Below are 80,761 nucleotides of genomic sequence, written 5' to 3'. Positions count from 1 at the left end.
ACACCCGTGTCGTGATGCCGGGGTTGTTTGATATGTTCATAGAGTTACGGCGGTCATGGCGGAGGGGAAACGCCCGGTTACATTCCGAACCCGGAAGCTAAGCCCTCCAGCGCCGATGGTACTGCACTCGTGAGGGTGTGGGAGAGTAGGACGCCGCCGGACAATCTTCCAGTCGAGGGCCGCCCCATCCGGGTCGGCCCTCGACTGCGTAGCGCCATTGGTGGCGCAATCAGGAAGGATGTACCTGTGAGTTCAGGACCGCAGGGCGGAGACCGTCCCCGTCGTTACGAAGACCGTACTGACGGCGCGGGCGGAAGCGACCGCGGCCCACGCCGCGATGATCAAGGCCGGCCCCCGTACCGGGGAGACCGCGACAGCGGCGGCGGCAGCCGAGGCGGATACGCCGGCGGCCGTGACTCTGGCTCCCGTGGTGGTGACCGGGACAGCTCGCGCTCCAGCGCCCCCCGTGAGGGCGGCTACCGTGGCGGCGACCGCCGTGAGGGTGGTTTCCGGGGCGGCGACCGCGACGGTTCGCGTTCCAGCGCTCCGCGTGAAGGTGGCTACCGTGGCGGCGACCGTGATGGGTCACGCTCGGGTGCTCCGCGTGAGGGTGGTTTCCGGTCCGGCGCTCCCCGTGAGGGTGGTTTCCGCGGTGGCGACCGCGACGGTTCGCGTTCCAGCGCTCCGCGCGAGGGTGGCTACCGGGGCGGCGACCGTGACGGTGGTTTCCGTGGCGGCGACCGCCGTGAGGGTGGTTTCCGGGGCGGCGACCGCGATGGTTCGCGCTCGGGCGCTCCCCGTGAGGGTGGCTTCCGGGGCGGCGACCGCGACGGTTCGCGTTCCAGCGCTCCGCGTGAAGGTGGTTTCCGGGGCGGTGACCGTGAGGGTGGTTTCCGTGGTGGTGACCGTCGTGAGGGCGGTTACCAGGGCGGCGACCGCACTCGTTCCGGCCCGCCGCGTGAGGGTGGCTTCCGCGGTGGTGACCGTGACGGTGGCTTCCGTGGCGGGGACCGTCGCGAAGGTGGTTTCCGTGGCGGTGACCGGGACGGTTCGCGTTCCAGTGCCCCCCGTGAGGGTGGTTTCCGCGGCGGCGACCGGGACAGCTCGCGTTCCAGCGCCCCCCGTGAGGGCGGTTTCCGCGGTGGTGACCGTGACGGTGGCTTCCGTGGCGGGGACCGTCGCGAAGGCGGCTTCCGCGGCGGTGACCGGGACGGTTCGCGTTCCAGCGCCCCGCGTGAGGGCGGTTTCCGTGGCGGCGACCGTGACGGTGGCTTCCGTGGCGGCGACCGCCGTGAAGGTGGTTTCCGGGGTGGCGACCGTGACGGTTCGCGTTCCGGCGCTCCCCGTGAGGGTGGTTTCCGTGGCGGTGACCGCGAGGGTGGTTTCCGTGGGGGTGACCGTCGTGAGGGCGGTTACCAGGGCGGCGACCGCACTCGTTCCGGCCCGCCGCGCGAAGGTGGCTTCCGGGGCGGGGACCGGGACGGTTCGCGTTCGGGCGCTCCTCGTGAGGGTGGTTTCCGTGGCGGCGACCGGGACGGCTCGCGTTCCAGTGCCCCCCGTGAGGGTGGCTTCCGCGGTGGTGACCGGGACGGCTCGCGTTCCAGTGCCCCGCGTGAGGGCGGTTTCCGTGGCGGCGACCGCGAGGGTGGTTTCCGTGGGGGCGACCGTCGTGAGGGCGGCTACCAGGGCGGCGACCGCACTCGCTCCGGCCCGCCGCGCGAAGGTGGCTTCCGCGGTGGTGACCGCGACGGTGGCTTCCGCGGCGGCGACCGTCGCGAAGGCGGTTTCCGCGGCGGCGACCGGGACAGCTCGCGTTCCAGTGCCCCCCGTGAGGGCGGGTTCCGCGGTGGTGACCGGGACAGCTCGCGTTCCAGTGCCCCCCGTGAGGGCGGCTTCCGCGGCGGCGACCGGGACAGCTCGCGTTCCAGCGCCCCCCGTGAGGGCGGCTTCCGGGGCGGCGACCGTCGTGAAGGTGGCTACCGTGACGGTTCGCGCTCGGGTGCCCCGCGTGAGGGTGGCTTCCGTGGCGGTGACCGCGAGGGCGGCTACCGGGGCGGAGAGCGTACCGGGGGTTTCCGGTCCGACGATCGGCCGCGTCGCGAGGGGGAGTTCCGTCGCGATGACCGCGCGGGTGGCTCCGAGTCGGCCGAGGGTGGGCGTAGCTCGGCGCCGGCGCTGCCGGACGACATTGTCGCGACCGACCTCGACAAGGACGTCCGCGCTGAACTGCTCTCGCTGAACAAGCCGGTCGCCGAGACGGTGGCCCGGCACCTGGTCGCCACCGGGCAGCTGATCGACGAGGACCCCGCCGAGGCGTTGGCGCACGCGCTGGCCGCCCGGCGGCTCGCGTCGCGCATCTCCGCTGTCCGTGAGGCGGTCGGCCTGGCCGCGTACCGCGCGGGAGAGTGGCAGTCGGCGATTGCCGAGCTGCGCACGTACCACCGGATGAGCGGACTGCAGAGCCACCTGGCCGTGCTCGCGGACTGCGAGCGGGCTCTCGGCCGGCCGGAGCGGGCCATTGACCTGTTCCGTGGCGCGGACCGGGAGAAGCTGGACCAGGCCGTGGCGATCGAACTGCTGATCGTCGCCGCCGGGGCGCGGGGTGACCTCGGGCAGAAGGACGCCGCTGTCGCGATGCTCCAGGTTCCGGACCTCACCAACGAGGCCACAGTGCCGTGGACGGCCCGGTTGCGGTACGCGTACGCCGACGCGCTGCTCGCGGTGGGTCGGCGCGAAGAGGCCCGCGAATGGTTCTCCCGCGCTGCCGACGTGGACACCGAGGGCGAGACCGACGCCGCCGAGCGGCTGCTCGAACTCGACGGCGTGCTCATCGAGGGTGACGACGAGGACGAGGCCGCCGAGGAGATCGCCGCGGGCCCGGGTGCTCCCGGCGCGGTGCCGGCCCGACCCGACGCCGACCTGGCCGGCGACGACGACGATCGCGACGACGACGATCGCGACGACGACGATCGCGACGACGACGATCGCGACGACGACGATCGCGACGACGACGACGACGACGACGATGACGACGACGACGACGATGACGACGACGACGATGACGATGACGATCGCGACGACGACGAGGACTTCGACGACGACGAGGAGGAGGACGCTGTCGGCCGTCCCGCTGACGACGAAGGCTTCGACGACGAAGACGAGGACCGCCACCCCACCGAGAGCGGCAACGCCGGCGCGGCCACCACTGGCGGCAGCGGCGTGACGGACGGGGACGCGGCGAGCAGCGACGCGGCGACCGCCGACGAGACCGTCCCGGCCCGGGACGACGAGTCGGGGTCGACGCAGCGGTGAGCGCGGGCGTGGGGGAGCGGCTGGTCGACGGGTACACCCTGGTCGTCTTCGACCTGGACGGCGTGATCTACCTGATCGACCGGCCGATCCCCGGCGCCGTCGATGCGGTGGCCCGGCTGCACGCCGAGGGACGGGCGGTGGCGTACGCCACCAACAATGCGTCACGCCGGTCCAGCGAGGTCGCGGACCTGCTGACCGGGATGGGCGTGCCGGCCCGGCCGGAGGAGGTCCTCACCTCCGCGGCCGCCTCGGCCGAGTTGCTGCGCGACCGGCTGCCCGTCGGCGCGTCGGTGCTGGTGGTCGGTGCGGAGGCGCTGCGCGCGGAACTGCGCGCGGTCGGCCTGAACCCGGTCACCCAGGCCGACGAGAAGCCGGCCGCGGTGGTGCAGGGGTACGGCCCGCAGGTCGGCTGGGCCGAGCTGGCCGAAGCGTCGGTCGCGGTGCGGGCGGGTGCGATCTGGATCGCCACCAACACCGATCGGACCCTGCCCAGTGGGCGGGGACCGCTGCCCGGCAACGGTTCGCTGGTCGCCGTGCTGCGTACGGCACTGGAGCGGGACCCCGACGTGGTGGTCGGCAAGCCGGAGCCGGCGCTGTTCGAGACCGCAGCCAAGCGCAGTGGCGGTGGGCGGAGCCTGGTGGTGGGTGACCGGCTGGACACCGACATCGAGGGTGCCCGCCGGGCCGGGCTGGACAGCCTGCTCGTGCTCACCGGCGTCAGCGGCGTACCGGAACTGCTGGCCGCCGAGCCGCGGCGACGTCCCACGTACGTCGCGAAAGACCTGGCGGGGCTCTTCGACCCGGCTGCCGCCGTGCGGGTCCCGGGCCCGGCGGACGCCGGCGGCTGGTCCGTGACCGACCGGGACGGCACGCTTGAGCTGGCCGGGGCCGGCCGGCCGCTGGACGCCCTGGCGGCGCTCTGCGCGGTGGCCTGGTCGGCGCCGGTGCCGGCGCTGCCGAAGATCCGTCCGGTGGGCGCGGACGCGGCCCACGCGGTGGAGAGTTTCGGGCTGACCGCGACGGCGTGAGCCGGGCGGTCGTCAGAGCAGCTTGCGCAACTTGAGCAGGTCGAACGGGTTGGCCTTGATCGACACCCGGCGGGAGGTCACCGCGCTGGTGACGTCCAGGTCGCCCCGGACCAGGGCGAGCAGGTCGTCGCTGGACGTGCTCATCGCGATCTTGGCCTTGGGGTCGTCGCCGTCGGTCAGCTCGACCAGTCGGCCGCCGGTGATCCGGCCGTGGAACGCGGTGTCCAGGTCGGTGATCCGGCAGGCGAGCGTCCGGTCCAGGTCGATCCGTTCGCGCACCGTCTCGGCGTTGCGATCCAACCGAGCGGCCAGCTCCTGCAACGCCTGCCGGCACTCGTCCACGCTGGCCACATCTCCCCCTCGCTGATCGCCACGCCGTCCTCGGCACCGTACCGCACGGGTCGGTCGGAGGTGCCCGGTAGCGTGACACCTGCACACCCCGCCCCGTGGAAGGACTCAGGCATGCAGGACGCGTGGCGCGCCTACCTCGAGCTGGCCATGGGCCTTGCGGAGGCGCCCCGGAAGAAGGCCCAGGACGTGGCACGTCGCCTCGTCGGCTCCGGCGGTGCGACCGCCGCCCAACTCCAGGCCCTCGGCGAGGAGCTGGTCACCACCGGCGCCGCCAACCGGGAGGCGCTGACCAAGCTGGTCCGCTTCGAGGTCGACCGGGCCCTCGGCGCTGTCGGTCTGGCGACCGCCGACGAGGTGGCCGAGCTGACCCGGCGGGTGCACGACCTGGAACGGCAGTTGCGGGAGGCGCGGTCCACCGAGCCGGCCGATGCGCCGACCGCCGGCCCCACGCCACAACCCGACCCGACCGTCGCCGCGCAGCCTGGCACCGGTCTCGTGCCGTCCGATACCGCGGCCGGTGCTCCGGTCTCCGCGCCGGTGGCGAAGAAGGCCGTCGCGAAGAAGGCGGTCGCGAAGAAGGCCATCGCCAAGAAGGCGCCGGCGACGATCAGCCGGACCTCCGACGAGGACGTCCCGACGCCGGCCGTGATGCCCGCCAAGAAAGCGGCGGTCCGCAAGCAGCGGCCGGACGACGCCGAATGACCCGCCCCGGTCCGCCGGCTGGCGGCTCGTTCCCGGCCCGACCCGGTCCGCCGGGTGGCGGCTCGTTCCCGGCCCGGCCGGGCCCGCCGGTGGGTGCCCGCCCCGGACCGCCGCCGGATCTCGGGGACGACGAGCCACGGCATCCGGCGGTGGACGCCGCCGTGCGGGCCATCGCCAACGCGGCGACGCTCGCTCCCGCCGACCAGATCGCCCAGTACGAGGCGGCCTACGAGACGCTGCGGGAAACCCTCGCCACAATCGACCAGACCTGAGCGGGACGACCAGGCCTGAGTAGACCGGAGAACCACCCATGGCACGTCGTAACCGGCTGGACGCCGAACTCGTCCGCCGCGGTCTGGCCCGCTCCCGTGAGCAGGCCGCCGCGTTGGTGGAGGCCGGCCGGGTCCAACTGCGGGGCGTGGTCGCCCGCAAGGCGGCCGCGATGGTCGACCCCGCCGACCCGCTCCTGGTGACCGGTGCGGACCCGGCCGAGGAGTACGTCTCCCGGGGCGGGCACAAGCTCGCCGGCGCGCTGGCCGCGTTCGCCCCCGGTGGGCTGCACGTGGCCGGGCGGCGTTGCCTGGACGCGGGAGCGTCGACCGGTGGGTTCACCGACGTGTTGTTGCGCGCCGACGCGGCCGAGGTGGTGGCCGTGGACGTCGGCTACGGGCAGCTCGCCTGGCCGCTGCGGACGAACGAGCGGGTCCGCGTCCTGGAGCGCACGAATGTCCGTACCCTCGATGCGGACACGATCGGTGGCCCGGTCGACCTGACGGTGGCCGACCTGTCGTTCATCTCGTTGCGACTGGTGCTGCCGGCGCTTGCCGGCTGCACCCGCGACGACGGTGACCTGGCGTTGATGGTCAAGCCGCAGTTCGAGGTCGGCAAGGACCGGGTCGGTGCCGGCGGTGTGGTCCGCGATCCGGAGCTGCGCGCCGAAGCGGTGCTGGACGTGGCCGCGACGGCCGCGCGGCTCGGCCTCGGACTGGCCGACGTTGCGGCCAGCCCGTTGCCCGGGCCGAGCGGCAACGTGGAGTTCTTCGTATGGTTGCGCCGGGGCGCACCAGAGGCCGACCCGGAGCGGGTGCGGGCCGTGGTGGCGGCCGGGCCGGACGGCTCGACGACGGCCGGCGACGTGCCGGACGTGGCGGCGGAGGAGGTCGCAGGGTGAACGCGCGCAGTGAGGGCGTCGCAACGGGCCGCGCGGTGACACGCGGCAGTGCCGAGGTGTCGTCGCCGGTGGCGCGACGCCGCCCGCTCCGGCGTGAGTGGGCGGTCCGATGAGCCGGACCGCGCTGCTGGTGACCCACACCGGCCGTCGGCGCAGCACGGAGCACGCCCGGTCGGTCGCCGCCGACCTGATCGACGCCGGTTTCGAGGTACGGGTGGTCGCCGACGAGGCCGACGACCTCGACCTGCCCGGCGTGGTGCCGGTCGCCGGCCCAGAGGCCGCCGAGGGCGCCGAGATCGTCTTCGCGCTCGGTGGGGACGGCACCTTCCTGCGCGCCGCCGAGCTGGCCCGGCCCGCCAAGGCGCCGCTGCTCGGCATCAACCTCGGCAAGGTGGGCTTCCTGGCGGAGGCGGAGATCGACGATCTGGACACCGCCGTCCGGGACGTCGTCGGCCGCAACTACACGGTCGACGAGCGGTTGACCCTGGACGTCACCGCCGAGTTCGACGGTGGGCCGACGATCGAGTCCTGGGCGCTCAACGAGATCAGCATCGAGAAGGGCGAGCGGGCCCAGATGCTTGAGCTGCTCGTGGACGTGGACGGCCGGCCGCTGTCGCGTTACGGCTGCGACGGTGTCGTCTGCGCCACTCCCACCGGCTCCACCGCGTACGCGTTCTCCGGTGGCGGCCCGGTGGTCTGGCCGGAGGTGGAGGCGCTGCTGCTGGTGCCGATCAGCGCGCACGCGTTGTTCAGCCGCCCGTTGGTCACGGCCCCGACGTCCACCTTCGTGATCACCGTGGACCCGTTCACCACCCTCGCCGTGCTCTCCTGCGACGGCCGGCGCGTCTACGACCTGCCACCCGGCGCGCGGGTGACGGTGCGCCGGGGCGCCCTGCCGGTACGCATCGTGCGGCTGCGCCCCCGCCCGTTCACCGACCGGCTGGTGGCCAAGTTCGGCCTCCCCGTGCACGGTTGGCGTGGCAGCCGCCGGTGACCGCGGCGCACACTGTCGGTGGATGTCGGTTGTCCACCTGACGACATGTCGCCGCTGCGGCGGCGGGCGACTAGTGACCTGATGACACGCTCCGACGCAGACTCCGATCGGCCCTCGTCTACGGATGACGGGCCTGGAGGAGTAGAGGAGCCCATCGCATGCACTGGTCCCCACGCTGGCTCGCCGTCGGCGCGGTCGGCGCGTTGGTGGTCGGCGTCGCCGCACCGGCGTCCGCCGACCCGCCCGCCCGGCCCACCGGCCCGACGTCGGGCACGCCCGCCCAGCACGCACCCGTCCGCATCACCCTGATCACCGGCGACCAGGTCGACCTGGTGCAGGCGGCACCCGGTCGGGTCGCCGCCACCGTCCACCCCGGCCCGGGGCGCAACCGGATCGCCTTCCAGACGGTCGAGGCCGACGGCGGGTTGCGGGTGCTGCCCAGCGACGTCATGCCGTACCTCTCCGCGGGGGTGCTCGACCCCGATCTGTTCGACGTGCAGGAGTTGGCGGCCGACGGGTACGGCGACGCCGCGCAGGGCGCGTTGCCGCTGATCGTCCGCTATCAGGAGCCGGCCGCCGGACGGGTCAGGCCGCTGGCCGGCGCGACCGACGCGCGTCCCCTGGAGAGCATCAACGGCGCCGCGCTGCGGGTTGGCAAGGGTGACCTGGGTGGTCTGTGGACGTCGCTGCGCGGCGCGCCCGGGCAGCGGGTGACAGCCGGTTCGCCGGCCCGGCTCGGCGCCGGCGTCGCACGGATCTGGCTGGACGGGAAGGTCCGCCCGACGCTGGAGCACAGCGTGCCGCAGATCGGTGCCCCGATCGCCTGGGCCGCCGGCCGGGACGGTGCCGGCGTCAAGGTGGCGGTGCTCGACACCGGCGTCGACGCCACCCACCCCGACCTGGCCGGCCGGGTCGCCGAGGCGCAGGACTTCTCCGGCAGCGGCAGCGCCCGCGACGGGCACGGCCACGGCACCCACGTGGCCGCCACCATCGCCGGCAGCGGGGCGGCGTCCGACGGGAAACGCAAGGGCGTCGCCCCGGGCGCGCGGTTGCTGGTCGGCAAGGTGCTCGACGACGGTGGCTCCGGCTACAGCTCGTCCATCATCGCGGGCATGGAGTGGGCCGCCCACTCCGGCGCGAAGGTGGTCAGCATGAGCCTCGGTGGCGACCCGACCGACGGCACCGATCCGATGAGCCAGGCGGTGAACGACCTGACCGCTGAGACCGGCGCGCTGTTCGTGGTCGCCGCCGGCAACTCGGGCGCCGCGCGTACCGTCGGCGCGCCCGGCGCGGCCGCGTCGGCGCTCACCGTCGGCGCTGTGGACGGTGCCGACAACCTTGCGGAGTTCTCCAGCAGGGGCCCTCGCCTCGGCGACAACGGCCTCAAGCCGGAGATCACCGCGCCGGGCGTCGGCATCGTCGCCGCCCGGGCCGCGGGCACCGCCATGGGTACGCCGGTGGACGACGCGTACACGACCGCGTCCGGCACCTCGATGGCCACCCCGCACGTGGCCGGGGCGGCGGCGATCCTCGCCCAGGAACACCCCGACTGGTCCGCCGCGAAGCTCAAGGACGCGTTGGTCAGCACCACGAAGGCGAACCCGGCGTTGACCGTCTTCGAGCAGGGCGCCGGCCGGGTCGACGTGGCCCGCGCGCTCGGCCAGCGGGTGTACGGGTCCGGCACCGCGGACTTCGGCCGGCTCAGCACCGGTGGTGCACCCGCCGAGCGGACAGTGACGTATACCAACGGCGGCACGGCCCCGCAGACCCTGCGGTTGGCACTGGAGCTGCGCAACCTGGACACCCGGGCGGCCGAGACCGACGGGGTCGCTGTCGGCGGCGCCGAGGTGACAGTGCCGGCCGGCGGCAGCGTCGCCGTGCCGCTGCGGGCGGACCCGGCGAAGCTGGACCGTGGTGTGCACAGTGGATGGCTGGTGGCCACCGGCGCGGACGGCGTCGCCGTGCGTACCGCTGTCGCGCTCACCCTCAGCGGTCCGCTGCACACGGTGACAGTGAAGGCGCTGGACATGCAGGGTCAGCCCGGTCTCGCGTCGGTGCTCACCCTCTTCGGTGAGCAGCCCGAATCCGACTGGCTCGGCTGGGTGGGCGGCGAGGTGCAACTCCAGGTCGAGGAGGGCCCCTACCTGGTCGAGGCGTTGATCGAACACGGCGCACCGCTGGACGAGCAGATCACCCTGGTCACCGACCCGGAGCTGCTGGTCGACCGGGACCTCACGGTGGTGCTCGACCCGCGCAAGGGCACCCCGGTGCGGATCGAGACGCCGAAGCCCACCGAGCAGCGCTCGACGATCAGCTTCTACGAGCACCGGGTCTTCGGCAACGGCCGGCAGGTCGACCACGGCGTGATGACCTACAGCACCATTCAGCAGGTCAACGTCACCCCGACCCGCCCGGTGCGGCAGGGCGAGTTCGAGTTCGCGTCGCGCTGGCAACTGGTCGCGCCGATGGTGGACGCGAAGATCAGCGGGGTGTCCGGTCCGCTGGACATCAACCTGATGGGCTACTCGCCAGCGACGGCCGACCGGCGCAGGCTGCCGCTGATCTGGGCCGGCACCGGCACCCCCGCCGAGCTGACCCGGGTACGCGGCGCCGCGGCACTGCTCACCACCAGCCCGGACGCCTCGGAGGAGGAGCAGATCGCGGCGGCGGCCGCCGCTGGCGCGACTGTGGCGCTTGTCGTCCGACCGGCCGACCAGAGCGCGTGGACGTCGTGGACGCCGTTGGGTGACCGGCTGCCGATCCCTTCGATGGCGGTGGCGTACGACGACGGGCAGAAGATCATCGCGGCGGTCCGGAAGCGCCACACGACGCTGGACCTGACGTTGACAGTGGAAAGTCCGTACCTGTACGACGTGTGGCAGGTCTCGAAGGACCGGGTCCCGGAGCGGATCCTGCACAAGGTCACCGAGCGCAACACCGCCGAGGTGACCAGCCACTACGGGAACGTCGGCGGGGAGTGGGCCAGCGAGCAGCGGTTCGGGTGGCGTCAGTGGCAGGACACCGCGTGGAACGACAACCAGCGGCTGGTCCGCGCCGGCACCACCCGGCGAGAGTTCGTCAGCTCCGGCGACAACTGGTGGCAGCAACGGGTGCTGCACAAGCTCATGTTCATGCAGTGGGGGCAGCTGACCGGTGGCCTGACCCAGCAGCCCCGGCGCTACGCCGCCGACGACCGGGTGACCAAGACCTGGCACGCGCCGGTGCTCCGGCCGGCCGTCCCGGCCAGCGGGGCGCCGGTGCCCACCCGCACCGGTGACAACCTGGAGTTGTGGGTGCCCGAGTTCGTCGACGCCGAGGGGCACTACAGCGTGGCCGGCGAGAGCGAGGAGTCGGACACCGTCACCGCACGGGTCAGCCGCGACGGGCAGCTGATCGCGGACCTCTCCGACGGTTGGGCGTCGGTGCCCACGACCGCCGGGGCCGCCCGCTACCGCCTGGACGTGACCACCCAGCGGTCCTCGGCCGACTGGCGTTACGGCACGCGGACCGACACGGCCTGGGAGTTCACCTCGGCCCGACCGGCGGGCGACACCGCCACGCCGTTGTCGCTGCTCCAGGTGGACTACCGGGTGCCGGCCGACCTGCGCGCCACGGTACGCGGCAACCGGCCGCACCAGCTCGGGCTGACAGTGCGGCAGCCGGCCGGGGTGCTGGCGCCGACCGGTACCAGCGTCCGGGTGCAGGTCTCCTTCGACGGGGGCGTCACCTGGCGCAACGCGCCGACCACGGGGTCGGGCACCCGGTACACCGCTACCGTGCCGGCGGGGCGCGGAACGGTGTCGCTGCGGGTGCGCGCCGCCGACCGGGCCGGGAACACCGTCGACCAGACGGTGCTCCAGGCGTACGGGCTGCGCTGATCGGGTGGGGCGGGGCGGCCTGGCCGTCCCGCCCCGCCTCGTCGGTTGAGGGTCCGCCGTCGGTCGACGGCGGGCCCTTTGGCGTCAGAGCCAGCCGCGTCGGGCCACCTGGAACGCCAACCCGGGCCGGGTGTCCACGCCGGCGGCGGCCATCAGGTCGGCGATCCGCCGTTGCACTGTCCGCCGGCTCACCCCGAGCTGGGAGGCGATGGACTTGTCCGGTACGCCCGCCACGAACAGCGACAGCAGCCGGGCCTCGTCGGCGTCGGGCTGGTAACCGTCGCCCGGCTGCTCCGCGGGCTCCGGCCGTCGAGCCTCGGGGGCCGCGACGGCGAGGGGGTCGTCGAGGCGCAGCCGGGTGGCCACCCGCCAGTGACTCTCGAAGAGGGCGAGCAGCGCGTCGAGCAGTTGGCTGCGGCCGATCACGGCGGCGCTCGGTTCGCCGCCGTCGCGGTCGGGCACCAACGGGCAGATGGCCGTGCTGGCGTCCACTATGGCCAGTCGGACCGGCAGCCGGTCCAGGACGCGGGCCTGCTCCCCGGCGGCGACCCCCTTGGCCAGGTCGGCCAACGCGCCCGGCTCCAGCAGCAGGTCACGCTCGTAGATGGCCCGGTAGCTCACCCCACGGGCCAGCGCGTCGAACTCCTCGACGTTCTCCGGGCCGGCCATGGCCAGGGGATTCGCCCGGCAGAACCAGAGCACCTCGGTACGCGCCGAGTTCTGCAGGTCGCGCAGGCGGTCGCGAAGGACCCGGGCGCCGGTGATCACCTCGACCAGATGGTCGACGTGGTGTCGGCGCAGCCCGGAGCGGTACTCCTCGGCCAGTTGGGTGACCAGTCGGCGGGCCGACTCCAGGTCCTCCTGACGCCGCAGCAGCGTCCCGCCGAGGGCGACGTCCGGGGCGGTCGGGCGCAGCGGGGCGTCCGGGTCGTTGTCGCTGCGCTGCACGAGGCCCTTGCCGCGCAGTGCCTCGACCTGGGCGACGACCTGCTCATGGGGTCGGTGCAGGCGACGGGCCAACTCGTCGATGCGGGCCGTGGTGAGCTGGAGCAGGCAGCGGTAGAGCTCCTCCTCAGCCGAGGTCAGGCCGATCACGTCCAACACGGGGCAGAACTGTACGTCGGCCGGGTACGGGCCGTACCCGGGCCCGTCGGCTGGTCAATTGTCGGGCCTCGCGTCTACTGTCGGTGGCTGTGCTGGAAGAGCTGCGCATCACCGGACTGGGCGTCATCGAAGACACCACGCTGCCGTTGACCGGCGGCATGAACGTCATCACCGGCGAGACCGGTGCGGGCAAGACGATGGTGGTCACCGGCCTCGGCCTGCTCTTCGGCGGCCGGGCCGACGCCGGGCGGGTCCGCGCCCAACCCGGCCGCGCCGTGGTGGAGGGGCGGCTGCGGCTGCACGGGCGGGTCGCCGACGCCGTGCACGCGCGGATCGTCGAGGCCGGCGGCGAACCCGACGAGGACGGCTCGGTGCTGCTGAGCCGCACGGTGACGGTGGAGGGGCGCTCACGCGCCCACGTCGGCGGCCGGAGCATGCCGGTGTCGATGCTCGGTGAGGTCGGCGAGCAGGCGGTCGCCGTGCACGGCCAGTCCGACCAGCTGCGGCTGCTGCGCCCGGCCGAGCAGCGGGCCGCACTGGACCGGTTCGCCGGCCCCGCGCACGAGAAGCTGCTCGACGCGCTGCGCGAGGCGTACACGGGGTGGCGTCGGGTCGTCGACGACCTGGCCGACCGCCGACGCAACGCCCGCGAGCGCAACCAGGAGGCCGACCTGCTGCGGTTGGGCCTCGACGAGATCACCCGGGTCGATCCGCAGCCCGGTGAGGACGACGAGCTGAAGACCGAGGCGCAGCGGCTGGAGCACGCCGAGGGCCTGCGGACGGCCGCGCAGATCGCCCAGCAGTGCGTGGCCGGTGGCGCGGAGGCCGCCGAGGAGACCCCGGACGCGGCGGGGCTGCTCGGCACCGCCCGGCGGACGCTGGAGGCGCAGTCCGGCACCGATCCGGCCCTCGGTGAGCTGGCGGCCCGCCTGGAGGAGGCGGCCACGCTGGTCACCGACGTGTCCGCGGAGCTGTCGGCGTACCTGGCGACGTTGGACGCGGACCCGGCCCGGTTGCAGCACGTCTATGAGCGGCGGGCGGCGCTGCGCGGGTTGACCCGCAAGTACGCCGACGACGTCGACGGGGTGATCGCCTGGGCCGATCGGGCGCGCACCCGACTGTCCGACCTGGACATGTCCGACGACGTGCTCGACGAGTTGGAGCGGGAGGGCCAGCGGCTCGCCGTCGAGGTGGCCGACCTGGCCGGGCGGGTGTCCACCTCCCGGCAGGAGGCGGCGGTCCGCTTCGCCGACCAGGTCACCGTCGAGCTGGCCGGGCTGGCCATGCCGCACGCGCGGATCGAGGTGGCGGTGCTGCCCCGTCCGGCCGGGCGTGCCGAGCCGACGCTTGCGGTGAACGGCGTCGAGGTGGGTGTCACTCCGGACGGCGGTGACGAGGTGGAGCTGCGGTTGCTGGCCCACCCGGGCGCGCCGTCGCTGCCGTTGCAGCGCGGCGCCTCCGGCGGTGAGCTGTCCCGGGTGATGCTCGCCATCGAGGTCGTGTTCGCCGGCTCCGGCGGCCCGCCCACGTTGGTCTTCGACGAGGTCGACGCGGGGGTCGGCGGGCAGGCGGCGGTGGAGATCGGCCGCCGGTTGGCCCGGCTGGCCCGCAGCCACCAGGTGCTGGTGGTCACGCACCTGCCGCAGGTGGCCGCGTTCGCCGACCGGCACCTGGTGGTGGCGAAGGACACCGGCGGCGCGGTGACGACCAGCGGGGTGCGGGTGGTGGAGGACACCGAGCGTGCCCGGGAGTTGGCGCGCATGCTGGCGGGTTTGCCCGATTCAGATCTGGGTATCGCCCACGCCGAGGAGCTTCTGGCAGTGGCCGCCAAGGAAAGGCGGTTGTGACGCCGCGTATTGTGAGCGCAAGCACACCGGCTTGTGCCGGTGTGTGCTTCCCTGGGTAGGCGGCCCTGCTCAGGCATGTCGCGACAGAAAAGCCTGCCTCACATGCCAGGATGGTCACGATGCGTCTACCCACGTTGCGCCGGAACCGGAACTCCGAACCGGGCAGAGTCCTCGGCACCGCGCGCCTTGATCGCCGGACGAAACGCCTGGTCGGTCGGCTGCGCCCCGGTGACATCGCGGTCATCGACCACGTCGACCTGGACCGGGTGGCGGCCGACTCGCTCGTCGCCGTCGGGGTCGCGGCGGTGCTCAACGCCAAGCCCTCGGTCTCCGGCCGTTACCCGAACCTCGGCCCGGAGGTGTTGATCGCCGCCGGCATTCCGCTCCTCGACGACCTGGGGGAGGGCGTCTTCGAGCGCATCCGCGAGGGCGACCAGGTGCGCATCGAGGGCAACACGGTCTTCGCCGGTGACGAGCCGGTGGCCCACGGCAGCCTTCAGGACGCCGAGTCGGTCGGCAAGGCGATGGCGGACGCCCGGGAGGGTCTGTCGGTGCAGTTGGAGGCGTTCGCCGCCAACACGATGGACTACCTGCGTCAGGAACGTGACCTGCTGCTCGACGGTGTCGGGGTGCCGGACATCGAGACCCAGATGCAGGGTCGGCACTGCCTGATCGTGGTGCGCGGCTACGACTACAAGGCCGACCTTGACGTGCTGCGCCCGTACATCCGGGAGTTCAAGCCGGTGCTCATCGGCGTCGACGGCGGCGCGGACGCCCTGGTCGAGGCCGGCTACACCCCCGACATGATCATCGGGGACATGGATTCGGTCACCGACGACGTGCTGCGCTGCGGCGCCGAGGTGATCGTGCACGCGTACCCGGACGGGCGCGCGCCCGGCCTGCCCCGGGTCAACGGCCTCGGTGTGCCGGCGATCACCTTCCCGGCCGCGGCGACCAGCGAGGACCTGGCCATGCTGCTCGCCGACGAGAAGGGCGCCTCGCTGCTGGTGGCGGTCGGCACCCACGCCACCCTCGTCGAGTTTCTCGACAAGGGTCGCGGCGGGATGGCCTCGACGTTCCTGACCCGGCTGAAGGTCGGTGGCAAGCTTGTCGACGCCAAGGGGGTGAGCCGGCTCTACCGGCAGAGCATCTCCGGCTCGTCGCTGCTGCTGCTGGTGCTGTCGGCGATCGCGGCGATGGCGTCCGCGGTGGCCGTGTCGACAGTCGGAAAGGCGTACCTGGGCGTGGTCGCCGAGTGGTGGGACAATTTCGTGTTCCAGCTGTACCGGCTTTTCTAGTTCCCGACCGATCAAGAGGCTGCAAGCGTGATCAACTTCCGCTACCACGTGGTGTCCCTCACCGCGGTCTTCCTGGCTCTGGCGATCGGCCTGGTGGTCGGCACAGCCGCCCTCAACGGCCCGGTCGCCGACTCGCTCAAGGAGCAGGTCACCGGGCTACGCAAGGACAACCAGCAGTGGCGTCAGACGGTCAGCAACATGGAGAAGCAACTCGCGCTGGAAGAGGAGTTCGCCGAGGAGACCTCCCAGATCCTCCTTCCCGGCACCCTCACCGCGCGTCGGGTCGTGGTTGTCAGCCTGCCCAACGGGCGCGACCACACCGAGAGCGTGCTCAAGAAGCTCCAGCAGGCCGGGGCGACCATCACCGGCCAGGTCGACCTCCAGGACAAGTTCATCAACCCGGACAACAACTCCAACCTGCTGGAGTTGGCCGTCACCGCCGCCCGCCCGACCGCGCAGACCACCGGCCTGCCGGGCAACGGGCACGGCGTGGAGACCTCCAGCGCGCTGCTGGCCAGCGTCCTGCTGGACCGGGCCCAGGGCGTCGCGCCGGTCAGTGACGCCGACCGCCGGGCGGTGCTCGCCGCCTACAACAACGCCGGCTACCTGACCACCGACAGCAACAAGGTCACCGCCTCGGCCGAGGCGGTCGTCGTGGTCAGCGGTCAGCCGTACGTCGACAAGGACTCCGACAAGCGGGACGAGTCGGTGGTCAAGATCGCCGAGCAGTTCGACCGCACCGGGGCGATCGTGGTGGCCGGCAATGGTTCCGTCGGCGGCAACCTGGTCGGCGTGGTGCGCGGCGACCCGGTGCTCGCCCAGACCATCTCCACGGTCGACAACGCCAACACCGTGCAGGGCCAGGTGGTCACCACCCTCGCCCTGGTGCAGCAACTCACCGAGAAGAAGGCCGGGCAGTACGGCGTCGGCGACAACGCCGCGTCGCTGCTGCCTAGACTGCCCCAGTGAGCGAACGACGTACCCCCGTGTCCGGATCCGACCAGGTGGCGCGTGACCGAGCCAGCGAGGTGACGGCGTGAGCACCCTGGGCCGCCTGCTGATCGCCGGCGCGGGCGCCGCGGCGGCACGCTACGCGCTGCGTGAGGCGCGCACCTCGCCGGCCGGCCCCGCGCTGGAGCGCACCAACTTCCGTGGCCGCACGGTGAGCCTGGCCGCCGGGCCGGCGCTCGCCGCCGGCGCTGCCGCCGCCGGTGCGTTCGGTGCCACCGGCGGTGCCGCCGGTGGGGCCGCAGTGGTCGCCGGTCTCGGCGCGGGCGGCGTCGGCCTGTACGACGACGTGGTCGGCGCGCGGCCGGAGCAGAAGACTGCCAAGGGCTTCGCCGGGCACCTCGCCGCGCTGCGCGAGGGGCGGGTCACCGCCGGTCTGGTCAAGGTCGTCGGGGTGGGCGCCGCCGGGCTGGGCGCCGCCGCGCTGCTCGCCGCCGACTCCCGGGTCGCCGCGCACCCGCGCCGGCAGCGGCACGGTGCGTTCGGCCGGGGTGTCGACGTGCTGCTCGGCGCCGGCGTGATCGCCGGCACGGCCAACCTGCTCAACCTGCTCGACCTGCGGCCGGGCCGCGCCCTCAAATCCGGGCTGCTGCTCGCCGCGCCGCTGACCGGCGGCCCGCAGGGCGGGATCGCCGCGGGCGCGGCCGGCGCCGCCGCCGGCCTGCTCCGCGACGACCTGGCCGAGGACGTGATGCTCGGCGACAGTGGCGCGAACGCGCTCGGTGCGGTCCTCGGCGTCGCGCTCGCCGCCCGTACCGGCCCACTCGGCCGGGCCGGTCTGCTCGCCGTCCTGGCCGGGCTCACCGCCGCCAGCGAGAAGGTCAGCTTCACCGCGGTGATCCAGCGGACCCCGGGGCTACGCGAACTCGACGCACTGGGCCGACGCGCCGACTGACGTGAACAGACCGGCACCCCTCGCCGGCGCCGGCCGGCTGGCCGGGGCAGCCGCGCTCATCGCCGTCCTCACCGTGGCCAGCCGACTCGCCGGCTTCGGTCGCACCGCAGTGTTCACCTGGAGCTTGGCGCCCACCGACCTCGGTGGCACCTACGTGGTGGCCAACGCGGTGCCGAACTTCATCTTCGAGATCGTCGCCGGGGGAGCGCTGGCCAGCCTCGTCGTGCCGCTGCTCGCTGGCGCCGTCGCGGCGGGCGACCGGACGGCCGTGGCCCGGACCACCGGTGCGCTGCTGACCTGGACGCTGGCCCTGCTGGTCCCGCTGGCGCTGCTCGTGGTGCTGCTCGCCGGCCCGGTGGTCGAGTCGCTGGGCCACCACCTGACCACCGCCCAACAGCAGAGCGGCGTGCGGATGCTGCGGGTCTTCGCGCCGCAACTGCCGCTGTACGGGGTCGGCATCGTGCTCACCGGCGTGCTCCAGGCACACCGCCGTTTCGCCTGGCCGGTGCTCGCCCCGTTGCTGTCCAGCCTCACCGTCATCGTCGTGTACCTGGGCTTCACCGTCACGCAGGGCCGCTACGCCACTGTCGGCGGGGTCAGCCCCGGCGGTGAGCTGCTGCTCTCCGGCGGCACCACCCTCGGCGTGGTGGTGCTGTCGCTGTCGTTGCTGATTCCGGTCCGCCGGTTGCGCCTCGGGCTGCGGCCCGGGTTCGGGTTCCCCACCGACGCGCGGGCCCGGGTCGGCGGGTTGGCGGTGGCCGGCGCGGTCACCGTCACCACCCAGCAGATCGCTCTGATCGTCAGCCTGAACCAGGTCACCGCCGGTGCGCGGAGCAACCCGGGTGTCTACAACCTGGCGCAGACCGTCTACCTGTTGCCGTGGGCGGTGCTGGCGGTGCCGCTGGCCATCGCCGCCTACCCGACCCTGGCGGCGGCGCGGGCCGCCGGGGACGAGCAGACCTACCGCACGACCCTGGCACCGGCAGTCCGCGGTGTGCTCCTGTTCAGTTGCCTCGGCACGGCCGCGTTGATCGGGACCGCAGGCCCGGTCGGGCACTTCTTCTTCCCGTCGGACACCGCGTCGACCGCCGCCGCCGCGATCATCGGGTACGCCCCCGGCCTGGTCGGCTACGGCCTCTTCGCGGTGCTCACCCGGGCGCTCTACGCCAGGGGCGAGACCCGGGCGGCGACGCTGGCCACGGCGGTCGGCTTCCTGGTGGTGCCGGCCGTCGTCCTGCTGCTCGGCGCGGTGCTGCCACTGCGGGACCGGGTGCTCGCTGTGACGTCCGCGAACTCGGTGGGGATGCTGGTGCTCGGCGCCCTGCTGCTCCTGGCGGTGCTGCGCAGCGCCGGCCGTCCCGCCCTCGCCGGAGCGGCACGGGCCGCAGCGGCCGGTGGCCTCGCCGGTGTGCTCGCCGGGCTCGCCGGGTGGGGCCTGAGCCGTTGGCTCGACCAGTCGGACGGCGGCACCCCGACGACGGCGGCGGCGTTCGGTCAGGGCATGCTGTCCGGGGTTCTGGTTGGGGTTGTGTTCCTCGCCGTGGTCTGGTTCGTCGACCGGCGGGACGTACAGCCACTGCTCGCCGGGGTGCTGCGGCGTCTGGGCCGGCGGAGGCCGTCCGACGGTGCGCCGACACCGGGCGCGGGCTCCGCGGAGCGGGGCGACGGGAAGGAGACGGCGACGCGATGACTGAGCCAGCTCTGCCTGCCGGCTGGTCGGGCACCGTCGCGTTGGTGCTCGCGTCCAGCACCGGCGGGGTCGGCCAGCACGTCCGTTCGGTGGCCCGTGGCCTCGTCGCGGGCGGCACCACCGTCCTGGTCTGCGGGCCCGCCGCCACTCAGGAGCAGTTCGACTTCACCGGTGTCGGTGCGCGGTTCGCGCCGGTGGAGATCCCGGCCAGCCCGACTCCGGCCGACGCGCGGGCGGTGCTCGCGCTACGCCGGGTGCTCGCGGCCGCTCACGTCGACGTGGTGCACGCGCACGGCCTGCGGGCCGGGTTGGTCGCGGTGCTGGCCCGTCCGGCCGCCCCGTTGATCGTCACCTGGCACAACGCGGTGCTCGCGGGGGGACTGCGCGGCGGTGTGTCCCGGCTCGTCGAACGGGTGGTCGCCCGGGGCGTCCGGGTGGCGCTCGGCGCCTCCGCGGACCTGGTGCGACGGGCCGCCGAGGTGGGTGCCGCCGACGCCCGGCTCGCCCCGGTCGCCGCGCCGACGCTGCCCGCGCCGCGTCGACGCCCGGCGGCGGTACGCGCCGAGTTCGGCGTCCGCCCGGACCAGCCGTTGATCGTCTCGGTTGGTCGGTTGCACCCACAGAAGCGCTACGACGTGCTGATCGACGCGGCGGCCCGCTGGCGTACGCGTACCCCGCCGCCGGTCGTGGTGATCGCGGGCAGCGGGCCGGCGTATCTGCCGCTGGCCGCCCGGACCTCCGCCGCTCGCGCCCCGGTGACCCTGCTGGGGCACCGCACCGACGTGGCCGACCTGCTCGCCGGCGCCGACCTGGCCGTGGTGACCAGCGACTGGGAGGCGCGACAACTCTTCGCCCAGGAGGCGCTGCGCGCCGGTGTGCCGCTGGTGGCCACCGCTGTCGGCGGGCTCCCGGACCTGGTCGGCGACGCCGCGACGCTTGTCCCCGCCGGTGACGTGGACGCTGTCGACGCGGCCGTCCGCGCGCTGCTGGACGATCCGGCGGCTCGGGCGGAGTTGGGCCGGCGTGGCGCCGAACGGGCGGCGACGTGGCCGACCGAGGCGGACACCGTCGCCACGCTTGCCGCCCTCTACGCCGAGCTGGCCGGGAACCCCGGTGGTCCGGCGGCCGCCCCGGGCTCCGACGCCCCGAGAACGGGACACCGGTGATGCTGCGCCGAATCGCCCCCGCCCTGTTGACAGTGCTCGTGGTGGCGCTGGGCGTCACAGCTCTCGCCGCCCGCCCACCCCGTGGCACCCCGCAACGCACCGCCGACTTCGTGGTGCTCGCCGGGATCGCCGGGCTGCGCTGGGAGGACGTGGATCCGCAGAGCACCCCGACGCTGTGGCGGATGGCCCAGGACGGCTCGATCGGCTCGCTGTCGGTGCGGTCCGCGCACCGGCCCACCTGCCCGGTGGACGGCTGGCTGACCCTGGGGGCGGGCAGCTTCGCCGCGTGGAACGGCAGCCGGTCGGTCGACGGTTGCCCGTCGGCGGCGGTGACTGTGGAACAACCGGACGGCATCGGCGCGAACCTGCCCGACCAGGAGAGCGTGGTCCAGTACAACCAGCAGCGGCTGCCCTGGGGAGCCCTGCCCGGCTCGCTGTCCGAGTCGGTGCGGTGCTCCGTGGCCGTGGGCCCGGGCGCGGCGGTGGCCGCCGCCCGACCGTTCGGCCGCGTCGACCGGTACGCCTCGGGGTTGCCGGCCGACCCGCGGTCGCTGCTCGGCTCGTGTGTGCTGAGCATCGTCGACCTCGGCACTGTCAAGGGGGCCGACCCGGCCACCCGCGCCGAGGAGGCCCGCGCGGCGGACGCCGAACTGGCCCGGGTGCTGGCAGCGCGACCCCCACGGTCGTTGGTGCTGGTAGCGGGGATCTCCGACACCACCCAGCCGGCCCGGCTGCACGTGGCGGTCGCCGACGGGCCGGGCTGGGAGCGGGGGTGGCTCACCTCGGCCAGCACCGGCCGGGACGGGTATCTGCAACTTGTCGACCTCGCGCCGACCGCCCTCGCCGCGTTGGGCCGGCCCATGCCGGAGCGGCTCTTCCTCGGCCGTCCGGCGATCAGCACCGGCGGCCGTCCCGCCGACCTGGCCGAGGCCGTCAACGCGCCGGCGAACGCCGACCGGGAGGCGGCCGCCCAGCGTTCCGTCTCCGGGGCGTTCTTCGCGTTGCTCGCCGGGGTGCAGGTGCTGCTGGCGATCGCGATCCTGCCGCTGCTGCGCCGGGCCCGTCCGCACGCCGGCCCGGCCGGCCCGACGCCCGTCTCCGGGCGGATCGTCGCGGTGATGGAGCTGCTGCTGGTCGCCGTGGCGTTGACAGTGCCGGCGGCGCTGCTGGCCGACGCGGTGCCCTGGTGGCGCGGCGAGCACCCCGGGTGGATTTTCGCCGGGGTGACAGCGCTGCTGGTGGCCGCCGGCACCGCGGCGGTGCGGTTCGCCCCCGGGTACGCGAACACCCTCGGGCCGCTCGGAGCGGTGGCCGGCCTCAGCACGCTCGTGGTCGGGCTGGACGTGCTCACCGGGGCCCGCCTCCAGCTCAACAGCGTGGTCGGCTACTCCGCGTTGCAGGGCGGCCGGTACGCCGGGCTGAGCACTGTGGGGTTGGGGGTGTTCCTCGCCGGTGCGCTGGTCACCGGTGGCTGGTTCGCCCAACGGGTGCACCGGGGCTGGCGGCCGGCGGTGATGGTGGCGGTGGGTGGCCTCGCCGTGGTGGTGGTCGGCAGCCCGTACCTGGGCGCCGACCCGGTCGGCGCGATCGCGCTCACCGCCGGGGTGAGCGTCGCCGCCGTGATCAGCGCCGGTGGCTGGTTGACGATCAGCCGGCTGGCCTGGGCCACCATGGCCGCGCTGGCGGTCGGTATCGGGTTCGCTGTGGTGGACCTGCGGCGTCCTCCGGCGGAGCGAGGCAGCCTGGGCCGGTTCCTCTCCGCGCTCGGTGACGGCACCGGCGGGTTCGCTGTGCACCGGTCCAGCACTGAGAATTTCGAGACGTTGGTCAACAGCCCGCTGACGGTGCTGGCGCTGGTCGGCGGGTTGCTGGTGTGGTTCGCCCTGTTGCAGCCGTGGGGTGGGCTGATGCGGCTGTTCGGCATCTACCCCGCGGTCCGGGCCGCGCTGGCCGGCACCGTTGTCGCCGCGATACTCGGTGGTGTGCTCGACGGCGCGGCCCTGGACGTGATGGGCGCTGCCGCCGCCCTGGTGGTGCCGATGGCCGCCCTGGCGTCGCTGCGGGTGCTCGGGCACGCCGCGGACCGGACCCGCCCGGTAGCGGGCCGCCCCCGCGCCAGCGGCGCCGACGACGACTCGGGGTCCGGCGGGGTCGGCCCGGTCGGTGGGGGCGACGGTCCGACCGGCGGCGGTGGGCCACTGGGTGCCGTGCACCCCCGTCCGATCGCCGGCCCGTCTCCGAGCGCCCCGGCGACCCTCGCCCAACCGGCGTCGGACAGTCCGGGCGAGCGTCACGGGGACGCCGACGAACCGGACGAGCCGACCGCGAGCCTGTCGACGCCGGACGCCGCGCCGACGGTGCCCGTGCCGCCCCGGCAGGTCTCCCGGTCATCGACGGAGGTTGCCGCGTCCTGAGCGTCGGGCCTCGCCAAGATGGCCCGGAGGTGTCGCAGCCGGGGTGCGGCCTGCGGGTACCCGGCCGGGAGGTGTTACCGTCGAATCCCGTGGATCGCGTGATCACTTTGCTGATCAAGCACGGCGGTCTGCATGACCGCGACAGACGACACGGGAGCAGGCCTTGGCCCCATCAGCACGGACGACCAGGCACATTTTCGTCACCGGGGGCGTCGCCTCCTCGCTGGGTAAGGGCCTCACCGCCTCCAGCCTCGGCAACCTGCTGACCGCGCGCGGGCTGCGCGTGGTGATGCAGAAGCTCGACCCCTACCTGAACGTCGACCCGGGGACGATGAACCCGTTCCAGCACGGTGAGGTCTTCGTCACCGAGGACGGCGCCGAGACCGACCTCGACGTCGGGCACTACGAGCGGTTCCTCGACCGGGCGCTGTCCGGCAAGGCGAACGTCACCACCGGCCAGATCTACTCCGACGTGATCGCCAAGGAGCGGCGCGGCGAGTACCTGGGCGACACCGTCCAGGTCATCCCGCACATCACCAACGAGATCAAGTCGCGGATCCTGGCGATGGCCGACCCGGACGAGGACGGCCAACTTCCCGACGTGGTGATCACCGAGGTCGGTGGCACCGTCGGCGACATCGAGTCGCTGCCATTTTTGGAGGCGATCCGTCAGGTCCGCCACGACCTGGGCCGCGACAACTGCTTCTACCTGCACGTCTCGCTGGTGCCGTACCTGGCGCCCTCGGGTGAGCTGAAGACCAAGCCGACGCAGCACTCGGTGGCGCAGCTGCGCAACATCGGTATCCAGCCGGACGCGATAGTGCTCCGCTGCGACCGGGAGATCCCGGTGAAGCTCAAGGAGAAGCTGTCGCTCTACTGCGACGTGGACGCCGAGGCGGTCGTCGCCGCCCCGGACGCCCCGAGCATCTACGACATCCCGAAGGTGCTGCACCGGGAGGGGCTCGACGCGTACGTGGTGCGCCGGCTCGGCCTGTCCTTCCGGGACGTGGACTGGGCCAGCTGGGACGACCTGCTGGAGCGGGTGCACCGCCCCCGGCACACCGTCACCGTCGCCGTGGTCGGCAAGTACGTCGACCTGCCCGACGCGTACCTGTCGGTGAGTGAGGCCATCCGGGCGGCGGGCTTCGGCCACCGGGCCCGGGTGCAGCTGCGGTGGGTGCCCAGCGACGAGTGCGTCACCCCGGCCGGCGCCGCCGCGGCGTTGGCCGGCGTGGACGGCATCCTCATCCCCGGCGGCTTCGGCGTCCGCGGCATCGAGGGCAAGATCGGCACCGCCCGGTACGCCCGCGAGGCCGGCATCCCGCTGCTCGGTCTCTGCCTCGGCCTGCAGTGCATGACCATCGAGGTGGCCCGGCACCTTGCCGACCTGGACGGCGCCAACTCGTTGGAGTTCGACGAGCAGGCGGCCCACCCGGTCATCGCCACGATGGCCGACCAGGAGGACATCGTCGCCGGCCGGGGCGACCTGGGCGGCACCATGCGGCTGGGCGCGTACCCGGCGACGTTGACCGAGGGGTCGATCGTCGCCGAGGCGTACGGCAGCACCGAGATCAGCGAGCGGCACCGGCACCGCTACGAGGTCAACAACGCCTACCGGGACGCGCTGACCAAGGCGGGCCTGCACATCTCCGGCACCTCGCCGGACGGCCGGCTGGTCGAGTTCATCGAACTGGACCGGAGTCTGCACCCGTTCTTCGTGGCCACCCAGGCGCACCCCGAGTTGAAGAGCCGCCCGACCCGCCCGCACCCGTTGTTCGCCTCGTTCGTCAAGGCCGCTGTGGCGTACTCGCAGGCCGACCAGCTGCCTGTCGACCTGGACGCGGCGGCGGAGGCCCCGACGACGCGCAAGGCCGCCCGCAACGGGGCCGCGACGAAGGCGTCGTCGGCCTCGTGAGCGAGCGCAGCGAGCGAACCAGCAGGCTCAGCAGCGTGGCGCCTCGCGCCGTCGTCGAGCGCAGCGAGGCGACGGCGTGAGCAACCTGGAGCACCGCTACGAGGTGCGTTCCCGGCAGGAGCGGTACCGGGGGCGGATCTTCGACGTGGTCACCGAGGAGGTGACCATGCCGGGCGGTGGGACCGGGCTGCGGGACCTCGTCCGGCACGTCGGGGCGGTGGCAGTGGTGGCGCTCGACGACGCCGGCCAGGTGGTGCTGATCCGGCAGTACCGGCACCCGGTGGGGCGGCACCTGTGGGAGCTGCCGGCCGGTCTGATGGACGTCTCCGGCGAGGAGTTGCCGGTGGCCGCGCTGCGGGAGCTGGCCGAGGAGGCCGACCTCACCGCCGGGCGGGTCGACGTGCTGGTGGATCTGCACAGCTCGCCGGGGTTCACCAACGAGATCGTCCGGGTGTTCCTGGCCCGCGACCTCGCCGACGTGCCGGCCGACGAGCGGCACGAGCGCCACGACGAGGAGGCCGACCTCCAGGTCGTCCGGATCGACCTGGACGAGGCGGTCGCCATGGTCCTGGCCGGTGAGATCACCAACGCGTCAGCGGTGGCCGGGCTGCTGGCCGCGGCCCGGGCCCGGGACACCGGCTTCGCGCAGCTGCGTCGGGCGGACGCGCCGCTGCCGCGCTGAGCGTCGCCGCCGGTCCAGCCGGTGGGGGAGTACGCACGAGAGGGGCCCCGCGGTCAGCCGCGGGGCCCCTCTCGCTGGTTGGTCTAGGAGTCGCGCAGCGGACGGCCCTGCGCGTCCGTGCCGCCGTTGACCAGGATGAGGATGCCGTCGACGACGCCCCAGAGAGCGCCGACGCCGCAGGTCACCAGGCTCACGACGAGCTGGAGAACGGCGATCTTGGTGTGTCCGGTGTAGAAGCGACCGGCACCGAAGGTGCCGAGCAGGATGCCGAGGATGCCCGCGACGATCTTGCTCTTGTCGGAGACGCCCTGGGGGTACCCCGGCTGGGGGTACCCGGGCTGGTAAGGAGGAGTGGTCATGGGCGGACACATTAGTGATCCACTCGCCGGCTGTCCGCACCGCCGCCCGGCAGATGGGACGATAATGGTGAAACACTGTCCTGTTGGCTGAGGTGACGCCCGGCCGCCGAATCTCGGCGCCGCCCTGACACTTCGTCAGGACACCCGGGCACCGGGTGCCACTGTGCTGGCTCGCGGCGGCACCGGGCGCGCCTAGACTGCCGCCGCAGGACCGGTGTACCGCGATGGCAAAGGGGCCGTCGTGGCACCGAGCAGTCGGGGGAGAGCAGCCCCGAAGAGAGGTGTCTGCATCGTGAAGGTCGGAATCCCACGCGAGGTCAAGAACCACGAGTACCGCGTGGCGATCACGCCAGCGGGTGTCAACGAGTTCACCCGCAGCGGCCACCAGGTCTTCGTCGAGTCCGGCGCCGGGGTTGGCTCCAGCATCACCGACGAGGAGTTCGCCGCCGCCGGCGCGAAGATCCTCGCCACCGCCGACGAGGTGTGGGAGACCGCCGAGCTGGTGCTCAAGGTCAAGGAGCCGATCGCCGAGGAGTACCACCGGATGCGCGAGGGGCAGGTGCTCTTCACCTACCTGCACCTGGCCGCCTCCAAGGAGTGCACCGACGCGCTGATCGACCGCCGGGTCACCGGCATCGCGTACGAGACCGTCGAGCTGCCCGACCGGTCGCTTCCGCTGCTCGCCCCGATGTCCGAGGTGGCCGGCCGGCTCGCCCCGCAGGTGGGCGCCTTCTACATGATGCGTACCGGTGGTGGGCGCGGTGTGCTGCCCGGCGGTGTCTCCGGCGTGTACGCGGCCAAGACCGTGGTCATCGGCGCCGGCGTCTCCGGCATGAACGCCGCCGCTATCGCGCTGGGCCTGCAGTCCGAGGTGCTGCTGCTGGACAAGAACGTCGCCCGGCTGCGGCAGGCCGACGCGATCTACCGGGGCCACCTGCAGACCGTCGCCTCCAACGCGTACGAGGTCGAGCGTGCCGTGCTCGACGCCGACCTGGTCATCGGCGCGGTGCTGGTGCCCGGCGCGAAGGCCCCGACGCTGATCTCCAACGAGCTGGTCTCCCGGATGAAGCCGGGCAGCGTGCTCGTCGACATCGCCATCGACCAGGGCGGCTGCTTCGAGGACTCGCGCCCCACCACGCACGCCGACCCGGTCTACAAGGTGCACGAGTCGATCTTCTACTGCGTGGCGAACATGCCCGGCGCGGTGCCGAACACCAGCACCTACGCCCTGACCAACGTCACCCTGCCGTACGCCCTGGAGCTGGCCAACCAGGGCTGGCGTGAGGCGCTGCGCAACGACCCGGCGCTGGCGTTGGGCCTCAACACCCACGCCGGGCAGGTCACCTACGGCCCGGTCGCCGAGTCGCACGGCATGGACGTGCTCCCGCTGGCTGACGCGCTGGCCTGAGCGGTGGCGGGCTGACCAGCGGCACGGACTCCGCCGGCGTGGGCACAGCACCCACGCCGGCGCTGCGCCGTGCCGTTCGCGGTTACCTCGACCACCTGACCGTCGAGCGTGGCCTCTCCGCCAACACGCTCTCCTCGTACCGCCGGGATCTGGACCGCTATCTCGCCACCCTGGCCGATGCCGGCGTCACCGACCTCGCGTCGGTCGGCGCCGGCCTCGTCGAGTCGCACCTGGCGCGGCTACGCGCGGGCGACGACGCGCACCCACCGCTGGCGGTCTCCTCCGCCGCCCGCGCGGCCAGCGCGGTACGGGGCCTGCACCGCTTCGCGTTGCGCGAGGGCCTGGCCGGCGCCGATCCGAGCCGCGACGTCCGCCCGCCCACGCCGCCCCGCCGGCTGCCCAGGGCGCTACCTGTCGACGACGTGGTCCGGCTGTTGGAGACCACCGGCCCGATCACCGCGACCGGCGACGACGCGCCCCTCGCGCTGCGCGACCGGGCACTGCTGGAGTTCCTGTACGGCACCGGCGCGCGCATCTCCGAGGCTGTCGGCGCCGCGGTGGACGACCTCGACACCGACGACGGCGCTGTGCTGCTGCGCGGCAAGGGCGGCCGGGTGCGGCTGGTGCCCATCGGCGGGTACGCCGTCGACGCCGTCCGCGCCTACCTGGTCCGGGCCCGCCCCGGGCTGGCCGCCGCCGGCCGGGGCACCCCGGCGGTGTTCCTCAACGCCCGCGGCGGCGCGCTGTCCCGCCAGGGCGCCTGGGGCATCCTGCGCCGCGCCGCCGACCGGGCCGGGCTGCCCGTCGACGGACCGGCCGCGGTCTCGCCGCACACACTGCGCCATTCCTACGCCACCCATCTGCTCGACGGCGGCGCCGACGTTCGGGTGGTCCAGGAGCTGCTCGGTCACGCGTCGGTGACCACCACCCAGGTCTACACGTTGGTCACCGTGGAGCGGTTGCGCGAGGTGTACGCGACCGCCCACCCCCGCGCCCAGGGCTGAACCGGTCGCTGTCGACGCCGACACGCCGGGCCGGTGCCGAACCCCCTGCTGGTCGGTGGCGTACAGTCGGCATCGGCGCGGACCTCCTGGAGCGACACGACCGGGGTGCGCAGCGGCGCCGCGAAGGACGTCGGACGGCTCCGACGCCGGGTGGGTCGTCGGGAGGGGGCAACGAGCACATGGCTGGCAACGGTGACCGTGCCGAGACCTGGACGTCGGAGCTCCGCGAGCAGCAGGCCACGCTCGGCGCGGACCTGGGTCCTGCGGACCCGGCTGCCTACACGATGCGCAAGCCCATTCCCGAGCCGATGCCCACCGACCGGCACGGCCCCGCGCGCATCATCGCGATGGCCAACCAGAAGGGTGGCGTCGGCAAGACCACCACCACCATCAACCTGGGCGCCGCGCTCGCGGAATACGGTCGCAAGGTGCTGCTCGTCGACTTCGACCCGCAGGGCGCCCTCTCGGTGGGCCTGGGCGTCAACCCGCACAACCTCGACCTGTCCATCTACAACCTGCTCATGCAGGACGACATCCTCGCCGAGGACGTCGTCATCAAGACCGACGTCGCGGGACTGCACCTGCTGCCGGCCAACATCGACCTCTCCGCCGCCGAGATCCAGCTCGTCAACGAGGTCGCCCGGGAGATGGCCCTGGCCCGGGTCCTGCGCACGGTCCGCAAGGAGTACGACTACATCCTGATCGACTGCCAGCCGTCACTCGGCCTGCTGGCGATCAACGCGCTGACCGTCGCGCACGGCGTGCTCATCCCGCTGGAGTGCGAGTTCTTCAGCCTGCGCGGTGTGGCACTGCTGCTGGACACCATCGACAAGGTGCGCGAGCGACTCAACTTCGACCTGGAGCTCGAAGGCATCCTCGCCACCATGTACGACAGCCGCACCACGCACTGCCGCCAGGTCCTCCAGCGGGTCGTGGAGGCGTTCGGCGACAAGGTCTACCAGACGGTCATCACCAAGACGGTGAAGTTCCCCGAGTCCACCGTGGCCGGTGCCCCCATCACGACGATGGATCCGGCCTCCTCCGGGGCACGTAACTACCGTCAGCTGGCCCGCGAGGTGATCGCCGCCCAGTCGGAGCGGTAGCCGGAACGCCCGGTGCCCGACTCGTGGACTACGGTCGTCCGGTGACCGCGCCACCCCTCGACCCACCAGAGACCGCCGACGCGGCAGTGGTCGACGGCGTGCCGCCCACCGACCCGGTCGCCAGCGGTTTCACGGTCCGGCTGGCCAACTTCACCGGCCCGTTCGATCTGCTGCTGCAACTGATCGGCAAGCACAAACTCGACGTCACCGAGGTGGCCCTGCACACGGTCACCGACGAGTTCATCGCCTACATCAGGGCGATGGGCGACAACTGGGACCTGGACGAGGCCAGCGAGTTCCTGCTGATCGCCGCGACCCTGCTCGATCTGAAGGCGGCCCGGCTGCTGCCCGCCGCCGAAGTCGAGGACGAGGCCGACCTCGCCCTGCTGGAGGCGCGGGACCTGCTCTTCGCCCGGCTGTTGCAGTACAAGGCGTACAAGGAGGCGGCGGCGCACATCGCCGAGCTGGAGGCCGTCGGCGGCCGACGCTATCCGCGTGCGGTCAGCCTGGAGGCCCGCTACGCCGAGGCGCTGCCCGATCTGGTGCTCGGCATCGGCCCCCAGCGGCTGCTGAAGCTGGCCGTGAGGGCGATGACCCCGAAGCCGGTGCCGGAGGTCTCCATCGCCCACGTGCACATGGTCCGGGTCAGTGTCCGGGAACACGCGGCGATTCTCGCCGCCCGGCTACGCCGGGCCGGCACCGCCACGTTCTCGCTGCTCTGCGCCGACTGCGAGGCCACCCTGGAGGTGGTGGCCCGGTTCCTCGCGTTGCTGGAGCTGTACCGGGAGGGTCTGGTGTCGTTCGTGCAGGAGCAGGCCCTGGAAGAGCTGACAGTGCGCTGGACCGGCCCGGTCGACGGCGACACCGAGCTGCACGTCGACGAGTACGCCGGCACCCCGGCCGACCCGGAGTCGCCTGGGCCTGGGCCTGCGGTGGTTGGCCCTGAGCCGGCGGTGGCAGAGCCTGCGGGGCCTGGGCCTGAGCCGGCGGGGGCTGGGCCTGGGCCTGCGGGGGCTGGGCCTGAGCCGGCGGTGGAGGCCGGCGGGCCGGACGGGACGGGAACGACGGAGGGTGCGCGGGATGAGTGACGAGCAACGTCGGGACTCGCTGGCCGATCAGGCCGCCGCCTGGGTCCCCCCGTGGGACCGCCCCCGCCCGCCCGCCGCCGACACCCCCACGGAGCCGGACGACTCAGCCGCAGCACCCGACACCGAGGAGTTGGCCGAGCCGACCACCGATCGGGCCGCGTCGGCCGAGGCACTGCCTGAAGCGGCGGCGCGCCGACCGGAAATCGACGCCGCCGCCGATTCCGCCGAGCCGGACATGGTCGCGTCGGGTTTTGCGCAGGTTGACCCGGATGGGCCGGGCCCAGACGACGCGGGCCCGGGTGGACCAGGCCCTGTCGAGGTGACCGCGGGTGGGCCCGATCCCCTTGAGGTGGCCTCGGACGAGGCGGGCCCGGGTGAGCCAGATCGCGTTGAGGCGGCTGCGGACGAGGTGGGCCCTGCGGGACCGGGCCTCGGTGCGGTGACCGACGGCACGGTGGGGGAGCCGGGTGGCGCTGGGGGCGTACCCCGGCGGCAGCTGGCGGGGCGGCGGCGGGCGACCGTCGCGGCGGAGCCCGCGCCCGAGCTGTCCGACCCGGAGCTGCGCGGCGCGTTGGAGGCGATCCTGCTGGTCGTCGACGAGCCGGTCAGCGAGCTGGTGCTGGCCCAGGTGCTGGAGCAGCCCGCCGAGCGGGTCGGGCCGATGCTCGACGAGATCGCCGCCGGTTACACGGCGGCCGGGCACGGGTTCGAGCTGCGCCGGGCGGCCGGCGGGTGGCGGCTGTACACCCGGCCGGAATACGCTACGTACGTTGAGCGGTTCGTGTTGGACGGGCAGTCCGTGCGGCTGACCCAGGCGGCGCTGGAGACGCTCGCCGTGGTTGCGTACAAGCAGCCGGTGACCCGTTCGCGAATCTCAGCCATCCGGGGTGTGAACTGCGACGGGGTCATCCGTACGCTGGTCACCCGTGGCCTCATCGAGGAGTGCGGCACCGAAACGGACAGCGGGGCGTTCCTCTACCGGACCACCACGTTGTTCCTGGAGAAGCTCGGGCTGAACACCGTCGACGAGCTGCCGCCCCTCGCACCCTTCCTGCCCGACGACGTAGAAGAGCTTGCTGATGCGACCCGATAACCGTTCCCCCAAACCCGACGCGCCCGTCTACGAGGGGGCTGAGCGCCTGCAGAAGGTGCTCGCCGCCGCCGGCGTGGGCTCCCGGCGTGCCTGCGAGGATCTGATCTTCCGTCGCCGGGTCACCGTGGACGGGCGGGTCGCCAAGCTCGGCGACAAGGTCGACCCGGCCACCTCCGTGATCCATGTGGACGGGGAGCGCCTCCAGGTCGACATTCGCCTGGTCTACGTGGCGATGAACAAGCCGCGCGGGGTGGTTACCTCCATGGCGGACGACAAGGGGCGCAACGAGCTGGCCGAGTTCATCGGCAACCGGGTGGAGCAGCGGGTCTACCACGTGGGGCGGCTCGACGCGGACAGTGAGGGCCTGCTGCTGCTCACCAACGACGGCACCCTCGCGCACAAGCTCATGCACCCCTCGTACGAGGTGCTGAAGACCTATCTCGCCGAGGTGGTCGGGCCGATCCCGCGCAACCTGAGCAAGCGGCTGTTGGCCGGCGTCGAGCTGGAGGACGGGCCGGTGAAGGTCGACTCGTTCAAGGTGGTGGACACTCTGGGTAAAAGCGCCCAGGTGGAGCTGAGCCTGCACGAGGGCCGCAAGCACATCGTCCGACGGCTGATGGAGGAGGTCGGACACCCGGTTACCCGGCTGGTGCGTACCTCGATCGGTCCTATCCGGCTGGGTGAACTGCGGACCGGACGGATCCGGCGGTTGACGAACGCCGAGGTCGCCGCCCTGTTCAACGCGGTGGGTGACTGACCCCCGAGTTCGGGGTACGGCAGCCGGTAGGCTCCACCGATGGCCGGGACGCGGCCGCCGGGTGGCGTGGGTCGCCTCCGGCGGCGTCGCGCGCGGGTCCGCCAATGGACCCGGGCATGATTGATGACGATTGACAACCGCTTGCGGCGCCAGCTCACCGGGCGATCCGTGAGGTACGGGCTGAGGAGGACACGGTGGAGGAAAACGTACGGGCCGGGCGATGTGTGGTCGCTGTGGACGGGCCGTCCGGTTCGGGTAAGTCCACCGTGTCGCGGCGGCTCGCCGCGAGCATCGGTGCGCGCTACCTGGACACCGGGGCGATGTACCGGGCGATCACGTGGGCCGTGCTGCGCTCCGGCGTGGATCTCACCGACGCCGCGTCGGTGGCAAAGGTCGCCGGCGAGGTCAACCTGCGCATCGGCACCCACCCGCAGGGGTACGCCGTGACAGTCGACGGTGTGGGCGTGGACGCGGACATCCGTGGCACCGAGGTGACCGGCGCGGTTTCCGCCGTCGCCGCCGTGCCGGCTGTCCGTGAGCTGCTCGTCACCAGGCAGCGCGAGATGATCGCCAACGCTGGTCGGATGGTGGTCGAGGGTCGTGACATCGGCTCGGTGGTGGCGCCGGACGCCGACCTGAAGGTCTTCCTGACCGCCTCCGAGGCGGCCCGTGCCGCCCGGCGCAGCGCCGAGGACGCCGCCGACGTGGCGGCCACTGCCGCCGATCTGGCCCGGCGGGACCGTCTCGACTCGACCCGCAAGGTCAACCCGCTGGCCCAGGCGCCCGACGCGGTGGTGCTGGACACCACCGAGCTGGGCATCGACGAGGTCGTGGCGCGGATGCGTGAGCTGCTCACCGAGCGGGGCGTGGCGATGAGCCGTGCTGTTGCGTCTCATGACGGTCCGGAGCGAAGCGGAGGAGCGGCATGAGTAGCGATGGCGGCGGGTGGGTCGAGCTGCGTGAGCCCGAGGTCGTCCTCGAGGAACCGAGCGGCCCGCAGCCGGTGGTGGCCGTGGTCGGCCGCCCCAACGTGGGCAAGTCGACGCTTGTCAACCGGATCATCGGCCGCCGGCAGGCGGTCGTCGAGGACGTCCCCGGCGTGACCCGTGACCGGGTGCCGTACGACGCGCAGTGGAACGGCCGGGCGTTCACAGTGGTGGACACCGGCGGTTGGGAACCGGACGCCAAGGACCGGGCCGCGGCCATCGCGGCGCAGGCCGAGACGGCGGTCGTCACCGCCGACGTGGTGCTCTTCGTTGTCGACGCGATGGTGGGCTCCACCGACGTCGACGAGGCAGCGGTGAAGATGCTGCGGCGCAGCGCCAAGCCGGTGATCCTGGTGGCCAACAAGGCCGACAACAACTCCATCGAGATGGAGGCCACCTCGCTGTGGTCGCTCGGTCTCGGTGAGCCGTTCCCGGTGTCCGCGCTGCACGGACGCGGCTCCGGCGACCTGCTGGACGCCATCCTCGCCGCGCTGCCGGAAGCACCGGCGATCGTGGAGAACCGCCCGCGTGGACCGCGCCGGGTGGCGCTGGTCGGGCGGCCGAACGTCGGCAAGTCCAGCCTGCTCAACCGGTTCTCCGGTGAGGAGCGGGCGGTCGTCGACTCGGTGGCGGGCACCACTGTGGACCCGGTGGACAGCCTGGTCGAGATCGGTGGTCAGACCTGGCAGCTGGTCGACACGGCTGGGCTGCGCAAGCGGGTCGGCAAGGCCAGCGGCACCGAGTACTACGCCAGCCTGCGCACCGCCGGCGCGATCGAGGCCGCCGAGGTGGCAGTGGTGCTGCTGGACTCCAGCGAGCCGATCAGCGAGCAGGACCAGCGGATCCTGTCGATGGTGACCGAGTCGGGCCGGGCGCTGGTCATCGCGTTCAACAAGTGGGACCTCGTCGACGCCGACCGCCGGTACTACCTGGACAAGGAAATCGACCGGGAGCTGCGCCGCATCCCCTGGGCGATCCGGCTGAACCTGTCGGCGATGACCGGCCGTGCCGTGGACAAGCTGGCCCCGGCCCTGAACAAGGCGCTGGCCAGCTGGGAAACCCGGGTGCCGACCGCACACCTCAACCAGTGGCTGACCGCGCTGGTGCAGGCCACCCCGCACCCGGTGCGTGGTGGGCGGGCGCCGCGGATCCTGTTCGCGACGCAGGCCGGTGTGGCACCGCCACGGTTCGTGCTCTTCACCACCGGCCCGCTCGACGCCGGCTACCAGCGCTTCGTCGAGCGCAAGCTCCGCGAGGAATTCGGGTACGAGGGCAGCCCGATCGAGATCTCGGTCCGCCCGCGCAAGAAGCTCGGCCCCGGCGGCCGAGGCAAGGCGCACGGCTGACCCGGTCCAGTTCGCTCGATTTGCCGGATGGGTGGTCCCCGCCCATCCGGCATTTCTTTCAACCCCACCCTCCTAGGACGCTCTAGAGGGTGTGTGGTGGCTCCTTGTGGGTTGGTTCGGCTGCCTCGCGACGCCGGTGGGGCCTGTGCGGACGACTCGGAGCTGCTGCGCTAAGCTGTACCGGCTGCCGCGGGGGAAACCACGCGGGGGCGGGACGTGGCGCAGCTTGGTAGCGCACTTGACTGGGGGTCAAGGGGTCGTCGGTTCGAATCCGGCCGTCCCGACAGGAAGATCCCCGCTCTGAACAGGGAAGTCCTCCTGTTCAGAGCGGGGATCGCTCGCTGCCGGAGGAAGTACCCGTCTCCCTTCGCGGGGACCACTTGGGGACCATTCTCGGCAATCCGCCTGAGGCAACGCTGGCGAGCTGCCTCGACGAGCGTGGAGTGAATCTCACATGGAACCTCTCGCAAGGCTCTGGGCGTCCGTACGGGACTGGTGGTTGTGGGACACACTTCACGACTGGAACGCCGGTAACTGGTCAGCTGCCGCCGCTGTGGCCACTCTCCTCGTGGCTACCATCGCCGCCTTTATCGCCTTGGGGCAGGCCCGTGAGGCGCGGAGGTTGCGCAAGGAGCAGGCCCAGCCTTACGTGGTGGCGTTCATGGAACCAGCTGAGGTGAGTCCCGCCATCGTCGACCTCGTAATTCGCAACTTCGGGACGACCGCTGCCTACGACATTGAATTCCGGTCAACTCCGCCACTTCAGAGGAGCGGCGGCGACGCAGGAGGCGTGGAAGACGTCTGGGTCTTCGATAAGCTTCCGATCTTGGCGCCCGGGCAAGAGTGGCGGACGGTCTGGGACTTCTCTCAATCGCGTGGACAGACCGACCTGCCGGATTGCCATGATGTGCTCGTGTGCTATAAGGATTCACAAGGCAAGGAGACGTATAAGTCTCAGTCGACGCTCGATTGGTCGATGTTCAAGGGTCGAAGGTGGACGGTCACGTACGGAGCGCATGATTCGGCAAAAGCGCTGCGCGAGATTCAGAAGACACTTAAAAAGTGGCAGGAAGACATCCACGGAGGCCTGCGAATCTATGTGCGAGATGGTGCAGCGAAAGACGAGAAGCGACGGCAGGAGTACGAAAAATGGGAGTCCAAGCATGAAGTGTTGGCACAGCGCCTTGGTGTAAGTGACCCGGCTCAGAACACTTTGCACGATCCGGTCGAAGCCGTTGAGCCCTCCGCCGCCGGAGATCCTGCACAACCGCCTCAGGTTGAAGAACAGTTTTTGCCTATGGAGGTAGTGGACCCTCCCATGCGCGCTGATGCCGAGGAGCCGGCTCCGCAGGTTGCCTCCAAGGAGATGCCTCCGGATGAGGTTCAGCTAAAACAGAGGGCAGGCGACGGCAGCTAATCGGGGAATCAGAGCATCCGCCGTTCCTGCGAACGGCAGCGTCAGGTAATGGGCGAAAGTGACGCCCGCCTGTCCCAAGGACTATGGCGGGCGTCGCATTCGCTACACCGCTCGGAGCTGCACTACAGATTTCTGGTTATGGGCGATATGAGCGCTTAGAGCCGCGCCCGCGTCCGTGATTGATTGCCGGTCCGGGTGAAGGTATCGCTGGGTCGTCGTGAGAGATCCGTGCCCAGCAATCTTTCGTAGGACGTGCACCGGCACGCCTGCATCCGCCATCCATGTCAACCCCGTGTGCCGCAGATCGTGCCGGCGTAAGTGTTCGTAGCCGAGCGTTGCCACCACCTCATCCCAATGGGTCGCGTCCCGCAGCACGGCAGTGCTGATCCGTCCGCCACGCGGCCCGGTAAACAGTCGAGAGTGCGGCTCGGCGGCCGAGTCCAGGCGGCGAGCGACGATCGGCCGCACCTCTTCGATCAGCGGCACCATGCGGGCGCGCTTTCCCTTGGTGCCTTTGTCGATTAGGCCACCGGGGCCGGGTGTGGTCTGCCGGCGGACGGTCCACATCCACGTTTCCCGGTCGATGTCCTCGGCGCGGACGCCGGAAACCTCGCCGATCCGCGCGGCCGTGCATGCGGCGAAAATCGTCACGTCGCCCCAACCGGGAAACCCGTTGGTGGACCGTTCGACCAGTGCGGCGGCGAGCCGTGTCAGGGCTTCCCAGTGGGGCAGAGCCAGAGTGCGCGGGTTGTCCAACTCGTCTTCTGCCCGCTGGTATTCGCGCTGCCACCCGGTGACCTGAGCAGGGTTTCGCGCAATGATGCCGTCCCGTACGGCCTGTTGCATTACTCGGACCAGCACGGCAAGGCTGTTCTTGACCGTCGATCGGCTGCACTCGTCGGCGATCCACCCATGGACGGCCCGATCTACCGCACCGTTGGTAATCATGCGAATCGGAATGTGTCCGAGGGCCGGCACCACCCGCTTACGCCAGCCGGCAAGATATGGGTCTAGCGTCTTCCGCTCCAGGCCGCGCAGCGCCAGCGTCATCACGCTCTCGCCGTATTCGGCCAGTCGCTTCGTTGCCGCGAGCGGGTCGACGCCTCCTTGCGCCGCGCTGACCATTGCGTCGATCCACGCTTGCGCCTCTTCCGGTGTCGCCACCGACGTTGACTTGGACAGGCGGCGCTTGGTCGTTGGGTCGACCCACCGGACCCGCGCCCGGTAGGGGCGCTCCCGACCTGCTCGCATCTCCACGTCGGAAGCGGGCTGTACGCCGATCGGCGGTTGCTGCGGAGGGGTCATCAGGCTGCCCTCGGGTGGACCCGGCGGGCAGAAAGCCACCGTTCCACATCGGCCGTCGCGTACTTCACCACGCGGTCGGAAATCTGAATGAACGGCGGACCCTGCAAGGGTGGAACGGTACGCCAACGCCGGATGGTCGACGGGTCGACGTCTAGCAGCTCGGCAAGTTCCTCGGTGGACATGAACAGCTTGGGTGAAAGCCGGATGGTGCCGTCCGCTTCCGGAGTGGCGCGCCTATCCGGAGCGGGACTCTGCGTCACGAGTCGCACGGTGAGGGCCTTTCGGTCGACGTTGGTCGCTTGTGGAGGGATCAGAGTGGCGGTTCGGCAGAAGGGCGCAGGGCGGCTCGCTGAGAGCGTCGTGGGGGCAAGACCTGGGTAGGGTCGGGGTAAGGCATAGGGCCAAACCGTCTGTGTGGCTCTCAGCGGGCCGTTTTCCGGTGCCGGTCGCTGGGCGGCGGCGCGGGTGCGGGCCGGGAGGCGTTGACACGTTGACAATCGGCCGACCCGGGCACGTTTCCGCAGGTGAGGTGGGTGTCGGGGGTGTCAACGCCCCCCGTTGACAGGCGTTGACACCCGTTGACACCGGGTCGACCGGCGACGGATTGTCAACGCCTGTCAACGGCTGTCAACGCACCCCGTTGACACCTTCGTGGGTGGTCTGAGCTGCGGAAACGTCGGCATCGGGGGCGGTTGTCAACGTGTCAACGCTTTCGGGCACCTCGGCCACGGCGCGCGGGTGCAGCTCGTAGCGACCATCCGCGCCGGAGCGGACCCACCCGAGGGCGGCCAGCTCGGCGAGCACCGCCGACACCTCATCGGACTTCGGCAGCCGGCGGGACACGCGGCGGTGCAGTTCCCGGCGGGTGAAGGTGGCCATGCCCTTGGTGGTGAGCACCCCGAGCACGTACCGGGTGTTCTCCATCGCGGCGTCGCTGCCGATGGTGGTGAGGGCGGCCCGGTAGTGCGCGGCGAAGAACTCGGCCAGCCGCACGGCGTCGGTCATCCGGTCGGCGTCGATGGGGCGTCGCCACGCGTCGGCGGGGTGGTGGGCAACGTGCAGCAACCCGGCCAGCCGCAGCGTCGCGCCGGAGAGCTTGTTGCCCCACTCCCGCATGTCGTGCAGCGTCCCGCCGGGGCGTAGCTGAGCCTCCACCTCCTGAGCGGCGGCCAGCCGCACCCGCCCCGCCTCGGGGGTGAGGGTGACGACGGCGGGGTCTTCCCACTCGGCGAGGGTGGCGGCCAGGTCGTGCACCCGGTGCCGGTAGCCGGCCGTCACCTGCTCCGGCACCGGTTCGGTATCCACCAGTCGATAACCGGCCAGGGACCGGGGCAGGGCGAACAGGAACCGGGCCGGCAGGCCACGCCCGGCGAGGTCGGCGTTCCCGCCGAACTTGCGCAGCACGGTCGGTTGCGCCATCACGCACACGGTCAGCGCGGGCTTGTCGACCGAGGCACCCTCGCGGGTCTGCCGTTCGTTGCTCATCGGCTGCCCCGCATGGCCTTTCAGGTAGGGGTCAAGGTTCGGGGCACCGGAGTACCGACCAGCGAGGGTGTCAAAGATCCCGCCCTCATCGCTGATGATCGCCATCCGCCCGCCGTTGGCAGCCATCAAACCGATGAGGGCTTCCGGGGTGGCGTCGTCGACGATCAGGCGGGGTAGGACGGGAACGATGATCGCCTCGGCCGCGATCGCAGCCGCGACGGCCTCGGCGGCGGCCTCGTCGCGCTTGCCCGGGTCGCTGGCCTTGGCCGCTTGGGTTTTGGCCTGTTCGGCGTGCCGGTCGGCGATGTCCCGCAGCGCGGCAGCCTCGGCGATCCGAGGTCGCATCGCCTCACCCAACGTCGACTGTGCGGCGAACAGCGGCGCGGTCATGGCCCGGTGAACCGGGCTCTTGCGTTCGCCGGGGCCGGCGATGACGGCGGCGAACACGTTCACCGGCTCGCGCCACCCGCCGACCGGCTCTACCTCCATCCGGCCGCCCGCGCACGCGGAGAGCACGGCTACGGCGAGGGTGCCGGCCATCGCCGGATCGGTCTGCGTGAAGCGGGCAACACCGGTCACCATGTCGCCCAACCAGCCGGGGAACACGTCGACCGGGAACGGCGGCGGCGCGGTGGACGGCCCGGTCAAGGGCACTGGAACATCCCACAGCGGCCCGCCGCTGGCCGGTGGTGCGTCGGTGGCTTCCGGGTGGTCGGTGACGAGGTGAAGGCGGGCGGGCGTCATGCGGCACGTCCTTCCGGTATCGGTGCGGTGAAACGGGGATTGGTGACAACCGGGGTTGTCGCGGTGCGCGCCAGCTCGGCGAGCACGGCCATCTGTTCGGGCATCCCGCGCGTGCCGTCAAGCGGCCGGCGCGCGTGCGGCCACACCGCCGATACCGGGTCGGCGTAGTCGCGGCCGGCCAGCACGGTCACGGTGCCGGCCACGTCGATGCCGAAGCGGCGCGCTTGCGCGTACAGGGCCGGCACGGTGACGGCACCGGGTTGGCCCATCCGCAGCTCATACGGCTCAATCACCGTGTCCGGGGTGAGCAGCCCATAGCGGGCGGACAGGATGACCAACCGCCCGCCGACCCGGTCGGCGGCACGGCGGCAAGCGCGGTGGTAACTGCCGGTGTACATGCGCCCGGCGGGTGCGGGCTGGTCGAGCTTCGCGGTGCCGCATCCCACGATCACCACCGCGTCGTCGCGGCCCATCACGCTGCGGCGCATCCGGGCGTTGACCGGGTCGGCGTAGGCCTTGCTGGCCGCCTGCCGGGTGGTGCCCATCGCCCGGCCGACCTCGGCATACGACCATCCGTCGTTGAGCACGAGGTCGACCGCGATCCACTCTCGGGCTTCCCGGCACGCGGCCTCCATCGCGGCCAGCGCGGCCAGGACATCGGATGGCGTTCGGGCGGCGGCCAGCGCGGCGGCGTGGTCGGCCACGTAGCCGGCTGCGGGGTGGAGCTGGGGCGCGCGGTGACAACTGCGGTTGTCGTCGGGCCGGGTCACGCGGCCACCTGCCGGGGTCGCTTGCTGCCGGCGGCCAGCCCGGATCGGATGGTGCGTGCGGTCTCGAGGTGGCCCAGCCCGGCCCGCGCTGCGGCTTGTTCCAGCACGCTTTCGGCGTCCTCTGCGGTGAGCGACCCACCGGCGGTGAGTTGCCCGAGTGCCACGGCAGCGACGTAGAGGCAGCGGTTGCGCTCCCCTGCCGGCGCGGTGGTTACCCGGTCAGCTTCCCGGGTGATCGCGGCCCGCACGTACGCGCCGCTGCGGTCGGTCGGCAGCGACACCACCACCGGCCGCTGCGCCGGAAGCGGCGCCGGAATCAACCGGCCGACCAGCCACCCGGGCAGCGGGGCGGGGTCGGTATCCAGGTCGACCCGGTAGGGCCGTCCGACCACGGTGCTGCCGGCCGCGACCACGTAACCGCCATGGGCGCGGCTGTCGACCAGCGGCCCGAGCGTGCCGGCCGTGTTGCGCAGCTCCGGCCCGCCGTCGGGGTGGCGGTAGTAGAGGTGAGTGCCGCCCCGCCCGGTGGTCACCGTGTACGTCGCTTCGATGCCGGCAGCATGCGCGGCGGCCAACTCGGCGAGGGTGTCCAGCCCTGTCGGGCCGCTGGTGCCGTCCTTCGGACGATCGAGGTCGACCACGACCAGCCGGGACGGGCCGCAGGCCAAGCCGATGCCGTAGGGGCGGGCCGTCCACGCTTGGCGGATGCGGTCCGCATCAGTGGTGGCGCGGGCTTCCCACCCGAGGTGGTGCCCGGCGCTGCGGCAGCGCGGGTCGCGGCCGGTGCAGTCGTCGCCAGCGTGGTCAGGGAACGCGGGTCGCTTGTCGTCGGGGCGTAGCGGAAAGACATGCCAGCCGCGTTCGGCGTGCGCAAGCGCGGCGATGAGCAGTGGGTTGTCAGGCATGGTGCGGGTCCTCTCCGGTGGTGCGGGTGAGGTGGTGAGGCGAACGGCTTGCGGCCGGCCGTGTCGGCGTTCGTGGCGGCCTTGCGCGCAGGCGGCGCAGTCGCGGCGTCGTAACAGGACGGGCCGGCCGCTGCGCGCGATGTCGGCGGTGAGCAGCCGCCCGCAGATGTGCGGGTATGCCTCGGCGTCGGTCACCTGCCGGCCGAGTACCGCGCTCGCGACCAGCCACCGGGCGGCCAACGGGTCACCGCCTCGGCCGGGGCCGCGCGGTGATCGCGGCCTGGGTCACCGCGTGCCGCAGGTCGCCGAGCAGCCCGACCAACTGCCGGCGGGCGGCCAACTCGGACGGTGCGAGCGCGACCCTGACGCGCACCTCGGCGTGCTCGCGGCCGGCGGCGGTGCGCACCCGCACCAGCACCGCGCGGGAGCGGCCGGCGACGTCGACCACGATCTCTTCCGATCGGTGCTCACCGAGGCCGCAGCGGTGGCCCTTGCCGCACCACTCGGTGTGCCCGTCGCGGGCGCGGCGGTTCATCGGTTCGCCTCGGCGCGCAGCCGGTGAAAGTGGTTGTAGACGCGGCGGCCGGTGCGCAGCCGGTGGCCTCGGTCGCAGCGGCGGCAGGCACGCGGGCGGCGCAGGACGCGGGTGGTGATGTGGCCGGTGCCGGCGCACCGTTGGCAGGTCTTGACGGGCTTGATCCAGCACAGGACGGCGTAACCGAGCGTTATCAGGGCGGGGATTGTGGCGAGGGTGATAGCGGCGGTCAGGTGGGGGTTCACGGGTGCCTCCTGGGCCGGCTTTTGGGTGCACGGGGCCGTGAGCTGCTATCTGCTAGGTTGCAGCTCATGATTCGGGTGGGGTGCTAGCGAGGGTGCTAGCGCTAGCAGGACGGGCCGCTAGCGCTAGCACCCTCGCGGCGGGTTAGCCGGCGGATCGCTTCCGGTCACGCTCCGCGATCGCGGCGAGAAGGTCGGGGTGTTTGATGCCGCGTCGGGTGGTGGCCTTGCCGTCGATGCGCCGCCCGACGTCGCCGACCTTCACCGCCGGGTGGGGCTTGAGCGCGGTGGTGAGTTGCGCGGCCTCCCACCCGCCGTAGACGTCGGGCCGCAGTTCGGCCAGCAGCGCGCACAGCGTCTCGTTCCAGACGGCCTTGTCGTCGCCCGGCCAGATCCGTGCCAGGTCGCCGAGGACGTCGGCGACCGGGGCCACGTCGCGGGTCTGCTCGTCGAGCTTCGGCAGGGTTCCCGCCGTGGTGCGCAGCGCGACGGCGCGGGCGACGATGCGGGCGGCGGCGGTGGTGTCGACGTAGAACGAGCGCACCGCCGACGCCTTGGGACCGAATCCGCGCAGGATGCCCCACCCGGCCTCTACCACCGGCTGGAACACGGTGGCGCGGTAGCCGTTCTTGTAGGCCGACGTGCCGAGGATCATGTCGTTTGCCGTCTGGTCAGCGACGCTGAGGCAGAACCGGCTGTTGACGTTGCGGGTGATGCCGGTCGGCAAGCTGTCCTTGTCGGGGATCTGCGTACCGATCAGGATGATCACCCCGAGCGCACGGCCGAGCTTGATGACCTTTTCCAGGATCTCTCCGGCGTCCTTGCCGTACTTGCTGGTCATCAGTTCTTGCAGCTCATCGAACCATGCCACCAGCGGGTGAAGCCCCGACCCCTTGAGGCTGGCCAGTTCGGGCGTGACCTTGTTCTCCGGGGCCTTGCCCAACCTCGCGTAGTGCTCGATCCGCTTCGACCGGCGGCGGCACTCCTCATACAGCCACTCGATGAAGGCGAAGCAGCGGGCGAGGGTGTCGTCATCGAAGCCGTTGCCGTACTCGGCCATGACCGGCTCCAACACCGCGAAGTCCCCGACGCCTTTCAGTTCGTAGCCCCGGATCTCGGTGCGGGCGTCGAGGGCTGCGGCCAGGATCAGATCCCGCAGCGCGAACGTCTTCCCGGAACCGGGCTGGCCGCCGAAGAGGAAGTTGCGGAACATCAGGTCCACCGCGACCGTGTCGAGGCGAGGTGTGGTGGCCAACGGGAACGCCTTGAACACGTCCACCTTGGCCGACTCGGACAGCAGCGGCCACGCGGGTTGCTTCATCTGCGACGCCGGTTCGTAGCCGACCCACAACGCCAGTCGGCCGGTGTGACCGGGGGCCGGTTCGGGCCACACCTGATCCAGCGGCAGCCGCATGGCCGAGGCCAGCCGGCCGCGCCGGGCGACCACCTCGGCGGCCTCCACTCCGTACGGGAGATCGACCACGGCCAGGTGCCCGGGGCCGTCGCGGTGGATGTCGACCGGGAAGCTGATGGCCTTTGGGTCCTTGGCAACCGCGCTGTTGATGGCGGCCATCTGCAACGAGGTCAACGCCCGCCGCACGAGGTCGGCGGTCAGCTTGCGGTAGCGGGTGCCTTCGGTGACCCGGTCGGTGAGGGGCTTGTCGGCCGGTCGGCCGAGGGTGGCCAGCAGCGGCACCACCACGGCGAGGGCGACCCACCGCCACCACGGCGGACCCATGGCCAGGACGATCGCCACGGTCACGGTCGTGCCGGCACCGGCGGCGAGCACCCACCACCGCCACACGCTTTGGCGCTGCCGGCGGGCGTCGAGCTTGAGCCACACGTCCGCCTCACCACGGGTCGCGGCGGCCTGCCGCAGGTGCCAGTTGCCCTCTTCGGCGCTGGCCCAATGCAACGCCCGACCAAGGCCGCGGACCACGCCAACGGGTGCCCACAAAGCTGTTTTCGCCGCGTACTTCGGCAGCCGCACCGCGTGGTAGGCGGTGACGTAGCCGGCATCCTTGCTCTGGTGCCGGGCCGCCGCGCGCAGGCCGCGCCACGACCGCGCCCACTCGGCCAGGATCGGCCGGCGCTCCCGCTGCCGGGCGAGCACCTCCGGCGGGATGTCCTCGGCCGCGTCGACCAACCCGCCGAGGCGCTCGGGGCCGTCGTCGACCGTCTCGGCGTCCTCGCCGCTGTCGGCGGCGGTGTCGTCGCCGCTGCCGGCCGGCGGGCGGGGGCGGGGCACCCGGCGGGCGCGGGCGTCGTCCAGGTCGACCACCTCGGCATCCGGGCCGGCGGCGGTGGGGTCGGTCAGGTCGTTCTCTGCGGCCTGCCAGTCGAAAGGGTTCTCATCGGGGGCAGTCATGATGGGGGTTCCTCCAACGGTCGGGAGATCGGTAGGGGGCCGGCGGCGCGGCGCAGGTTGGGAAGCCAGGGGCCGCGCCGCCGGGCGGAACTAGTCGTGCGTGCGAACGAGGTGCGCGAGGGCTGCGCCCATGCCGAGCACCGCGACCGGGAGGCAGGCAACGGCGGTGGTGATCCACCACGGGGCCGAGGTGACGCCGGCGGCCTCCAACAGGTGGTAGGCGACCTGCCCGAGAGCGCCGATCGCGAGGGAACCGAGAGCGGACTACTTGGCGAACCGGCGTGCCCGCTCGGGCACCCGACCGGACAGCCACACGTACAGGGCGTAAGCGCCGTAGGTCTCCACTCCGATGGGGAGGGTGATCGCGCTGTTGATGGAGAAGCTGTCCCAGATCCCGGGGAGCGGGTGCACGATGCCGAATCCGGTGAGTCCGCCGAGGCCAACCCACCCGGACCAGATGGCGACGAAGGCGGGTAGCGCGAGCAGCACCACCGGCCACACCACCGCCGTTCGGACCGGCGCGGGTGGGGCGGGCGTGTCCGGGCGACTGACCGGCGCGACCTCGGCCGGCGGCGTCGGCGGTGTGATCTCCGGGGCCGGCGTCGGGTCCGGTACGACCGGCGGCGCGGGCTCGGGTGCGGCCGGCGCAGGTGCCGGGTCCGGGGTGGCCGCCTCGGTGGTGTCGTCCGGCGGCGCGGCGGGCGTGGTCTTGAGCAGCGCGAGCAGTTCGCCGGCCTTGGGTGCGCCGATGCGAAACTCCCGCATGAGCCGGTTGCGCGACGGGAACGCCTCCCCGTCCGGCAGGTCCAGCGCGCGGGCGGCGGGCAACAGGTCTTCGATCGGTTGGGGGTAGCGGGTGCCGTTGATGGTGGGGGCGGTCATGCTGCGTCCTCCTGGGGGAAGGCACACGCGAGGCATTCGCCCAGCGAGCGCGGAATGAAGTACGGCCGCAACGTGCGGCAGATGCGGCAAGTGCGGCGGGCCGTGAGTGCCTTGCCGATCGCGGCTCGCTGCGCGGGGGTCGCAGTGCGCTTCGGCGCGGCCAGGTCGACCCGGTAGAGGTACGCGGTGCGGGTACCGCCGACGCCGCGCCAGAGCACCTGAGCGGCGACAGGTTGACCACCGGGGCGCAGGCCGGCGGCGGTCAGTTGACGGCGGGTGGCGTAGCCCGGCGGGGCACCCTTCCACCAGAAGGTGGGGATGCCGTACCGCGTGCCGTCCGGGTCGTGGAAGGCGGCGCGGATGCGGGCCATCAGGCCGCGCGGCGCGGGTCGGTACGGGTAGCGGTGTCGGTGGCGGCGCGGGTGACGCGAGCCTCGGCCCGACGCACCCGACGCCAGTCCAGCTCAGTCGGGCCACCGTGATCCTCGGCGTAGAGCAGCGTGATCTCGGCGTCCAACAGATCCAGCTCGGCCGCGATCAGCGGCCACTCCGCGTCGATCGCGGCCAGGTCGGCGGCGGTCGGTTCGGCGGTGACGGGGGCGAGGTACGTGCGCACGGGGGAACCTCCGGTGAGTCGATGAAGTGGGGGAACGTCCGGGGTGCGACCAGCTCGGCCGCACCCCGGGGCGAACAGGAATCAAGAGGCAGAAGTCCAATGCCGCGCGCCAGATCCGGCCCGCTCGACCCGCTCGCCCGGGATCTACCGGGGTCGGCCACCGTGTGGCTCAAGGCGGGGATGCCGCAGACGGATCTACGCGGCGCTTCTGCTGTGAAGTTCTCAATGAACGACCACGCGACCGGCCCGTGGGCATGCGCAGCGCAATGCGCCACCTTCCCCGGCTTCCGCTCGGCTTGTTGTGCCTGGCTAGTCAGGTGCAACGAGTAGAACTTAGGTCGGCTTGGCTAGTCAGGCCAAGAGGGCGCGGCGAACTTTCCTAACTTGGCTAGTCAGCGCTACCGTGAGCGGGTGAGCGACAACCTTGACTTCCTCGGCGAGCTAGATCCCGACGACCCCAAACAGGCCTCGCAGCAGATTGCGAACAAACTGCGGGCGGCCATCCTCACGCGTCGACTCGCGCCCGGTGACAAGCTGCCGTCGCAGCCCGACCTAGCCACCCGCTACGGCGTGGCGCGAGAGACGGTCAAGCGAGCCTTGGACCTGCTCAGGGCAGAGCGGCTGATCGTGTCCCGGCAGGGGAGTGGAGCCTTCGTCCGCGCGCAGACACAGCGGGCAGTTGAGCTACGTCCGCACATCGAAGCCTCGTTCGACCGACCTCACGTCACCATCGATTTCGCCGGATTCTCCGGTGAGACGCTGCGCGACGCGCTCGCCGAAGCACTCGACAAAGTGCGCGTCGGTCGGCTCGCACCCGAAACGATCGCTGTGCGGGTCCTGATCTCCGACATGGCCGTGCCGATGGCGCTGCCGTCGCGGGCCGAGACGCAGGCGGACGACCCAGCAGTACGCGAACGCGCGGAGCGGATCACCCGCCGGGCGGCAGACGGAATCATCGACCAGGTCGCCGAGCTTGGCGACCTCGGCCTGATCCGGTCAGCCACCGTTGATGTGCGGATGCATCGGGCGTCTCCGCTGTTCAAGCTCTACATTCTGAACGGCGAGGAGGTCTTCTACGGCTTCTACCCGGTCGTTGAGCGCACCGTCTCCATCAAGGGTGAGCCAATGGCGATCTATGACCTCATGGGCAAGGACGTGCCGCTGTTCCACTACGCGGTGACCGATGACGACGCCTCGCACGGGACGCAGTTCGTGGAGGCTTCCCGCCAGTGGTTCGACTCGGTGTGGTCGACCATCGCCTACCGGTACGACGGATGAGCGCCGACCTCGGCCGGCTGCTCGGCGAGGTCGGCGCGGTGCTGCTCGACTTCGATGGGCCGGTGTGCAGCATCTTCGCCGGCTACCCGGCCCCGCAGGTTGCCGCCGAGCTGGTCGACGTGCTGCGGCGGCGAGGTGTCGACATTCGGCCGGACCTCGCCAGCGAGCCGGACCCGCTTGAGGTGCTGCGCCGGACCGGTGCGGCCGGCGATCACGGCATCACGCGGGCGGTGGAGGATGCGCTCTGCGCGGCCGAGCGCCGGGCGGCCGAGACTGCCGAGCCAACGCCGTACGGTCGAGAGGTCATTGTGGCTGCCAGGCAAGCCGGGATGCCGGTGGCGGTGGTCAGCAACAACTCGGCCGGCGCGGTGAGCGCGTACCTGACAGCGCGCCGTCTCGCCGCGTACGTCTCGCCGGTGGTCGGCCGGGCGTACGCCGACCCGGACCGTATGAAGCCCAACCCAGAGCCGATCCTGCAAGCCGTGCGTGCCATCGCTAGACCGGCGAGCCGCTGCGTACTGGTCGGAGACTCGCTTTCAGACATTGAGGCTGCGAGGGCGGCGGGTGTGCGGGTAATCGGCTATGCCAATCGGCCGGCCAAGGTCGAAACCTTCCGGACTGCTGGCGCGGACGTGGTGATTACGAGTATGGGCGAGATAGCTCGTTTCATGACGAACGTATGACAGAGATCTGCATCCAGACCTTCACGGCCGCCCTGCCGGGCTGTTGCGCGCCTGTTCCAGGATCGCCGCCAGTCTGCTCGCGGAGTTGCTCGTCCCCACGTCCGCACCTCTCGTTCAAGTGGCCCACGGCAGTCCACGGGCACTGGGCTATACCGCTCGTGCCGTGCGGGGCGACAGAGCGGGGTGTTCCGGCAGGCCCACTTCTGAGTAAAGACTGATTGCTGGTCGCCGCTGCCTCACCGGCCTGGAAGTGATCAGTCCGGTCTGCTGCGGCAAATCAGCGGTGTCTTTCCAGCCGCCACCAATGCCCCGTTTTGCTTCGCTCGAAACGCCGCCAATCATAGCCAAAGCTACGAGGCCAGCAGGTCCAATCCAAAGCCGACAACGATGATTGCTACCGCACTCCATCGTATTCGAAGTGCCGGCCGTGTCGCCACCAGCGCTGTGGCCAAGGGCCGAACAATCCCAATATCAAAGGCCGCGCGCGCGGCGACACCCGCAGCCTGTAGCAAGGCGATGAGGAATCCCGGCAAGAGCCAGACAAGCACAATGCCGGCCGATGCGAGTGGTATTTGATACAGCTGAAAACCGTCACCGCTGCTCGAATGCGAGCCTGGTTTGACCGTATTTCCAACGGTAATGCTGTAAATTGCGTACGCTGGGGGGCCTAAAATCCACAGCACCACCATTGCAGTCAAGACCCACGTGTCGATCGGGTATCTGGCAAAGAATTTCTCAGACGCTTCCTGTGATTTTAAGTGGCGCTCTTTCTGTGCCCGCTCACGGTCCTTTTCTTTAGCGTATAGCGCATCTTTCCTGTACCCTTCCAATCTGAACAGGTAGAGCGCAAATGCAAACGGCAGTTTATGCAGCACCCTTACAAGCCTGCTTACGCGCTCCAGGCGTTCGGCGTCGGGCTCCCTAATGCGGGTACCCCAGTTGCGGAGGCGTTCAGGTCCAATCAAATCGAGGATGACGACAAGTCCGCCCAGGAACTGAAGAAGCTTGCCGACGCGGCCCCACCAGATCATTGACAATCCGAAAATGTGGATATCCGATGTCTCTTTGCCAGCTATCCAGAGCCGAAACAGTTCCTCTAATGCGTTCATCTTTCCTCAGCGCCTGAAGTTTGTTCACTGCAGCGTAGCGGGCGAGTGCAACGAAACGCACCGCCAGCACAGCACGCGCCGCATGACACTCTGGCGGCTCACCACCGACTGGCAGTGGCGCATGGTCCGGTCCGGCCGATTCCACTCGCGTAGTTGCTCGCAGCGCGAGCCCGTGTGTGGCAAATCGGCGGTAGCTAGTCACGCTGACTGGCCGTTTACCCTGGTCACCCGAATGCAGGTGATGGTCTTGAAAACCTGTGTGTGGCAGGCCGTCGGGTCAGGGGCTGCATGGCGTGCTCGTGGCGGTCCGCTTAGCTACCTGTTGCGCTGAGCGGCGAGCAGATGCACCCATTATTGACCGAATCGCGGGTGATCGCCGAATTTGTCCACGATCGGTGACGAGGTGGAGACGAGCGGGCGTCATGCGGCACGCGGCACGTGCCGTGCTCGCCGAGCTGGCGTGCGCGCCGACAACCCTGGTTGTCGCCAATCCCAGTGTCGCCGGATTGGTGGCTGTGGGCCCTGGCGCTAGGTGCCCAGTCCTGTCGCACACGGCGTCTACTCTGCTCGCTAGCCAGTGGCGCCTGAAAGGAACCGCTGATGAACCTACGCGACCTGATCGCTGGCATTGGCTCGAAGTACGACAGGGCTCTGAGCATGAGCAGCGAGGCCCAGCAGATGCTGCGTAGCGCCAAGACGGCGCTCCAGCAGTGGTTGCGGGCCGGATACATCCCGGAGGGCAGCGGAGGCAAGGGCGGCGCCTATCTAGATCTGCGGGAGGGGCCGCCGACGAGGGCGTTTGCCCATGTCAGCGGCCCCTGTTCGTCAATCAAGCCGAAGTTGCAACGGAAGTGGCCTGCTGCTATGCGTCGGCTGAGAGCCATATGCCGAAGTCAGCCAAGCTCATGGGCTCGCCAGCGTGTTCCGATTCCTCGATGTAATCGGCTAGTTCGTTGGCCACTAGCCGGAGCAGTTGAGGGCCTGTGACGGACTGGTTGACATCGACAACGCGCGTTTGATCCTCCATGGCACCCATTGGATCACGGGCCGCCGCAAGCTCTCAGTCCGCCCGGCCGTACATGATCCTCCGAGCGGATTGACCTCCCGGTTTGTCCGTACCTAACAGTTCACCCTCGTGTCGAACATCGGCCGCGCACTGTGGGCGGGCTTCCGGAGCGGCAGTGGGACTCATGGCCGCAAGGTCGTGCGGTTGCCCAAGCCCTAAACCCTTGGGGAAATGCAGGGGGACCTACATGGCTTGCCTACTCCGCCTACTAAACGCATGCGCGGTCATCCTGCTGGAGGGCCTAAGTCGTGCGGGACCTGACGCATGTGCCTGCTCGCCCGGTCTGACAATGGTTTTCAATCGCAACCCTCAAGTTCGCCACCGGCTGATGGGTCACTTGGTGGGTTCGTCGACGGTGGCGGTGAGGTCGGTCCACTTGTTGGAGAGAATCTTGTTGACGACGGTGCCGATGTGGGCGGCCGTGTTCTGAGCCCTGCCGTCGACGATGAGCCTCTTGCCGCCGGGGCCGTCCTTGATTTCCCGCGTCTTCTTCTTGCCGTTCCGGTCAAGTTTGTACCCGGTCAGACTGATCCAGTGCTTGCGGTAGCGGAGCCAGTCGATGGTGTGGATCCGGTGCGCGAAGTCCTCGAAGCTGATGACCGGCTCGGGTGCGTCATTGCCGGACGCCTTCGCCAGGAAGAGCTCTTCAGCTTCTTCTGCCGTGCGGTGCTCATCGCCAGAACCGGTTCCGATGGCAGCTGCGAGGGGGGCGATGAGGTCTCTGCGGCAGTCATGGTAGGCGATGGCCAAGGCCTTGAGGGCGAATGCCCATCCGTGGATGTAGATGAGTCGGTACGGTTCGCTGCCCTTGGGGCTGGGATCAACCCATTTGTCGCCGAATTCGCTGTCGAGCAGTTCAAGGAATTCCCGGCAGAAGGGAAGGAAGTGCTTGATGTGGTAGAGCTTGATCTGCTCTTCTTTTCTTGCACCGCGGGAGATCACGTTCAGTAGGATCTGGTCCATGGTCGAGAGGTCGGCGATGTTCCTCGTCGCGGTCTCGCTTGCTCCACCCGTTCGCCCGTCGGCAAGACGGTCCTCGAAGACGGTCCCGGCGACGGCCTGGTTGCGTAGGCGGGCCATTGCTGAGGAACTGTCGAGGGTCGCGACGAGGTTCTTATTCTTCTTCGAGCCGCGGCCGTTACGGTCAGCAAAGCTCTGCGCGGCGCGTTCGGGCGTGACGTTGAGTTCGATTTCCAATGTGGTACCGAAGCTGTCCAAAGCGCCGGCCTTGATCGCGAGGCCGGTGTGGGCCGCCTGGAACAGTGCGGCGGTTTGGGTCTGGCCGTCAGACTGCATCACAGGCTTTTTGGGCAAGTACAAAATTCCGTACAGGGCCATCGGGTTGCTCTCGTCTAGAGCCACGAAGATTGTCTCGGGGAAGACAGCGGCCGACTGCCACCCGCTGATGGTCGGAAGATAGGCGACGCGTTCTTCACGGATAGCTTCAACGTTGTACTGCTTGAAGTTGGCCAGGTTTTCCTTCTTTGCGCCCTTGAAGTCTTGCTGGGTCTGCTCGTGGGCCTTCAGCATGCCCTGAGCCTCCCAGTCCTCAATCGGCGGAGCCGAAGGGTCGTACTTGACAATCTCAGTAAACACCCTCAGCGTCGGGTGCATCGTCGCTGTGATTCGGTAGTTCGGCTTCGCTCCTTTGAGCGCCAGCACCACGCCGTGGATCATGTGACGCTTTCCCAGTTCGTGCTGAAACTCGTACTGGTTCTGGGCGACCGCGGTTTGCGCCTTCGGGTCGCTCTGATACCGGACGATCCTGAGCCCGTCAAACTCCTTGTCCTCGGGTATGGCGTCATCGGCAATCAGCTTGGTTTGTGGGAATGTGGGCAGCGTTGCCATCAGGACTCCTTGAACGTTGGTGGCAGCAGGTCGGTCAGGTGGGGGATTGTGGGAACTGACATGGCTGTTTCGATGTCTGGGACGCCACCCGCTAGGCGGAGCTTGGCGGGTAGTTCGACGAGTTCGATGCCCAGATTCAGGACCTCGATGGTGGTGCGGATTTCGGGCTGGAACGCAAAGGCGGCGAGCACGGCCCGGATCGGGCGACCGAACTCTTGTTCCTTCCTCGCCAACGCCAGGTACGTGAGAGCCTGGCCGAGTCCCTCGTAGCCTGCGAGGATTTTGAACTCCCATACGCGGATCACTCCGTCGCTGCTGACCGTGCGCATGTCGGCGCGGACGCGGGATCCGGCATAGGAGTGCTCGGTCTTGAGCAACATCTCCTCCGGCCGGAACTCGGTGAGCCTCCTGGCGTACAGGTCGCGGACGTGGCACTCGTGCGCGTAGCCGTCTCCCAGCGGTGGGGTGGACGCGGCAAGATCAGTGGTCACATCTTCAAGATATCACCGTCCATCGTGGTGCTAGCCCTCGACATCTGGTCGATGCCTCAACGTTATCTTCGCTATCGTGTCCGGGCTGGACACTCGCGCACGTAGCCAAGTTGTAGACGGCATCCCTTGCTCGGCGAGATCCGTGGGGGACCACAGTGGGACCACACGTAGTGCGCGTTGGCGGACAACAGGCACTCGACGGCACGGCCTGATCATGGCTACAGCGTGCATGACGTGCGCGAACGTCCAACGCAACGTCCTGGGGGTCAAGGGGTCGTCGGTTCGAATCCGGCCGTCCCGACGCAGGTCAGAGGGCTGATCCGGAAATCGGGTCGGCCCTTTCGCCGTTCTGGGGACCAAGATCAGTCAAGTTGGAGTGTGTCTAGCGCTGCTTGACCGCTGGTCAAGCCATGTGGCCAGCCCTGTTGCCCGCCGAATTGCTCTCTTCGCATCGTCAAGGCGACCCCGTCGCGGGCCGCCTTGACGACGCCGGACCTGGGCCGGGCCGATGGCCTCCCTAGACGCGCGGCAGCGCGAGCCAGTCCTGCCAAGATGATGTCGGAGCGTGTTCTGGTGCTGGATGGCGCCTGGGGAACGATGTTGCAGGGCGCGAAGCTCACCGCCGCGGACTATCGAGGCGGCCTGATCGTCGACCATCCGCAGGACGTCGCCGGCGATCCCGACCTGCTCAACCTCACCCGGCCGGACGTCGTTCTGGACGTACACCGGCGGTATCTGGCCGCCGGCGCCGATATCACCACCACCAATACCTTCACGGCGACGAGCATCGGCCAGGCCGACTACGGGCTCCAGTCACTGGTTCGTGAGATGAACGTTCAGGGTGCGCGGCTGGCCCGGCAGGCGGCGGACGAGTTCGGCGGCCGGTTCGTGGCTGGCTAAGTCGGGCCGCTGAACGTGACGCTGTCGCTGTCGCCGCGGGTCGAGGACCCGGCGTATCGCGCCGTCGACTTCGACGAAGTGCGCGCGGCGTACGCGGAGCAGATTTCGGCCCTGGCCGAGGCTCCTCGCCCTCGGAGCTGCGGATGGCCCGAGCCAGACCGCCGTACCGGACGCGGCGTTCGCCGTCGGCTGGGCGCACGCCCTCGCACTCGCATCGTCGAGGCTGTTCGGCGGACGCGCGCACCGCGGCTGCACCTGTTCTTCGCCGCACCAGCAGGCGCGACGCTGATGCTCGGCCACCACTGGAACCTCTTGCCACCCACGGTGGTGTACGAGCACCTCGGCACGACATACGCGCCCGCCATGACGATCAGCTGACGGAGACCCCGGCGGATCGCGTGTCGAAGATCCGCCGGGCAGGTTAAAGATCAAGTTAGCCACGAAGACGTCGCCGAGATCATCTGCGGCTACCGGCACCGCCTCGTAGCCCTGCCCCGAACAGGCCACGCCGACCGGGACGGCCCAGGAGAGCCGGGCTCGCGCCAGCAAGGGTCAAGGAACGAAGCGCCCTCGCAGGGAGGCCTGACGGCGCCGTTGCGTTGAGCGTTGGCAAGATCGAGGCAGGCTTGAGCGGTGAAGGCATCAACCCGTCCTCGCACCTGGACGCCGCCGAAGTCGGCGTTTGCCGGGTTCCGGTTCCCGCCGGAGGTGATCGTCCTCGCGGTCCGCTGGTATCTGCGGTTCAACCTGTCCTATAGGGATGTTGAAGAGCTGCTGGTCGAACGTGGCGTCGAGGTCGACCACGTCACCGTCTACCGATGGGTACAGCGGTTCACCCCGCTGCTGGCCGACGCCGCCCGCTTCAACCGCCACTCACCCGGCGACAGGTGGTTCGTTGACGAGACGTATATCAAGGTCAATGGGGTATGGCGCTACGTGTACCGGGCGGTCGACCAGTACGGGCAGGTCATCGATGTGCTCGTCTCGACCCGCCGCGACGCCGACGCGGCCCGCAGGTTCTTCCGCCGGGCCCTATCGACGCTGAAGGCGACACCCAGCGAGGTCGTCACCGACGCCGCCGCCGTCTACCCCGGCGTGCTCGACGAACTGATCCCGTCCGCGTGGCACCACGTCGAGCAGTACGCCAACAATCCGATCGAGGCCGATCACAGCCGGCTCAAACACCGGCTGCGGTCGATGCGCGGGCTGCGAACCGACAAGACAGCATAAGTGATCATCGCCGGACACGCCTTCATGCAGAACCTACGACGCGGACACTACGAACTCGCCGTCGACCCCCGGCCGACAACGCGGGTCGCCGCCGCGTTCACCGAACTCGCCCGAGCGATCTGATCCCGGGGATCCAAGGCAGACTCAACGCGTCCGGCGATCCGATAACGCAACGGCGCCCGGCCCAGCGTGTCTTGAGTGTCGCGGGCCCGTTCGGGTTCGAGCTGCTGACCACTTACGCCACAGCTGTCCAGACCCAAACCGGGCGTGCAGTCGAACCGGCCCGAGTGACCGCGTTGAGCGAGCGCATCGCTCGAACCCTCGCCCTCGGCTCGAACGAGGGCATGCTCGCCCGCGAGATCGCTGCCGCCTTGCGCATGACGGAGTCGCCGGAGTACGCAGCAGTGAAGGTCCGCTCGGCGCTCCGCTGCAGTGCCGCGTTTGTTGAAATCAGCCGCGGACGGTGGCAGCGCGGATGTCGCGCTACTTCCGAACCGCTGCCACTGCCTGACGATGAGTATCAGGAGTGGATGAGGCGTGCCTTCGGGTACCTGCTGAGGCAGGTCGCCGCACGTGCCGGGTTGAAGAACGAGATGACTAGGCCGCCGCTGCCAACGCAACGGGGCGACCGGTTGTGAGGCTTTCGCCGGTCGGCCCGGAACTGTCCATGTCAGACGCCACTGGCCCATGCCACAGCGGCGCGTGAACCATGCAGACCGGCTAGAGGGTGTTCACCTGTTGTGCCGGTCGGGTACGATCCAACGCGGAGCAGGGCCCCTGAGTCAGGGGCCCGCACCGACTGACGCGCCCCCGACCTCTGTGAGGATCGCTGGGGTATAAAGCTAAAACTCGGCTGTGACGCGAAAGTCAGTCCGGTGTCCTGGAAGTCCTGGAAGAGACCCAGGGGACCGGTGCTTTGTAGGGCCTGAGTACGGGCACATTGCAAGACCTGCACTACTGCACTATCTGAGACCTTCTCGCCGTTCAGCCGGTACGCGGGGAACTCAGCTTCACCAGTCATGCACTGGTCGAGCTGAGCCCTGCGCCCTTCTCGACCACACGAGTCGAGGGGCAAGACGTGGGGCTGACGTTCCTAGAACCGCTGATGGCAAACGGTCCATGGGCGGCTGTGCTGGTCACCTGCACGCCAATGGCTGCCATAATGATCATGTTCATCTGCGCGCTGTTGCTTGTAGAGAAGTCCAAGCGCGTCGAGGCGATCAAGGCGATGGCTGAACTAGTCAAGGCGTTGCGCCCGGGCAAGAAGAACCAGTTGCCATGATCATCCAACGGGCATCACGGGGAGCCGCAGGCGCCAGCGCCAAGCCCACCTCAGCGACTGCAGATTCCACAACGCCGGCACCGGACGCCGCCGCTGTCGTCAAAGAGGTACACCCAGACCCGGCCGACGCGAACGGCCGACGGCCAGGTCAGTTCCACCCACTGCGTGACGGACTCCGGCCGGGTGCCCCAGCTCGAGTTCACGGTGTCACCGGACGATGCCGTTGCGCGGCCGTCGTTGATGCGGCCACCGATTCACACGACGAGGTGTTCGACCCCGACGCGGTCGCAGTGCTGGACAGATGGGCCTCGGTCGGGATGGTCGTTCCGTCGATCGCTACGAAACACAACTTCGATCGGTCAAGCACCACCAGCGAGGGCGTCACCGTTGGTGTGAAGGGCCGGCATGCTCCGCGCTTCGGTACTGACGAACACCCTGCACATTGGGCCCTGTGAAGACCGCGTCGTTATCTCTCTTTAAGCCTCCTGAGCAGCGTCAACTCGTGCAGGCTGGTCGTGCGATGCTCGGCTGCGGTAACGGGCAGACGTCCGCTACCAAGAGGGCTTAAAGAGCCCCCCACGTCGCATCCACCGACGCGAGGCAGGGGCCGTGCAACCGTCCCGGCAACGGCAGCGGTCCCCTCATTTACCCCCCGAAAACCCGTGTCAAGGATCGACTGTCAGTGGCAAGCGTTGACGAGTCGAACACGGGGTCTGCGCAGTTCAACGACGGGTCATGACGATCAATGAAAAGTCCGGTACCGTGACGGTTGGTAACCCTGTGTTGTCAACTCTTGTCATCGTTACGCAGTGTCGAAGCGAGGGGCCAGCGGGCATCGTCTCCCTACCGCAAGAGCTGTCTGTGGCGAGCCGGACATGGTCCAGCGCCGTACGCGGTGGTGGCCGGCGCGCCGGGTCAAGCCCACTACTCACGGCTCCTCCCTTAGGGTCAGCATCCCGACACTGTCGAGCCGTGACATCGAAAGTAGACGTTGTTAGAGTCAAGGACTCGCTGCGGGCCGCGAGATCACTCGGATCATCCCGTGTGACAGCTGCGCCCAGGCTTCGACGCTTGTCCACACCGACCGGTGATGTACCGTGGTCATGGTTGCCGGTCGACGCGTCGATCCTGGTTTACCGCAAAGGGATTCTGCGTGTTTCACGTCTCTGCTTCGAGTTCCCGTAAGCCAGACGGGCCGATACTGGCCGGTGACATCTTGCGCGGCCGGAAGGTAGCCGGGTTCGCGTATGCGGAAGAACCGATGCCACCCACCCGCTACAACGACCGGCTCCTGTTCGAGGGTGACCAGGAGCTGGCGAAGGTCCCCACGGTAATTGTCCCGGTGGACGCCCGGGAGGCTGATCGAGTTGGCGTCGGGCCATTCGACCGGCTACCCCCGCAGTCGCGGCGGTTCGCCGACGAAGTCTCCGACGGGCTCAGCGATCGAGTGGAAGCTCTGCTGGGCCGCCCGGACGCGAGTTGGCGCGGAATGGCGTCCGCGTTGTTCGAGGCGTTGCGGGAGGCACAGCACGAGGTGTATATCGCTGGCGGTGCGGTCCGTGACCTCGTTGCTGGAACCGGGCCGGAAGTGGTACGTGACCTTGACTTGGCCGGCACTGCGCCGCCCGGCAGATTCCACGACGTCATGTATGACGTCTTGAAGGTTCTCGGCGGCAGCGAGAGTGACATGCGACTGTCCCCTGACACCCTGGTCTGCTGGACCGCGCCGGAGGATCCAGAGCTCGCAGAGACTGCGCTCGTCGAGTACCGCAGCTTAGCTCTTTCGGGGTTTCGGCTTCCTGGCACCAGCAGCGACTTCGCCGATGATGCGCGCCACCGTGACTTGACCGTTAACAGCCTGTACTACGACCGGCGCCGAGCGGTCGTCGTCGACCCGACCGGGCGAGGCGTCGACGATCTGACTGGTGGGACGCGGCGCATCGTCTGCTGCAGGGCGTCGCGCAAGCCGCGAGAAACGGCCGTTGTGGTCATCCGCGCGATCAGGTTGGTGCTGCGGTGGGAGGACGAAGGCGTCAGTGCGCGGCTCGACGACCTGCGGCGGTGGGCGGAGGAACTCCCCGCCGGACACTGGGAAGGGCTGCCCGGCCTCCTCTGGAAAAGTATCCGCGACGACCATCGGGAATACCTTTCGGGCGCGGGTGCCGCACGGCAGTTACAGACCGCCCGTCTCATCGGCGTGGAAGCCGCCGCACTGATCGGCAAGCTCTTGGGGGTGCGGTCATGACCAGCGTGCATCGGCCACTGAGCACATGGGTTGCGCGGCTGTCCGCATCCGGAGAGATCGGCCCGATCAACGGCGGACGCGAGCAGGCAGACGCGCGTACGCTCCCGTGGTTCGGGACCGAGTGGACCAGGGCGCGGGTACCCGCCATACGAATCGGGCAATCCCCGCGCGCCGAGCTCGCGCTTGCGCTTATCGAGGACGGCACGGGTGCGATCGTTGTGGAACTCGACAACTACGGTCAGGGGCTGCCGGTGAGCGAAGCCGGTCTGGCCGCTGTCGCCGACGCGGAGCGGCACTGGCCGGACATCACCTCCGGGCCGGGATGGACCGTTTTGACCGACGAGCCGCTCCAGCTTCGGTATCTGCTGCTCAAGCGCTTGGTCGCCGAGTCCGGCTCTGCACCGCCTACTGACCTGTTCCACATCCTCGACTGGCACCTGGTGCAACGGCTGGCCGAGCAACTCGCGCGGGCGACCATCGGCGAAGCCGCCCGCGGTGCGCCGATCGTGTTGCGGCACTGGTTCTCCTCCGCGGTACGAGGGCTTACCGCGGCGCTGGAGCAGCTGGACGCTGGGCAGCGAGCCGCGCGGGCTGACGTCCAGCAGCAGGGTATTCAGAACCTCCTCACCGCACTGAGGCGAGCCGATGTTCGCCGCATTCCGGAGTCACCTCGCTCCGCACTGGCCACTCTGCTGACGGCGATTGCTGACGCAGAGCCGATCTACGCCTTCGCGGTGCGTGCCAGAAGGCAGGCCCTGACCGATTCGGCGGGCGATCGCGACTCTCTCTACATCGCATTGGAGCCGCATCTCGCGGCTGCGGCAGCCGGGAATGAGCGGGAGCAGCAGACCGATCGTTTCGGCGAGGCCGGGTTCTCCCTGGCGGCGACCCGCTCGGCCCGTGGCCTGCTGACCATCAGCGCCTACCTCGCGGCCGCCGATGTCGCTGTGCTACCGCTGTTCCTCGCGATCCGGGTCGAGCTACCGCAGGCGCCGGCTGAGGACCGGATCTACTGGGTGGCGCTTCGGCTTGAGGATGACCAGCTGACAGGTTCCGTCGAGGTGCCACTTCCTGGGCGCACTTTCGTCGTCAGCGCCGACGATGTGCCTGTCGGCTTGGCGGCTCTGCGCTTCACCGACCCGGCGATCCTGCTCAGATCCATCCGGGTCAGTGAATTCGAGACCGGGAACACGTGGCTGGAGGCGGCCGAGGAACTGCCAGCCTCGCATGCTGTCCGGGTAGCTGCCGTGCGCTTCGGAGAGCCTGAGTGACCCCATCAGACAGTGCAGTCGCGAGTGCCAGTCTCGGGGAACTGCTGGAGATGCGGCTGGATGACCGACGCAATCTTCTGATCGGCGCGTCGCAGGTCCTAGTCCAGGCGATTCGTCGAGCCGTCAAGGAGGGAGACCTTGAGGCGTTAAAGCTGGCCTGCGCGGGAAGGACAAGGCGGCACAAGGAACTGCCCGCCGGCGCGGAGCACCGAGTCGCGCATGATGTCCTGTCCAGCCCGTATCGGCCGCTGAGTGAGTCGACCGTCGCACACGCCCTGCGCGCGCTGTCCGCGCTGGGGCTCGCGCTCCTCGTCGATGATTGTCACGAACCGGCTCCACGGGGCTATCTGGCTATCGCTGAGCACTGGCTGGCAGCCTCGCGTCTTTGCCTGACGCCGTCAGGGAATGAGGGAGCGGCCTCCGCGGACGAGGTGGCCGCTGTGCTGAGTCTCCTCGGCGACCGTGCGGGCAGCCGAATCGGCGTGCTCACTGACGGTGAGACGCTGCGTGATCCTATGCGTCTCACCGCTTGGTTGTGGCTGCTCGACTTGGCCGGACGGCTACCTGTACGGAAGGCAGGGCCTTCTTGCGGCGTGGTCTTCGACATCGGTGAGAGCGGTCAGCGAGCAACCCTGACGCTGAGTGTGGTGCCTGGCTTGCCGTCGGTGCTGGCTCCGGATCCCGCCACTATGATGCTCTGCGCGGTCGATTCCACCTTCCAGGACATGCTTGGAGACGTTCGCCAAGTGTCTGCGACGTTGCCTGGTGCTCTGCTGTGGTCGGCGTCCACTGACGGCCGGCAGCTCACTCGCCTCACCGGGCCATCGATCGGCGGCGCCTTCGCCGTCCTGCACCGTGATCTGACCCGTCGCAGGCCGATCCTGCGCGGCTTAGGCTTCAGCGAGCGGCGTCCCGACACCCTCATCGTCGGGGCAATTGACCGCAACCGGCCGGATGTGTTGTGCGCGGTGGGCGGCTACTCGGCGAAGCTCAAGGAGGTGGATCAGCGTCTGAGGCTGATCGTGCCCGCGGACGATTACGCGAGGGTCGTCGAGATGAACCGCACCTCCGGTGCGAATCCGACCATTCTCAAAGCTGAAAGCGTAACCGAGGCCGCCCGGCTCAGCCGGCGGCCACAGCGGCGCAAGGTCCAGTTGGCGGTGCTCATCCTCGTCGGTGCCGTTGCCTTGGCAGCCACCGGATTCGGCCTGTGGCAACGGCAGGAGGCACGAGCCACCCAGCTGCAGTCGCTGGCCGCACAGGTGGGTGAGGCAGCGCTGCGTAGTCCCGGCGCTGATGGTCAGGATCTGCTGCTGGCGATGGCGAGTGACGACATCGCCGCGCTGGCCGGTCAGAAGACCACCGTCTTCGACAGCCTCAGCCAGGACCGTGGAAGCCTTGCCAAGATTTACCGTTCGACGGCCGGAGCGTTTCGTCATGCGGCCCTGTCCGTGTCCGGCGACCTCGCGGTGATTACCGGAGATGCGGGCACGATCCGCCTGATCGACACCGGTAGCCGCGACGTTCTCTGGTCCGAGAATCTCCCACCCGGCCTCGTCATGGCGGCCGGACAGGTGCACGCGACCGCGTCGGCGGTGTCGGACAAGGGCACCGCTGCGATCGGGCTCTCCGACCGGCGCATCCTGCTGGTCAGACGGGACAAGGGCGCTTGGACCGTAGAACCCGAGCCGATCACTTACCCCGGCACCGACAGCGGCGGCCTGTACGGTTCGCACGCCGTCACCGAGATGGCCATTGACGGCGACGCGAAGCATCTCTACACGGCCGGGCTCGACGGTGTGCGGCGGTTCTCCCTCGACGGCCGGGGGCCGCTGCTGAAGTGTCCGGCAATGAAGGCCGTCCAGTCGATCGAGGTGAGCGACGACGGCCTGCTGCTGACCCTTGAGGACCGGGTGGTGACCGTCGCCTTCCCGCTGTGCACGGTAAACACCATCTTGCGTGCGCCGGACGGACTCACGCTCCACGGCTCAGCCATCGTCGGGGCGAAGAAGCGGGTGGCTGCCGGAACGATCGGGAATAAGCTGGTCACCGTCGATGTGCGGGGCCAATTGTCGACAATTACCGAGAATGGGCCATACGACATCTCCGAGGTTTCCAACTCGCACGTCTCGGCCGTCGATCGGCGTACCGGGGCCGCGGCGCTGTGGGACCTCGATGACGGGCGGCGGGCCTTCAATGCCGGTCGCGGCGGGACGATCCATGCCGCCGGAGGGCACGTGATCTGGTTGCACGACGGGCTGGCAGAGCTGCACTCCGCCGAGCTCGACACCTTCCTGACGCTGCGCCTCATAGATGACCACGGCGCTCGCTTCGCCCGGTGGGCCGGGCCGCATCTTCTGGTCGGTGGCTTCTCCGGGGTGTACGTGTTGCGAGCCGCCGCCACCAAGCCGTTCCTCGCCGGGCGACTCGGCCTGCCGGCGCCGAAGAACAGCTTCATCGAGACGATCGCGGCTGACGACACCGGCTCCTGGGGCGCCGCCACCTTCCGGGACAACAAGACAAACAGCATGCGCCTTTCGGTGTGGGACCTGAACGCCCTGCGGGAAGTGCCCGTGCCGACCCCCGGGGACGACCACCCTTTGGCCGTGGAATTCGCCGGCGACCGGTTGTACGTCGGTTACCGCAGCGGCTGGCTGCGAGCGTTCCGGCTCACCAACGGGCAGTGGGAACCTCACGCCCAGGATCGACTCTCCGCACTGATCCGCGACATCGCGGCCGCTCCGGACGGGCGGACCCTGGTCGCTCTGGCCGGCAGTTCGACCAAGCCGCCGACCGCCTATGTCCTCAGCGCGGAGAAGTTGGACCGCATCACCGAACGCAAACTCGCCGGACCCACCGCTCTGGGACAGATCGTGGTGCTGCGTGATGGCAGGATCGTGGCGGCATACGGATCAGGCAGTGTCGTCTTCATGCAACCTGACCTGGCGGAGATCCGTACGTTCCAAGAACCCGAAGCCGTGTACATCGTTGCCCTCGGCGAGGTACCCGGACGCTCCGAACTGATCGTCGGTGCCCGCTTCCGGTCCCTGGTGTACAACGCACAAACATATGTGAAGGTTTCGCCCGACGGCTGGGGTGACGCAGGCGCGACCGCCGACCTGGATGCGTCCAGCTCAGGCGAACTGCTCGCTACGGTCCGCGGAGACGGCTACGCCGCGCAGATAGCCATCTGGTCCATGGCGCCCGGAGTGCGGAGGGCGAACGCCTGTGCCGCCATCGGCCGGGACCTGTCACAAGACGAATGGGCCCAATTCGTGGGCTCCACCGTGAAATACCGGCCCGTGTGCTGAGACCGCATCGCACCGAAAGAAGGCAAACCATGCGTCTGATGCGTCGATGGCCAGTCGTCCTAGCCGGCGGCGTCCTCCTCACTGCGACGGTCGCGGCTTGTGGCGAGGAGAAGGCGGCCCAGCCGGATGGCGCACTAGCCTTCGCCTACCAGGACCGCGACGGCTTTGCCGTGCTGAACGGTGAGCGGCAGGTCGCCCGTATCGGTGGCACCTTCGCGGGTCCGCTTGTCTGGACGACGGACGCCAAGTACGCCGGGATGGTCGCCATCGACTGGGATTCCGAGGGCAGCGGCAAGGTGGTTTCGGTCGAGGTCGCCACCGGCAAACAACGCGAATTGGCCTGCGGCTGCTTGGGTTTCGCCGGTATCGGCGGCGCGCGAATCGCCTGGGCGAACGATGACGGCAAGCTGTTCACCGCCGATCTGTCCACCGACAACCCGCCGGACTCCCTGGAGGCGCGATTGCCTTCCGGCTTCCAAGCGGAGACCGTCGTGGCCGGCACTGACGGACTGATCATGGTGCACACGTTGCCGAGAAACGACGACCCGGACGCCACCTCTCCGGACGAGCAGAGAGGTTCCGTCTACGTCGTGCCGGTAACCGGGGAACCGGTCCTGGCCAGCGGTTTCGACCCGGTCCAGGACGTCCGGCCGGTGGCCGTGTCCGGCCGACGGTTCGCGTACGGAGTGATCAGAAGTCAAGGCGACTGCGCGCACTGGGGACCGATCAACATCTTCGACCAGGCCGCGGCCTCGATCACCGGCACCGACAGCGCTGCGGTGCTGCGGATCGGCCCAGCGGACAGTGAGGTTGCCGTCGATGACCTGTGGTGGGCGGCGGACGGCTCGCTGCACGCGTCCCTATCCGTCGTGACCTGCGATCCCGAAGGCGGCAAGATAGCCGTCCCGGCGAGCCGTTGGCGACTGGACGGAACGGTTTGGGTTGGTGTCGACGAACCGTCCGTGGTCCGTGAGCGACCGGTGCGCGGCGGTGGACGACTCACCCTTGACGGTGACGGGGCGCTGCGTCTGATTACAGCCAGCGGCAGCCGGGACGTTGCCACCGGTGTGCAGTCCATTTCCGCCCCGCCCGCGAGGCCTGCATGACGACCGCCGACGCCACCGACCCGCGGATCTTCGACGCGCAAAACTCTACGGACGCCCGCCGGTTGGTAGCGGCCCAGGCCAGGATCTACTCCGACACGAAGATCTTCGCTGGGGTACGGCTGACGGTGGTGATCGGACTGTCGATCGCTGCCGGGGTGGTCGCCATCCGCTTTCCTGGCCTGCGTACAGCAGCCGGCGTCGGTGGCGGTACTGCGCTGCTCGCGGTCTCATTCGTGACCGCCAGCGTGGAGAAACGGCTGCGCATGATGGCTGCGGCCGCGCAAGAGGAGTTTGACACCCGAGTGTTCCGCCTCGACTGGAACGGCGTGCTGGTCGACCGGCCACCGGCCGCCCGCGTCGCCAAGGCCGCCTTCCGCTACCGAGGTGGCCGCGACGCGAACTGGTACGACGACACCGAAGCCACCCACCGGCCGTACGACGTGCTCATCTGTCAAGCCACCAACCTGGGCTGGGGCGCCTCGATGCACCGGCTCTGGGCCTGGATCCTGTCCGGGCTGGGCCTCCTCGCAGCCTGCGGGGCCATCGCCGGAGGCATGCTCGCCGACCTCGGCTGGAGCGGGCTACTCACCGCCGTGATCGTCCCCGCGCTCTCCCCGATCAAAGAGATTGCCGAACAGATCCGTCTCAACTTCGACAACGCGCGGTCCAAGGAGAGCGCCGAACGGAAGATCGCAGAGCTGTGGGCGGCCGGCATGAGCGGTGCCGCGACACCCTCCACCACGCAACTACGGACTCTGCAGGACAAGATCTTGCAGCTCCGGCAGACGAACGCGTTCGTGCCGGACTGGCTGGACACAGTCTTTCACCGCCGCAACGAAGTGGCGATGAAAATGAGCGTCCAAAGCCGGGTAGAGGAAGCGCGCCGCAACGGCCACGGTTGACAAGAGGGCTGAGTTGAACGTACTGAGGCGCACGGTAGCGCTGGCGACAATTTGCCTGATCGGAGGCTGCGGAAGCGGCGGCGACCTGGAACCGGGACCGACGCCGGCCGCGGAGCTAGTTATCGGGTTCGGCCACTACGGTGCCCTGAAGGTGGGAATGAGCCGCGATGCGCTGCTCGCCGCCACTCCGGTAAAGCTCACGGAGTATGGGGGCAACCCGGCGTGCGCGTGGCTGGCGGACAGCCGGTACCCCGTGCAGGCCCCATACGGAGAGCTACACGTGACTCTCGACGACAAGAACAAGCTCGTGGGAATCGACGCGCCGTCGGCAGCCCGTACCGACCGGGGCGTGACCGTCGGCTCGTCGCGCGACCAGGTAATCGCCGCCCACGATGACCCGGTAGACGAAGGCGCCAACGAGACCGGCGACTACATGCTGTTCGGCAGCCCCAACGAGGGATGGCTCACTTTCAACCTGAACTCTTCCGGTGCGGTCGTCTTGATTCGCACCGGAACGAAGGAGTACGCGTCCGGCATGAACGTATGCTCGGGCGACTGATGTGCGCTGCCGAGCCGTGCTCGGCGTTGGCAACGAGGGGCAGCCGCGATGCCTCAAAGCTGTTCGCTGACGCAGCGCGGCGCGGACTCAATGCTGCGATCCACGTGCCGGCTCGTGCACGGGTTATGGGCGGCGAATCTTGGCGAATCGCCAAGCCTCAAACTTCAGTCGGGACCTGAGGGAGCACCTTGCCGGCTGGATGGATGATGCAGGTCGGGTCGAGGCCGACGCGGGTGTCGTCCCGCTCCCGGTGACGTCGGCTGATGGTGGCGCAACCGCTTGCCGCCGACCGGCTCGAAGGACTTCTGGACGGGCCACGGCTCGGCTGGCCGCGGCAACGGCAAACGTCCGCTACCAGGAGGGCTTGAAACCCACCACGTCGCATCCACCGACGCGAGGCAGGGATCCGTGCAGCCGTCCCGGCAACGGCCAGCGGTCCCCTCATTTACCCCCGAAAACCCGTGAATAGGATTGACTGTCAGTGGCAAGCGTTGACGAGTCGAACACGGGGTCTGCGCAGGTCAACGACGGATTATGGCGATCAATGACAAGCCCAGCGCCGTGACGGTTGGTAACCGTGTGTCGCAGGCTCAGGTCCTCATCGGATGCTCCACAGGCCAGCACCTAAATTAGGCAACCCGACCTGTGCCCCAAACGCGAATGGGCGGAAACCCGCCCGGCGTCGCCAACTTGGCGTGCCTGCTCTTCAGGACGCTTCGGTCTAGACCGAGACGGGGAGTTTTCTCAAGGGGAACACCATAGTGACCCTTATGGACGCTGCTGGTCGGGATGGTTCGCCCGATCTGGCTTGCCGACGAGGCGATGTAACGAAGCGGCCGACGGCGAAAGCTGCCGCCGGGCGGCGTTGACGAACTCAAGGCGCCGCAACTCAACCTCATCGCGCAACTGACACCAACCGACCTCGTCGACGTTCTCCCGGATGCCAGTGCCGATGCTCCAGAAGGCCGCGTCCAGCTTGAGGGCCGCTTCCACGATGCTCGGCGGCCCCACCAACTGCACCCGAGCGAGAGCTGCGTTCCCTCCCGCCCAGTCAACGCGCTCAAGCTCCTTGGACCGCCAACGCACGAGCCCCATGTAGGTCGTGGCCTGCTCCTGTAACAGGGCCGCGGAGGTGTCGGTTAGCACCGAGCGGGACCAAGCTCGGCTCTGGCTGCGATTGCTCATCCAGCCGCCGACGGCCACACCCAGCAGCGCCACGAGAACGCCGGTAGCAGTGGATAACCCCATCTCCCAATTCATGGGCCCTCCGTCTCATCGCAGTGGCCACCACCGATGGTGTCAGCTACCTACAACGAGGCCGAGAGACGCTGAGGCCGCGACGACCGCGTGGTCGGCGCCGTCGGGTCTGGTGCGATCGCCGTTATGCCGTGCTCGCCGCTGGAGTAGCTGGTCCAGGCGCGCGGTGAATCGGCACCATGGCGAGCGGCCCGTGAAGCCGTGGCAACGGCGGTTGCAGGACGGTGTTCAGCTCGTGGGGGATAGCCGGCCTGTCTCGGAGCCGTGGGCGTTCAGAACCACGAGGACTTTTCCGTCGAACCCAGCTCGTCTGGCCGTCGTGACCCATTGTTCGATCGGCACGCTGTCGGCGCAGAACGCCAGCGTGGCTGCTCTTGCGGTGGCGAGCAGGGTGCCGCCGGCAGCGGCGATCCACCGACCGCTTTGGTCGTTGCAGCCGTCGGATCCGTGCCACTCTCCGTCGGCCGTGAACTCCAGGTAGGCCGCCTTGTGTCCGCTCTTGGGCGCCCAACGGCCTATCAACTGGCGCTGATCGGCGGGGACGAGCGTCGCCGGTAGTGCGACGGCCGTTGTCAGGGCCCGTCGCGCTTCGTCGGTGACCATCGGCGGCTCCAGCACGGAGTCGGCCTTGTCGGGCTCGGGGGTAGGTGTCGCCCCGGGGATCAGCCGGGCGACCGCTTGCCCTCGTCCGTCCAGGAGTACGGGCAATCCCGCCCCGTCGAACTGGTATGCGGTCACGCTCCGCAGCCACCCGGGTGTCTCTTGACTAGCCTTCTCGCAGCCCGGCCTGTTTTCGACGACGACCGTGGAAGCCGACCAGACGTCGGCGAGGAACACACCTTCATCGTTGGCCCGCCAGGATCCGCCCAGGGTGCCGCAGTGGCTTCCGATCAGGTGCAGTTCACTGTCTGCGAGGTGCAGGATCTTGCCCGCGCCGGTGTCGGCGACGTCCACGAGCTTCCAGGAGCCGATCAGCATCTCCGGCGCCATCGACTCTGCGGCCCCCGTGGTGCCCATGGCCGGCGGCTTTGTGGCTGCTGCCTCCGGATGGCCCTGCCTCGCGCATGCGCTGAGCAGCACGCCCATCACTACCAACGTCGCGAGGCGGCCCTGACGCGCCTTTTGGCTTCTCATCCTGCGGTTTCCCGGCTCCTCCAGGCACCGTCGGGCCGGAGTTGGGCGGCACTCGGCGAACGACAGTTGCACTTCTTCTGTCTGTGCGCCCACGCCTACCTCGCCGTCACGGCCACCCAGGCCAAAGAGGGGGCGTCGAATCCGAGGACAGCCTCATTCCGCTCACCCTCGGCGAGGTCCGCCGTCTCCTGGCACACCTGATCACCACCCCCTTCGGCCACCACGCTGGAGGCACCAGACTTCCTGGATTTCGTAGCACGGCGCGGTACTCAACCCTGCCCCAGACAGGCACGACGGTCGACGCCACCAACCCTGCTCTTCAGGAAGGAGCTGGGCCCTGCCCGCACCCCGGCCCTCCCTCGGAGACCGCACGGGTCCCCTCGCCCGGGCACCACAAGGGCTGCCCGAGAACACCGGCCAGGCTCAAGGCTAAGCCGCTACGCGGTCGCCTTCGGCGAGCCCTCGACCCGACCGAGAACCCCGGGCAGGAAAACGCCTGCCCGACCGAGGAGACCCTGCCCACCGCACGGCCCGCTCGACAACCGCCATTGTGACTCGTCCAGTACGGCGCTCCACCTTGGCCTAGCTCGGGGAGGCTGAATGGTCTACAACTGCCTGACAAGGAGATTCGCTAGGAGTCTTCAGGCTCAGCGGCAGATTCGACTACTTCGGCCTTACTCCACCTCTGGACGAAGGCGCGCCCTGTATCGGTAAGCGCGTACTGCACAGCTTGCGGCACACCCATAATCTCCATCTGCACCCTTCCTTGAGGAGGAAGGCGCGTGAGCAGCCCGTCGCGGAGTAGGTACATCAGGAGGATTTCGAAGGTTCCCGGGAACTCAACGTATGCATGAAGCTGGCCCGACGTGGCGAAGAGTTCGAGCACACGCCGTTCGACCTCTCCGTAACGGTTGTTCAAGACGGCGAGATTGGCCTTGTACTGGTGCAGAGACTTCCTGTCGATCTGTCCAGCGGTCTTACGCGCATGGCAATTCGCGCATAACACGATCATGTTCGCGAACTCGTGGCGTTGGACTTTCGCCCAGTCCTCGATGTGCTCTAGCTGAAGCGGTGTGGGCTGCCTGCACGTAGGAATCGTGCATCGATGCCCTGCCTCAACCAGAAGATCCCTGCGCAACTGCGCCGGGACGGCAGGCCGCCCTTCCGCCATCAGCTACTCCGATCATCGGGACTCTGTCACAAGACACGGCTCGGGCCGATGTCTCCGGGCGCATCGTAGGGGGTGCCCCCCGACACGCTCCGTCCCGGGCGGCTGTACAGCCAGCCGTACAGCCAGACCACCGGCTGACACCGACGCCCTCCGACCAGCCGTCTGCGATCTAGTTCTAATCCAAGGGCAGGTCCAGGCCGCCGGCACCCGACGCTTGACAACCGCCATTGAGACTCATCCGGTAGGGCGCTCCACCTTGTCCCCGTCCGGGGAAGCTGGACGGTCTGGCGACTGCCCGACGAGGAGATCCCTCGAAGCAGCGCCCACGTTTCACGCCCCAAGGCGCCTAGGACCGGGCCCGAAGGGCGCCCTTCGACAGCCAGTGGACGAGCGTGGCGGCAAGCATGTAGGCCGCTTCCGCCTCCTCAAGGGTGTTCGGCCTGGCGGACTCGCTCCCCGCGTGACGGGACCTGTGCCCTTGCCACAGCAGTGCGACCATGCCGGCGACTGCCGAGACTGACGAGGGCGATCCTTGCTGGTCGGGGATTACAAGCTCCCACTTCGGGCTAGTGGCCTGCGCATCCCCACGCAGCGCCGTCAGTACGTTACCGAGTGTTGGCGGACGGGATGAAGGCGGAACGACCAACGGGCAAGCAACCGCCTCAACGGCGCGGACAGCCTCTGCATAGGCAACATTGGGATCTGGTTCGATACCGAAGGCCGCCAGCCAAGAGGCGCGCAGGTGCTGTGCCGCGGTCGGCTCGGCCTCGTCCTGGCCCTTCTGTATCGCGTTCCGGACGGGGCCATCGATCCGTCTAACCAGCTTGGGCGGGTCACCGAAGTCGACCTCATAAGCGGAGCCGCTCGCGGCGAGAATCGGAGCGAGTCGCTCAGTTGCATCGCCCAAACGGCCAGGTGGCGCGAAGTGCAGGATCGCATTGACTACTCGGAGGAGCTGCTCCCGCTCGGCGAAGAAGAGGGCGCCTTGGTGAGGGCTGAGGCCGTGTTGCGAGGTCTGCGGTGGCAACCGCAGCCGCAGAGCCAAGACCTCCGCCCACTGCCGGGCAGAATCCTGCTCGGTGCGGTTGTCGAACAGCACCCAGAGGGTTTCCTTGATCCACGCGCGGAGAGACGGCGCAAGAAAATCAGGAACGCCCTCGTAGGGCACGTCGTCTGGCGGTAGCGCCAAGGGATCGGTGAGGTCGGGCTTGCTCACTACGCCTCCTCCAGACCAGGCACTTCGCCGCTCCGACCGGGCAAGCGCCCGCTGCGGAAGGCTGTCTTCATCGGAGTCCGTACTGTGCTGCTAGCCAGGGCCTTTCTGACAGCAGCGTTGCCAGTTTACTTTCCGGCCAGAGGTCAATGAACGGCATCTTTCCGCTCTCGTTGTGCTTCTCCGTCCAAGCCACGGCGTCAGGGGTGAAGTGCCCACTCGTCGCGACGACGAGCCCGCGAATCACCGGAGGCTCCCACAACGCGAGCCTGGTGAGAGCACCGCTGATCTCTTCCGGCGGCACTGACCTCGACAGCCAGTGCTTCGCCTGCACCATTACACGCTCGGTCCGCACGCTGCCTGACCCGTCGGTGATTACGCGTTCGGCCGAGAGGTCGCGGCCGCGATCTGCAGCGTTCTCCTTCATGAGTAGCTGAAGATTCTGGTAGCCAGGCAGATGCCGCAACAAATCGTACAGCAGCCGTTCGAAGGCACCCGACGTGATCCCCTCCCAGTTCAGGGCAGTCGATGCTGCTCCCGCTGGCTGCTGGGCAGCGGCTACGCCGAGATCGACTTCAGGCACGGGTAGCGGTTCGACTTCCGAGAACATTGCGGCTTCGATGTCTGGTTTCACGCTTGGCCAGTCAACACTGTGGATGTCATGCCAGTCGTGAAGGTGGCTGAAATGCAAGTGGCGATGTAGGTCGTTCCACCGACCTTGGCGAGCCGCGGTGCCGCCCATTAGTCGCTCGAGCTCGGTGATGGAGGATTCCACCTCGGACACGCCGGGGTGGTCTAGCGGGCGATCACCAAATGCGTCATCGCTGTCGGCCAAAATCTGCGGAAGTAGGGTGTCGACCTTCGTGGTCAGCTCTTGGATTCGCTCGCGGACAGCTCGCCGCCGTGCTCGGTTCAGACGGTGGCGGTACTCCGAGAGAGCCCGCCCGGGCGCTTCCTTGGCATGCTCCAATGCCTGGGATGGCTCACTGAGTTCAAGATAATCGATGTACGCTTGGCCGATGCCGCCCATGTCCGGCAGTGATTCGCTGATGGTCCAACCGTTGATCCTTGGAAGGCCCGGCAATAGGTCGTTCCAAGCTCGGGTCAGGTCGTCGTATTCGTTGGTTGACCCGGCGGACGGGCCGGTCGGCAGTAGGGGGTAAGCGCGGTCCCAGATCGCCTGCAAGCGTTCGAGGTTGGCTGACGTCCGGTCCATCACGGTGAGTAACTCATCCAGGCCCAACCCATTCTGCTTCGGTGGTGGCATGGTCATGAGCGTTCCTCCGAGGCGCTGCGTAAGGCGAGAGAGCTACCTTAACGCCGCCATGAGACAGCCACCGCCAGCCGAGCGGGCCGGGGATGACAGACCGTCGCTCAGCCCGCATCACTGCCAAACCAGGTCGCCCTCACCAGCAAGGTCCGGGTCGTTGGAGCGAGGGATGAGGCTGGCGCGGCTAGCGCCAGCGAGCTCAACGTGTACCGGAACCGCTGCAGCCGCCGTGCGAGTGCCCCGTGCACCGGTCGTTGCGGCACAGCACCGAGAGGCCACCGTCGCATGAGGTTTCGGTGATTTCGAACTGACCGAGGATGGGCTGCCGCAGGTTCAGTCAGTACGCACACTTTGAGACGCGCAGGCCACCGGCGGCAGAGTAGGCGGGTGCGGTCAGGCCTGACCGCGTTCTGGTTGGCCCCCCGATTACCCCCCGAAAACCCCGGCCGAGGTTGACAAACAGTGACAAGGAGCGACCACTGCTTGTTCGTGTCTGTGCAGCTCGACGCCTAGTTCTGACAGTCAATGACAAGGTCGGGATGGTTACGGATGGTAACAAGGGGTTTTGACAAGCAATGACAAGCAATGACCCAGCCCTGAACGAGGCTTGGCATGAGGTTTTCCTGGGTTCAAATCTCCTCGTTCCCACGAGGGCTGGCCTGGCAACACACCCCGCGGTCACGGTAACCGATACGGAGGAGCCTGGAGGCGCGGAACCGGCAGCTGTAGAAGTCGCAGGGTTCGTGCTGGTAGAGCTTCATCGGGGGTAGACGTTCGACGACCAGTGAGTCGTTCGGCTGGGGTGACTGTCTCACTGTTCGGTGGAGCGTATGTGGCTGCGGCGGTCACGACAATTGTCGTACGCCCTCTCACTGGAGACGCCGTGCAGCAGACACCTGATTCGTCGGAGCCATCTGCTCAGCATCCGCCCGGAGTCGACGCGTCGCCGCCTGCTGGGCGGTCCTCGGCGCAGCCGGTGGTTCCGGCTGCCCAGCTTCGGGCGGGCGTGAGGGTGGGAGTCGTCCTGTCAGTGGTAGTCGTTGGTGGACTCTTCATGTGCTGTGTCGGTGTGGGCGCTCTTGCCGCTGTCGGTTTGATCATCGGCGAGGCGCCACCTTCTCAATCCGCTCCGACTGTCTCTGCCGCCGGACCGACGCCATCACCAAGTACCCGAACACCTGAGCCGGTTCGCACCACCACTTTACCTAGCCAACCGGCCACCGCCCCCGCACAGCCGACTCGGCTACCGACGCCTGGACAGCGCCTACCCGTCTTCGACACCTTTGAGCGTCGGGACGTCAGCTCCGGATCCGGCGCTCGCCGTCTGGCCTTGCGGGTCGAGCTACGCGTCTTTCCCGTCGACGGCCGGCAGGTCATCGACGTGGCGACGCAGATCGTGGAGAGCCATCGAGGGCAGGGGTGGCAGGCGCTGTCAATCGTTGTCACGTACGACCGACGTGAGGTGGTGCCCAGCTACGCGGTGTTCGAATGGGCGCCCGAGGGGCGCTGGACGGACGCCGCCAACGGAGACGCCGCTTCGTGGCAGGGCTACCGGCTGCATCAGGCCGTCGTTCGCGACAAGCTGTCGCAGCCTGATGAGTGCCAGGTGCCGTCGGAGCAGGCCTATGTGCTCAACGCCGAGTTCAACCAGGCAACCGAGGACAACGTCGATGTCAGCGAGGAAGCAGTGCTGGCGGATATCGCTGAACAGCACAGCATCTCGGTTGTCCGCGCTGAAGAACTGGTCCTGGCTGTCGAGGACTGGACAATGTGCTGAGCCCCAACACGCAGGGCGTGTCCACCCAGTCCTTTAGGGCATCGGTCGATCCCGCGGGCGGGCCGAGCACGAAGATCCACCTCGCGGTCGACAGACGCGGCCGACCGTTGTCGGTCCTGCGGCGCGATGACCTGGTCGGTCAACTGGGACGTGAGGAACGGCAACCGCTTCGCCAACACGGTCGGCCCGTACCTGGACGCGCTGCCCTGAGACCGGCACCGCCGGCACGGATCCCGCAACGGGATCCGTGCCGGGCGGGCCGATCAGATGAACGTGAGCGAGCTGAAGAACGCCGGGTAGCAGTCGACATAGATGTCGTAGACGCCGGGCGGCACGTGCACGGGGCCCAGGGTGGCCCCGTTGGAGCACCGGGCGCTGACCGCGGTCGTCGGCTGGCCGGTGAGGGTGCAGCCCTGGAACACGATCAGCCACGGGTCGATGTACTGCCCGGCGTACGGGCAGGAGCCCGACATCACCGAGAAACCGCCGCCCTTCGCCGGTGAGGCGGCGGCCGCCGTCGACGTCGTGACGCTCAACGTGCCGGCGGAGCTCGCCGATGCCCGCTCGGCTCCGATGGCGGCGACAGCCGCATCGCCGCTCGGCGCGGGTGCCGCGACCGCCGCGGACGGTGCGGCCATGAACGCGGCGAGCATCGCCGTCGCGGCCAACAGCAGACTGGATGCGCGGAGAATGCCGGATCGTGCTCCGGCGGAGGGTCGACTACGCCATGTCATAACCAGAACCACCTCTCGAGTGCTGTGCGATCTGCGGATGCCGGGGCGCGTACCTGGTCGCACCCGACCCGGCCGGGCCGTCGTCCGACGTCCATGGCGAAGCGTTCCAGGGTGCCGGTGGCCGGGTCTTCGTGATATTGCGAGAACCGGGTCGCCGGCGTACCCCGGTTCTTGCGAATGTCCGCAAGGCTGTCCGGTCCGCGTCAACCGGGCGTCGTGGCCGGAGCGCATCGATTACCGTTGACCGGCATGGGCGGTCTGTTCAGCCTGTGGCGGCAGCGAGTGGCCGACAACGCCCGCCGGGCGGTGGACGCCTACCAGGAGGAGCTGCTGGAATACCGCAACCTCGCGGCCATGCCGCGGGTGCGGTCGGAGATGCTCGATTTCGCGGTCTTCCTCCGTCAGCGCACGGTCGACCTCGCGGCGGACAGCGCGCCGTTCCACGTGCAGGATCTGGACCTGATGGCCGCGATGGGCCGCCAGCGCGGCGAGACGGGACTCACCCTGACCGCGCAGCGGCAGGTGCTGCTCGTGCACACCCGGCTGACGCTGCGCGAGGTGTACGAGGCGGCCGGCCCGAACGACATCGCCGCGACGATGCACACGCTCGCCTGGCTGGCTCCCGCGGGACTGGCCGCCCAGGGCGCGTACACCCGGGGCTGGATCGAGGGGCAGCGGCGCACGCTGGCGACCGTCGCCCAGGTGCGGCTGCTGACGGTGATGCTGCTGGCCGGCGACGACAGCGCGACCGTCCTGGCGCGCGGCCTGCACATGCCGGTCCCCGACCACGTCGTCGCGACGGTGGTCCGGGTGGCCGGCGGGTCGTCCGGGCCGGACCAGGCGGCGCGGGACGAGTTCGCCGGCGCGCTGCTGAAGACGCACTGGATGCCGCTGAGCTGGCCGGAGCCGCACGAGGTGGTCGCGCTGATCCCCAGTTCGCCGGGCGGCCGGCAGCCGGCGGTCGAGCGCGGGCTCGCGCTGGCCCGCGACGTGGCCTCGATGACCGGCCGGCCGTGCGCGGTCGGAACCGCGCCTGGGCGGGTGCGCGCGTTCGGCGATGCCGTGGCGCTGGCCCGGCAGGTCAGCGAGGTCGCACCGGTGCGGGCCGTGCCGCGCCACGCGTACACGGTCACCGACGTCTTCGCCGAGCTGGGCGCGGCCCGGCTGGCGGAGGTCGGGCAGTGGCTCCAGGTGGTGGCGGCGCAACTCGACGCCGGCCCCGACCTGGTCGCCACGCTGGACGCCTACTACCAGCACGACATGAACCGGCTCGACACCGCGGCCGCGCTGTGCATCCACCCGCGCACGCTCGACTACCGGCTGACCCGGGTGCGCGACCTGACCGGGCTGGAGGCGGGCTCGACCCGCGGCGTACGCGTGCTGAGCACCGCCGTCGCCCGGATCCTCGCCGGCTAGATCAGCAGCCGGGTGAGCTCCATGTTCTTCATACTGATGTAGCTCAGCTTGTTACCGAAACGCATCGAAACCTGTCGCGAGCTGATCATGCACAGGCGGTGTACGCGCACTTCAAGCGGCTAAACGACGGGGTGTGACCGAGCGGATCCTGACCGAGTTGCGCGAGCAGGTGCGCTTGGCGCATGGCCCGCAGCCGGAGCCGACGGCGGGGATCATCGACTCGCAGAGCGTCAAGGGCGCGGACACCGTGCCCCGCGCCACCCGCGGCTACGACGCCGGCAAGAAGATCAACGGCCGCAAGCGGTTCATCGTCACCGACACCCTCGGCCTGCTGGTCACCGTCTGGGTCCTGGCCGCCTCCTGACAGGACCGCGACGGCGCCAAAGGAGCCCTGCTCGCTACCTACGCGGCCACCCCGATCCGGCACATCATCGCCGACACCGGCTTCGCCGGCCGCCTGGTGGACTGGACCCGGGACCTGCTGCGCACCACCCTGGAGATCGTCCGCAAACCCGCTAACCAGCGAGGCTTCGTCGTGCACCCCCGCCGCTGGGTCGTGCGGACCCTGGTCTGGCTCACCGCCCACCGCCGCCTGGCCCGCGACTACGAAACCCATCCCGGCACGTCAGAGGCAATGATCCGCTGGCCGTCATCGGCGGCATGCTGCACCGCCTCACCCGAGGCGCGTCCGCCACCTGCCAACAACGCCGCACCTTCAACCCGCCCGACTAACACAGATGTGAAACGCGCCTTCTAAGGGATTCGGCAGTAGCAACCGATCGAGCCGAGGGGCATCGCACTCATCGGATCGACCGTGCTCCAGTTCTGCCTGAGGGCGAGCGAGAGGCGGTAGGAAGCAACAGTCGTCGTCGGGGCCGGCCATCAGTTGGCATGATGGGCCGGTGACCGAGCCGGTATTTCGTTACCACCCTGATCCCTTGGCAACGGGCTCGGCGGTGCGAATCGAGCACGAATGCAGCGTCTGCGGTCAGCTTCGGCAAACCCGCTACAAGGGACCGATCTACGGCAGGCAGACCGAGAGCCTATGCTTGCACTGTATCTACTCCGGTGCGGCTTCCAGGGCACTCGGCGGTGTTGCCGCCACCACGGATGGCAGTGACATTCTGGAGATGCCTGCCGAGTTCAGCGACGCAGTCGACGTGCCTGACAGTGTGCCGCAGCATGTGACTGAGGAGATCACTCGCCGCACCCCCGGCTTCACCGGTTGGCAGCAGCAGTCGTGGCTCTATCACTGCGACGATGGCGCGGCCTTCTTCGGCCCGGCCGGCTATCCCGATCTCGAACCTCATCCGGACGCACTGAACATGCTCCGCGCAGGACACCGGCAACTCGGCTGTTCACCCGAGGAAACCGAGGAGTTCCTGCACCGGCTCGACCGCCATGGTGAGCCCACCGCGTATCTGTTCCAATGCCTGCGATGCGGGACCTACCTCGCGTCCTGGGATATCGGTTAATCGCACCTCAACGCCGGAACGCGGACGCACCTTCTTCGACATGAGCACCACCGCGTTGGGATCGAGGAGCCGCACCCCGCTTCCGGTCTGGGTTCGACCCGAGATCAGAGGACCGTCACGGCTGTGCTGGGGGCCGAGCGTGTCAGGGCCGGGTCCACATGGGCGGGCCATCAACAAAACTGTTGACGATGCGTCAGCGTGAGCCGTGCTTACCACCCCCGGCAAGGCGGTCACGGAGTCGAAGCCCGACTCTCCCGAAAGGTGAACAGGACTTACGTGATCGAGGCGGGGTAGCCATCCTCGCGACTACCCGCTACTGGTACCCGTATCGGTGCATGATCGCGTCGATGTCTTGCCTTTCTTGACACGCTGTGCGCTGCTGGTTGACGGCGCTGGTGATTGCGTCGATCTCTGCGGTGGAAGTCGCCGGATGGTGGAGGAGGGTTAGCCATGCGCATCTGCGTCGGGTGTCGAGCGGACCAGCGCACCGTTGTTCGTATCGGCAGTTGGGGCGTGGCGCACGGTGCTCCCGGGCACCAGGTCAACTACCGCTGGAGGAGCCTATTCGCCTGCCCGCAGTGTGGGGCTGGCCTTCTCGTGTACTTCGATCATGATTGCTTCCATCAGCCGTGGGAGGAGCCGTGGGACATGGACTGGTCGTGGCCGGTCGCCGCCGACGGGGTTCAACGGTTGACGGCTGCTCTTGCCCGGTGTTCGGATCCGCTGCAGTCGTCGTGCGAATGCCCTGTGCACCGGTCGTTGCGGGACAGCATCGAGAACGCGCTGCCACGTGAGGTTCCGGTGACGGTCGCGCTGACGGCGGAAGGGCTGCCACAGATTCGGTCAGCACCCATGCCGTGAGGCGGGCGCGACACGGTGACAGGACCAGAGGAAGCGATCAGACCTTGGCGGGATTCAGTGTGGGGACCCCCGGTTTACCCCCCGAAAACCCCGCCCAGTCGTTGACGAAGGGTGACAAGGGGCGATGAACGTCCGTCGCTGTCTCCCAGCTCAGCGCTCACTTTCGGCAGACAATGACAAGCTTCGGCCGATCACTGTCGGTAACAAGGGGTCGTCGGTTCGAATCCGGCCGTCCCGACGCAGGTGAGGGGCCATCTCGAAAGATCGAGACGGCCCCTTTGTCGTACCTGGGTGACTAACTGAGTGACTACGCCTCAGCGTCGAAGATCCGGTCGATGGCGACTGCGCCGCCCAGGAGCACCGGCCGTAGTTGGTGCCGGTAGACGCTCTCGGTGACCGTCGTACCGGAGTGGCCGCAGAGGTCCGCGATCTGTTCAAGGCTCATGCCGCTGTCCGACAGTAGGGACACGAAGCTGTGCCGCAGTTCGCGGGGGGTCCAGTCGCGCGGGTCGAGGCCCGCTTTGACGACGACAGGGCGGAAGGCCCGAAGCACGTTGTGCCGATCGAGGGCCGTGCCGGCGGCAGAGGCGAAGACGAGACGGTCAGCGGCAGGCTGGCCTTGGCGCTCGTGGTGGGTGGTGAGCGCGGTGACGCACCGGGCAGGCAAGGCCAGGGTGCGACGCGACTTCTTGGTCTTGGTGTCTCCATCGGCGCGGACCGTGCGCCAGACCTGAATGGATGGCGGCACCGGGGGATCGTTGTCCGGCTTGCCGGCGAGGTCGACGTGTGACCAGGTGAGGGCTCGCAGTTCCTCGGTGCGAGCGCCGGTCAGCAGTGAGACGACGATGTAGGCGTGCAACGAGCTGCTCTCGGCAGCGATGAGAAGCGCCTTGGCATGGTCGAGCGTCAGCGATTTCGAGGGACGGCCGCCGCGACCTGTGGGCACTTCGCAGAGTGCCACAACGTTGCGTTTGACCTTGTCCCGCGCCATGGCCCGATTGACTGCGCGGTTGAGCAGCGAGTGGAGGAGCCGCAAAGTGCGGGTGCTCAGGTGTTGGGCTTTGCCCATGAGCCAGCGGTCGACGTCGGTAGCGCTGAGATCTCGCAGCTTCCTCGCGCCGAGGCCGCTGATGATGTGGGAGCGCACAAGGATGGCGTAGTTGGTCTTCGTGCTCTCGGACTGGTTGCTCAGGCCGTAGGTGAGCCAGTCGGTGAGAGCGTCGACCACGGTGTGTCCGTCTTGGACCAGGGCGAGGCCGTCTTCGTAGTCGCGGATTTTCTCCCGCAGTTTGGCGCGGGCTTCGGTCTTGGTTTTGCCGCTGCCTTTGCGCACGATGCGTTTGCCGGCTGGGGTGTAGCCGACGGTGATGGTGGCGATCCAGCGTTGCCGGGACTCGTCCCAGTGCAGGCCGCCTTCTCCTCGGGCGCGGCGGGTGGTCATCGGGTACCTCCTTTCTGTGCTTCGTGTTCGAGCAGGTCGACGTAGGCGGTGATGGCGGTGTCGGGGACGAGGCGGGTGCGGCCTTGTCGGACGGTGCGCAGTCGGCCGGCGCGGATCTGTTCGTAGATCACGGAGCGGGACAGGCTGAGCATGGTCATGGCTTCGGGGATGCGGTAGAGCGCCTTTCTCTCGGGTGCGGTCAGGGTGGTGGGCAATGGGCTACCTCTCCTCGGATCGGCGGTCGACCGTCAAGCCGGTCTTGACGGCGAAATCGGTGGGCGGTCAGGCCACGGCGGCGAACTCCTCGCGGGCTACCTCGCGCCTCTCGCGGGCCATGGCGGCGGCGGTGTTGGCGAGCAGTGCGTCTCCGGTGGTGCGCCATCCGGAGCCGGTGTAGGTGAGCAGGCCGATGATGAGCGTCGTCTCGTCCTCGGTTTGGTCGGCGTATTCGTGGCCGGTTTCGGTGCGTCGCCAGATGACGCGGGCGTCGCGCAGGATGCGGAAGGTGGTGGAGTAGCGGCGGCTTTTGGTGAGGAAGTGGCCGCCGAAGCCGAGCATGTGTGCCCAGCGTCGGAGGTGTTGCCAGTCGCGGTTGCCGCCGAGGGTGGCAGCGACGACGCCACCGCCGTCTACGCCGCTTGACAAGGGTGGCATCGGTGAAGCAGAGGAAGTCCAAGGCAGGAACGTCGAGCTCGTGCGCTTTCTGTGGCAGCACCAGCGGTTTCTCAAAGAAGCACGTATGGCCTCAGTGGCTGCGCCCATACGCGGGAGAGCTTGAGCCACGGCGATCAACCCATTCGTACGGCTTCGGTCAAACCGACAGGGAGACTTTCACCGAGCTGCCTACCATCACAGTCGAGCAACCTGGCTCGGTACTCAGTATGACTACCCGCGAGGTTTGGGGAACCTGCAACAACGGCTGGATGAGCCGGCTAGAGATGCAGGCTCGCACTTTGCTGGTGCCACTCATGGACGCTGCCTCTGTTCGGCAAGTAACGACCATTGAGCCGGACGACGCTGCGCGGCTTGCGACATGGGCCGTCAAGACCGCCTGGATGCGCGAGCTGAGTGCGAGCAGTGTCAGTCAACAGAGCAAGCTCTATCTTTACCTACGTACGCAGCTGTTGCCGCCGCCGGACAGTTCAATCTGGATCGGTCGGCACTCGGGCCTGCGAAACTTCGACATCCTTCAGGCCAAGATAGACATTCGCCACCGCGATCTGCCGTGGAACCACGGTGAGATTCGGAACGCACTCCGGACAAATCTGACCTTTCGCGAGCTCTCTCTGTTGGTCCACACTGTGAACGGGCCAGGCACGCCGGCTCAAGAGCGAGACCCAGAGCGGTGGTTACGCCTATGGCCAGCGTCCGCAACCTTGAGGTTTCCACCTCGCTTCGCGGTGTCCGACTCTGACGTCTGGGAGTCCGTAGCCATCCAAGCGCCCTACCTCCGGGTGCCAGACCTGCCGCATTTCCGCCGCGACCGAGCAGGACCCCAAACTCGTCGTCGGAACTAGCTGTGCGCCGGCTGCCGGCGATGTCGGGCTCCACTTGATGCGTTACGGATCGCTGTCACTTGATCTGTAACATCCATCCATGATCGTCTAGCCGGACGTGTTACAGATCAAGTGACAGCGATCCGTAACGCATCAAGTGGAGCCCGACATCGCCGGCAGCCGGCGCACAGCTAGTTCCGACGACGAGTTTGGGGTCCTGCTCGGTCGCGGCGGAAATGCGGCAGGTCTGGCACCCGGAGGTAGGGCGCTTGGATGGCTACGGACTCCCAGACGTCAGAGTCGGACACCGCGAAGCGAGGTGGAAACCTCAAGGTTGCGGACGCTGGCCATAGGCGTAACCACCGCC

The 80,761-nt window shown here is 69.4% G+C and carries 65 protein-coding genes, 1 tRNA gene, 1 rRNA gene and 4 pseudogenes; 44 read left to right on the top strand and 27 right to left on the bottom strand.

Annotation, left to right across the window (positions count from 1 at the left end; all coding sequences use genetic code 11):
- Positions 1-45 precede the first annotated feature (45 nt).
- Positions 46-162: ribosomal RNA gene (gene rrf / locus MED01_RS24260) — 5S ribosomal RNA — on the top strand.
- Positions 163-585: 423 nt separating this feature from the next.
- Here rrf and MED01_RS24255 read toward each other — a convergent pair.
- Positions 586-2,271 carry a hypothetical protein gene (locus MED01_RS24255; protein WP_238670862.1) on the bottom strand — a complete coding sequence of 562 codons (1,686 nt, stop codon included), beginning with the start codon at positions 2,269-2,271 and terminating at the stop codon, positions 586-588.
- On the opposite strand from MED01_RS24255, the gene MED01_RS24250 reads away from it, so the two are divergent.
- Together MED01_RS24250 and MED01_RS24245 are read left to right on the top strand one after the other, a co-directional pair.
- Positions 2,260-3,312 carry a tetratricopeptide repeat protein gene (locus tag MED01_RS24250; protein WP_238670861.1) on the top strand — a complete coding sequence of 351 codons (1,053 nt, stop codon included), beginning with the start codon at positions 2,260-2,262 and terminating at the stop codon, positions 3,310-3,312. The two genes, MED01_RS24255 and MED01_RS24250, sit on opposite strands and share 12 nt — an antisense overlap.
- Entirely contained in the window at positions 3,309-4,340 is a 1,032-nt protein-coding gene (locus tag MED01_RS24245) for an HAD-IIA family hydrolase (protein WP_238670860.1), read from the top strand. Before MED01_RS24250 ends, MED01_RS24245 begins: the two co-directional genes overlap by 4 nt.
- A gap of 12 nt (positions 4,341-4,352) precedes the next feature.
- On the opposite strand, the gene MED01_RS24240 is transcribed toward MED01_RS24245, so the two are convergent.
- Entirely contained in the window at positions 4,353-4,691 is a 339-nt protein-coding gene (locus MED01_RS24240) for an SCP2 sterol-binding domain-containing protein (protein ID WP_238670859.1), read from the bottom strand.
- A gap of 111 nt (positions 4,692-4,802) precedes the next feature.
- Here MED01_RS24240 and MED01_RS24235 point away from each other — a divergent pair, with 111 nt between their 5' ends.
- From MED01_RS24235 to MED01_RS24215, 5 genes are all read left to right on the top strand, one after another.
- The gene (locus tag MED01_RS24235) at positions 4,803-5,393 is read left to right on the top strand and encodes a phasin family protein (RefSeq protein WP_238670858.1); all 591 of its coding nucleotides are present in this window, start codon (positions 4,803-4,805) and stop codon (positions 5,391-5,393) included.
- On the top strand, positions 5,390-5,665 hold the full coding sequence (locus MED01_RS24230) for a hypothetical protein (protein ID WP_238670857.1): 276 nt from the start codon (positions 5,390-5,392) through the stop codon (positions 5,663-5,665). Before MED01_RS24235 ends, MED01_RS24230 begins: the two co-directional genes overlap by 4 nt.
- A gap of 38 nt (positions 5,666-5,703) precedes the next feature.
- Positions 5,704-6,564, top strand: coding sequence for a TlyA family RNA methyltransferase (locus tag MED01_RS24225; RefSeq protein WP_238670856.1), 861 nt, complete (start codon positions 5,704-5,706; stop codon positions 6,562-6,564).
- A 109-nt stretch (positions 6,565-6,673) separates the two neighbouring features.
- Complete coding sequence (locus MED01_RS24220; RefSeq protein ID WP_238670855.1) at positions 6,674-7,558, top strand: NAD kinase; 885 nt, start codon at positions 6,674-6,676, stop codon at positions 7,556-7,558.
- Between the two features lie 158 nt (positions 7,559-7,716).
- Positions 7,717-11,436, top strand: a complete 3,720-nt coding sequence (locus MED01_RS24215; RefSeq protein ID WP_238670854.1) for a S8 family peptidase — start codon at positions 7,717-7,719, stop codon at positions 11,434-11,436.
- A gap of 84 nt (positions 11,437-11,520) precedes the next feature.
- Here MED01_RS24215 and MED01_RS24210 read toward each other — a convergent pair whose 3' ends face one another.
- Positions 11,521-12,540, bottom strand: a complete 1,020-nt coding sequence (locus MED01_RS24210; RefSeq protein ID WP_238670853.1) for a helix-turn-helix domain-containing protein — start codon at positions 12,538-12,540, stop codon at positions 11,521-11,523.
- Positions 12,541-12,629: 89 nt separating this feature from the next.
- Between MED01_RS24210 and recN the strand changes: the two genes are divergently transcribed.
- The 9 genes from recN to MED01_RS24165 all read left to right on the top strand — a co-directional run bounded on the left by recN (position 12,630) and on the right by MED01_RS24165 (position 25,455).
- Positions 12,630-14,387 carry a DNA repair protein RecN gene (gene recN, locus MED01_RS24205; RefSeq protein WP_238670865.1) on the top strand — a complete coding sequence of 586 codons (1,758 nt, stop codon included), beginning with the start codon at positions 12,630-12,632 and terminating at the stop codon, positions 14,385-14,387.
- Positions 14,388-14,506: 119 nt separating this feature from the next.
- Complete coding sequence (gene steA / locus MED01_RS24200) at positions 14,507-15,685, top strand: putative cytokinetic ring protein SteA (RefSeq protein WP_091407271.1); 1,179 nt, start codon at positions 14,507-14,509, stop codon at positions 15,683-15,685.
- A gap of 27 nt (positions 15,686-15,712) precedes the next feature.
- Positions 15,713-16,654, top strand: a complete 942-nt coding sequence (locus MED01_RS24195) for a copper transporter (RefSeq protein ID WP_238670852.1) — start codon at positions 15,713-15,715, stop codon at positions 16,652-16,654.
- Positions 16,655-16,721: 67 nt separating this feature from the next.
- Complete coding sequence (locus tag MED01_RS24190) at positions 16,722-17,588, top strand: hypothetical protein (RefSeq protein WP_238670851.1); 867 nt, start codon at positions 16,722-16,724, stop codon at positions 17,586-17,588.
- Position 17,589: 1 nt separating this feature from the next.
- Complete coding sequence (gene murJ / locus MED01_RS24185) at positions 17,590-19,278, top strand: murein biosynthesis integral membrane protein MurJ (protein WP_238670850.1); 1,689 nt, start codon at positions 17,590-17,592, stop codon at positions 19,276-19,278.
- Positions 19,275-20,444 (top strand): glycosyltransferase family 4 protein, encoded by a 1,170-nt coding sequence (locus MED01_RS24180; RefSeq protein ID WP_238670849.1) that lies wholly within the window; start codon positions 19,275-19,277, stop codon positions 20,442-20,444. Before murJ ends, MED01_RS24180 begins: the two co-directional genes overlap by 4 nt.
- Positions 20,444-22,858 carry a hypothetical protein gene (locus tag MED01_RS24175; protein WP_238670848.1) on the top strand — a complete coding sequence of 805 codons (2,415 nt, stop codon included), beginning with the start codon at positions 20,444-20,446 and terminating at the stop codon, positions 22,856-22,858. Before MED01_RS24180 ends, MED01_RS24175 begins: the two co-directional genes overlap by 1 nt.
- 163 nt (positions 22,859-23,021) lie before the next feature.
- Positions 23,022-24,773, top strand: a complete 1,752-nt coding sequence (gene pyrG / locus MED01_RS24170) for a CTP synthase (RefSeq protein ID WP_112697923.1) — start codon at positions 23,022-23,024, stop codon at positions 24,771-24,773.
- 76 nt (positions 24,774-24,849) lie between these two features.
- Positions 24,850-25,455: an NUDIX domain-containing protein gene (locus tag MED01_RS24165; RefSeq protein ID WP_238670847.1), complete on the top strand. Its 606-nt coding sequence runs from the start codon at positions 24,850-24,852 to the stop codon at positions 25,453-25,455.
- An 83-nt stretch (positions 25,456-25,538) separates the two neighbouring features.
- Here the strand turns inward: MED01_RS24165 and MED01_RS24160 are convergent, their stop codons facing one another.
- Positions 25,539-25,826 (bottom strand): TM2 domain-containing protein, encoded by a 288-nt coding sequence (locus MED01_RS24160; RefSeq protein ID WP_372492730.1) that lies wholly within the window; start codon positions 25,824-25,826, stop codon positions 25,539-25,541.
- 280 nt (positions 25,827-26,106) lie between these two features.
- On the opposite strand from MED01_RS24160, the gene ald reads away from it, so the two are divergent.
- The 10 genes from ald to MED01_RS24110 all read left to right on the top strand — a co-directional run bounded on the left by ald (position 26,107) and on the right by MED01_RS24110 (position 36,016).
- Positions 26,107-27,222 carry an alanine dehydrogenase gene (gene ald / locus MED01_RS24155; protein ID WP_238670846.1) on the top strand — a complete coding sequence of 372 codons (1,116 nt, stop codon included), beginning with the start codon at positions 26,107-26,109 and terminating at the stop codon, positions 27,220-27,222.
- Between the two features lie 38 nt (positions 27,223-27,260).
- Positions 27,261-28,226 (top strand): site-specific tyrosine recombinase XerD, encoded by a 966-nt coding sequence (locus MED01_RS24150; protein ID WP_238670845.1) that lies wholly within the window; start codon positions 27,261-27,263, stop codon positions 28,224-28,226.
- Positions 28,227-28,405: 179 nt separating this feature from the next.
- The gene (locus MED01_RS24145) at positions 28,406-29,329 is read left to right on the top strand and encodes a ParA family protein (RefSeq protein ID WP_124817891.1); all 924 of its coding nucleotides are present in this window, start codon (positions 28,406-28,408) and stop codon (positions 29,327-29,329) included.
- Positions 29,330-29,370: 41 nt separating this feature from the next.
- Positions 29,371-30,417 (top strand): segregation and condensation protein A, encoded by a 1,047-nt coding sequence (locus tag MED01_RS24140; protein ID WP_238670844.1) that lies wholly within the window; start codon positions 29,371-29,373, stop codon positions 30,415-30,417.
- 235 nt (positions 30,418-30,652) lie between these two features.
- On the top strand, positions 30,653-31,510 hold the full coding sequence (scpB, locus tag MED01_RS24135; protein ID WP_443677143.1) for an SMC-Scp complex subunit ScpB: 858 nt from the start codon (positions 30,653-30,655) through the stop codon (positions 31,508-31,510).
- Positions 31,497-32,267 carry a pseudouridine synthase gene (locus tag MED01_RS24130; protein WP_238659881.1) on the top strand — a complete coding sequence of 257 codons (771 nt, stop codon included), beginning with the start codon at positions 31,497-31,499 and terminating at the stop codon, positions 32,265-32,267. Before scpB ends, MED01_RS24130 begins: the two co-directional genes overlap by 14 nt.
- A gap of 194 nt (positions 32,268-32,461) precedes the next feature.
- A complete protein-coding gene (gene cmk / locus MED01_RS24125; RefSeq protein ID WP_238670842.1) occupies positions 32,462-33,196 on the top strand; it encodes a (d)CMP kinase in 735 nt (244 codons plus the stop codon).
- Positions 33,193-34,599: a ribosome biogenesis GTPase Der gene (gene der / locus MED01_RS24120; RefSeq protein ID WP_238670841.1), complete on the top strand. Its 1,407-nt coding sequence runs from the start codon at positions 33,193-33,195 to the stop codon at positions 34,597-34,599. The genes cmk and der overlap by 4 nt, the downstream gene beginning before the upstream one ends.
- Positions 34,600-34,809: 210 nt before the next feature.
- Positions 34,810-34,883: transfer RNA gene (locus tag MED01_RS24115), tRNA-Pro, on the top strand.
- Between the two features lie 170 nt (positions 34,884-35,053).
- Positions 35,054-36,016 (top strand): DUF8453 domain-containing protein, encoded by a 963-nt coding sequence (locus MED01_RS24110; protein ID WP_504899719.1) that lies wholly within the window; start codon positions 35,054-35,056, stop codon positions 36,014-36,016.
- A gap of 102 nt (positions 36,017-36,118) precedes the next feature.
- Here the strand turns inward: MED01_RS24110 and MED01_RS24105 are convergent, their stop codons facing one another.
- The 11 genes and pseudogenes from MED01_RS24105 to MED01_RS24055 form a co-directional block, all read right to left on the bottom strand.
- A complete protein-coding gene (locus MED01_RS24105) occupies positions 36,119-37,321 on the bottom strand; it encodes a tyrosine-type recombinase/integrase (RefSeq protein WP_238670839.1) in 1,203 nt (400 codons plus the stop codon).
- Positions 37,321-37,503 (bottom strand): helix-turn-helix transcriptional regulator, encoded by a 183-nt coding sequence (locus MED01_RS24100; RefSeq protein WP_274526179.1) that lies wholly within the window; start codon positions 37,501-37,503, stop codon positions 37,321-37,323. Before MED01_RS24100 ends, MED01_RS24105 begins: the two co-directional genes overlap by 1 nt.
- Before the next feature lie 445 nt (positions 37,504-37,948).
- A complete protein-coding gene (locus MED01_RS24095) occupies positions 37,949-39,550 on the bottom strand; it encodes a YfjI family protein (RefSeq protein WP_238670837.1) in 1,602 nt (533 codons plus the stop codon).
- Positions 39,547-40,320 (bottom strand): DUF6884 domain-containing protein, encoded by a 774-nt coding sequence (locus tag MED01_RS24090; protein WP_238670836.1) that lies wholly within the window; start codon positions 40,318-40,320, stop codon positions 39,547-39,549. The genes MED01_RS24095 and MED01_RS24090 overlap by 4 nt, the downstream gene beginning before the upstream one ends.
- Entirely contained in the window at positions 40,317-41,465 is a 1,149-nt protein-coding gene (locus MED01_RS24085) for a bifunctional DNA primase/polymerase (protein ID WP_238670835.1), read from the bottom strand. Before MED01_RS24085 ends, MED01_RS24090 begins: the two co-directional genes overlap by 4 nt.
- 4 nt (positions 41,466-41,469) lie before the next feature.
- Positions 41,470-41,760, bottom strand: coding sequence for a hypothetical protein (locus tag MED01_RS24080; RefSeq protein WP_238670834.1), 291 nt, complete (start codon positions 41,758-41,760; stop codon positions 41,470-41,472).
- Positions 41,757-42,005 carry a hypothetical protein gene (locus tag MED01_RS24075; RefSeq protein ID WP_238670833.1) on the bottom strand — a complete coding sequence of 83 codons (249 nt, stop codon included), beginning with the start codon at positions 42,003-42,005 and terminating at the stop codon, positions 41,757-41,759. The genes MED01_RS24080 and MED01_RS24075 overlap by 4 nt, the downstream gene beginning before the upstream one ends.
- Positions 42,006-42,147: 142 nt before the next feature.
- Positions 42,148-44,370, bottom strand: coding sequence for a PH domain-containing protein (locus tag MED01_RS24070; RefSeq protein ID WP_238670832.1), 2,223 nt, complete (start codon positions 44,368-44,370; stop codon positions 42,148-42,150).
- Positions 44,371-44,460: 90 nt separating this feature from the next.
- Positions 44,461-45,252: pseudogene (locus tag MED01_RS24065) on the bottom strand (ABC transporter permease).
- Positions 45,249-45,623: an RRQRL motif-containing zinc-binding protein gene (locus MED01_RS24060; protein ID WP_238670831.1), complete on the bottom strand. Its 375-nt coding sequence runs from the start codon at positions 45,621-45,623 to the stop codon at positions 45,249-45,251. Before MED01_RS24060 ends, MED01_RS24065 begins: the two are co-directional and overlap by 4 nt.
- A complete protein-coding gene (locus tag MED01_RS24055) occupies positions 45,623-45,868 on the bottom strand; it encodes a DUF6284 family protein (protein ID WP_238670830.1) in 246 nt (81 codons plus the stop codon). Before MED01_RS24055 ends, MED01_RS24060 begins: the two co-directional genes overlap by 1 nt.
- Before the next feature lie 411 nt (positions 45,869-46,279).
- Here MED01_RS24055 and MED01_RS24050 point away from each other — a divergent pair, with 411 nt between their 5' ends.
- Together MED01_RS24050 and MED01_RS24045 are read left to right on the top strand one after the other, a co-directional pair.
- Positions 46,280-47,146, top strand: a complete 867-nt coding sequence (locus MED01_RS24050; RefSeq protein WP_238670829.1) for a GntR family transcriptional regulator — start codon at positions 46,280-46,282, stop codon at positions 47,144-47,146.
- A complete protein-coding gene (locus tag MED01_RS24045) occupies positions 47,143-47,829 on the top strand; it encodes an HAD family hydrolase (RefSeq protein ID WP_238670828.1) in 687 nt (228 codons plus the stop codon). Before MED01_RS24050 ends, MED01_RS24045 begins: the two co-directional genes overlap by 4 nt.
- A 350-nt stretch (positions 47,830-48,179) precedes the next feature.
- On the opposite strand, the gene MED01_RS24040 is transcribed toward MED01_RS24045, so the two are convergent.
- From MED01_RS24040 to MED01_RS24030, 3 genes are all read right to left on the bottom strand, one after another.
- Positions 48,180-48,938 (bottom strand): hypothetical protein, encoded by a 759-nt coding sequence (locus MED01_RS24040; RefSeq protein ID WP_238670827.1) that lies wholly within the window; start codon positions 48,936-48,938, stop codon positions 48,180-48,182.
- A 1,399-nt stretch (positions 48,939-50,337) separates the two neighbouring features.
- Positions 50,338-51,852 carry a ParB N-terminal domain-containing protein gene (locus MED01_RS24035; RefSeq protein WP_238670826.1) on the bottom strand — a complete coding sequence of 505 codons (1,515 nt, stop codon included), beginning with the start codon at positions 51,850-51,852 and terminating at the stop codon, positions 50,338-50,340.
- The gene (locus tag MED01_RS24030) at positions 51,852-52,343 is read right to left on the bottom strand and encodes a hypothetical protein (RefSeq protein WP_238670825.1); all 492 of its coding nucleotides are present in this window, start codon (positions 52,341-52,343) and stop codon (positions 51,852-51,854) included. The genes MED01_RS24035 and MED01_RS24030 overlap by 1 nt, the downstream gene beginning before the upstream one ends.
- 555 nt (positions 52,344-52,898) lie before the next feature.
- Between MED01_RS24030 and MED01_RS24025 the strand changes: the two are divergent.
- The 11 genes and pseudogenes from MED01_RS24025 to MED01_RS23975 all read left to right on the top strand — a co-directional run.
- A pseudogene (locus tag MED01_RS24025) lies at positions 52,899-53,363 on the top strand (homocysteine S-methyltransferase family protein); the annotation flags it as partial.
- Positions 53,346-53,621 (top strand): SAVED domain-containing protein, encoded by a 276-nt coding sequence (locus tag MED01_RS24020; RefSeq protein ID WP_238670864.1) that lies wholly within the window; start codon positions 53,346-53,348, stop codon positions 53,619-53,621. The pseudogene MED01_RS24025 and the gene MED01_RS24020, both read left to right, overlap by 18 nt.
- A 255-nt stretch (positions 53,622-53,876) precedes the next feature.
- Positions 53,877-54,596, top strand: a pseudogene (locus MED01_RS24015) (IS6 family transposase).
- Positions 54,597-54,769: 173 nt separating this feature from the next.
- Positions 54,770-55,111, top strand: a complete 342-nt coding sequence (locus tag MED01_RS24010) for a hypothetical protein (RefSeq protein WP_238670824.1) — start codon at positions 54,770-54,772, stop codon at positions 55,109-55,111.
- A gap of 440 nt (positions 55,112-55,551) precedes the next feature.
- Entirely contained in the window at positions 55,552-55,755 is a 204-nt protein-coding gene (locus tag MED01_RS24005; protein ID WP_238670823.1) for a hypothetical protein, read from the top strand.
- Positions 55,756-56,908: 1,153 nt separating this feature from the next.
- Positions 56,909-58,000 (top strand): nucleotidyltransferase family protein, encoded by a 1,092-nt coding sequence (locus tag MED01_RS24000; protein ID WP_238670822.1) that lies wholly within the window; start codon positions 56,909-56,911, stop codon positions 57,998-58,000.
- Complete coding sequence (locus MED01_RS23995) at positions 57,997-59,271, top strand: hypothetical protein (RefSeq protein WP_238670821.1); 1,275 nt, start codon at positions 57,997-57,999, stop codon at positions 59,269-59,271. Before MED01_RS24000 ends, MED01_RS23995 begins: the two co-directional genes overlap by 4 nt.
- 50 nt (positions 59,272-59,321) lie before the next feature.
- The gene (locus MED01_RS23990; RefSeq protein WP_238670820.1) at positions 59,322-62,582 is read left to right on the top strand and encodes a hypothetical protein; all 3,261 of its coding nucleotides are present in this window, start codon (positions 59,322-59,324) and stop codon (positions 62,580-62,582) included.
- On the top strand, positions 62,576-63,688 hold the full coding sequence (locus tag MED01_RS23985; protein WP_238670819.1) for a hypothetical protein: 1,113 nt from the start codon (positions 62,576-62,578) through the stop codon (positions 63,686-63,688). The genes MED01_RS23990 and MED01_RS23985 overlap by 7 nt, the downstream gene beginning before the upstream one ends.
- Positions 63,685-64,590 (top strand): S-4TM family putative pore-forming effector, encoded by a 906-nt coding sequence (locus MED01_RS23980; protein WP_238670818.1) that lies wholly within the window; start codon positions 63,685-63,687, stop codon positions 64,588-64,590. The genes MED01_RS23985 and MED01_RS23980 overlap by 4 nt, the downstream gene beginning before the upstream one ends.
- Positions 64,591-64,603: 13 nt before the next feature.
- The gene (locus MED01_RS23975) at positions 64,604-65,149 is read left to right on the top strand and encodes a hypothetical protein (RefSeq protein WP_238670817.1); all 546 of its coding nucleotides are present in this window, start codon (positions 64,604-64,606) and stop codon (positions 65,147-65,149) included.
- A gap of 768 nt (positions 65,150-65,917) precedes the next feature.
- Here the strand turns inward: MED01_RS23975 and MED01_RS23970 are convergent.
- From MED01_RS23970 to MED01_RS23950, 5 genes are all read right to left on the bottom strand, one after another.
- Positions 65,918-66,409, bottom strand: coding sequence for a hypothetical protein (locus MED01_RS23970; RefSeq protein WP_238670816.1), 492 nt, complete (start codon positions 66,407-66,409; stop codon positions 65,918-65,920).
- A gap of 225 nt (positions 66,410-66,634) precedes the next feature.
- Positions 66,635-67,492 (bottom strand): META domain-containing protein, encoded by an 858-nt coding sequence (locus tag MED01_RS23965; RefSeq protein ID WP_238670815.1) that lies wholly within the window; start codon positions 67,490-67,492, stop codon positions 66,635-66,637.
- A gap of 679 nt (positions 67,493-68,171) precedes the next feature.
- The gene (locus MED01_RS23960) at positions 68,172-68,711 is read right to left on the bottom strand and encodes an HNH endonuclease (protein WP_238670814.1); all 540 of its coding nucleotides are present in this window, start codon (positions 68,709-68,711) and stop codon (positions 68,172-68,174) included.
- A gap of 346 nt (positions 68,712-69,057) precedes the next feature.
- Positions 69,058-69,927: a hypothetical protein gene (locus MED01_RS23955; RefSeq protein WP_238670813.1), complete on the bottom strand. Its 870-nt coding sequence runs from the start codon at positions 69,925-69,927 to the stop codon at positions 69,058-69,060.
- Between the two features lie 67 nt (positions 69,928-69,994).
- Positions 69,995-71,197 (bottom strand): restriction endonuclease, encoded by a 1,203-nt coding sequence (locus tag MED01_RS23950; protein WP_238670812.1) that lies wholly within the window; start codon positions 71,195-71,197, stop codon positions 69,995-69,997.
- A 1,327-nt stretch (positions 71,198-72,524) separates the two neighbouring features.
- Between MED01_RS23950 and MED01_RS23945 the strand changes: the two genes are divergently transcribed.
- Entirely contained in the window at positions 72,525-72,971 is a 447-nt protein-coding gene (locus tag MED01_RS23945) for a hypothetical protein (protein ID WP_238670811.1), read from the top strand.
- Positions 72,972-73,234: 263 nt separating this feature from the next.
- Here the strand turns inward: MED01_RS23945 and MED01_RS23940 are convergent, their stop codons facing one another.
- On the bottom strand, positions 73,235-73,639 hold the full coding sequence (locus tag MED01_RS23940) for a hypothetical protein (protein WP_238670810.1): 405 nt from the start codon (positions 73,637-73,639) through the stop codon (positions 73,235-73,237).
- A gap of 315 nt (positions 73,640-73,954) precedes the next feature.
- On the opposite strand from MED01_RS23940, the gene MED01_RS23935 reads away from it, so the two are divergent.
- The 3 genes from MED01_RS23935 to MED01_RS23925 all read left to right on the top strand — a co-directional run bounded on the left by MED01_RS23935 (position 73,955) and on the right by MED01_RS23925 (position 76,596).
- On the top strand, positions 73,955-75,121 hold the full coding sequence (locus tag MED01_RS23935) for a PucR family transcriptional regulator (protein WP_238670809.1): 1,167 nt from the start codon (positions 73,955-73,957) through the stop codon (positions 75,119-75,121).
- A gap of 133 nt (positions 75,122-75,254) precedes the next feature.
- On the top strand, positions 75,255-75,485 hold the full coding sequence (locus MED01_RS23930; RefSeq protein WP_238670808.1) for a transposase: 231 nt from the start codon (positions 75,255-75,257) through the stop codon (positions 75,483-75,485).
- A 538-nt stretch (positions 75,486-76,023) separates the two neighbouring features.
- The gene (locus tag MED01_RS23925; RefSeq protein WP_238670807.1) at positions 76,024-76,596 is read left to right on the top strand and encodes a CbrC family protein; all 573 of its coding nucleotides are present in this window, start codon (positions 76,024-76,026) and stop codon (positions 76,594-76,596) included.
- A 1,168-nt stretch (positions 76,597-77,764) separates the two neighbouring features.
- Here MED01_RS23925 and MED01_RS23920 read toward each other — a convergent pair.
- The 3 genes and pseudogenes from MED01_RS23920 to MED01_RS23910 form a co-directional block, all read right to left on the bottom strand.
- Positions 77,765-78,898, bottom strand: coding sequence for a site-specific integrase (locus MED01_RS23920; protein ID WP_238670806.1), 1,134 nt, complete (start codon positions 78,896-78,898; stop codon positions 77,765-77,767).
- The gene (locus MED01_RS23915) at positions 78,895-79,113 is read right to left on the bottom strand and encodes a helix-turn-helix domain-containing protein (protein WP_274526172.1); all 219 of its coding nucleotides are present in this window, start codon (positions 79,111-79,113) and stop codon (positions 78,895-78,897) included. Before MED01_RS23915 ends, MED01_RS23920 begins: the two co-directional genes overlap by 4 nt.
- Positions 79,114-79,180: 67 nt before the next feature.
- A pseudogene (locus MED01_RS23910) lies at positions 79,181-79,504 on the bottom strand (replication initiator); the annotation flags it as partial.
- Between the last annotated feature and the right edge of the window lie 1,257 nt (positions 79,505-80,761).

Origin of the sequence: Micromonospora alfalfae, assembly GCF_022230925.1 — a bacterium.
Classification (GTDB): domain Bacteria; phylum Actinomycetota; class Actinomycetes; order Mycobacteriales; family Micromonosporaceae; genus Micromonospora; species Micromonospora alfalfae.
The sequence above is the reverse complement of the archived record's forward strand: the minus strand, read 5'-3'. Positions and strand labels throughout refer to the sequence as shown.

Excerpts from the sequence above, each read along its gene's own strand:
- MED01_RS24105 (WP_238670839.1), bottom strand. The coding sequence starts at position 37,321 with ATGACCCCTCCGCAGCAACCGCCGATCGGCGTACAGCCCGCTTCCGAC.
- MED01_RS24220 (WP_238670855.1), top strand. The coding sequence starts at position 6,674 with ATGAGCCGGACCGCGCTGCTGGTGACCCACACCGGCCGTCGGCGCAGC.
- MED01_RS24080 (WP_238670834.1), bottom strand. The coding sequence starts at position 41,760 with ATGAACCGCCGCGCCCGCGACGGGCACACCGAGTGGTGCGGCAAGGGC.
- MED01_RS24045 (WP_238670828.1), top strand. The coding sequence starts at position 47,143 with ATGAGCGCCGACCTCGGCCGGCTGCTCGGCGAGGTCGGCGCGGTGCTG.
- MED01_RS23995 (WP_238670821.1), top strand. The coding sequence starts at position 57,997 with ATGACCAGCGTGCATCGGCCACTGAGCACATGGGTTGCGCGGCTGTCC.
- MED01_RS24235 (WP_238670858.1), top strand. The coding sequence starts at position 4,803 with ATGCAGGACGCGTGGCGCGCCTACCTCGAGCTGGCCATGGGCCTTGCG.
- MED01_RS23970 (WP_238670816.1), bottom strand. The coding sequence starts at position 66,409 with ATGAATTGGGAGATGGGGTTATCCACTGCTACCGGCGTTCTCGTGGCG.
- MED01_RS24130 (WP_238659881.1), top strand. The coding sequence starts at position 31,497 with ATGCGACCCGATAACCGTTCCCCCAAACCCGACGCGCCCGTCTACGAG.
- scpB (WP_443677143.1), top strand. The coding sequence starts at position 30,653 with ATGGTCGCGTCGGGTTTTGCGCAGGTTGACCCGGATGGGCCGGGCCCA.
- MED01_RS24230 (WP_238670857.1), top strand. The coding sequence starts at position 5,390 with ATGACCCGCCCCGGTCCGCCGGCTGGCGGCTCGTTCCCGGCCCGACCC.
- MED01_RS23950 (WP_238670812.1), bottom strand. The coding sequence starts at position 71,197 with ATGACCATGCCACCACCGAAGCAGAATGGGTTGGGCCTGGATGAGTTA.
- der (WP_238670841.1), top strand. The coding sequence starts at position 33,193 with ATGAGTAGCGATGGCGGCGGGTGGGTCGAGCTGCGTGAGCCCGAGGTC.
- MED01_RS23935 (WP_238670809.1), top strand. The coding sequence starts at position 73,955 with ATGGGCGGTCTGTTCAGCCTGTGGCGGCAGCGAGTGGCCGACAACGCC.
- MED01_RS24040 (WP_238670827.1), bottom strand. The coding sequence starts at position 48,938 with ATGAACGCATTAGAGGAACTGTTTCGGCTCTGGATAGCTGGCAAAGAG.
- MED01_RS23990 (WP_238670820.1), top strand. The coding sequence starts at position 59,322 with ATGCGGCTGGATGACCGACGCAATCTTCTGATCGGCGCGTCGCAGGTC.
- MED01_RS24035 (WP_238670826.1), bottom strand. The coding sequence starts at position 51,852 with ATGGCAACGCTGCCCACATTCCCACAAACCAAGCTGATTGCCGATGAC.
- steA (WP_091407271.1), top strand. The coding sequence starts at position 14,507 with ATGCGTCTACCCACGTTGCGCCGGAACCGGAACTCCGAACCGGGCAGA.
- MED01_RS23960 (WP_238670814.1), bottom strand. The coding sequence starts at position 68,711 with ATGGCGGAAGGGCGGCCTGCCGTCCCGGCGCAGTTGCGCAGGGATCTT.
- MED01_RS24070 (WP_238670832.1), bottom strand. The coding sequence starts at position 44,370 with ATGACTGCCCCCGATGAGAACCCTTTCGACTGGCAGGCCGCAGAGAAC.
- MED01_RS24180 (WP_238670849.1), top strand. The coding sequence starts at position 19,275 with ATGACTGAGCCAGCTCTGCCTGCCGGCTGGTCGGGCACCGTCGCGTTG.
- MED01_RS24175 (WP_238670848.1), top strand. The coding sequence starts at position 20,444 with ATGCTGCGCCGAATCGCCCCCGCCCTGTTGACAGTGCTCGTGGTGGCG.
- MED01_RS24110 (WP_504899719.1), top strand. The coding sequence starts at position 35,054 with ATGGAACCTCTCGCAAGGCTCTGGGCGTCCGTACGGGACTGGTGGTTG.
- MED01_RS23920 (WP_238670806.1), bottom strand. The coding sequence starts at position 78,898 with ATGACCACCCGCCGCGCCCGAGGAGAAGGCGGCCTGCACTGGGACGAG.
- MED01_RS24215 (WP_238670854.1), top strand. The coding sequence starts at position 7,717 with ATGCACTGGTCCCCACGCTGGCTCGCCGTCGGCGCGGTCGGCGCGTTG.
- MED01_RS24100 (WP_274526179.1), bottom strand. The coding sequence starts at position 37,503 with ATGTCCACCGAGGAACTTGCCGAGCTGCTAGACGTCGACCCGTCGACC.
- MED01_RS23965 (WP_238670815.1), bottom strand. The coding sequence starts at position 67,492 with ATGGGCGTGCTGCTCAGCGCATGCGCGAGGCAGGGCCATCCGGAGGCA.
- MED01_RS24225 (WP_238670856.1), top strand. The coding sequence starts at position 5,704 with ATGGCACGTCGTAACCGGCTGGACGCCGAACTCGTCCGCCGCGGTCTG.
- MED01_RS24060 (WP_238670831.1), bottom strand. The coding sequence starts at position 45,623 with ATGGCCCGCATCCGCGCCGCCTTCCACGACCCGGACGGCACGCGGTAC.
- MED01_RS24160 (WP_372492730.1), bottom strand. The coding sequence starts at position 25,826 with ATGTGTCCGCCCATGACCACTCCTCCTTACCAGCCCGGGTACCCCCAG.
- MED01_RS24145 (WP_124817891.1), top strand. The coding sequence starts at position 28,406 with ATGGCTGGCAACGGTGACCGTGCCGAGACCTGGACGTCGGAGCTCCGC.
- MED01_RS23980 (WP_238670818.1), top strand. The coding sequence starts at position 63,685 with ATGACGACCGCCGACGCCACCGACCCGCGGATCTTCGACGCGCAAAAC.
- MED01_RS24095 (WP_238670837.1), bottom strand. The coding sequence starts at position 39,550 with ATGACGCCCGCCCGCCTTCACCTCGTCACCGACCACCCGGAAGCCACC.